General features: G+C 36.8%; 85 protein-coding genes and 1 pseudogene (2 of these 86 only partly in view). 46 read left to right on the forward strand and 40 right to left on the reverse strand.

Going from position 1 to position 115,343, the window contains the following annotated elements; translation table 11 throughout:
- A protein-coding gene (rodA, locus tag IPI65_11425) for a rod shape-determining protein RodA (protein MBK7442122.1) crosses the window boundary here: on the forward strand, positions 1–1,217 show its 3' portion. Its footprint begins 193 nt before the window's first position; 1,217 of the gene's 1,410 nt are visible here — the last part of the coding sequence; its start codon lies beyond the left edge, outside the window; the stop codon is at positions 1,215–1,217.
- 2 nt (positions 1,218–1,219) lie between these two features.
- On the opposite strand, the gene IPI65_11430 is transcribed toward rodA, so the two are convergent.
- Positions 1,220–2,512, reverse strand: coding sequence for an ABC transporter permease (locus IPI65_11430; protein ID MBK7442123.1), 1,293 nt, complete (start codon positions 2,510–2,512; stop codon positions 1,220–1,222).
- Positions 2,505–3,413 (reverse strand): ATP-binding cassette domain-containing protein, encoded by a 909-nt coding sequence (locus IPI65_11435; GenBank protein ID MBK7442124.1) that lies wholly within the window; start codon positions 3,411–3,413, stop codon positions 2,505–2,507. The genes IPI65_11430 and IPI65_11435 overlap by 8 nt, the downstream gene beginning before the upstream one ends.
- A gap of 42 nt (positions 3,414–3,455) precedes the next feature.
- On the opposite strand from IPI65_11435, the gene hutH reads away from it, so the two are divergent.
- Complete coding sequence (gene hutH / locus IPI65_11440; GenBank protein MBK7442125.1) at positions 3,456–4,934, forward strand: histidine ammonia-lyase; 1,479 nt, start codon at positions 3,456–3,458, stop codon at positions 4,932–4,934.
- 392 nt (positions 4,935–5,326) lie between these two features.
- Here the strand turns inward: hutH and IPI65_11445 are convergent, their stop codons facing one another.
- Positions 5,327–5,716: a GxxExxY protein gene (locus tag IPI65_11445; protein MBK7442126.1), complete on the reverse strand. Its 390-nt coding sequence runs from the start codon at positions 5,714–5,716 to the stop codon at positions 5,327–5,329.
- Between the two features lie 590 nt (positions 5,717–6,306).
- Entirely contained in the window at positions 6,307–8,076 is a 1,770-nt protein-coding gene (gene aspS / locus IPI65_11450) for an aspartate--tRNA ligase (protein MBK7442127.1), read from the reverse strand.
- A gap of 122 nt (positions 8,077–8,198) precedes the next feature.
- Between aspS and IPI65_11455 the strand changes: the two genes are divergently transcribed.
- On the forward strand, positions 8,199–9,101 hold the full coding sequence (locus tag IPI65_11455; protein ID MBK7442128.1) for a class I SAM-dependent methyltransferase: 903 nt from the start codon (positions 8,199–8,201) through the stop codon (positions 9,099–9,101).
- Positions 9,102–9,109: 8 nt separating this feature from the next.
- Here the strand turns inward: IPI65_11455 and IPI65_11460 are convergent, their stop codons facing one another.
- On the reverse strand, positions 9,110–10,021 hold the full coding sequence (locus tag IPI65_11460; protein MBK7442129.1) for a DNRLRE domain-containing protein: 912 nt from the start codon (positions 10,019–10,021) through the stop codon (positions 9,110–9,112).
- 30 nt (positions 10,022–10,051) lie between these two features.
- Positions 10,052–11,770 carry a gamma-glutamyltransferase gene (gene ggt / locus IPI65_11465; protein ID MBK7442130.1) on the reverse strand — a complete coding sequence of 573 codons (1,719 nt, stop codon included), beginning with the start codon at positions 11,768–11,770 and terminating at the stop codon, positions 10,052–10,054.
- An 81-nt stretch (positions 11,771–11,851) separates the two neighbouring features.
- On the opposite strand from ggt, the gene IPI65_11470 reads away from it, so the two are divergent.
- Together IPI65_11470 and IPI65_11475 are read left to right on the forward strand one after the other, a co-directional pair.
- Positions 11,852–13,090, forward strand: a complete 1,239-nt coding sequence (locus IPI65_11470) for a sterol desaturase family protein (GenBank protein MBK7442131.1) — start codon at positions 11,852–11,854, stop codon at positions 13,088–13,090.
- Positions 13,091–13,092: 2 nt separating this feature from the next.
- Positions 13,093–13,767, forward strand: a complete 675-nt coding sequence (locus IPI65_11475; protein MBK7442132.1) for a lysoplasmalogenase — start codon at positions 13,093–13,095, stop codon at positions 13,765–13,767.
- Here IPI65_11475 and IPI65_11480 read toward each other — a convergent pair whose 3' ends face one another.
- The 3 genes from IPI65_11480 to IPI65_11490 form a co-directional block, all read right to left on the reverse strand.
- On the reverse strand, positions 13,768–14,751 hold the full coding sequence (locus tag IPI65_11480) for a cation transporter (GenBank protein ID MBK7442133.1): 984 nt from the start codon (positions 14,749–14,751) through the stop codon (positions 13,768–13,770).
- Positions 14,752–14,783: 32 nt separating this feature from the next.
- On the reverse strand, positions 14,784–17,594 hold the full coding sequence (gene polA / locus IPI65_11485; GenBank protein MBK7442134.1) for a DNA polymerase I: 2,811 nt from the start codon (positions 17,592–17,594) through the stop codon (positions 14,784–14,786).
- 167 nt (positions 17,595–17,761) lie between these two features.
- Positions 17,762–18,103 (reverse strand): carboxymuconolactone decarboxylase family protein, encoded by a 342-nt coding sequence (locus IPI65_11490; GenBank protein ID MBK7442135.1) that lies wholly within the window; start codon positions 18,101–18,103, stop codon positions 17,762–17,764.
- 182 nt (positions 18,104–18,285) lie between these two features.
- Here IPI65_11490 and IPI65_11495 point away from each other — a divergent pair, with 182 nt between their 5' ends.
- Genes IPI65_11495 through IPI65_11505 form a run of 3 tightly spaced genes read left to right on the forward strand, consistent with a single transcriptional unit; the run spans position 18,286 to position 20,065 of the window.
- Positions 18,286–18,873 carry a LemA family protein gene (locus IPI65_11495; protein MBK7442136.1) on the forward strand — a complete coding sequence of 196 codons (588 nt, stop codon included), beginning with the start codon at positions 18,286–18,288 and terminating at the stop codon, positions 18,871–18,873.
- Positions 18,874–18,876: 3 nt separating this feature from the next.
- Entirely contained in the window at positions 18,877–19,320 is a 444-nt protein-coding gene (locus IPI65_11500; GenBank protein ID MBK7442137.1) for a TPM domain-containing protein, read from the forward strand.
- Positions 19,313–20,065 carry a TPM domain-containing protein gene (locus IPI65_11505; GenBank protein MBK7442138.1) on the forward strand — a complete coding sequence of 251 codons (753 nt, stop codon included), beginning with the start codon at positions 19,313–19,315 and terminating at the stop codon, positions 20,063–20,065. The genes IPI65_11500 and IPI65_11505 overlap by 8 nt, the downstream gene beginning before the upstream one ends.
- 54 nt (positions 20,066–20,119) lie before the next feature.
- On the opposite strand, the gene IPI65_11510 is transcribed toward IPI65_11505, so the two are convergent.
- Positions 20,120–20,500: an MGMT family protein gene (locus tag IPI65_11510; protein MBK7442139.1), complete on the reverse strand. Its 381-nt coding sequence runs from the start codon at positions 20,498–20,500 to the stop codon at positions 20,120–20,122.
- Positions 20,501–20,559: 59 nt separating this feature from the next.
- Here IPI65_11510 and IPI65_11515 point away from each other — a divergent pair, with 59 nt between their 5' ends.
- Positions 20,560–21,114, forward strand: coding sequence for a hypothetical protein (locus tag IPI65_11515; GenBank protein MBK7442140.1), 555 nt, complete (start codon positions 20,560–20,562; stop codon positions 21,112–21,114).
- Positions 21,115–21,748: 634 nt separating this feature from the next.
- Here IPI65_11515 and trmB read toward each other — a convergent pair.
- Positions 21,749–22,432 (reverse strand): tRNA (guanosine(46)-N7)-methyltransferase TrmB, encoded by a 684-nt coding sequence (trmB, locus tag IPI65_11520; GenBank protein ID MBK7442141.1) that lies wholly within the window; start codon positions 22,430–22,432, stop codon positions 21,749–21,751.
- 808 nt (positions 22,433–23,240) lie between these two features.
- Between trmB and IPI65_11525 the strand changes: the two genes are divergently transcribed.
- From IPI65_11525 to fumC, 9 genes are all read left to right on the forward strand, one after another.
- A complete protein-coding gene (locus IPI65_11525; protein ID MBK7442142.1) occupies positions 23,241–24,911 on the forward strand; it encodes an amino acid permease in 1,671 nt (556 codons plus the stop codon).
- Positions 24,912–25,002: 91 nt separating this feature from the next.
- Positions 25,003–26,634 carry a peptide MFS transporter gene (locus tag IPI65_11530; protein MBK7442143.1) on the forward strand — a complete coding sequence of 544 codons (1,632 nt, stop codon included), beginning with the start codon at positions 25,003–25,005 and terminating at the stop codon, positions 26,632–26,634.
- Between the two features lie 21 nt (positions 26,635–26,655).
- Positions 26,656–28,182: a peptide MFS transporter gene (locus tag IPI65_11535; GenBank protein MBK7442144.1), complete on the forward strand. Its 1,527-nt coding sequence runs from the start codon at positions 26,656–26,658 to the stop codon at positions 28,180–28,182.
- Between the two features lie 90 nt (positions 28,183–28,272).
- Positions 28,273–29,076: a sulfite exporter TauE/SafE family protein gene (locus IPI65_11540; GenBank protein MBK7442145.1), complete on the forward strand. Its 804-nt coding sequence runs from the start codon at positions 28,273–28,275 to the stop codon at positions 29,074–29,076.
- Positions 29,077–29,216: 140 nt separating this feature from the next.
- Positions 29,217–29,630, forward strand: coding sequence for a rhodanese-like domain-containing protein (locus IPI65_11545; protein ID MBK7442146.1), 414 nt, complete (start codon positions 29,217–29,219; stop codon positions 29,628–29,630).
- 86 nt (positions 29,631–29,716) lie between these two features.
- A complete protein-coding gene (locus IPI65_11550) occupies positions 29,717–30,598 on the forward strand; it encodes a sterol desaturase family protein (protein ID MBK7442147.1) in 882 nt (293 codons plus the stop codon).
- Positions 30,599–30,810: 212 nt separating this feature from the next.
- On the forward strand, positions 30,811–31,527 hold the full coding sequence (locus tag IPI65_11555) for a UMP kinase (GenBank protein MBK7442148.1): 717 nt from the start codon (positions 30,811–30,813) through the stop codon (positions 31,525–31,527).
- A gap of 33 nt (positions 31,528–31,560) precedes the next feature.
- A complete protein-coding gene (frr, locus tag IPI65_11560; GenBank protein MBK7442149.1) occupies positions 31,561–32,127 on the forward strand; it encodes a ribosome recycling factor in 567 nt (188 codons plus the stop codon).
- Between the two features lie 36 nt (positions 32,128–32,163).
- Positions 32,164–33,561, forward strand: a complete 1,398-nt coding sequence (fumC, locus tag IPI65_11565) for a class II fumarate hydratase (protein MBK7442150.1) — start codon at positions 32,164–32,166, stop codon at positions 33,559–33,561.
- Positions 33,562–33,611: 50 nt separating this feature from the next.
- Here fumC and IPI65_11570 read toward each other — a convergent pair whose 3' ends face one another.
- Together IPI65_11570 and IPI65_11575 are read right to left on the reverse strand one after the other, a co-directional pair.
- Complete coding sequence (locus IPI65_11570) at positions 33,612–34,202, reverse strand: hypothetical protein (GenBank protein ID MBK7442151.1); 591 nt, start codon at positions 34,200–34,202, stop codon at positions 33,612–33,614.
- Between the two features lie 10 nt (positions 34,203–34,212).
- Positions 34,213–35,301, reverse strand: coding sequence for a fatty acid desaturase (locus IPI65_11575; GenBank protein MBK7442152.1), 1,089 nt, complete (start codon positions 35,299–35,301; stop codon positions 34,213–34,215).
- Between the two features lie 249 nt (positions 35,302–35,550).
- Between IPI65_11575 and IPI65_11580 the strand changes: the two genes are divergently transcribed.
- Positions 35,551–36,147 carry a hypothetical protein gene (locus IPI65_11580; protein MBK7442153.1) on the forward strand — a complete coding sequence of 199 codons (597 nt, stop codon included), beginning with the start codon at positions 35,551–35,553 and terminating at the stop codon, positions 36,145–36,147.
- Between the two features lie 79 nt (positions 36,148–36,226).
- Here IPI65_11580 and IPI65_11585 read toward each other — a convergent pair whose 3' ends face one another.
- Both IPI65_11585 and carB read right to left on the reverse strand, forming a co-directional pair.
- Positions 36,227–36,418: a hypothetical protein gene (locus IPI65_11585; GenBank protein ID MBK7442154.1), complete on the reverse strand. Its 192-nt coding sequence runs from the start codon at positions 36,416–36,418 to the stop codon at positions 36,227–36,229.
- A gap of 716 nt (positions 36,419–37,134) precedes the next feature.
- Positions 37,135–39,966, reverse strand: coding sequence for a carbamoyl-phosphate synthase large subunit (carB, locus tag IPI65_11590; protein MBK7442155.1), 2,832 nt, complete (start codon positions 39,964–39,966; stop codon positions 37,135–37,137).
- An 881-nt stretch (positions 39,967–40,847) separates the two neighbouring features.
- Here carB and IPI65_11595 point away from each other — a divergent pair.
- From IPI65_11595 to IPI65_11610, 4 genes are read left to right on the forward strand one after another with little or no spacing between them, the layout of a single operon-like run.
- Complete coding sequence (locus IPI65_11595; GenBank protein MBK7442156.1) at positions 40,848–41,684, forward strand: alpha/beta hydrolase; 837 nt, start codon at positions 40,848–40,850, stop codon at positions 41,682–41,684.
- Between the two features lie 49 nt (positions 41,685–41,733).
- Positions 41,734–42,870, forward strand: a complete 1,137-nt coding sequence (locus IPI65_11600; protein MBK7442157.1) for a glycosyltransferase — start codon at positions 41,734–41,736, stop codon at positions 42,868–42,870.
- Positions 42,871–42,895: 25 nt separating this feature from the next.
- A complete protein-coding gene (locus tag IPI65_11605) occupies positions 42,896–44,278 on the forward strand; it encodes an ABC transporter permease (GenBank protein ID MBK7442158.1) in 1,383 nt (460 codons plus the stop codon).
- A 42-nt stretch (positions 44,279–44,320) separates the two neighbouring features.
- Positions 44,321–45,571 carry a PP2C family protein-serine/threonine phosphatase gene (locus tag IPI65_11610; protein MBK7442159.1) on the forward strand — a complete coding sequence of 417 codons (1,251 nt, stop codon included), beginning with the start codon at positions 44,321–44,323 and terminating at the stop codon, positions 45,569–45,571.
- A 601-nt stretch (positions 45,572–46,172) separates the two neighbouring features.
- On the opposite strand, the gene IPI65_11615 is transcribed toward IPI65_11610, so the two are convergent.
- The 3 genes from IPI65_11615 to IPI65_11625 are packed head-to-tail and all read right to left on the reverse strand — an operon-like array spanning position 46,173 to position 50,023.
- Positions 46,173–47,624: an O-antigen ligase family protein gene (locus IPI65_11615; protein MBK7442160.1), complete on the reverse strand. Its 1,452-nt coding sequence runs from the start codon at positions 47,622–47,624 to the stop codon at positions 46,173–46,175.
- Positions 47,617–48,516, reverse strand: coding sequence for a hypothetical protein (locus IPI65_11620; GenBank protein ID MBK7442161.1), 900 nt, complete (start codon positions 48,514–48,516; stop codon positions 47,617–47,619). Before IPI65_11620 ends, IPI65_11615 begins: the two co-directional genes overlap by 8 nt.
- A 43-nt stretch (positions 48,517–48,559) precedes the next feature.
- Entirely contained in the window at positions 48,560–50,023 is a 1,464-nt protein-coding gene (locus IPI65_11625; GenBank protein MBK7442162.1) for an oligosaccharide flippase family protein, read from the reverse strand.
- 133 nt (positions 50,024–50,156) lie between these two features.
- Here IPI65_11625 and IPI65_11630 point away from each other — a divergent pair, with 133 nt between their 5' ends.
- The 3 genes from IPI65_11630 to rlmD all read left to right on the forward strand — a co-directional run bounded on the left by IPI65_11630 (position 50,157) and on the right by rlmD (position 54,729).
- Positions 50,157–51,317, forward strand: coding sequence for a glycosyltransferase family 4 protein (locus tag IPI65_11630; GenBank protein MBK7442163.1), 1,161 nt, complete (start codon positions 50,157–50,159; stop codon positions 51,315–51,317).
- A gap of 37 nt (positions 51,318–51,354) precedes the next feature.
- Entirely contained in the window at positions 51,355–53,229 is a 1,875-nt protein-coding gene (locus IPI65_11635; GenBank protein ID MBK7442164.1) for a T9SS type A sorting domain-containing protein, read from the forward strand.
- Positions 53,230–53,319: 90 nt separating this feature from the next.
- On the forward strand, positions 53,320–54,729 hold the full coding sequence (rlmD, locus tag IPI65_11640) for a 23S rRNA (uracil(1939)-C(5))-methyltransferase RlmD (protein MBK7442165.1): 1,410 nt from the start codon (positions 53,320–53,322) through the stop codon (positions 54,727–54,729).
- A gap of 42 nt (positions 54,730–54,771) precedes the next feature.
- On the opposite strand, the gene IPI65_11645 is transcribed toward rlmD, so the two are convergent.
- Complete coding sequence (locus IPI65_11645) at positions 54,772–55,815, reverse strand: cyanophycinase (GenBank protein ID MBK7442166.1); 1,044 nt, start codon at positions 55,813–55,815, stop codon at positions 54,772–54,774.
- A 245-nt stretch (positions 55,816–56,060) separates the two neighbouring features.
- Positions 56,061–58,262 (reverse strand): patatin-like phospholipase family protein, encoded by a 2,202-nt coding sequence (locus IPI65_11650; GenBank protein ID MBK7442167.1) that lies wholly within the window; start codon positions 58,260–58,262, stop codon positions 56,061–56,063.
- A 390-nt stretch (positions 58,263–58,652) separates the two neighbouring features.
- Here IPI65_11650 and IPI65_11655 point away from each other — a divergent pair, with 390 nt between their 5' ends.
- On the forward strand, positions 58,653–59,132 hold the full coding sequence (locus IPI65_11655; GenBank protein MBK7442168.1) for an Lrp/AsnC ligand binding domain-containing protein: 480 nt from the start codon (positions 58,653–58,655) through the stop codon (positions 59,130–59,132).
- Positions 59,133–59,959: 827 nt separating this feature from the next.
- On the opposite strand, the gene IPI65_11660 is transcribed toward IPI65_11655, so the two are convergent.
- From IPI65_11660 to IPI65_11690, 7 genes are all read right to left on the reverse strand, one after another.
- The gene (locus tag IPI65_11660; GenBank protein MBK7442169.1) at positions 59,960–61,174 is read right to left on the reverse strand and encodes a DUF3137 domain-containing protein; all 1,215 of its coding nucleotides are present in this window, start codon (positions 61,172–61,174) and stop codon (positions 59,960–59,962) included.
- A 73-nt stretch (positions 61,175–61,247) separates the two neighbouring features.
- Positions 61,248–62,072: a hypothetical protein gene (locus IPI65_11665; protein MBK7442170.1), complete on the reverse strand. Its 825-nt coding sequence runs from the start codon at positions 62,070–62,072 to the stop codon at positions 61,248–61,250.
- A gap of 5 nt (positions 62,073–62,077) precedes the next feature.
- On the reverse strand, positions 62,078–64,303 hold the full coding sequence (locus tag IPI65_11670; GenBank protein ID MBK7442171.1) for a glycoside hydrolase family 3 C-terminal domain-containing protein: 2,226 nt from the start codon (positions 64,301–64,303) through the stop codon (positions 62,078–62,080).
- Positions 64,284–65,522, reverse strand: coding sequence for a hypothetical protein (locus IPI65_11675; GenBank protein MBK7442172.1), 1,239 nt, complete (start codon positions 65,520–65,522; stop codon positions 64,284–64,286). The genes IPI65_11670 and IPI65_11675 overlap by 20 nt, the downstream gene beginning before the upstream one ends.
- Positions 65,522–66,526: a hypothetical protein gene (locus tag IPI65_11680; GenBank protein ID MBK7442173.1), complete on the reverse strand. Its 1,005-nt coding sequence runs from the start codon at positions 66,524–66,526 to the stop codon at positions 65,522–65,524. The genes IPI65_11675 and IPI65_11680 overlap by 1 nt, the downstream gene beginning before the upstream one ends.
- 5 nt (positions 66,527–66,531) lie before the next feature.
- On the reverse strand, positions 66,532–68,262 hold the full coding sequence (locus tag IPI65_11685) for a hypothetical protein (GenBank protein ID MBK7442174.1): 1,731 nt from the start codon (positions 68,260–68,262) through the stop codon (positions 66,532–66,534).
- Positions 68,262–70,220 (reverse strand): hypothetical protein, encoded by a 1,959-nt coding sequence (locus IPI65_11690; GenBank protein MBK7442175.1) that lies wholly within the window; start codon positions 70,218–70,220, stop codon positions 68,262–68,264. Before IPI65_11690 ends, IPI65_11685 begins: the two co-directional genes overlap by 1 nt.
- Positions 70,221–70,982: 762 nt before the next feature.
- Between IPI65_11690 and IPI65_11695 the strand changes: the two genes are divergently transcribed.
- From IPI65_11695 to IPI65_11740, 10 genes and pseudogenes are all read left to right on the forward strand, one after another.
- Positions 70,983–71,864 (forward strand): helix-turn-helix domain-containing protein, encoded by an 882-nt coding sequence (locus IPI65_11695; GenBank protein MBK7442176.1) that lies wholly within the window; start codon positions 70,983–70,985, stop codon positions 71,862–71,864.
- A gap of 66 nt (positions 71,865–71,930) precedes the next feature.
- Positions 71,931–72,669, forward strand: a pseudogene (locus IPI65_11700) (SDR family oxidoreductase).
- Positions 72,670–73,160: 491 nt separating this feature from the next.
- Positions 73,161–73,862, forward strand: coding sequence for a hypothetical protein (locus IPI65_11705; GenBank protein MBK7442177.1), 702 nt, complete (start codon positions 73,161–73,163; stop codon positions 73,860–73,862).
- A 105-nt stretch (positions 73,863–73,967) separates the two neighbouring features.
- On the forward strand, positions 73,968–74,219 hold the full coding sequence (locus tag IPI65_11710; GenBank protein MBK7442178.1) for a hypothetical protein: 252 nt from the start codon (positions 73,968–73,970) through the stop codon (positions 74,217–74,219).
- A gap of 252 nt (positions 74,220–74,471) precedes the next feature.
- Positions 74,472–75,188, forward strand: a complete 717-nt coding sequence (locus IPI65_11715; protein MBK7442179.1) for a hypothetical protein — start codon at positions 74,472–74,474, stop codon at positions 75,186–75,188.
- Between the two features lie 193 nt (positions 75,189–75,381).
- On the forward strand, positions 75,382–75,792 hold the full coding sequence (locus tag IPI65_11720; GenBank protein MBK7442180.1) for a hypothetical protein: 411 nt from the start codon (positions 75,382–75,384) through the stop codon (positions 75,790–75,792).
- A 113-nt stretch (positions 75,793–75,905) separates the two neighbouring features.
- Positions 75,906–76,844 carry a hypothetical protein gene (locus IPI65_11725; protein ID MBK7442181.1) on the forward strand — a complete coding sequence of 313 codons (939 nt, stop codon included), beginning with the start codon at positions 75,906–75,908 and terminating at the stop codon, positions 76,842–76,844.
- Between the two features lie 251 nt (positions 76,845–77,095).
- Positions 77,096–77,878: a hypothetical protein gene (locus IPI65_11730; protein ID MBK7442182.1), complete on the forward strand. Its 783-nt coding sequence runs from the start codon at positions 77,096–77,098 to the stop codon at positions 77,876–77,878.
- Positions 77,879–78,496: 618 nt separating this feature from the next.
- Positions 78,497–79,045: a dihydrofolate reductase family protein gene (locus tag IPI65_11735; GenBank protein MBK7442183.1), complete on the forward strand. Its 549-nt coding sequence runs from the start codon at positions 78,497–78,499 to the stop codon at positions 79,043–79,045.
- 305 nt (positions 79,046–79,350) lie between these two features.
- Positions 79,351–79,563, forward strand: coding sequence for a hypothetical protein (locus IPI65_11740; GenBank protein ID MBK7442184.1), 213 nt, complete (start codon positions 79,351–79,353; stop codon positions 79,561–79,563).
- A gap of 649 nt (positions 79,564–80,212) precedes the next feature.
- On the opposite strand, the gene IPI65_11745 is transcribed toward IPI65_11740, so the two are convergent.
- The 3 genes from IPI65_11745 to IPI65_11755 are packed head-to-tail and all read right to left on the reverse strand — an operon-like array spanning position 80,213 to position 82,174.
- Positions 80,213–81,040 carry a hypothetical protein gene (locus IPI65_11745; GenBank protein MBK7442185.1) on the reverse strand — a complete coding sequence of 276 codons (828 nt, stop codon included), beginning with the start codon at positions 81,038–81,040 and terminating at the stop codon, positions 80,213–80,215.
- Positions 81,037–81,564 (reverse strand): DUF4434 domain-containing protein, encoded by a 528-nt coding sequence (locus IPI65_11750; protein MBK7442186.1) that lies wholly within the window; start codon positions 81,562–81,564, stop codon positions 81,037–81,039. Before IPI65_11750 ends, IPI65_11745 begins: the two co-directional genes overlap by 4 nt.
- A complete protein-coding gene (locus IPI65_11755; protein ID MBK7442187.1) occupies positions 81,548–82,174 on the reverse strand; it encodes an NUDIX hydrolase in 627 nt (208 codons plus the stop codon). The genes IPI65_11750 and IPI65_11755 overlap by 17 nt, the downstream gene beginning before the upstream one ends.
- A gap of 214 nt (positions 82,175–82,388) precedes the next feature.
- Here IPI65_11755 and IPI65_11760 point away from each other — a divergent pair, with 214 nt between their 5' ends.
- Positions 82,389–83,849: a T9SS type A sorting domain-containing protein gene (locus tag IPI65_11760; GenBank protein ID MBK7442188.1), complete on the forward strand. Its 1,461-nt coding sequence runs from the start codon at positions 82,389–82,391 to the stop codon at positions 83,847–83,849.
- Between the two features lie 1,570 nt (positions 83,850–85,419).
- Positions 85,420–88,479 carry a T9SS type A sorting domain-containing protein gene (locus IPI65_11765; protein ID MBK7442189.1) on the forward strand — a complete coding sequence of 1,020 codons (3,060 nt, stop codon included), beginning with the start codon at positions 85,420–85,422 and terminating at the stop codon, positions 88,477–88,479.
- A gap of 202 nt (positions 88,480–88,681) precedes the next feature.
- Here IPI65_11765 and IPI65_11770 read toward each other — a convergent pair whose 3' ends face one another.
- The 5 genes from IPI65_11770 to porU form a co-directional block, all read right to left on the reverse strand.
- Positions 88,682–92,050 carry a cobalamin-dependent protein gene (locus IPI65_11770; GenBank protein MBK7442190.1) on the reverse strand — a complete coding sequence of 1,123 codons (3,369 nt, stop codon included), beginning with the start codon at positions 92,048–92,050 and terminating at the stop codon, positions 88,682–88,684.
- Positions 92,051–92,306: 256 nt separating this feature from the next.
- Complete coding sequence (locus IPI65_11775) at positions 92,307–93,899, reverse strand: PKD domain-containing protein (protein MBK7442191.1); 1,593 nt, start codon at positions 93,897–93,899, stop codon at positions 92,307–92,309.
- An 89-nt stretch (positions 93,900–93,988) separates the two neighbouring features.
- Positions 93,989–95,149 carry a type IX secretion system outer membrane channel protein PorV gene (gene porV, locus IPI65_11780; protein ID MBK7442192.1) on the reverse strand — a complete coding sequence of 387 codons (1,161 nt, stop codon included), beginning with the start codon at positions 95,147–95,149 and terminating at the stop codon, positions 93,989–93,991.
- A 101-nt stretch (positions 95,150–95,250) separates the two neighbouring features.
- Entirely contained in the window at positions 95,251–96,465 is a 1,215-nt protein-coding gene (porV, locus tag IPI65_11785; GenBank protein ID MBK7442193.1) for a type IX secretion system outer membrane channel protein PorV, read from the reverse strand.
- A gap of 63 nt (positions 96,466–96,528) precedes the next feature.
- A complete protein-coding gene (gene porU, locus IPI65_11790; protein ID MBK7442194.1) occupies positions 96,529–100,341 on the reverse strand; it encodes a type IX secretion system sortase PorU in 3,813 nt (1,270 codons plus the stop codon).
- A 233-nt stretch (positions 100,342–100,574) separates the two neighbouring features.
- On the opposite strand from porU, the gene IPI65_11795 reads away from it, so the two are divergent.
- The 3 genes from IPI65_11795 to IPI65_11805 all read left to right on the forward strand — a co-directional run bounded on the left by IPI65_11795 (position 100,575) and on the right by IPI65_11805 (position 104,460).
- Positions 100,575–101,537 (forward strand): PorP/SprF family type IX secretion system membrane protein, encoded by a 963-nt coding sequence (locus IPI65_11795; protein ID MBK7442195.1) that lies wholly within the window; start codon positions 100,575–100,577, stop codon positions 101,535–101,537.
- A 53-nt stretch (positions 101,538–101,590) separates the two neighbouring features.
- Complete coding sequence (locus IPI65_11800; protein ID MBK7442196.1) at positions 101,591–103,114, forward strand: SUMF1/EgtB/PvdO family nonheme iron enzyme; 1,524 nt, start codon at positions 101,591–101,593, stop codon at positions 103,112–103,114.
- A 65-nt stretch (positions 103,115–103,179) separates the two neighbouring features.
- Positions 103,180–104,460 carry a UDP-N-acetylmuramoyl-tripeptide--D-alanyl-D-alanine ligase gene (locus IPI65_11805; GenBank protein MBK7442197.1) on the forward strand — a complete coding sequence of 427 codons (1,281 nt, stop codon included), beginning with the start codon at positions 103,180–103,182 and terminating at the stop codon, positions 104,458–104,460.
- Positions 104,461–104,512: 52 nt separating this feature from the next.
- On the opposite strand, the gene IPI65_11810 is transcribed toward IPI65_11805, so the two are convergent.
- Positions 104,513–105,673 carry a formimidoylglutamase gene (locus IPI65_11810; protein MBK7442198.1) on the reverse strand — a complete coding sequence of 387 codons (1,161 nt, stop codon included), beginning with the start codon at positions 105,671–105,673 and terminating at the stop codon, positions 104,513–104,515.
- Positions 105,674–105,958: 285 nt separating this feature from the next.
- Between IPI65_11810 and IPI65_11815 the strand changes: the two genes are divergently transcribed.
- Positions 105,959–106,930: a mechanosensitive ion channel gene (locus IPI65_11815; protein MBK7442199.1), complete on the forward strand. Its 972-nt coding sequence runs from the start codon at positions 105,959–105,961 to the stop codon at positions 106,928–106,930.
- Between the two features lie 48 nt (positions 106,931–106,978).
- Here the strand turns inward: IPI65_11815 and IPI65_11820 are convergent, their stop codons facing one another.
- Positions 106,979–108,214: a YHYH protein gene (locus tag IPI65_11820; GenBank protein ID MBK7442200.1), complete on the reverse strand. Its 1,236-nt coding sequence runs from the start codon at positions 108,212–108,214 to the stop codon at positions 106,979–106,981.
- A 599-nt stretch (positions 108,215–108,813) separates the two neighbouring features.
- On the opposite strand from IPI65_11820, the gene carA reads away from it, so the two are divergent.
- From carA to IPI65_11835, 3 genes are all read left to right on the forward strand, one after another.
- Complete coding sequence (gene carA / locus IPI65_11825; protein MBK7442201.1) at positions 108,814–109,911, forward strand: glutamine-hydrolyzing carbamoyl-phosphate synthase small subunit; 1,098 nt, start codon at positions 108,814–108,816, stop codon at positions 109,909–109,911.
- Between the two features lie 59 nt (positions 109,912–109,970).
- The gene (gene eno / locus IPI65_11830) at positions 109,971–111,254 is read left to right on the forward strand and encodes a phosphopyruvate hydratase (protein MBK7442202.1); all 1,284 of its coding nucleotides are present in this window, start codon (positions 109,971–109,973) and stop codon (positions 111,252–111,254) included.
- Positions 111,255–111,369: 115 nt separating this feature from the next.
- Positions 111,370–111,693, forward strand: a complete 324-nt coding sequence (locus IPI65_11835) for a septum formation initiator family protein (GenBank protein ID MBK7442203.1) — start codon at positions 111,370–111,372, stop codon at positions 111,691–111,693.
- 45 nt (positions 111,694–111,738) lie between these two features.
- Here IPI65_11835 and IPI65_11840 read toward each other — a convergent pair whose 3' ends face one another.
- From IPI65_11840 to sucD, 3 genes are all read right to left on the reverse strand, one after another.
- Positions 111,739–113,844, reverse strand: coding sequence for a VWA domain-containing protein (locus tag IPI65_11840; GenBank protein ID MBK7442204.1), 2,106 nt, complete (start codon positions 113,842–113,844; stop codon positions 111,739–111,741).
- Positions 113,845–113,964: 120 nt separating this feature from the next.
- Complete coding sequence (fabG, locus tag IPI65_11845; GenBank protein ID MBK7442205.1) at positions 113,965–114,711, reverse strand: 3-oxoacyl-[acyl-carrier-protein] reductase; 747 nt, start codon at positions 114,709–114,711, stop codon at positions 113,965–113,967.
- 79 nt (positions 114,712–114,790) lie between these two features.
- Positions 114,791–115,343 carry the 3' portion of a succinate--CoA ligase subunit alpha gene (gene sucD / locus IPI65_11850; GenBank protein ID MBK7442206.1) on the reverse strand. 329 nt of this gene lie beyond the right edge of the window, so only the last 553 of its 882 coding nucleotides appear in the window; the start codon falls outside the window, past its right edge; it ends in the stop codon at positions 114,791–114,793.

The following is a 115,343-nucleotide window of genomic DNA, read 5'->3' on the forward strand; positions in this document are numbered from 1 at the left end:
CTTTTTTTACAAAATTTGCCATAATACTTTATGCTATTACCTTAGGTATTTTGGTAATTACTTTTGTAGTAGCTGTAGATATTAATGGTGCAAGAAGTTGGCTTCAGGTTGGTTCATTCCAGTTTCAACCTGCTGAATTCGGAAAAACTACCACCGCACTCATGCTTGCAAAGTATTTAAGTATGATTACCGGTCAGGCTCGCTCATTTAAAAATAAATTAATTGCCTATTTAATTTTAGGAATACCGATGGGCATTATTGTTCTGCAACATGATGTAGGATCGGCAATGGTGTACGGAAGTTTGGTATTTGTAATTTATCGGGAAGGTTTTCCGGTGTATGAAGTATTGTTTGTGTTATTTATCGGATTGTGTTTTGTGTTTTCTTTAATTTTTGGGGGTGACCCGGTTGCAATTGTATTATCTATTGCAATGATGGCTTATGTTATTTTCACCTCCTTAAAAATGGTAAGAAAAGAAAAAGTAAAGGGCGTTTCCTTCCTGATTGTTTTTTGTTCAGCCATTTTGTTATTTCTTTTGGGAGCAGAAGTAATGTCACTTAACCTTATTGCTATTTATTTAGGTACACTTGCTTTATTAGTAACAGCAGTTATTATGGTGAGGAAGGTGAAGTATTTTAAAATTGCTACACCAGTTTTTTTATATGTAGCATTACTCGCATTTGTAATTTTCGGTGTAAAATATATTACTACCGATTTGCTGGAAGATTATCAGGTGCAAAGAATTGAAACATTATTAGGAATTTCAGATGATGCCGATGCCGAATATAATGTAACACAAAGTAAAATGACCATCGGTTCGGGAGGTGTTGCGGGTAAAGGTTATTTACAGGGTACACTTACACAGTCAGAGCAGGTTCCCGAACAAAGCACCGATTTTATTTTTTGCACTATTGGAGAGGAATTTGGATTTTTAGGGACATTTATTTTTCTGCTAATTTATTTGCTTTTTATTTTACGCATAATATTTATTGCAGAACGTCAGCGCTCTCCATTTTCAAGAGTATATGCCTATTGCGTAGCCAGCTTTTTCTTTCTGCAGATTATGATTAATGTTGGTATGACCATCGGCTTAATTCCAGTAATTGGTATTCCACTCCCATTTATTTCCTATGGCGGTTCATCCGTTCTGGCATTTTCTATTTTGGTGTTTATTATGTTACGCCTTGACGCCGACAGATTGTTGATTCTGCGATAATATTATTTATACAACATCCACTTTATTACTTCCTTTATTTTTATTTTTTTACCATACATTAAAATTGCTGTGCGGTAAATTCTTCCTGCCAAAAATGTAGTGAAAATAAATCCGCCAAACAGTAAGGTAAGTGAAAGTGCAATTTGCCACGCAGGCACACCAAATGGTATTAAAGCAGGCATCACTATGGGTGATGAAAAAGGAATGATGGAAGCCCAAAATGCAAGTGGTGTATGTGGTTGCTGCACTACAGCGGTCATAATGAAGATGGATATTAAAATTAACATGGTAACCGGAAATGCAAACATCTGCACATCACCATCTTCATCGCCGGCAAGTGAACCAATAGCTGCAAATAGTGAAGCATAAATAAAATAACCGCCTAAAAAATAAAATATAAACATGGTTAAATAATAACCGAGTGGCAAATTATTTAAATTAGCCATCGTATCGGCAACAGCCTGCATGTTTCCATCTCCTGTATTGCCGGCTTGTTGTAATTCACTTAATTGTCCGCCAAATGCAATCCCTACAAAAATATTTAACAGGGTAATTAAAAAGGCCCAGGTAAAAAACTGTGTCAATCCCACCAGTCCAATACCCATAATTTTGCCCATCATTAATTGAAAAGGCTTCACACTGGAAATTATTACTTCGATTATCCGCGACGATTTTTCTTCCATTACGCCACGCATTACCATCGTTCCGTAAATCAGTAAAACAATATAAATAATAAAGCCCATGCCAAATCCAAATGCACTTGCAATAGCTGCGTCACCCTCCACCTGATTTTCACCTGATGTTACTTTATCGTCAATACTAACTTTGGGACGCAATTTGAGTAACATGTTTTTATCTAGCGCCTCATTTTTTAAATTTATTGCTTCCAATTGGTCTTCAATAATCGATTCCAGATAAATTTTTGTGGTGAGACTCATTTGCTCATTACTGTAAATTTCGATGCCATAAGGTGCATCCGGTTCCATTTTGGGAATGTATAACAATGCATCATAACCATCGTCTAATGTTGAATACATCGGTAATAACTTATCAAGCGGCATATCATTGTATTTAAAATTGAAATACAATCCGGCAGTATCAGGTAATGCTGATATCAATCCGCTGTCGTCTTTAACTGTTATATGTTGTTCGCTTTTATTAGCTGAACTTATAAGAATAGGTAAAACACTAATCAGTAAAAAAAACAAAGGTCCCAGCAGCGTAAAAATGATAAATGATTTTTTTCTTACTCTCGTAATATATTCACGCTGAATAATAAGTAATGTTTTACGCATGATTCGCTTTGTTTACAAGGGTGATAAAAATATCATTCAATGAGGGTAACAATTCATAATATGCAGTTATTTGAGCACCGGTGCCTATAAAATATTGCAAGATGGCATTTGGTGCTGTTGTTGCGTTTAATTTTACAGTGATGGTATTATCCTCCACTCGATCAACAACAAATAAATCGCTGGTTTCAAGCATAGGCAATTTATCAAAACTGATTACATATTTATTTTCTTTAAACTGCTGTTTAATTTCACTAACTGCACCATTTAAAATTAATTGACCTTTATTAATCAGTGCAATCGTTTTGCATATTTCCTCAACCTGCTCCATACGGTGGGTTGAAAAAATAATGGTGGTGCCTTGCTGATGTAACTGATAAATTTCATTTTTAATGAGTTCGGCATTAACGGGGTCGAGTCCCGAAAATGGTTCATCCAGAATAATTAATTTGGGGTCATGTAAAACAGTAGCGATAAATTGTGCTTTCTGCTGCATACCTTTCGATAAATCTTCAAGTTTTTTATTCCACCAGTCTCCTGCACCCAATTTATCCAACCAATAGATTGTTTTGGCTTTTGCATCTGCTTTTGAAAGTCCTTTCAGTCGTCCTAAATAGACCAGATGCTCGCCTACTTGCATTTTTTTGTAAAGTCCCTTTTCCTCAGGCATATAACCAATATTGGCATATTGCTGTGTTTTAATATCAGCACCATCAAAAAATATCTCACCCTGGTCGGCTGCAAATATTTTAGTGATAATGCGAATTAAGGTTGTTTTTCCTGCGCCATTTGGCCCCAGCAGGCCAAAAATGGTGTTTTCCGGAATGCTGAAACTCACTTGCTGCAAAGCTTGCACATCAGAAAACCGTTTACTTACCTGCGAAAAGGTCATGATATCACTCATGTTGCAAATTTAAATTTAATTTTGCCGCAGAAATAATCGGTTATGGATACTTATCATATCGGCGCTCAGCCACTCACAATTGCCCTGATTGACAAAATCATTAAAAACAAGGTGAAATTAGCCCTGGATGATGCTGCTAGAGAAAAAATCCAAAAATGCAGAACATATCTCGACAAAAAAATTGGGGATAGTGGCAAAGCAGTGTATGGTGTAAATACCGGCTTTGGCAGTTTGTGTAAAGTAAAAATTTCTGATAATGATTTGGAACAATTGCAATATAACCTGATTAGAAGTCACGCTTGTGGAACAGGTCCAATTATTCCGGATACAATTTGCAGAATTTTATTATTGCTTAAAATACAAAGTTTAAGTTATGGTAATTCCGGTGTGAGTGTTGAAACCGTTTGGCGATTAATAGATTTTTTTAATCTCGATATTTTACCTGTTATTTATGAACAAGGTTCGTTAGGTGCCAGTGGCGATTTATGTCCGCTCTCACACATGAGCCTTGCATTAATTGGTGAAGGTAAAGTTAAATACAACGGAGAAATCCGCCCTACTGTTGAAGTGCTGAAAGATTTTAAATTAACACCACTTAAGTTGCAATCAAAAGAAGGCCTTGCATTATTAAATGGCACACAGTTTATGAGTTCATATGCAGTATATAATTTAATTAAAGCAGATAATATTATTAAACAATCGAATAAAATTGCGGCGCTTTCTTTAGAGGCATATGATTGTAAAGCCGAACCATTCAGTGCGCAAATTCATCGTGTAAGAAACCAGGATGGACAAATTGAAACTGCAAAAGAAATTTTAGAATTATTAAATGGCAGTGAAACATTTTTTAGTGAAAAGGAACAAGTGCAGGATCCATATTCTTTCAGATGTATTCCACAAGTACACGGCGCTTGTCGCGATGCAATAAATTACTGCAGGTCAATTGTTGAAAAGGAAATAAATGGTGTAACTGATAATCCGAATATTTTTGTTGAAGATGATTTAATCGTTAGTGGAGGAAATTTTCACGGTGAACCACTTGCGCTTACATTAGATTTTCTGACAATTGCATTAAGTGAAATTGGAAATATTTCCGAAAGAAGAGTATATCGATTATTAAGCGGCGCCAGAAAATTGCCTGAATTTTTAACACCAAATCCGGGATTAAATTCGGGATTAATGATTCCGCAGTATACTGCTGCAAGTATCGTTTCTCAAAATAAACAATTGTGTACACCTGCAAGCGTAGATAGTATTTCAAGCTGCAATGAGCAGGAAGATCATGTAAGTATGGGCGCAAATGCAGCAACCAAATGTTTAAGAGTTGCAGAAAATCTCGAAAAAATTCTGGGTATCGAATTGCTCACTGCTGCTCAGGCATTTGAATTCCGTAGACCTGCAAAAACATCTGTTGCAATAGAGCGGTTTTTCGCGGATTATCGTGACATAGTATCTTTCAACACCAGCGACAGGTTTCTTGCAGAGGATATTGAAAAGTCGATAAGGTTTCTGGTAGATTAAATTTTGTTTGCTCGCTAGTTGTTTGGTAAATGTTTTTGGTTTCGCGCAAAGCACGCGAAGGGCAAAGGGCGCAAATTTTTTTTTTGGATGAGGTGTAATTTTGGTGACGTGGGTTGCGCGCGGAATTGTTTTTTTGAAGGCGTGTTTTTTCGCGCAAAGAACGCGAAGGGCAAAGGGCGCAAAGTTGTTTTACTTAGGGTGTGTTTTTTGTATGGTGTGGTTTGATGGATTGGATGGTGGAATTGGATGGTGTGTTTCTCGCTAAGCGCGCAACGGGCAAAGGGCGCTAAGTTGATTGTTTTTGGATGCTGTGTTTCTCGCTAATGAGGCTAAGGAAAATTTATTGAATGTGTTTTTAGCTATATACACTTGGTATTTGTTAATTAATTTTGTTAAAGGCGGTTAACTATTCTTCTTACGCCGGTTTTAATTAAGGGTGTATTAAAATTAATTAATAGAGCGAGTTTTATACCTGTTAATTTTAAATAGGTTGTAGTTTGTTTAAAATGAAGGTCGGCTAATGCATCTACCGATTTAATTTCGATAAGTAATTTATTGTTTATAATTAAATCTGCACGAAATGCCGGGCTGCCTAATGTTTTATTATCCCACTGAATATAAATTGCTTTTTGTCGCTCGACATGCAATCCTCTTTTAGTAAGTTCCGTAAACAATATTTCTTCATAAACCGATTCAAATAAACCCGGCCCTAGTTTAACATGAATTTCATAGGCAATTTGTACAACAATTTTTGCAAGATCGTTTTCACTTAATTTTTCCATTCCATTAAATTGTGTGGCAAAATAAGTGACTAAAAAAATAAATTACACAATTTTAACCGCGTATACTCGCTTAGCTCGCGCTAATTTTTTAGGCAACCAAAAAAGGAAGAGAATTTCCCCTTCAAAAAATATTCAATTAAATAAAATCAAATATAAAAGTTGCGCAAGCAACATCAAATAAACCTTCGCGCCCTTTGCCCTTTGCGCGCTTAGCGATAAACACAATCTACAACACATCCTACAAACAACCTTAAAGAAACACCTTCGAACTCTTCGCTTTAAACACATCCAACCAAACATCATCCATACAACAATTCTATCCCTAAAAACCTTCGCGCCCTTTGCCCTTTGCGTGCTTAGCGATAAACACAACCTACAACACATCCTACAAACAACCTTAAAGAAACACCTTCGCGCGCTTAGCGAGAAACAAAACATCCAACCACAAAGCCTACAAACAACCTTCCCGAAAAACCTTCGCGTCCTTTGCCCTTTGCGTGCTTAGCGATAACCACCACCCACCAACACCGCCTTTGCCCTTAGCGTCCTTAGCGAGAAACACGCATCCACAAAAAAATAACCGCGCGCAATCACAACAACCGCACACCAACTATTTTCAGTTGTTCATTATCTACTTCGCCCGGCGCATCCATCATCATATCTCTTCCATTATTATTTTTAGGAAACGGTATCACATCACGAATGGTATCTCCACCTGCCATCAGCATCACCCATCTGTCGAAACCAAATGCACATCCGCCATGTGGTGGTGCACCATATTTAAACGCATTCACCATAAACCCGAAACGTTTTTCTTTTTCTTCCTCACTAAATCCTAAAATCTTAAATACTTTTTCCTGCAATTCTTTATTATGAATACGAATACTTCCACTTAAAATTTCATTTCCATTCATAACCAAATCATAACTCTGTGCACGAACGCGCAAAGGTTCACTATCCATGTATTGAAAATCATCTGGATGTGGGGAGCAAAATGGGTGATGTGCAAAAATTGGTTCACCGGTATTTTCATCAGGTTCAAATAAAGGCATATCTACAACCCAAAAAACACTCCAAGCATTTTTATCAATCCAATTTTCACGTTTAGCCATTTCCAAACGTAACTCACCTAATACTTTTCGCGTTTTATTTATTTTATCGGCAACAATTAAAATTAAATCTCCGCTTGTTGCTTTAAAGTGTTCACCAATTGTTTTTAATTGTTCAACAGTATAAAATTTATCTACCGACGATTTTATACTTCCATCCGTATTAAATTTAATATAAATCAATCCGCCCACTCCGCGTTGCGGCGCTTTTACAAATTCTGTTAATTCATCAATTTGTTTGCGACTATATTCGCTGCAACCTTTTGCATTGATACCTGCTATCAATCCGTTACTTGAAATAATATTATTAAATACCGAAAATTCTGTCCCGCCAACTAAATGGTTAAGATCATGAATTTTACAATCGAAACGTAAATCCGGTTTATCACTACCATAATATTGAATCGCTTCTTTATAAGGCAATCTAATAAAATCGGGGAGGTCAATATTTTTTGTTTGTTTGAATACATATTTGGTCATACCTTCAAACATATTCCAAACATCTTCCTGACGTACAAAACTCATTTCGCAGTCAATTTGTGTAAATTCCGGTTGACGGTCTCCACGCAAATCTTCATCGCGAAAACATTTTGCGATTTGATAATATCTGTCCATCCCACTCACCATTAATAATTGTTTTAATATTTGTGGTGATTGCGGTAAAGCATAAAACAAACCTGGTTGTAAACGTGAAGGCACTAAAAAATCGCGTGCACCTTCAGGTGTCGATTTAATTAAATTTGGCGTTTCAACTTCAACAAATCCTTCATTGTCTAAATAAGTTCTTACAGCTTTAAGCATCTGTGCACGCAACATCAAACGTTTTTGCATTTGCGGGCGACGTAAATCGAGATAGCGGTATTTCATGCGTAGTTCTTCTCCGCCATCAGTGTCATCATCCATGGTAAACGGTGGCAATTCTGCTGCATTTAAAATCGTAAGTTCTATAACTATAATTTCAATATCGCCTGTTGGAATATTTACATTTTTATTTGAACGTTCAGCAACTGTTCCTGTTGCTAAAATCACATATTCTCTGCCGAGTTTTCTCGCTTCTTCACACAAGTTTGCACTGGTTTCCATATTAAAAACCAACTGAGTGATACCATATCGGTCCCTTAAATCAATAAAGATCATTCCACCCTGATCACGGTTTTTATTCACCCAACCGGTTAAACTTACCTGTTTGCCAATATCGGCCATCCTTAATTCACCACAATGGTGCGACCTGTAAAATGTTGAACTTTGCATTAAAATAATTTTGAACCGCAAAGTTATTGATTAGCCGCCATCTAAACGAAAACTAGCCTTATCTTTGGCCAAAATGTTGGTGTTTCACCCATAAATCACCATCTGAACAAATAGAAATGCCTATGCAATGCGAAAACTGCGGGAATAATCACTTTTCAACAACACCATTCTATTACAACTGGAATAACAAAACATTTTTGCTGAAAAAGTGTAAAAAATGTGCCCTCATTGCGCTCGATCCCCAACCTACAGGCCAGGAATTGTCGCTATTATACGCCGACGACTATTTTGAAACCGGGCAACACGGGTTAAACCGAACCGAACAAACCTACGAGGAAAGTAAAGATGCCCTGAGTATGGAGGCCAGAATTACGGCTATTCAAAATAATATCCTGCAATTTAAACCTGAAACGAAAAATATTTTTGAGATTGGGTTTGCAATGGGCCATATACTTGCTGCAGCAAAAACCCTACATCTTGAAGTTTCAGGTATTGAATTTTCTGAAACCGCGGTTAACAAAGCAAAAAACAAATTTGATATCGATGCCATTTGTGGCAACTTTGAAGAATTAGACACAACACCTTATCTCAATAAATGGGATTGTATTTATGGCGGAGATGTATTTGAACATTTTGGCAGTCCCACCAAAGTTGTGAAAAACATGCACGCCATGCTTGCACCCGGTGGCATAGCAGTTGTTGCTGTACCATCTACATTTAATTTATTTTCAACCTGGTTTGCCATTTTATTTTATAAACTTACCGGGAAAAAGAAGAAATTTTACGACAACCCATATCATTTATTTGAATACACACCAAAAACAATAAAAAGTTTATTTAAAAAATATTTTGATGATGTTCAGGTAGTCAACAGAATTAAAAAACCTTCGGAATTAAATATGAAAGGCGGAGGCGTTGAATATAAAATAAAAAAATTCCTGCACTATATCAATTATCCTTATACCCAAATATTTAATCGTAATGGTGATCGTTTATTAGTGGTGGCAAGAAAGCAATTAAAATAATAATTAAATTATTTTAATACAACTAATTCTTTTATGGTATTAAAATTTGAGCCATAAACCTGAACATGATAAATACCATTGCTTAATGTAGTAAACCAATTTTCAGGAATTACAAAAGATTGATGGGGTGATGTTATCAATACAGTTTCTGTAAATAATCTTTTTCCAAAATTGTCATAGATTACAACATTCACATTCTTTTCCGCAACATTTTGAAACATAATACCAGATTGGCTTACAGCAGGATTTGGATATATTTTAATTTCCGGAGATTTGTCGTCTGAAGTCGATAAAATAACCGGTACCGTAAAACATATTTCCAGTTTTGGATGATGTGTAGAATCCGGTTCGTCGCTGGTTGCAAAAACACGGCGTCGATAATATTCTTCCTCCGCTAACCTGATTTCAAATCCAAAACCATGCAATGGATCTGCCACCATATCAACTATTAAATCTGTAACATCAATATTCAATACATCTTCAAATTCTTCTTCCGATTCAGGCAGCGTAACCTCATTTACATTAGTAACAGAAGGTGGGTCAAGCCAGGTAATTAAATCCTCTTCCCATGGTGTTATAACTCTTCTCAATACACAAATGTTTGGGCCACTTAAGGAACTATTTGTTTGTGATGAGGCGCTGTCATTTGCATATAAACTTAAGTATGCATAACATATTTCGGCATTTTGCGGCACTTTTGATAAATCGAATGCAAGATAGGTTCTTTCAATTCCGGGTTCACCAAACCACGTCCATGCCATTGCACGAATTTCTGTAAAGTCACCAAAATTTACGTTAGGCTCTATGCTCCAGATTTTGGCATCTTTACCTTCATCCGCGCCGGGTTGAAGCGTTAATATAGTTTGTGCATTTGTAAGCGCTGAACTGATACAAATTAACAGAAAGCAAAATATTTTCATAGGAGGTAATTGGATTCAAATTTATAAAATTTACCATCCTCCCGCAACATCATCTCCTCTTTTATCTGCAGCACCTTCAAGTGTCCCATTTGGATAGATTAATATAGCATCTACGCGTCCAATTGAAGCTTTATCGGAAATTGTATAACCTTTAGCTTTTAATATAACGGCAATGCTGTCGTTAAATGCTGTTTCAATTTTTATTTCATCAGGTAACCATTGGTTATGAAAACGCGGTGCATCTACTGCTTCCTGCATGGTCATATCGTATTCAATTACATTAATAATATTTTGAAATACTGACGTAATAATTGTTGAACCACCCGGCGTACCAACTACCATAAATAATTTTCCATCTTTTTCAATAATTGTCGGCGTCATGCTGCTTAACATGCGTTTGCCCGGCTCAATAGCATTTGCTTCGCCACCTATTAATCCATATAAATTTGGTTCTCCCGGTTTTGCACTGAAATCATCCATTTCATTATTTAAAATAAATCCACATCCACCCACAAAAATTCTGGAGCCATAACTATCATTTAATGTAGTAGTAATTGCAACCGCATTTCCGAATTTATCTACAATACTAAAATGTGTAGTTTCTTCACTTTCATATCCTGCAAATGTTCCTGCTTTAATTTTTGATGCCGGTGTATTGGTAGATGAATCTACGTCCTGCATGCTGCTTACTGCGTATGTTTTTGAAATCAATTCTTCAACCGGAACCTTTGTAAAATCAGGGTCTCCGAGCCATGTCGCTCTGTCCGCATATACACGTTTTTCTGCTTCTGTAATTACAGTAATGGCATTTACGGAATGAAATCCCCATTGTTTGATAGGATAATTTTCTACCATATTTAATAATTGCAAAAGTGCAACACCTCCACTTGATGGTGGTGGCATACTGATAATCGAATAATTTTTATAATTCCCTTTTACAGGAGCACGCCAAACCGCATGATAATTTTTTAAATCATCTAATGAAATAATACCATTGTTATTTTTCATTTCTGTTGCAATTTTTTCTGCTACAACACCGGTATAAAATCCATCCCGACCTTTATCACTAATTTCAATTAAAGTATTTGCTAAATCCGATTGAATTAATGTGTCACCACCCAGCCATTTATTTTTTATAAAATAATTTTTCCCTTTATTTAATGATTTTAATTCCTGTTGCATACCATTAAAATCTGCTGCCTGTTTTTCAGTTAACGGAAATCCTTTTTGTGCAAGTTCAATGGCCGGAGCTAACAATAATTTCCAATCCATGCTGCCATATTTTTGATGCGCTTCCCACATACCATCTACACTACCCGGAACTCCTGAAGCCAAATGCGAATTTTCAATTTGTTTCCTGTTTACTTCGCCTCTGGCATCTAAAAACATATCTCTGTTTGCAGTGGCAGGTGCTTTTTCACGAAAATCTAATGAATTGGTTGTTCCATCATTCATCCGAACCACCATAAATCCGCCACCACCAATATTTCCGGCATTAGGATAAACCACAGCAAGGGCAAACTGCACCGCTATTGCAGCATCTATGGCATTTCCACCCTGCTTCAAAATAACTACACCAACGGCAGTTGCCTCAGGGTGTGCACAAACCACCATGGCACTGTCGCCCAAAACACCGTGGTTCCTGTTAGCGAACTGGTCTACGGCAACTTGATTCGAATCGGCTGTGGTTTGGTTATTTGAAGGCTTGCAGCTAAGTAACCAGAATATAGAAATGATGAGGTAACGCATGTTGTAAAGATACTACTTCGTAAAAAATACCCCTTTTACATTTGAACACTGTTTGCGTTAAATAGTATAAATTTGACACCTATGCCTGAAGCAGTTAATTATATTGTTTATTCTATTCCCGTTTTCTTTTTATTAATTGGAATAGAAATACTTATCGATAAGTCGAAAAAAACGGGTTACTATCGCCTCAACGATGCCTTGTCAAATATCAATGCAGGAATCACCGAGCAGGTTACAGGAGCTTTCTTAAAGGCATTTGTAGTTGGCATTTATGCATGGATATTTGCGCATTATAAATTGACTACAATTCAACCAACTATCGTAAACTGGATCATTTTATTTATTGGGGTAGATTTTTTTTATTACTGGTTTCACAGACTGGCGCATGAAATAAATGTTTTGTGGGGAGGGCATGTGGTGCATCATCAAAGTGAAGAATATAATTTAAGTGTGGCATTGCGTCAGGGTGCTTTTCAAAAATTCGGTTCGTTTTTATTTTACTTACCACTGGCCTTTATCGGTTTCGACCCGATTATGTTTATCGTAGTAAGTCAGATTCAAACATTATATCAGTTTTGGATTCATACAAAAACAATTCATCTGTTGCCGAAACCGATAGAATTTATTTTTAATACACCTTCTCATCATCGTGTGCATCATGGTCGTAATCCAAAATATATTGACAGAAATCATGGTGGCACACTTATTATCTGGGACAGATTATTTGGCACTTTTCAAAAGGAAGAAGAGGCGGTTGTTTACGGAATTACTAAACCCCTCAAAACCTGGAATCCTCTGCGCGCACAGCTCGATTTCTGGAAAGATTTGGCTGCAGATTTGGCTAAAACAAAACGTTTTTCCGATAAATTAAAACTATTGTTTTTCCCTCCCGGATGGTTCCCACAAGAATTAGGTGGTCCGCAGCAGGCGCCTGAAATTACCGTTGCAACTGCTCAAAAATATAATACCGGTATTTCGGCTAAAATGAATTATTATGTATTTGTTCAATTTGTAATTATTTTAGGATTAACATCTATGTTTTTATTTACTTACGAACAGTATGACCGCTTAACCGGAATTTTATTTATGGCCCTTATTTTATATTCAATTACCAGTATCGGAATGATATTAGATGCAAAACCCAAAGCATATCTGGTTGAAATTGGACGTTTTGTTTTTACCGTTTTATTTTATTGGCTTATTATACAACAATCATTAATTCAAGAATATAAATATATCGGCTTATTAATATTATTGGTTTTCAGTGCGCTGTCGTTATTAGTTTTTATACCAATGCGCAAAACTTTTGCTAAATCGTAATTATGAAAAATCGGTTCCTTATTGCTTATGTTGTTGTTGCATTAATACATCTCGTTGCTATTTTGTCAGAGAATCGTTTAGTGGCAGATTGTTCTAAAGTATTATTGATTCCCATGTTAATTGGATATGCATTTCAGTCATTTAAAAATCATAATCCGGTTTTACGTTTACTGTTAATAGCATTGTTTTTTTGTTGGGCCGGTGATACTTTATTGATTTTCACTGAGCAGAATGAATTATTTTTTTTATTGGGACTGGCTGCTTTTTTATTGGGCCACATCGGTTATATTTTTACTTTCCGAAAAAGTGTGGATACCTCTAAACCAGTAAAATCGTTACCTGCAATTTATTATGGCTTACCTATTGTTTATGCCGTTGGCCTGCTCATTTTTTTATTGCCAAAATTAGGCGACATGGCAATACCCGTAATTGCATATGCTATTGTAATTTCAATGATGTGCGTTGCTGCAATGTGGCGGTGGAGTAAAACAACCAAATTTAGTTTTATGATGGTTACAACAGGTGCAATCGTATTCGTAATCTCCGATTCACTAATTGCCATAAATAAATTCCATACTGCTTTTAGTACAGCATCCATTTTAATAATGATTACTTATATAAAAGCACAATATTTAATAGTAGTGGGCTTAAAAAAGCATTATTTCGAAACGGCGTAATTAATCCAAGCCGTGTTTCCTGTTGCGAATTACGTTGTCGAGGTTCCAGATAACTTCATGATCAAATGCAGCTTGCCGTACGTTACAATCCGATTTTTTACAAATACGACACATTTGAGGTGGAACACAGGCATCAATATGTACAAACCATTCATCGCTGGTTTCATGATGTTTGTGGATGATATCTTCAATTTTTTCCAGTTCATCGTGACCTTCCTTCACGGTAAAATAATATGGAACTGTAAAGTGACAATCAAAATGCAAATTTGCACCGTATTTAATCACGCGCATATTATGAATATCAATCCAGTTCGGCTCTCTGTTTTTTTGTAAGGTATCAATTACACCTTTTAATAATTCGGTGTCAGCTTCATCCATAATTCCGGCAATACTTTGACGAACAATTTTGTATCCCTCAAAACAGATGTAACCCCCAAATAAAATTGCTACAGCACTATCTATCCATGGATATTGTAAAAAATACAATAAGGTTAATCCAACCAATAAACCTGCGGTACTCCAACCGTCGCTTTGCAAGTGTTTTCCACCTGCAACCATGGTTAGTGAATTGGATTTTTTGCCGCGTCGCTCCATCACCCAACCCATAAAAAAGTTTACAATTCCGGCAATGCTCACCAGAATAATCCCGGATTCAATATTTTGGATGGTTTGTGGGAAAAATAAGTTGAAAGTAGATTTGCCAATAATAATTAATCCTGCAATCAGAATCATACTACCTTCTATACTGGCTGAAATAAATTCTATTTTTCCATGGCCATAAGGGTGGCTTTCATCCTTCGGTTTGCTGGCAAGTATTAAACTGTAAAGTCCGAATGAACCTGCAACAACATTTACAATTGATTCCAATGCATCGGTTAAAACAGCATTGGAATGTGTTATGATATATGCTGCAAATTTTACCATTAAAAGTAAAACTGCAATCGTAACAACTATTTTTTGTAAACGAATATTTTCCTGTTGCAATGTAAATTTTGTTTACTAAAACATTAAAATTATTAATGGGCCTCTAACCAATTATCACCAACGCCAACTTCTGCTTCAATTGGCACGTTCATTTTTATAGCTGTTACCATTTTGGAAACAACAATTTCACGCAGTTCTTCCATCTCAGGAATAAAAGCATCGAACACAAGCTCATCGTGCACCTGTAAAATCATCCTCGATTGCATTTTCCTTTTATTTAATTCGTGGTGAATTTGAATCATGGCAACTTTAATCATATCGGCTGCAGAACCCTGTATTGGTGAATTTACCGCAATCCGCTCTGCCTGATTGCGAACAGTTTGGTTGGCAGAGGTGATATCTTTTATATATCTTTTTCTTCCCAATACCGTTTTCGTATAACCATGTTTGCGTGCAAATTCGATATTGGTATCCATTAATCTTTTTACGCCCGGAAATTGTGCATTATAATTTTCAATTATTTCTTTCGCTTCACCTCTTGATATTCCTAAATTTTGTGATAAACCAAAGGCAGTTTGTCCGTAAGCAATTCCGAAATTCACCGCTTTTGCGCGACTACGCATTTCACGCGTTACCTCGTTAATTGGCACATTAAATACTTTTGCTGCCGTTGCACTGTGAATATCCATACCTTGTTTAAAGGCCTCAATCATTCCTGCATCTTCACTTAATGCTGCAATTACACGTAACTCTATTTGTGAATAATCGGCGCTTAATATTTTGAATTCACTACTTCTTGGAATAAACGCTTTACGCACCTGCTGACCACGTTCAGTTCTGATAGGAATATTTTGCAAGTTTGGATTATTGGAGGATAACCTTCCACTGGATGCCACTGCTTGTGCAAACGTTGTGTGCAAACGATTTGTTTTCGGATTTATTAAAGCCGGCAACGAATCAACATAAGTGGATTTCAATTTTCCTAATTCGCGGTAATCTAAAATTAAATTCGCTATTGGATGATTATGTGCCAGTTTAGCTAAAATATCTTCCCCTGTAGATAATTGCCCGGTTTTTGTTTTTTGTCCCTCATAAGGGATTTTCAATTTTATAAATAAAACTTCGCCTAATTGTTTAGGTGAATCGATATTAAATCGAACACCTGCAATTTCATGTATTTTTTTCTCTAACTCGGTAATATCTTTTTCTAAAACTTTACTGTAATCATTTAAAAATGGCACATCTAAATTAATACCTTCATATTCCATATCTGCCAACACTTCAATTAATGGAATTTCAACTTCACTATATAATTTTTCAAGCTCCTCAGATTTCAGTAAAGGTTGAAAATGATTATGCAACTGAAGTGTAATATCAGCATCCTCCGATGAATACTCACATACCTTATTTACATCTGCGTCGCGCATACTTAATTGGTTTTTTCCTTTTTTACCAATCAGTGTTTCAATAGAAACCGGTGAATATCCTAAATACGTTTCTGCAAGAAAATCCATGCCGTGACGTAATTCTGGTTCCAATAAATAATGCGCAATCATACTATCTTCAAACGGCCCTTGCACATTAATGCCGTACCATTTTAAAGCGAGATAATCGTATTTTAAATTTTGTGCAACTTTAATTTTAGAAGTATCTTCAAGTATAGATTTAAATTCATTTACAATATTTTGCACTTCTTTTTGATCAGCAGGTAGCGGAACATAAAATCCTTCATTCTGTTTCCATGAAAAGGCCAATCCTACTAATTCAGCAATATTTGCGTCGATACCGGTAGTTTCAGTATCGAAACAAAATATTTTCTGCTTAATTAAATCTGCAATTAACTTTTTCCGCAATTCAGGTGTGTCCACCAAAATGTAAGTATGATCAACATTCGAAATATTTCTTCCTGCAACAACCTCATCAATAGTTTCCTGCACTGCAGTTTTACCACTACCTTCTACCGGATTGCCGAATAAATCTAATTGTTCATTTTTTTTGGCAGCATTAACACTATATTCTTCTCCCAAAATATCTTTTCCCAATTTACGGAATTCCAACTCCTGAAAAATTGCTGAGAGTGTTTCTTTATCCGGATCTTCAATTATTAATTTATCTTCTTCAAATTCAACAGGCACATCGAGCATAATGGTTGCAAGATGTTTACTCATCAATGCCTGTTCCTTATTGTTTACAACATTTTCCTGCAACTTACCTTTTAACTTATCGGTATTTTCATACAATCCTTCTACAGAACCAAATTCCTGAATTAATTTTTTTGCAGTTTTTTCACCAACACCGGGAACGCCGGGAATATTATCAACGGCATCTCCCATTAAACCCAAAATATCAATTACTTGAAGCGGGTTTTCAATTTCCCACTTTTTTAAAATATCTTCTAAACCAACCGTATCAAATCCATTTCCGGTAAAACTTGGTTTATACATATAAATGCCATCTTCTACCAATTGACCATAATCTTTATCCATGGTAACCATATATACATCATAACCGGCACTTTTTGCTTTTTTAGCAAGTGTCCCGATAATGTCATCTGCTTCATAACCCGGCTTTTCAATTAATGGAATATTAAATGCCTTTACAATTGCTTTAATGTACGGAACAGCAAATTTGATATCTTCAGGTGTTTCAGCGCGGTTTGCTTTATAATCTGCAAATACTTCTTCACGCTGTGTTGCTTCAACCGAATCGAAACAAACTGCAATATGTGTCGAATTTGTTTTTTTCAATAATAAATTAAGTGTATTAACAAAACCTAAAATTGCGGATGTATTTTGACCTTTAGAATTAATAATTGGATTTTTTGCAAATGCAAAATATGACCTGAAAATCAACGCAAATGCATCCAGTAGGTATAGTTTTTTATCGTCGTTATTGTTGCCCATTTTTTGTAAAGTTGTTGTGCAAATATAATGTTATCTTTAATGAATTGCCTTTTGTGTGTTAGGTTCTAATAATTAAAGGTCTCGGAAGTAAATTGTAAATACAAATTTACCTTTCTGAAATATCAAGACATCGAAAATATTTTTTAGCTTCCTTTAAAATTTATTTTTTACCGGATTAATTCTTCCCAATATTCAGCACCTCTTCGGGTATGTGGAATAACAATGGTTCCGCCAACAATATTGGCCACGGCAAAAATCTCATAAATTTCATCTGTTGTTACACCTTCTTCATGACATTTCCCCAGGTGATATTTAATACAGTCGTCGCAACGCAAAACCATACTTGCCACCAAACCCAACATTTCCTTGGTTTTAACGGATAAAGCCCCTTCGGCATAGGTATTGGTATCCAGGTTAAAAAGTCGGCCAATCACCTTATTTTGTTTTGCAAGAATTACTTCGTTCATTTTTGAACGGTAGCTATTGAATTCATTTACTAATTCGCTCATAAAATTGTATTTTGTCCAAAGTTCAGCTTTGAACCAGGAAAGTGCAAATTTTCGCTGTCGGAATACAATATTTGTGGCTTCAGGCACGTCATACCGGTATATTTTAACAAATTAGTATCTTTACGAACACAATTTAGAAAACAATGGCAACTACAACACCAGCAGCTCCGGCTAGAAAAAACATGGGGCGTTACATCGGTTTAGGGATTTTGGCAGTAATTATTTTATTCTGCGTGAGTGCATATAATGGCATGGTAAAGGCAGAAGAAACAGTAGGCCAAAAATGGAACGACGTAGAATCTTCATACCAACGTCGACTTGATTTGATTGACAATTTGGTTAACACAGTTAAAGGTGCTGCGGATTTTGAAAAATCGACGCTGACTGAAATAGTTGAAGCACGCGCTAAAGCTACAGGCATCACAATTGATCCTTCTACAGCCACACCTGAGCAGTTAAAAGCATTTACTGAAGCTCAAAATGGCATGAATTCAGCTTTAAGTAAATTACTTGTTGTGGTAGAAAATTATCCAAACTTGACCGCAACTCAGGCTTATCGCGATTTAATGAGCTCATTGGAAGGTACTGAAAACAGAATTAATGTTGCACGTATTGATTATAACGCAGCAATAAAAGATTATAATACCAGAATCAGAAGATTCCCGGCTAATATTATTGCCTCAATAACAGGTTTTGAAAGACGTAATGGATTTACTGCTGCTGAAGGTGCAGATAAAGCGCCAAAAGTAGATTTTAGCGATAACAAATAAACCATGCCGCAAGCAAAAACATTTTTTACTGCTGAACAACAGCAGGAGCTGATTTATGCTATTCGAAAGGCTGAATTGGAAACATCAGGTGAAATACGTTTGCATCTTGAAGAGTCTTGTGGAGATGATGTTTTAGACCGTGCCGCAGATGTTTTTCGTAAGCTGGAAATGCATAAAACAGAATTGCGAAATGGTGTACTGATTTATTTAGCAGTAAAAGACAGACAATTTGCAATAATTGGCGATGTTGGCATAAATGAAAAAGTTCCTGAAAATTTTTGGGATGAGATAAAAGATGATATGGTGTTGCATTTTAAGCAGGGAAATTATATTCGCGGTTTATTAAATGCAATAGAAACATCAGGTATTCAGCTTAAACAATATTTTCCACGAAGTACAGGTGATATAAATGAAATGAGCGATGAAATTTCTTTTAGAAATGATTAAATTACGCAACGTATTTTTATTTGCTTCGCTGTTTTTACTGGCACCGGTTGTAATATTTGCGCAAGATGATAAAGACTTGCTAAAAAGACCGATGCCACCACACCTGGTAAATGATGAAGCAAATGTAATTGATGATGCAAGTGAAGCACAACTGGAAAATAAACTTGTTAATTATAATGATACAACTTCAACTCAAATTGCAGTAATTACCATTCCCTCAGTTCAGCCTTATGATGTTAGCGATTATGCATATAAAATAGGAAGATATTGGGGTGTTGGAAGTAAAGATTTTAATAATGGTATCGTAATATTAATAGCAGTTGATGACCATCGCATGTTTATTGCAACCGGTTATGGAACAGAAGCCTATTTAACAGATATCAGAAGTAAAAGAATTATTGACGGCATTTTAGCGCCTGCATTCAAAGAAAATGATTACTACGGTGGTATAGATTCTGCAACTACAGAAATAATGAAATATATGACCGGTGCATATGAAGGGCAACCTTATGGCAGCGGACAAGGTGGACCAAGCGGAATTATAATTGTGATTGTAATTATTCTAATAATTATTTTTTTAAGCCGCAGATCTAAAGGTGGCGGAACTACATTTGGTGGAAGAGGACCAATTTATTGGGGCGGCGGTGGATTTGGCGGCTTCGGTGGCGGAAGCGGTGGAGGCGGTGGCTTCGGTGGATTTGGCGGTGGCGGCTTCGGTGGTGGTGGAGCCGGTGGAAGTTGGTAAAAACTTCTGCAATATTTTACATTTTTTTATAGCATTAAATTTATTTAATACAGGTCACTTCCTTTTTTTATCCGGCGCCGGAATTTCAGGGTCGCCTAATTCAAGCATTGGATCCCAGTATAATTTTTTATATTCTACTACTTGATCATTTTTAATTTTAATGCCTTCTTTTTCTAAAAGTGAAATCATTTTTTCGGGGGGATTAAAATGCGCCTTGCCGGTTAATAGTCCGTTTCTATTTACAACTCTGTGCGCCGGAACTTTAGGTTTTGCGTGGTGACTGGCATTCATGGCCCAACCAACCATGCGTGAACTTAATCCTGTGCCCAGATATTTTGCTATGCTGCCATAGTTGGTAACCCGCCCTTTGGGTATCAGACGTACTACCTGCCATACCTGATCAAAAAAAGTTTCGGAGTCGTATTTAGCTGCCATAACACAAATTAATTCCATTTTATTCTAAAAATGTGCAAAATCATACCGAAAATTGCAAAATGTTATCCAAAATTGTCAAAGCCGGTTCCATTACCAATTTAACAGATGCACGTTTTTTTTCAGCTTTCGAAGTTGATTTCATCGGATTTTGTTTCGACCCGCAATCAACTTTGTATATTTCACCTCAAAATGCATTAGCCATTAAAGGTTGGATTACCGGACCAAAAATAGTTGCAGAATTTGCAAATCAAGACCCTGACAATATTAAAAATATCATCCAGTTTTTTGAACCGGATATTATTGAAATAGATGAACAAAATTTAGAAACAATTTTGCCACTCTGTATTTCCTTAAACAAAAAATTAATTGTCCGCACCGAAAGTGTAAAAGAAACAAACGAACATATTTTATTTTATTTATCGCCAATATCGCTAGCAGAAAAAATTAAAAATAAATCAAACTACATATTCGACCTCACCGAATCAACAGCAACTACACCGGATATCACAAATTTACCTGCCATCCAATTAAAAGGCAGTCCTGAACAGGAAGTAGGCATAAAATCATTTGACAACATAGCACACATTTTAGAAAGTATTGAAATTGCTAATTAATGTACCAATGTGAAAATGTACCGATGTACCAATGGAACAGCCGATTTTGAGTGAGATTTTCATACTTAGAATTAATTAACCCACGTTGCAGAAACAACACAAACAACAAAGCAAACCAATAAAATAAAACACATCAAACTTCGCGCCCTTTGCCCTTCGCGTTCTTAGCGAGAAAACACTAAAAATATTAAAAGATTTTACGCGAAACCTCTCCCAAACACCACTGGCGCCCTTTGCCCTTCGCGTTCTTAGGAGAACCTACTACAAAAATATTATAAAATTTTTCACGCAACCTCTACCTTCTTAGCGAGAAAACATACTACAAAAATATTATAAAGAAAATTTTTACGCGCAAAAAAACCTCTACCGAAAAACACATCCATCTTAGCGCCCTTTGCCCTTCGCGTTCTTAGCGAGAAAACATACTACAAAAATATTATAAAGAAAATTTTTACACGAAAAAAACATCTACCGAAATACACATCTCCCTTAGCGTGCTTTGCGCGAAAAAAGCCTTCAAAAAAAATACACACACAAAACACATCACCCTTCGCGCCCTTTGCCCTTCGCGTGCTTTACGCGAAACCCACATCCACAAAACACCAATTCGCAATACTCCGCGTGAACCCCACACTTAAATCTGAAAACGAACATATTTAATTGTCTTCCGCTCAGCGAGATGCATTTTTTCGTAGTATGTTTTTATTTCCAGAAATGGGTGCGGCAGTGGCTTCGAATAAATATCATCATCTGCATATAACAATTTATATCCGCCTTCCTTAACTGTCTCCACTGTAAATTCGTACAATGTCGGATCATCAGTTTTTAAATTAATAATTCCGCCGGGCTTTAATATTTTTTTGTAGAAAGAAATAAATCGTTCACTGGTAAGTCGTTTTTGATCTTTACCTTTTTTTAAATGGGGATCCGGAAAAGTAATCCATATTTCACTTACTTCATCAGGAGCAAAAAATGTTGCGATAATATTAATATCAGTTCTTAAAAAAAATGCATTTTCGATTTTTTCTTCCAACGCCCTTTTGGCACCGCGATGCATTCGGTTTCCTTTTACATCAACCCCGATGTAGTTATTATTTTTATCAGCAGCCGCCATCTCGCAAGTATATTCACCTTTCCCACATGCCAATTCCAAAATGATCGGATTATCATTTTTAAAAATTTCGGAATTCCATTTTCCCTTAGGATCAACCTCTACCTTTTCGTGATTAACCACTACGGGCTTCAAAAAATTAAAATTTTGTAATACATTACTAAATGTATCCAGCTCCGCAAACCGTTGTAACTTACTTTTTCTCACCGCTATTACCTTTTTGAGCCCACAAAGGTATTAAATCAATAATCACAAAATTCCTCTCTCCCAAAACCAACTCCTGACCATCTCCAACCAAATACAACTATCCTACCATACACAACCTAAACCCAACACACACAAACAACCAAACACTACCACCACATCACTCCTTCGCGCCCTTTGCCCTTCGCGTCCTTAGCGCGAAACCCACATCCATCTTCGCGTGAAACCCACATCCAGATGGTGTGAAACCCACATCCACCTATCCAAAAAAAACATCCCCCCTTCGCGCCCTTTGCCCTTCGCGTCCTTAGCGAGAAACCCACATCCACCTTCGCGTGAAACCCACATCCAGATGGTGTGAAACCCACATCCACCTATCCAAAAAAAACATCCACCCTTCGCGCCCTTTGCCCTTAGCGTCCTTAGCGAGAAACCCTCATCCACCTTCGCGTGAAACCCACATCCAGATGGTGTGAAACCCACATCCACCTATCCAAAAAAAACATCCACCCTTCGCGCCCTTTGCCCTTCGCGTCCTTAGCGCGAAACCCACATCCACCTTCGCGTGAAACCCACATCCAGATGGTGTGAAACCCACATCCACCTAACCAAAAAAAACATCCACCCTTCGCGCCCTTTGCCCTTCGCGTTCTTCGCGAGAAACCCACATCCACCTTCGCGAGAAACCCACATCCACCTTGCGAGAAACACATCCATCCAGCGCGAACCAAAACATCTCTCCTTCGCGTGCTTCACCTTTATATTTGCGTAACTCTAACAAACTTCCTACATTTCGGCTTCAACCATTACTATGAATAGCTTATTCAGAAAAAAATCCATTTCCAGCGTCATGAAAAACGCGGATGTCGCTGATGACATCAATCACAGCTCCGGTTTGCACCGAACCCTCACTGTCCGCGACCTCACATTTTTCGGCATTGCCGCCATAATCGGCGCCGGCAGTTTTAGTTCAATGGGAAGCGCCTGTGCAAGCGGCGGACCTGCCGTTATTTTCCTGTTTATTTTATGTGGTATCGCCTGCGGATTTACTGCAATGTGTTACGCAGAATTTGCATCCCGTATCCCTGTAGCCGGAAGTGCTTATACCTATGCCTACACATCATTCGGTGAAATTATTGCCTGGATTATTGGTTGGGCACTGTTAATGGAATATTCTATCGGTAATATATATGTAGCCTTCGCTTGGAGCGATTATTTCGAAAATCTGCTCAACAGTATGCATATTCATCTCCCGGCATGGACCACCCAAAATTATCGGTCAGCACATGCTGAATTAGGTGATGCCTGGAACTCATCACCAATTATCGGTGGTTTACATATCATTTTCGATTTACCTGCGCTGCTTATTAATTTCCTTATTACATGGTTAGTATATGTTGGTGTGAAAGAAAGTCGCAATATCAGCAACGTCATGGTAATGATAAAATTATCTATTATCGTTTTAGTAATTATAGTTGGTATTTTTTATCTCGATATAGATAATTGGACACCAATAAATGATGAAGGCAAACACAGTTTTATGCCGAACGGATTCAGCGGAGTAATGTCAGGGGTTGCTGCTGTATTTTTTGCCTACATTGGTTTTGATGCAGTAAGTACAATGGCTGAAGAAAGTAAAAATCCGCAACGCGATTTACCTAAAGGTATGATTTACTCGCTGGTAATTTGTACGGTAATTTATATTATTCTTTCCCTCATTTTAACCGGTATGGCTTATTATAAAGACCTCGCAGTTGGTGATCCACTTGCAGAAGTTTTTAGGTTAAATAATGTTGGTTGGATGGAAACACTTATTTCTATTTGTGCTGTTGCAGCCATGACGAGCGTAATTTTAGTTTTTCAAATGGGGCAGCCGCGTATCTGGATGAGCATGAGCCGCGACGGGTTAATTCCAAAAAAATTCCAAAAAATACATCCGAAATATAAAACACCATCTTTCGCAACAATCGTGACCGGTTTGGTAGTTGGGATACCAATATTATTTACAGATGAAACTTTTGTACTCGACTTCACCAGTATAGCAACGCTATTTGCTTTTGTATTAGTTTGTGGGGGGATATTATTAATTCCTAAAAGGGAAAAAGAAGCTGGTAAATTTCATTTGCCTTATGTAAATGCAAAATTTATTTACCCGGCAACTATTTTCGGGGCAATAGTAATTCTGATGTTAGCTGCAAAAAATTACTTCCCTGACCTGATGAATGTAAATTTTTCGTCAGAAGATGCTACCTACAAAATTTCAACCCTCATTTTTTGGGGTGTTTGTCTGGTATTATCCTATTTTGCTTATAAACGCGACTGGTCATTAATACCATTACTGGGGGTAACCACTTGCAGTTATCTGTTAACCGGTATGACCGCCAAAAACTGGCTTTGGTTTTTTATCTGGTTCGGTTTGGGACTAATCGTTTATTTCGCATACAGCCGCAAACACAGCCGTTTGAACACCGAAAAGGCATGATTTTGGGTTGATGCTAACAAAGTATAACACAAGGCACATTAGGTGCTTTGCAAAACCTTTATATCTTTAAGCACCAAAAAACAGGATAAGCATGAGTCAACCTTCTTCAACACAACATCCAAAAGGGCTTTATGTGCTCTTTTTTACCGAAATGTGGGAGCGTTTCGGTTACTATTTAATGTTAGGTATTTTTTCCTTGTACATGATTGACGCATGGGAAAACGGTGGAATGGGTTTTACCGGACAAAGGAAATCTGATATCTATGGTACCTATATCGGTTTGGTTTACCTCACTCCGTTTATTGGCGGTTTACTAGCAGACAGGATTTTAGGATATCGGAGATCAATTTTTATTGGCGGTTCATTAATGGCAGCGGGTTATCTCGGGCTATCTATTCATAATGAAACAGCATTTTTTGTCTCACTGTTATTAATCATTTTAGGTAATGGTTTTTTCAAACCAAATATCTCCACTATGGTTGGTAACCTTTATAATGATGACCGTTATAAAGCAAACAAAGATGCCGGATACAACATTTTTTATATGGGTATAAACGTAGGTGCATTTATTTGCAACTTCGTCGCCGCATTTATGCGCATAAACTATGGATGGGGGTTTGCTTTTATAGCTGCAGGTATAGGTATGATATTAGGTTTAATCATTTTTGCTGCTGGCACAAAACATGTTAAAGAAGCAGATGTATTAAAGCCTGTTAAACCGGGTGACCTATCTACAGGAAAAATTTTAGGTGCAGTATTATTACCAATGTTTGGATTCGGATTGTTAGGTTATTTTATTAATGGTATAACCGGTCCTGATAATTTAAATGGAAATATTTTAGGCACTGACACCAATGATGCATTTATTTTTGGTTGTATACCGGTAGTTTTATTTTTCCTGTATTTAATGTTTAAATCCGATAAGGAAGATCGTCGCCCGATTGCGGCATTATTAAGTGTATATGCCTGTATTGTGATTTTTTGGGCTGTATTCCATCAAAATGGTGATGCTTTAACTGTTTGGGCGGAAGAATATTCACATCGTAAAATGAGCGATGGTGTGGCCAATGTTGCAGAAAATGTTGGTATGGCACAAACAGTAAATTATCACCCTTCAGTTGAATATAATGATGAAGAGTTTAGTAATTATCTTGCAGGTTTAGGACATACACGTGATTCATTAACAAATGCCGGTAACGAATCTGCTGCAAAAGCTGTCAGCGATGAAATTGCTGTACGCTCAGCATCACATCGGTATTTCGAAAATTTACCGGAAGAAAATCGACCGGCTCCCGGTGGTGATTTAAAATTAGTATCTACAGAATTATATCAATCTATAAACCCTTTCTGGGTTGTATTATTAACTCCGCTTGTAGTAGGTGTATTCGGATTTTTACGAAAAAAAGGTAAGGAGCCAACAACACCAACAAAAATTGCAATTGGTTTAGTAATTACTGCTTTAAGCGCATTAGTAATTATGGGATTATCTTTAGTAAGTAAATTATCACCACCACGCTTAACAGCTTTAATGATGGGTGGATTTTTCCTTTCAACTTCTGTAGGTAATAAACTTGCAGGTATATTATCCAGTAACTTCGAAGCAACCGATAATAAAGGTGGATTTTTCTTCACCAACTTCGTTTTAGTTATGATTGCTGCTGCAATGTTATTTGCTTTATTAAAATGGTTAAATGGAGTTATGAAAGAAAAGGGAGTAAATTAATTAAATATTAAAATAATAATTATGAGTGAGCCAATAGATGAAATATTAATTGATAAACACGCTGCTGCTGTAAACCCTGAATTAGAAAAAATTCAATCGTTTACCAGTAAATACCCTAAACAATTATGGTATTTATTTACAGTGGAAATGTGGGAGCGTTTTTGTTTTTACGGAATGCGCGGAATGCTAACGGTTTTTATGGCAAGTCAACTTGGCTTAACCGATAAAGCTGCCAACTTGCAATACGGCGCAATTCAGGCATTTGTTTATGCATTTACTTTTATTGGCGGTTTGTTTGCCGACAAAATTCTTGGATTTAGGAAATCATTATTTTGGGGTGCTTTAATGATGATTGCCGGCGGATTTATTATTGCCGCTGCACCGGAAGATTTATTTTATATCGGTATTTGTTTTTCCATTATCGGTACCGGTTTCTTTAAGCCAAATATTTCTACCATGGTGGGTCAGTTGTATAAAGATGGAGACCCGCGTCGTGATGCCGGATTTAGTTTATTTTATTCGGGAATTAACTTAGGGGCTTTCCTGGGTGGTATCATTATGGTTTGGGTTGGTTTACATCAATCATGGAGTATGGCTTTCGCTTTAGTTGGTGTGGCTATGTCTATAAGTATTATTATTTTCTGGTTTACTCAAAAATCGTTAGGGCCAATCGGACTTTCTCCGCTTAGTATTAAAATGCCTGCATCAAAACGCAGAATAATGGAGGTGGCAACCTATATCGGCTCATTGATTGCTATTCCAATCATTTTAATTTTAGTAAAAAATAGTAACTATACCGATATGGTAATGTATATCGTTGGACCGGTTGCATTATTGTATGTATTAATTGAAATGAGAAAATATGATGCTGTTGCAAGAAAAAAATTAACAGCAGCCTTGATATTTATTGTTTTTTCAATTTTCTTCTGGGCATTTTTCGAACAAAGTGGCGGTTCATTAGCATTGTTTGCTTATAATAATTTGCATAATACTTTGTTTGGCGTAACCATAGATCCTAACGTAGTAAATAATTCAGCGAATTCACTTTTCGTAATCATTTTTGCACCACTACTTGGTTTGGTTTGGATTGCAATGGCGAAACGTAAAAAAGAACCTAATTCAGGTGTTAAATTCGGATTGGGCTTTTTATTATTGGCGGCAGCATTTTACATTTTTTATTACACCATTAATTTTGCAAACGAAGCCGGATTAACTTCACTCGAAATATTTACATTAGGTTATTTTGTAATCACATTTGGTGAGTTGTGTTTATCGCCAATCGGATTATCGTTAATGACAAAATTATCACCGCAACCAATGCAGGGATTAATGATGGGGATGTGGTTTTTAGCCAGTGCTTATGGCCAGTACGCTGCAGGGTTGTTAGGCGCAGGTATGAGTGTTGCAAGTGAAGAAGCAACAGCTTATGAAAAACTGGTTTCATATACCAACGGATATGAACAACTTGCAATTTATGCGCTCGTTGCAGGTGTTGCATTATTGCTGCTTTCACCTGTAATTAAACGCTTAATGGGCTCAACAAGATAAATTCAGAAATTGCCGTAACAATTGTTACGCAACCTAAACATTATAAATCCTATTTTTACACCGTCTCAGCTCACCTGGGGCGGTTTTTTTATGGAAATATTCGGATACTTTGCTGCTTTATTGGTTGGCCTCACGCTCGGTTTAATGGGTGCGGGGGGAAGTATTTTAACAGTTCCTATTTTAGTTTATCTCTTTAAAATTGACGCAGAACTCAGTACTGCATATTCGTTATTTATAGTTGGAATTACAGCTCTGATTGGTGCCCTGCCGAATATGAAAAGAAACACCATTAATTATAAGGCAGCCATTATATTTTTTATCCCCAGTCTGAGCGCAGTGTATTTTACCAGAACCGTAATTCTGAAAGCAATTCCCGAAATAATTTTTACAATTGGTGATCTGGTGGTTACAAAAGATGTGGCTTTGTTATTACTATTTGCTATCGTAATGATAATTGCTGCCACAACAATGATTAGAAGGCGTAAAACCGATGATGCTAAACTAAACACCGATTATAAAATTAATATCCCAATGATGGTCATCCTCGGATTGGCCGTTGGTTTGCTTACCGGTTTGATTGGTGCTGGCGGCGGATTTCTTATTATACCGGCATTGGTAGTATTTGCACGATTGCCTATGAAAACGGCAATTGGCACTTCCCTGCTCATAATTGCCATAAATTCAATGGTTGGTTTTATTGGAGATGTTGAAGCCAGACCGTTTATAGATGTTCAGTTTATGCTGATATTTTCAGCAATTACCATAGTGGGCATACTTTTTGGCTCATGGTTGAGTAATTTTGTTCAGGGAGCCAAATTAAAAGGTGCCTTTGGATGGTTCGTTTTGGGAATGGGAATTCTTATTATTATGGAGGAATTATTTCTCGAATTATAATGTTATAACAAGTGATTTATCGGATAAAAATGAGTAAAAAAATGATTGTTATTGCTGTGCTGCTTTTAATTGTTTCAATATTTGTTACAGTTAAACACGTGCAGGCTCAAGCGCATGTTGAAAGCAAAAGTTTCGACCTGATGTTGTCTACGTTATTAGCACATGATGTAACCGAAACCGGAATTGCTGATATTCCTGCCGATTCAAATATTATTTATATCGATGCACGCGAAAAAGCTGAATATGATGTAAGTCATATTAAGAACGCAATATGGGTTGGTTACGACGATTACAATAGCACAAGAATAGATAGTTTAGATAAAGAAGCAACCTATATTGTTTATTGTTCAGTTGGTTATCGTTCTGAAAAAATTACCGATTTGATGGAAGTAAACGGCTTTTTATTTGTCTCCAATTTATACGGCGGCATTTTTGAATGGATGAATCAGGATTTACCTGTGTATGATAACGCCGGCAACCAAACCATGAAAGTGCATGCGTACTCACCAAAATGGGGCATTTGGCTCAATAAAGGGGAAAAGGTTTACGAATAAAAATTACAGTTCATGTTATGTGATATTCATCACCAATACACCTTGAAACAGGTTGTATTTTTACACTTGAGCAATTAAACCAAACTATGGAAAAGTATCTTAATCTTTTTCTGCAATCCTTTACGAATTACTGGAATTATTTTACCCACGAAATTATTAACCCGCACTGGGGTAATTATTTTTATTGGCTGATAGGCATTAGTCTGATTGTTTGGTCGCTCGAAATTCTTTTTCCATGGCGCAAAACCCAGAAAATTATCCGCGAAGATTTTTGGATGGATGCTTTTTATATGTTTTTTAATTTTTTCCTGTTTTCCTTAATCGGCTTTTATGCCGTGTCAAATGTTTTTGTTGAATTATTTAACGATTTTTTGGCATTATTCGGTATAACCAACGGCATTGCTATTGAAATTAATACCCTGCCTTTTTGGGCGAAAATTACCTTCGCATTTATATTAAAAGATTTTATCCAATGGAATGTACATCGTTTATTACATGCCAATAAATATTTATGGCAATTTCATAAAGTGCACCACAGCGTAAAACAAATGGGTTTCGCCGCACATTTGCGCTTCCATTGGATGGAAAATGTAATTTATCGCTCTATTCAATACATTCCCTTAGCCATGTTAGGCTTTGGTATCAATGATTATATCTTGGCCAATCTTATCGCATTAGTAATCGGACATTTTAATCACGCCAATATTAACATTCAACTCGGACCGCTGAAATACATTTTTAATAATCCGCAAATGCATATCTGGCATCACGCAAAATATATTCCTGCCGATAAATCAAAAGGTATCAACTTCGGCATCAGTCTGAGTATTTGGGACTATCTCTTCAAAACAAATTACATCCCTCATTCAGGCCGCGACATCGAACTTGGCTGGCCCGGCGATGATCATTTCCCTAAAGACTTCATCCACCAGGAAATCTACCCCGCCGCAGCCGAAAAAGAGCCTTGAGTAAATTGAACTGTTTGAAGTTACGGCTGCAAGAATTAGAATCCCTAACGGCAGACACATCAACACATTAGTACACCAGCACCGAATGCACTTCCAAGTCTAATCCTGCTGTTAATTTGCACATTGGTTCAATCCCACATTGTTACATTAATCAGCACATTAGCACATCATCACATCAGCACATTAGCGCTTTAAGTATTAAATTTGCAGCGATGAGTCTGAAATACAAAAGAATACTCCTAAAACTCAGCGGAGAAGCGCTGATGGGCAACCAGAACTTCGGAATTGACCCAATTCGTTTACAGCAATATGCACAAGATATCAAAACAGCTTCTGAAGCCGGGGTTCAAATCGCAATTGTGATAGGCGGAGGCAATATTTTCAGAGGCATGAGTGGCGTTGGCTCCGGAATCGATCGTGCTCAGGGCGATTATATGGGTATGCTGGCTACTGTAATTAACGGTATGGCATTACAAAGTGCCCTCGAAAATGTTGGCCTTTACACTCGTTTGCTCTCAGCAATTAAAATGGAACAAATTTGCGAACCCTATATCCGCCGCCGCGCAATTCGTCACCTTGAAAAAGGCCGGATCGTAATTTTTGGCGCCGGAACCGGTAACCCATATTTTACCACCGATACCGCAGCCAGTTTGCGCGCTATTGAAGTAGAAGCTGATGTAATTTTAAAAGGAACACGCGTTGATGGTGTATATACCGCCGATCCTGAAAAAGACCCGAATGCAACAAAATTCGATACCATTTCTTTCAGAGAAGTAATTACACGTAACCTGAATGTTATGGATATGACGGCATTTACTTTATGCGAAGAAAATAATTTACCGATTATTGTATTTGATATGAATAAACAAGGCAACCTCGAAAAATTACTGGCTGGAGATAATGTTGGTACCCTTGTAGCAGGAAAATAAAAACAAATTAATCTATCTATAAATAACAGCTATATGAATGAAGATGAATTAAGTCTTACGATAGACATGGCTCAGGAAACAATGCAAAAAGCCATTAAACATCTTGAAGTAGAATTAACACATGTTAGAGCCGGTCGCGCAACACTAGGCATTCTTGATAATGTTCGCGTAGAATATTACGGCGCACCAACACCTTTACATCAGGTAAGTAATCTCTCAACACCGGATGCTCGAACAATTACCATTCAGGCATGGGATAAAAAAATGTTAGGCGAAATTGAAAAAGCAATTTTAGCAGCCAACATCGGATTAACTCCCGTAAACAATGGTGATATTATCCGTTTAATTATGCCACCACTTACTGAAGAACGTCGTAAAGATTTAGTAAAGCAGATAAAACACATGGGCGAAAATACCAAAGTTGCCATCCGCAATATTCGTAAAGATGCCAATGAGGATATTAAAAAATTACAAAAAGACGGTTTGCCGGAAGATATGGCTAAAGATGGTGAAGACCAGGTTCAAAATCTCACCGATAAATTTATTGCTGAAGTAGATAAACATCTCGCAGTAAAAGAACAAGAAATAATGACTGTATAACATTTGCTAATTTGCTAATCAGCTAATTGCTTAATTATGAACTATCGTAAAGAAAAAGACACCATGGGCGTGGTTGAAGTACCTGCCGATGTGTATTGGGGCGCACAAACTCAACGCTCTATCATGAATTTTCCTATTGCTCAGGATATTAATAAAATGCCTAAAGAAATTATTGCTGCATTTGCATATTTAAAAAAAGCTGCTGCATTAACTAATAATCAATTAGGTGTTTTGGATGCAGAAAAATGTGCTATTATAGGAAAAGTGTGTGATGAAATATTGGAAAATAAATTAACATCACAGTTCCCACTTGTTGTTTGGCAAACGGGTTCAGGAACACAAAGTAATATGAATGTGAACGAAGTAATTGCTTACCGTGCACACGTATTAATGGGTGGCAGTTTGATGGACGAAAAAAAATCAATTCACCCAAACGATGATGTAAATAAATCGCAATCGTCAAATGATACGTTTCCGACAGCCATGCATATTGCGGCATATAAAATATTAATAGAAAATACTATTCCCGGAATTGAAAAATTGCGTGATACCCTGCAGGCTAAATCAAATGCATTTATGCACGTGGTAAAAATTGGCAGAACACATTTTATGGATGCCACACCATTAACCCTCGGACAGGAAATGAGTGGTTATGTATCGCAATTAAATCACGGACTAAAAGCAATTAAAAATACCTTAGCACATTTAAGCGAATTAGCTTTAGGTGGAACTGCAGTTGGAACCGGAATAAATACACCTGATGGATATTCCGAATTAGTAGCAAAAAACATTGCTGAATTAACAGATTTACCTTTCATAACCGCAGAAAATAAATTTGAAGCATTAGCTGCACACGATGCAATTGTGGAAGCACACGGCGCATTAAAAACCGTAGCGGTTTCCTTAATGAAAATAGCGAACGATATTCGTATGTTATCAAGTGGGCCGCGCAGTGGAATCGGTGAAATTCATATTCCTGATAATGAACCTGGCTCATCTATTATGCCGGGTAAAGTAAATCCTACACAATGTGAAGCTTTAACTATGGTTGCCGCCCAGGTAATGGGAAATGACGTTGCCATAAATATTGGTGGTGCAACAGGCCATTTTGAATTAAATGTATTTAAGCCACTCATGATTTACAATTTCTTACATAGTGCAAGATTAATTGGAGATGCATGTGTTTCATTTAATGATAATTGTGCCGTAGGTATCGAACCTATTGAAGCAAATATTAAAAAGCACGTAGATAATTCGTTAATGCTGGTAACCGCACTGAACACAAAAATTGGTTACTATAAAGCAGCAGAAATTGCACAAACTGCACATAAACAAAACAAAACCCTCAAACAAGTTGCCGTTGAATTAGGTTATTTAACACCTGAACAATTCGACGAGTGGGTGATACCGATGCAAATGGTTGGTAAAATTTAAATTAGCGACACGCATTTAAATTACAACATATATTGCAACAAAAACATTTTTTAAAATGGTTGATAATCTCTGCGCATAAACCAAACTTGAACACCACTGGTTTGGTTTTTCCATGTTTTATAGACCTTAAACCCGAACCGTTCGTAAACTTTTTTATTTTTTTCTAATGTAGTCTCAGCATAAATTGGAACCTGCATTTGCGATGCCTGCTGAAATAATGCAATCGTTAAATCGCGGGCTGAAGTTTTGGGTTGCTCTTCTGCAAGCACGCCAAAAAACCAGAAGTATAAATAATTCCCATCTGAAGGACGCTGTGATTTCACAAAATTATCGTGCATAAAAATGGGTAATAATTTACTGATATGAATGGCTTTTAATATCATCTTCGCCATCAAAAACAAATCAGAAATTTTTAGATTTTTAGTGTAATGATAACATATTGCTACCCCTTTATTGTTATCTGAAATATATACACCGTTTCTTTTTATGGCAAAATCAAAAGCATATTCCGCTATCGCCTGAATGCGTTTATTCACCTTGCGGTCGTTTTTAACCATAAACTGAATAGTGGGGTTTGACTTAAACATGGTAACAATTATGGATACCACGGTAGTTCTGTCTGTAATGGTTGCTAATCGCATAATGGTTTATTTAAAATTCATCTTTTAAACCGCGAATTTTTAATAAGGTAAAATGTTCGCGGATCGCAGATAATAATGTGGGTGATTCAAAATAAGTAATACCATATTCCCGGGTGGTTTGTTGTATAATTGGTGTAATGGCGTTATAATGCACATGTGAAATACCGGGAAAAATATGATGTGCTACATGATGATTAAAACCGCCGAAAAACCAGGTGATAAATTTATTTTTAGTAGCAAAATCGGCAGTCGTTTTTAGTTGATGTATTTCCCAGGAGTAGGGGAGCTGGTTGTTTATTGGTTGCACAAACGCTTGTTGTGAACCTACATGGGTGCTAACCAATGCCAGCGTAACAGTTAATCCTGCACTGATATTAAACATGAGGAATGCAAATAAGGCATGAGCTAATGCTACATCCAACCATAAAACAGGAACTATAATCATTAAAAAAAGAAAACTGAATTTTGAAACCAACAATAAAAAAATCTGTCCTCCAGGGTGTCGCTGAATAATTTTATTGCCGAAACGATGTGAAAAAATGTCTTTTAAGTCGCGGTAAAAAAACCAGTTGAGTGTATAAATACTAAATAGAAAAGGCATGTAAACATATTGCAATTGATGAAACCAAAGATGCTTTTGCTTTGAATGTAAACGAATTATTTTAGACTGAGCAATATCCTGATCCCAATCAGGTACATTGGTATAGGCATGATGTGCATGAATGTGTCGGAGTTTCCAGAAGTAGGTGCTGGTTCCAAATAAATAAAAAACACAGGAGCCAAGTTTATTGATAAATTTATTGCCTGAAAAATTATTGTGTACTGCATCGTGCCCAATATTTAAAATAATAGGCAATGCAATAATGCCGGTTAAAATATTACATAAATAAAATAACCAAAGGGTTTGCGAATTAAAAATTAAAACTAATCTGATGAGCACAAACAACAGTAATAAAAAAACTGCACGCGGCATTAATTTATTTCCCGCATGTGTCGTTTGCTTTGTGTCTTTGAAATATTGCGCTACATTTTTTCGCAGGGTATAAATAAATTGTTTTTCGTAATTGTCGGGTTGAGCATAAAGTGGTTTGGCTGACATATTGTTTTTCAGTCAAAGGTGTAGGGAAACGAGAGTGCTCTGAAACGGGATATTGCAATCGGGAAATAATTCATTTGCATTTTTTGCAACAGATTTTCATTTTTTAACAATTATGCGCAAAAAATGCAATTTAGATTTAATCTGAAATGTCACATATTGTATTAAAACCACGAAAAAAGTATCGTTTTTGTTGATAACCTTACTTTCTGCGTTACCTTTTGTCATATATTTGCAACAAACATCACAATTATGAAAAACAAACTTTTACTTGTTGCTTTTGTCCTCACTTTAGGCCTTGCAACTAAAACTACTCAAGCTCAGGTTTTTTATGAAGGCGTAAACCATCTTAATGTTGGTGTTGGCCTCGGCGGTTACGGTTCATATGCATACATTTCCGGTTCAGATTACAGCCGTACACCAACCATTTTCCTTTCTTTTGATCACGGTTTTATGGACGATTTAGGTCCGGGTAACCTGGGTTTAGGCGCGTTTCTTGGATTTTCTTCCGCACACGCAAATTATAACTATGCCGGTTTAGGTTACGAGTGGGATTACAAATGGTCAAACTTTGTAATTGGTGCCAGAGGAACATACCATTTATTACTGGATGTAGATAATGTGGATTTATATGGTGCCTTAAGCCTTGGTTTATGGGCGCAAACCTATAAATATACAAACACTGACCCTTATTGGAACGGTACCCTTGATGCAAGCGATACTTATATGAACCTTTATTATGCTTTCAGCGTAGGTGGTAAATATATGTTCAGCGAAAATTTTGGTGCTTTTGCTGAATTAGGTTATGATGTTGCTTACTTAAAATTAGGCGTTACATTAGGATTATAATTCCTCAAAACAATATTAAAAATCCGGATAGGTATTAAACTTATCCGGATTTTTTATTTATAAATTAAGTCAGTTTCTACTATTTAATCTCCTCGTAATCAACGTACTCGCCGCCTTCCTTTTTTTGTTGAGGTTCTGCAGTTCTTTTTGGAGTATTATTTGGTTTGGGTCTGTTATTATTTGTATTTGGTTGTAAAATTCCCTGCATCATTGGTTTAATTACAATCCAATAAACAATAATTATAAATGCTACCCAGGCTAAATCTGACATGTTTGAATGTTAATCAGGATGCAAAGTTAATAATTCTAAATTAATGAGGGATGAGTGATGAGGAATGAGTGATGAATAATGAGGAATGAGCGGTTCGGAATAAACAAGGAAATTAAGATTTTTTATTTCTCATTATTCGCAAACTGAACATTTTCATAACAGCCGGAACCGCTAAGAAACAAAGGCCGCGAAGTTGCACAAAGATCATATTACAATTTACTTAGCGTTACTTAGTGGCCTTAGCGGCTTTGAGGTTTAATGGTTATGAGTAATGAAGGATGAGAAATGAGTGGTTTTGAGTAAAGATGAAATTACGATTATTTATTTTTCATTATTCTAAAATTTTCATTTTAATAACAGCCCAAACCACAGAGGAACCCAAAGGAAATACACGGAGGGCACAGAGAATTTTGGCTTAAATTGTTATTTATGGTGATTAATTTTCAATAAATGGTATAATTAAATTTTTCGAAAAATTCTTGGTGAACTTTGTGGGCTGTTTCTCTGTGAACTTTGTGGTTTCGGCTGTTTAATTCACGATGTGTGCGAAGATTAATGGCAATTGAAAAAAATATAGGTAACAATTGACCGCAAAATTTAATTTGAATATAACTGTAATTTTTATTCGGATTTAACAGCAAAAACTGTAAAAGTCGAATTTCAGTCTACACCGCTCATCACTCATGTTCGCCCCGGCGAACAACTCATTACTCATCTTACCTGCTCAAATACATGCTCTTCTTCGAATACATTTCTCTGAACGCAGGATCAGTTAAATCAGCAATAAATCGGATGGCTTCACCGGTCGATTTCATTTCAGGACCTAATTCCTTATTTACATTCGGGAATTTATCGAAACTGAAAACAGGTTCTTTAATTGCATAACCAACCAGCTTTTTATCATAAGTAAACTCAGATAATTTTTTCACACCTAACATTACTTTAGTCGCAATATTTAAATATGGAATCTGATAGGCTTTTGCAATAAACGGAGTAGTTCGTGATGCACGCGGATTGGCTTCAATCACATACACCTTTTCATTTTTAATCGCGAATTGGATATTAATTAATCCGCGGATATTTAAAGCGTGTGCAATTTTTTTCGTGTAATCCTGCATTTGCTCAATTACATGTGCACTTAAATGAAACGGAGGCAATACCGCACTCGAATCACCACTGTGAATACCGGCCGGTTCAATATGTTCCATAATGCCCATTACGTGCACATCAGTGCCATCACAAATCGCATCAATTTCAGCTTCCTCAGCACGGTCAAGGAAATGGTCAATTAATATTCTGTTATCGGGAAAATGTTTTAAAATTCCGATCACACTACGCTCTAATTCTTCATCATTAATTACAATGCGCATGCGTTGTCCGCCTAATACATAACTCGGACGAACCAACACAGGATAACCAATGCGATGTGCAACTTCAGTAGCTTCTTCAACAGTAGTTGCTGCACCATATTCAGGATATGGAATACCTAAATCTTTTAATAAATCAGAAAATCTTCCGCGATCTTCCGCAATATCCATATTATCGTAACTGGTGCCAATTATTTTAATACCTTTTTCATGTAATTGTTTCGCCAATTTTAAGGCAGTTTGTCCGCCCAATTGTACAATTACACCTTCCGGTTTTTCATGTTCAATTAATTCCCATAAATGTTCCCAAAACACAGGTTCAAAATATAATTTATCGGCAATATCAAAATCGGTAGAAACAGTTTCCGGATTACAATTTACCATAATGGCTTCATAACCACTTTCTTTTATTGCTAGTACACCATGCACACAACAATAATCAAACTCAATACCCTGACCAATTCTGTTTGGACCCGAACCTAATACAATTACTTTTTTCTTGTCGCTGCGTACACTTTCATTTTCATCTTCAAAAGTAGAGTAGTAATAAGGTGTTTTTGCTTCAAATTCTGCTGCACAAGTATCAACTAATTTGTAAGTGCGTTTAATACCTAAACTGCGACGGTGATTATATACTTCTTCTTCTGTGCAATTACCTAAATTATTCGCAATTTGTAAATCACTATACCCTTTTTGTTTTAAGGTAAGTAATAATTTATGTGGAATATTATTTAACTGATAACGACGAACTTCTTTTTCAATTTTTACTAATTCCTGAATCTGCATTAAAAACCAGGGGTCAATTAAACTTTGGTTGTGAATAGTTCTCACCGGCACACCAAGGTCCATCGCTTTTTTAATATTAAATATGCGATCCCAATGTGGTTTCGCTAAGCTGTCGATAATTTCCTGACTCGATTTATAAAAACCTTTTTCGCCGCCGAGACCAATTTTATTATTTTCTAAACTCTGACAAGCTTTTTGTAATGCTTCCTGAAAACTGCGGCCGATGCTCATTACCTCGCCAACACTTTTCATTTGTAATCCTAAAGTATCATCTGCTCCCGGAAATTTATCAAAATTCCAACGCGGCATTTTTACCACAACATAATCTAAAGCCGGTTCAAAATATGCCGATGTAGATTTTGTAATTTGATTACTCAATTCATCTAAGCGATAACCAATAGCAAGTTTAGCAGCAATTTTCGCAATCGGATAACCGGTAGCTTTCGATGCCAAGGCCGATGAACGTGAAACCCGCGGATTAATTTCAATCGCAATTAATTGTTCCGTATACGGATCTTGTGCAAACTGCACATTACAACCACCCGCAAAATTGCCCATGGCGCGCATCATTTTTATTGAAAGGTTGCGCATTTCCTGGTAACAGGTATCACTCAGCGTCATAGCCGGAGCAACGGTAATCGAGTCGCCGGTATGAACACCCATAGGGTCAAGATTTTCAACCACGCAAATAATTACCACATTGTCTGCAGCATCGCGCAAAAGTTCCAATTCAAACTCCTTCCAGCCCAAAACAGCTTTTTCAACCAAAACCTCATGTGTAGGTGAAGCGGTTAAACCCCGCATCAGCGCTGCATCCAGCTCATCTTTATTTTGCACGAATCCACCACCTGTTCCACCAAGGGTAAACGAAGGGCGAATTACTAGCGGAAATCCTATTTGTTGCGCAAATTCTTTTCCTTCCAAAAACGAGTTCGCAACATGACTTTTTGCCACCGAAATGCCCAATTCTACCATCAATTGTCTGAACAACTCACGGTTTTCAGCACGGTCGATGGCTTCTATGTCAACACCAATGAGGCGACAATTATATTTAGCCCAAATGCCCATTTCAAAGGCCTCTTTGGCAAGATTCAAGGCCGTTTGTCCGCCCATAGTAGGCAAAACAGCGTCAATCGGAGTGCCTTTTTCGATGTTTTCCACCAAAATTTTCTCCAGCGAGCCCACATTCAGTGGCCACAGGTAAATCTGGTCGGCCGTAACCGGGTCGGTCATAATAGTAGCCGGGTTGCTATTGATAAGGCTCACTTTGATCCCTTCCTCGCGCAAACTCCTGCTGGCCTGCGATCCTGAGTAGTCAAACTCACAAGCCTGACCAATAATAATTGGCCCACTTCCTATAATCAATACGTGCTGAATCGAATTATCTTTCGGCATAAAATGGTTTCTGGTAAAAAATTTGGAAAATAGTGTGACCTGCTAAAAACTGTAGAAATCTATCGCGGGCCTGAAAATGCATTTCAGGATGCAAATATAAATCAAAAATTGGAGCAGGGCAATTTTTCTTTCTATCGCAATCGTACCTGCTCTCCGCTGCAACTCCCGCTGCATGAGCATTTTAATGGCTTATAACTTGTTAATAATTAACATAATCCGATAAAAATGACACCCATCAGCAGCGGGGGTTTTCGCTGCGATCAGGGCTAGAGGATACTTATGTGCACGCCAAGGAAAAAATCTCAATTCATCTCAAAACCGGCTGTTTAATCAGCACATTAGCACATTAGCACATTAGCACATTAATTCATCAGGGCTAGGAAATACTGTGTGCACGCCAGGGCTTGAATTTTGAATTAGCAAATTAGCTGATTAGCAGATTAGCTGATGGGGTTCGGTGTTTGGATGACATTTTATATTCAAATTCGGATTTTTAATTAACCTATTACTCTTTTTTTTTAAACGCAAAGACCAAAGAGAAAATACACACAGAGAAACCACAGAGTAATGCTTCGAAAATTCAACTTTCAAGCAATAAATCTTCAATAAAAACTATCAATTACATCCCAACTAAAAATTCTCCGTGTCCTCTGTGTGTTGTTTCTCCGTGCACTCCGTGGTTACCCTTCGCAAATTATAAATCAACGCAGCAAATTAAATTCTAACTCAAAATCGGCTGTTCCATTGGGTACATCGGTACATTGGTACATTAGCCACCCTCCAAAAATAGCTCCGAATAAAATTCACACTCAAAATCAATTGGTTAATCAAACACAAGTGTTTTAACCACAATTATTACCTTTAAAGCTGAAGTAGTTATTTTGGGAACCACAATTAATATACGCTATAAACATTCTGCGATTCATTTTACCCGTTATGGAAAAGGTGCAGCAACACTTTTTGCATTTCACGGATTTAGTGAAACGGGAACAAGTTTTTTACCACTAGTTCCCATTTTGGGAAAACGTTATACCATTTATGCTTTTGATTTACCTTTCCATGGCGGTACAAAATGGTTAGAAAAACAACCTTTTACAAAGTCTGATTTAGAAGCAATTATTTTACAATTTTGTAAGGAACATCACATAGTCCATTTTTCACTTTTAGGATTTAGTATGGGCGGAAAATGTGCATTGCACTTAACGCAAGTTATGCCCGAAAAAATTGATGCTTTATGGCTTTTAGCGAGTGATGGAATTAAAACAAATAAAATTTACAACGTTGCCGTATATCCAAAATGGGGCAGAGAATTATTTCGCACAACAATTAATCACCCGGGTTGGTTTTTTGCTGTGGTGAATACGGCAACTTCATTAAAATTATTAACCCCATGGTTGAAAAAATTTACCTACAACCACATGGATACCCGCGAAAAACGTATGCGTTTATATAATACCTGGATCAGCATGGCGGCATTTAATCCGGATATCCAATTAGTAAAACAAAAAATAAATACTTATCAAATTCCGGTGCGTTTGTTTTTTGGTAAACGCGATGAGGTAATTCCTGTTTCAGTAGGTGCATATTTTGCCGAAGGGCTCGACAACTGTGAGCTGATTCAGTTGGAGCGGGGACATTATTTTATCGATGAAAAAATTAATCCTTTTTTGGATGCGGTGTTGTCAGAATTACCCGAAAACAAACAAACAACGATTTAACATGCTCGAAATGAGCAGTTTCGCGGGTTAATAACTACTTTTGCAGCGCATGCTCCTTATTACTATTCTGGTGCTTTTATTAATTGGCGGCTATGTGCTGCTCATCCTGTATTTTTTACTGGGATGGCTGCGCTTAAAAGAATATGTGCCCGGTAATGCAATTCCGGTAACCAGGGTTACTGTTGTTGTGCCAGTTCGCAATGAGGAAAAAAATATTTTAAACCTGCTCGGTAACCTGCGCGATCAACAATACAATAAAGATTTATTTGAGGTAATTGTAGTAGATGACCACTCAACCGACAATACCTTAAAACTGATAAACGGGTTTTCAATGTCGAACTTGCGGGTAATTGCTCTAAAAGATGATCCGGCTTTGGCAGATGCGAGCAGAACAAATAAAAAAATAGGAATTGAAAAGGCGGTGCATGCTGCAAACGGTACATTAATTATGACAACCGATGCCGATTGCCACCCGGGAAGTAACTGGATAAAAACAACAGTAGCCTATTATGAAGCACACAATCCGGTAATGATTGCCGGAATGGTAAGTTATTTTCATGATACCTCATTTCTTGGAAAATTTCAAACACTGGATTTTTTAAGTCTGGTGGGCATTGCTGCGGCAAGTATCCAAAATGGATTTTATAATTTGTGTAATGGTGCAAATCTGGCATATACTAAATCGGCATTTATTGAAGTGGATGGCTTTAGGCAAATCGACCATATTCCAAGTGGTGACGACATGATGCTGATGCATAAAATGGCAAAAAAATTCGGCGATAAAATTGCGTATCTGAAAAATAAAGACAGTATCGTATATACTTCTACAGAAAAAGATTTTGTCACTTTTTGGAATCAGCGTGTACGCTGGACCAGCAAATCGACACATTATGAAGATAAACGTATTACCGGCATTTTGGCCTTTGTTTATCTGGTCAATTTACTCATTGTATTAAATCTGGCCATCGGAATATTTTATCCGCCTATGCTGAAACTCGCTATGTGGATGTTTTTGGCCAAATTGTGTATCGATACTTTGTTCACCTATGCTGTTACTAAATTTTTCAGAAGAGAAAATTTACTTTGGTTATTTTTACCCATGCAGGCTGTACACGTTTTGTACATAATTTTGATAGCCCCGGCGGGTGTATTTGGAAAATACAACTGGAAAGGCAGAAGAATTTAATATTGCGGTTTGCAAGTAAAGCATCATGCGAAAACAAATTACCGGATTCAGTATTTTTATTTTGGTATTGGCAATTATTTTTGCCTGGTTTCGGTACGCTTCTGCTGATGCCAATTTTATTACTGCATTTTTTATCAGCTTAAAAGTAATTTTAATTACCCTTGCGGTTTTATTTATTATTTATTATCCTGCAATTAAATTAATTCGTTTCTGGTGGAAGAAAAAACTGACAAGTGTCGATATCAGAAATAATCAGAAAGCGAAATCATTAAATCGTTTTATTCAGAATGGTAATGCACTGATTGGTTCTATTACCATATTTTATGCTTTAATTCTCGCGTTATTAGCGCACATTATTGCTCCCGATATTACACCTTATGCGAATGACCAAATAAATGAATTGCCATTTAAAGAACCCGGTTACAGTATCATGATTTTAGAGCAGCCGCTGGAATTAAAACCCGGCAAAACAGGTTTTGTAAAATGGCTGATCAACGGAAAAAAAGTCGACTATCGTCAAATTCCGATTACTGCTTACCGGTTTGCAGGTGATACCATAATTGTTGAACGATATATTGGTGATGGCATTGCCGGACAGGAGTTACATTTTTTGATGGAGGATATTACCGGAGAAAAATTAGCTTCCGGAGAAAACAGTAAACAAATAACCAAACATTACATACATAAAAAAACATTTTTATTAGGCACCGACGATTTGGGCCGCGATTATTTAAGCCGGATTTTATTGGGTATTCGGGTATCATTATCTGTTGGTGTGGTTGCAGTTATTATTGCATTATTTATTGGTATACCACTTGGTGCTTTAGCCGGTTTTTATAAACAATATCCGCCATTTATGCGGCTGGGCAAAAAACGTAAATTTTTTTTCCCGGTAGATGGTGCCGTAATGTGGTTTATTAATATTGTGTGGTCAATTCCCACCTTGTTGTTGGTGTTTCCGATTGTATTTGCATTCGGGCAAAATTTTTATACCATTTTTATTGCTGTTGGAATTACCATGTGGGTGGATATTGCACGTATTGTGCGCGGACAGGTATTGCAGGTGCGGGAACAGGAATTTATTCAGGCGGCGAAAACATTCGGCTATTCTGATGGAAGAACCATATTCAGGCATATATTGCCAAATATTACCGGACCGGTTATTGTTATTACAGCGGCAAATTTTGCTTATGCCATTTTAACCGAAGCAGGACTCAGTTTTCTTGGCATTGGAGTGCAGCCACCTGCCCCAAGCTGGGGTTTAATGATTTCAAAATATAAGGATAATTTAATAACTGAACCCTATCTTGCTTTGATTCCGGGCTTTGCAATCACTATCTTAGTGCTCGCATTTTTTATGATTGGCAACGGGCTTAGAGATGCGCTTGATATTAAAAGCCGATTGTGAAACAATAATAAATTGATTTATTTTTAGATGGAATTTTGAATTATGGCAATTGCGGGATTAAATGTGATGGAAATGTTGCGCGACCAGTTGAAATTAAAACAACTGGAGATAGATTCCCTATTGGAAATAACCAAAGCCATAAATTCCAATAAATCGGCCTCCGCATTGTTCGAATTGTTTCATCGTACTTTGAAAGACCAAATTGGGGTTGAAAATATGTTGCTGTATAGTAATAATGGCGACGATTGGGAACCGGTGATCGGAAATAAATTTATTTCGGAACTGAATCCCGATTTAATGAATACATTATTAAAATATAATAAACTCACCGACTTAAGTGCATTAAACGGCGAATTGCCGGATTATTTAAAACAATATGATATTTTAATTCCGGTATTTCACAAAGAAAAGCCACTTGCTTATTTATTAATGAGCAATCCAAGGGTTGAGAGTTATGAACCGCTGGAGGACAAAGTAAAATTTGCTCAAACCGTTACCAATATTATTAGTGTTGCCATCGAAAATAAAAGACTGTTCAAAAAGGAAGTTGAGCAGCAATCGTTTAAAAAAGAATTAGAACTGGCAGCGCAGGTTCAAAGTATGTTGATTCCGGATACACTCCCCAACGATGATAAAATACAAATGGCAGCCATTTATCTGCCGCATCAAAATATAGGTGGCGATTATTATGATGTATTAAAATTGAGCGATGATGAAATGTTTTTTTGTATTGCCGATATTTCCGGTAAAGGAATTGCTGCGGCAATATTAATGGCAAATTTTCAGGCGCAAATTCGTGAGCTCACAAAACGCAATCCGGTTACTATTGAAGAATACATGCATGAATTAAATAAAGGTGTATTAATGAGCACAAAGGGTGAAAAATTCATTACACTTTTTCTTGCAAAATACAACCGCAAAACACGCATATTGAAATACGTTAACTCAGGACATAACCCACCAATATTAATTAATTCGCACGGATATAAATTTTTAGATAAGGGCACTACTATTTTGGGTATGTTCGATGAGCTACCTTCCATAAAAATGGGCCAGGTGCCTATAGTTGAAGATACTGCAATAATTTGCTTTACCGACGGATTAACAGATGTAGTAAACGAAGACAATCAGGTGTTTCCGCTTGATGAATTAATTGGCCTGCTACAAAAAAACTACACCGGCGATATCGCAACCCTCAACAAAAAAATCATCAATGAAATTATGCGCTTTAAAGGTGAAGATGGCGCGGTGAGTGATGATATAACAGTTTTGTCTGTGAAAATACTTCGTTGATTAATGTGCTGATTGAACAGCCGATTTTGAGTGAGAATTTAATTCGGAGCTCACGTTGGGGCTAATCAATATTAGCCCGGCTCATTATGCGATAATTATTCAGCCGAATTTGAGTGAAAATTTAATTCTGAGCGTTGATTTATAATTTGCAAAGGGTAACCACGGAGTTCACGGAGAAACAGCGCACAGAGGTCGCGGAGAATTACGAGTTAAATTTTAATTATGTTTTCCTAATTAAATTTTATTCGTAAAACTTAAATTAACGAATAATTTCTCTGTGCCCTTTGTGTGTATTTTCTCAGTGTTCTTTGTGGTTAAAAAAACAATGCTCCAATAAAATATTTAAGTATAAATAATAACTCAAAAGTATAAGGATTATCAAATTTAGTTGTGATAGAAACGATACAGTGATTTCTAGCCCCGATCGAAATGAAAACAAGCTGATGTACCAATGGAACAGCGGTTATGAGGTTTATTTAAAATTAGCTGCTTGTTGCAATGAAGAGCGGGCAACGATTGTGTGGGTGTGGGGGATGTTGATGCTCCAAATATTAATAAGGTGTTGTTTGCTTAAAATTTAATTGCAACCGAGTAATTAAATTTAAACTGTTGTGTTGAGCTTTTGGTTGCGCTTGTGGTATAAATCGAGGTTGATGAGGATGGCCATGAACATGAAAAATGAGGTGCCTATTTTGTCTGCTTCAATTAAATCGCTTAGTGAAATGTTTACGATAATTGTGATGATGGAAAGGGTTACTGCAAGTGTGATATTTTTATAAAGTTTGTCGGTAAACCTGTTGTATAATGTTTGTCCGTAATACAAAATGGTGACTAACAATGCGACCCAAATTGCAATGCCGATAAAGCCTTGTTCCACTGTTATTTGCAGATAATAATTATGTACAGTTGAATGTTCTTCGTTGCGACTGATATACGTTTCGAATTTATTTACGGTGTATTCTTTGTAATTAAAATAAAACTGACCGGGACCAAAACCTAAAACCGGTTTGTCTTCAATCATGTGCATGGCAGCTACCCATCGATAAATACGTTCGGCACTGGATACATCTTCTAAACTCATGGTTGATTCCATGTGCTCGGAAAAATTGCTGTGATAAATTGTTTTGGTGTATTCCGGTGCATAGTCGAGATACTTATTATTATGCACCATGTAAAAAGCAAAAACAATAACACCAAAAATGGCAATACCTACAGCAGGCAATAATTTATTATATCGAATTAAAAAATATGCAGCAAAGGCACCGGTAACCGATAACCATGATGAGCGAGTGTAGGAAAAATATATACCTGCCAAAATAATAGCCACACCTAATTTCAGCAGCATTTTTTGCCACGTATATTTTTTAAACCAGGAAGTTGCTACAATGGTAAGCGGTAACATTAATGCTAAAAACACGGCATAATTTACGTGATTTCTGAAAAACGGCACCATGGTTTTATTTACTTCGCTAAACCGGAACTGATAATGATAATGATTAATCAGCGTATAAATGGTAAGCACTAGTGTAGGGACAAATAAACACCAAAATGCAGTTTTGTAATCTTTAAAATTTTTAATTACCAATCCGCTCACACAAAAGAAAGAAACAATAAACCAGGTTTTTGCCAATAAATATTTTAATGAGATTACAATTTCGTCGGCAAAAAGTCCTGTAAATAACATCCAAGTAAAATGAATATACAGCACAATTGCAATGGGGTGACTAAAAAAATCGCGGTCCAAAATTTCTCTTTTCATTAATACGAAAAAAAGAAAAGTGAACATGAGCACTATCATAATTGGCTCGGTAGGCAATGTGGTACTAAAACCCGAGCTGGAATAAAATTCTGTTGCGCCCGGTGTTACGAGCAACAACAAGAAAAATATTTTTTTGTAATTAATTACCAGTTGGTAGGCAAATAAAAAGCCAACCGGAGCCAGATAAAACAATGGTTCATTCAGCATAAATCCTGCAAACATCGAAGTGATGGCAAGGACTGTAGCTGTCCAGAAAATATTTAATTCAACAGGTTTTGCCTGCAGATTAAGCATTCTTGATTTGATTTTTAATTTTCCGGTAATTTTCGGTTAGTACCGCAAGAATAATCATAAAGAAAAATGCACCCATTGTTACACCAATTACAATTAGTGAACGCACCGGTTTATCTTTTCTGATTGCAGGATAAGCTGCTTCGGTAATATGAACGGTTGAAAAATCGGTATTTACTGAAGTTTGATTTTGCTCTAATATTTTTTTATTATTATTTAAATCTTCAACTGCGGCAACCAATTTACCATCTAATACCATTAATACTTCCGGACTAACGCCTGTTTTTTTAATGGCAGAAATACTATCGGTTAATTTTGTTACCAGTGCATCTTTTTCTGCTACCTGACTTTTAAATGTTTCTACTACGAGTTTTTTATCGCGCAGCAACATGTCTTTATTATGGTTGTCGATAGTTTCAACTAAATGATTTGCCATTTCGCTGGCCAGGTCTTTATCCTGATCCCAAATAGAAATTTCAATTGCACCGTATTCAGTTTCTATTGTGCTGTAATTACTTAAAAATTCCTTTTTGGTATTATAACGTGACATTTCTTTTGTGGAATCATAACCATAATGCTCCATTAAATGATATTTATTAATAATGTAGTCGATAATACCACTGGTATTGGCAATGGTTAAAATACGGTCAACATCGCTTGCACTACCAAAATATTCGATTTCAATTTCACCTGACGACTGGCTAAATAAAACCTGCCTGTCGGTCATAATTGGATTGGAAGGATAAAAATTAACGGTAGACTTATAATAATTCGGCATAAAGAACCAGGTAAAAATACATGCAGCTATTGCTACAATTACGGTTACTACAATAAGGGGTTTACGCCATTTAGAAATAATTTGAATCAACCTGATTAGGTCGTTGGATTGTTCCATGCTTGAAATTTAGAGTGCAAAGGTAGAAAAACTACATAATTGTTCACTTTTTAAGCAAAGCTTGTCTGAACCCTGCAATAAAAGGCCTTATTTCTCCAAAACGGATTACACCTGAAGGAAATACAGCAGTGATGCTGATTAATCCGCTTAAAACATATCGTATGATCCAGTTTACGGGTAAAAGCGACAGTAACAAATTAACGCCTGTTACTACAATAATAAATAGCACTGCCTGAAAACCCTGTTTTAGTGTGCCCGGTAACGAAAATTGTTTTCCGGCCAGATAAACATGAGCAATTAATACCAGCAACTGTGAAAAAACCGTAGCAACTGCGGAGCCAAGCGCTTTATATTCGGGTATTAGTATCAGGTTGAGGATAAGATTGAGCAGGAAACCGGCCAATGAAATTTTATTGAGCAAACGAATCCGCCCGCCGGCAGTGAGCAGGCTACCATAAATATAAGTGAGACTAATTCCGATGAAACTGACCATCAGCCAGCCTAGAATATCGGCTGAATAGGCGCCACCGGTGGCATAGAGCAGCTGCATAATCTCGTTGCGATAAAAAATTGTGGTAACACCTACACAAACGCTAATCACCAACATGAGCTTGTAACCCAGTTCCAGCAAGGGTTGTATAGGTTCTTTGTTTGCAAATAAACGCGAAAACATGGGCATGAGCAGCCCGGCAAACAAAAATCCGATTATACTCAGAGCATCGAGCAATCTGAATGCTGATGCGTATATACCCGCTTCAAACGCGCCTTCATCTCCTAGCAGTCGTTCTAATAACACGCCATCGGTGCGATAATAGGCAGTCATTAAAAAACCTAATAACGCATAAGGATAACTCTGACGAAACACCGTGTACATAAGCGTTTTGTCAATTTTAAACCGGATTTGCATTTTTTGAGCACCTAAAATGGCAATGGCCACAAAAAGTGAGAGCGCGTAACCAATTATTTGTGCATACACAAACACTTCTGCAGAAATACTAAACGGCAGCAGGGTGGTCCATAAAATTATTCCGCAAATGAGTGAAGTGAGCAGTTTATCGAGCACAGACAAAACGGCATCGGTTTTAAATAGGTGCAGGGCATTGACATTGGAGCGCAAAAAGGCATAAAACGACATTAAAATCTGCATCAAAATCAATAACCACAATAGTTCCAGCTGTTCACCCGAAAAATGAATGCCAAAAGCCGTAATAAAAACCAAAATGGTGTAAACCACACTGAGCACTAATTTTAAGGCAAGGGTAGATACCAGCACACCACCTAATTTTTCGGGCTGACCGGCAATAATGCGATTATTGTAATTATTGATACCAAAATCGAGGATTACCTGAAATAAATAGGCAAAATTGAACAGGGCGAAGTAGGTACCATAGGCATCAGGGCCAATTACATTCTGAACGGAGCGGTCGATGCCAAGAATCCAGAATGGCTTCACCAGCAGGTTCAGCAGCAGTAAAAATCCGATATTGGTGATAAAATTTTTCCGCATTTTTTTGTTGGCGCGCTAAAAATAGTTATTATTGCTTCAAATTAGACGCTAGCGACAAACTTCTACCTAAAGATTTAGTGATACGGCAAACTTCTACGCTTTTTCAGTTCATTATTAAAACAACCTGTATAACATGCTAATAGCTGTTAATACCCGTTTCCTTATTAAGGATAAACTGGAAGGCATTGGATGGTTCACCTATGAAACCATGAAGCGCCTTACGCTCAATCATCCGGAGCATACTTTTCTGTTTTTGTTCGACAGAGAACCTGATCCCGATTTTATTTTTGGAAAAAATGTTAAACCACTCCGCGTTTGGCCACCTGCCCGACACCCGTATTTGTGGAAGTATTGGTTTGATAAAGCCTTGCCGCGTGTATTTAAAAAATACAAACCTGATTTATTTATTTCTACCGACGGATTTTTATCGCTTAAAACCGATGTGCCAACGTTATTGGTAATTCACGATTTGGGATTTGAACATTATCCTACCCATACACCTGAAGTAGTAAGTAATTATTACAGGAAGTACACACCATTGTATGCGCAAAAAGCCGATCGCATTGTAACGGTATCGGAATTTTCAAAAAAAGATATTGTAAAAAATTATCATATCAGTCCCGACAAAGTTGATGTTGCCTATAATGGTGCTAACGATAAATATGTGCCACTTTCGGAAACAGAACAACAAGCAGTGCGCAACAGAACCACCGGTGGTAAACCCTATTTTTTATATGTCGGCTCTGTACATCCACGAAAAAATGTAAAAAATTTATTGCTGGCGTACGATTTACTACGGAAAGAATATTTAACAGAAAATAAATTAGTGATTGCCGGTCGCATGGCATGGAAAACCGATGAAACAAAATTGGTTTACGACAGCATGCAGTTTAAAGACGATGTAATTTTTACCGGTCATTTACAATTAAGTGAACTCACACGACTTATGGCATCAGCGGATGCATTTGTATATCCATCATTATTTGAAGGCTTTGGCATTCCTGTTGTTGAGGCAAGATATTGTGGCGTGCCTGTAATTACATCCGACCGTTCCAGTTTACCTGAAGTAGGTGGCAGCGGCGCCTTGTATTTTAATCCGGAAGATATTACGAATATTAAAGATGTTATGAAACATTTTTTAATGGACAGAGAAAATATTCTGAATGCAGCACGCAAAGCAAAAAATGTAAAAGAGATTTTTAATTGGGATAAAACGGTAAATCGTATTGAAGATGCGATTAATTCTATCAATCATAATTTCAGTAAGCCCAGGCAATCGGCGGAGGTAGCTTGATTTATTCTGAAAGCTGTAAATTCGTGGTAAAATTGTTTTGTATGATACGTTTTCTACGTTTTTGGCAATAGTATTTTCAGGCACCGCTATTTTCGCACAGCAACCAATCAGCCGCTCACCACTGCAACAGTTTCCAGTTGCCGCACAAGTGGTAATGCGCGAAATACACGACGATTTTAATCCGCAATTACAACATCTTGAAATGCCCGCTCCCGGAAGCGAGAGTTATCGCAGGCATTTAATTGATTTAAAATCTGCATTGTACGATGGCAATAAATTTCAACCTACAGGATATAAAAATAATGCGACCGCTTCTTTATCTGCTCCGGAAGTGTTAGCCGGATTTGAAGGAAATATTATGGGTTCCAGTGTGCCAAATGATAACGATATGGCGATTTCAAATAATGGTGATATCATTTCTGTTATAAACTCGTCCATTTATTTTTACGATAATACCAATACCTTATTATTTTATACTTCATTAGCAGCATTTTCTGATACGTTAGATATTCCGGATGCTAAGTTTGACCCAAAAGTTTTATACGACCCAAGAGCAGATAAATTTGTAATGTTGTTTTTGGCGGGATTTGACCCGGAGCATACCAATGTTATTATTGCATTTTCTCAAACTAGCGACCCGCTTGGCGCCTGGAATTTATATTCCATTCCGGGAAATCCGAAAAATAATAATTTATGGACCGATTTTCCCATGTTTGCGTTAACGGAAAATGAATTGTTTTTAACAATCAACCTCATTATTCCCGATGAACCCTGGCAAACAGGATTTAGTGAAACATTAATCTGGCAAATGAGTTTAGATAAAGGATATAATGCTGAACCATTGGATGCTGTTTTTTATGATAGTATTTTTTTCGACAGCAAACCCATTCGCAATTTAAATCCGGTGCGTGGTGGTTCAAATACTTATGGTCCGGATATGTATTTTTTATCGAACAGAAATTTTTCTGAATCAAACGACACCATTTTTATTGTGCATGTAACCGGATTATTAGACGACCCGGGAACAACTGTTGACATAGATTATTCGCTATCAAATATGAATTATGGTGTTCCACCTCAGGCAAGACAATACACCACAAATATTTTTGATACCAACGATGGGCGTATTTTAGGAAGTTATTATGAAAACGGACAAATACAATTTGTATCAAATACATTGGACCCTGCAACAGGATTTTGTGGAATTTATCATGGTATAATTTCTGATTTGGATGGGGCTAAAACAATTGAAGCAAATATTATTGGTGATGATACATTGGATTTAGGTTATCCGAATATTTCCTATACCGGAAAATTTGTTGGTGATGACCAGTCAATAATTACATTCGACCATACTGCACCAACAGTATATGCCGGCATGAGTGCTGTATTTTATAATTGGGGAGATTACAGTGAGTTGGTAAATTTAAAAACCGGTGATACGTATGTAAATATTTTATCAGGTGGCTATGAACGTTGGGGCGATTATACCGGCTCACAAAGAAAATATAATGAGCCGGGTGTTGTTTGGGTAAGTGGAAATTTTGGAAAATTAATTGATGTATTTCCATTTGTGCAACACAATAATGCAACATGGATTGCTTCGTTAAAAAGTACAGTAGAGCCAAATGTAAGTGTTAATGCACCTGAAACAGTTGCAACGCCGGTTGTTTTTCCAAATCCGAGTGCCAATATATTTAATACTAAATTTAATTTAACTGAATCAGGAACAGTGATATTTTATTTGTACGATATTAATGGCAATCTGGTAAAAGAACTATTGCGCAATAAAGCTGAAACCGGAGAAAATATATTTACTTTTTCAACCAACCCGTTAGCAGCAGGTACTTATGTGCTTAAAATTGTGCTGAATAATAAAGTGTTTAACACACAGCCTGTTGTAGTGCAATAATTTATTTACTGCCACATCCATGCTTCAGCACTGTGTGTTGAATTTTAGTTGACGCCAAAAACACTTACCTTCGCGTTTTATTTTTGCATAATGGGAAGAGGTAAATTACGTATTCGTGAGCAGGTTACTATCGACACAATTGCCGACGGCGGCGTTGGTATGGGCAGGGTAGAAGGTAAAGTGATTTTTGTGGAGCAGGTAATTCCCGGCGATGTTGTAGATGTGCAGCAAACAAAAAAATACAAAGATTATGAAATGGGTTATGTTACCCGTTTTCATCAATATTCTCCTTTACGAATAACACCTTTTTGCGACCACTTTCAGGTTTGTGGTGGATGTACATGGCAAAATGTATCGTATGAAACACAATTGTCGTTTAAACAACAATTGGTTGAAGATGCATTTAGAAGAATAGGAAAATTTACACAATTGCCTGCAATAGAAAAAATTACAGGCTCGCCGTTTGATAAATATTATCGTAATAAATTAGAATTTACGTTTACAAATAGTGGTTATATTAATGACCCTGATTTTAAAAAAGAAAATCACGCAGATAAAAAACCGGCATTAGGATTTCATGTGCGCAAACAATTTGCAAATGTGTTTGATATTAAACACTGCTATTTGCAACCAGCTTTGTCGAATGAAATACGGTTGGCATTGAAGTCGTACGGGTTAATGCATGATTTACCTTTTTTTGATTTGCGTGCCAAAACAGGATTTTTGCGTAATGTAATTATACGTAATACTTCCACCGGAAATATCATGGTCATAATTGTGGTGGCAGAAAATAAACCGGAATGGATATTGCCGCTTATGAATCATTTACATGAAACATTCCCTGAAATTTCATCATTATATTATTGCATTAACGAAAAAAATAATGACACCATTTTTGATCAGGATGTGATTTTATTTTCGGGCGAAAAATATATGATTGAACAAATTGATGAGGTTAAATATCATCTCGGACCAAAATCTTTTTTCCAGACGAATTTTGAACAGGCAAAACACCTATATCATAAAACCCTTGAACTGGCTGATTTACAGCCCGATGATGTAGTTTATGATTTTTATACCGGTTTAGGAAGTATTGCACTACTCGCAGCAAAATATTGTAAAAAAGTTGTTGGGGTGGAATTAATTGAGCCGGCTATTGAAGATGCAAAAATGAATGCGACTTTTAACGGAATAACAAATTGTACGTTTATTGCAGGTGATATGGCAAAAATATTTACACCTGAATTTATTACAACACATGGTAAAGCAGATGTAGTAATTACTGATCCGCCACGAGCAGGCATGCATAAAGATGTATGTTTAAATTTACTGGAACTGGCTCCACGTAAAATTGTATATGTAAGTTGTAATCCGGTTACACAAGCGCGTGATATTCAGATATTATCTGAAAAATATGATGTCACTTTATTACAACCTGTTGATATGTTTCCGCAAACTTATCACGTAGAAAATATAGCACTACTCATAAAAAAATCCTGACCATTATAGCCAGGATTTCCGTTCAAAGTTAAGACTAAAAGATTATTCAACAGCTTCGTGGAATACGCCTGCTTCTACCCAAAAATGCCAGTATGTTCCACCGCTTCCACTTGCCCATGTTGTTAAATTAAATGTATTGGTTCCGGCTGCAGTTGCAGGTACTTTATAAACGCGTAATGCTGCATCACTTCGGTCCCATGTTAAAGGACTGCCTGCAACTATTGTTTCCGGATTACCACCCAATTTTTTCAAAAAATAAGCATTGTTTAATCCGTAAACATGACCGATACCGGCTTCATCAATACAAACTGCAGTTTCTTCTTCAACACCAATTCCTCTTGCATCAATGCCATTATCCTGAATTAAACGTGCCATAAATGTAACATGGCGACCTTTGCGGTCAGGATTATTATAATGCGAATCAGTAATAGTATTTATTAAAATCGGAATATCGAGAAAATTATTAAACTGCACACTCACTTTGCTGCCATAAGGATTAGAAAGTGCTTCAGATGATGTTACCGTTCCTTTTTTTGCATCAAAATAACCATCACCTAAAATGGCTAAGCCGGCGCTGGTTCCACCAACAGGAACATGTTTTACGTTTACTAAATAGTTTACTGCATCTTCTACTTTTGAATCTTTCCAGTAGTTAGCATAATCCCATTGATCGCCACCGGCAATAAATAAAGCTTCTGCATTAATTATGGTATTGTATGCATTAATATCGTCAGCATCTTTTTTACCTTTTATTACCAGTGTTTCAATTGAATTTACACCACCAAGGTCTGTATAAACATATGGATTATAACCATCTGCGCCTGTTGCTCTGATAACAACAAAATCGCCACCACCACTTCTCGCAATCATCCATTGAAACGCAGCATCTACATCGGTGCTGCCACCCATTAGTACAAATCCTGCCTGGGTTGTAGTTGTTACATCTGCAGCATCACCGGTTAAATAACGGGTTACTTTCATATTTGCATCAGAAATGCCGGTTTGTTCGTCGATCACCTGCAGCTCAGTCTTGGAGCATGCTGAAAGCAATGTAACAGCAATTAAAATTGATAGTGTTGTTCTCATAATAAAAGTTTTAGTGTGCAATTAGGTAATTGAATTAAAGTCGCTATTCAAAATTACCAATTTACCTTTCTTGGAGGCTTCAATTCAGAAAAAAATACATTACTGTTTAAGGCAAATTGTGACATGAATGAAAACCATGTATATACAGGTTTTTAGGTGCCGGAAGCAGCAAAACCATGATTTTCTTGTAAAATTTACACTGATTTGTGTTCAACTACCACGTTGATTATGAGGTAATTGTGCGATTAGGGCTTTTTTAGTAAACCTTGTAATTTGTCGTAAGCCTGACGGTTCAGACTATTGTTCACAGCTTGTTTGATGTCGCGTTTTTCTAATGAGGTTAAATGAAAACTCAGTGAAGCCCGTTTGTTATTTTCTGATGGTTGATATTCGAAAGTAATTACTTCCATTTTGCCATCTAAAATAATATCCAGATAATTCAATAATTGATCATTTTGATAATCCTGAATTTCCACCCAGTTACTATATAAACTTTCTACAGGGCTGGCGAATTTTTGTAAAACACCATTGCTTAAATCAGTTTTAATACCCAATTCCTGTTCTATAGCGCGCACATTAACTACAATTACACCGGATGTATTTTGTTTAATCCAATCGCTAAAAGTAGCGACAAATTGTGCTGAAGTTTGAATGCCATAATTATCACGTACACCTGCATCCATTACCTGCACTTCAGGTGTTGTTGGCAGATGAACTAAGGGTAAAATATAAGGGAATGTGCAATTCATACGCAATACACTGGAGAATTGCATATTACCGGCTTGCTCTCCGAATAAATAATGTGCATCAATACCATCAACTTCCGGTTCGGTAAAATGTTTATCGCGGAAAACCGGCCGGGCGAGATAACTTACCGGTTGTGTTGAAATATATAATTTCCGATCATCATTAATTATGGTTGGCGTAAAAATCATCATCGGTATGCGCATGTTAAATTCATCGTCAGCATAATCTTTTAATTGTTTATCAAATGCATTGTCTGTATTTTCATTTAACATGGTTTCAAACATATAACCTCTGTCTTTATGATGTTTTGTTTCGGCACTATTAAATGTTTGTAAGGGATAAAATAAATCGTTAACCACCAGTGTGAAACCTAAACCGTTTAATAAATCGGTGCTGATTTTTTCAGTATAGGCATCATCATATAAATTAATTGCGCTGCCATTTATTTGTTGGAGATATAATTCGCGGTAATAAGCTGCCGCCAGCATTCCGCCTGAAGCGCCTGTTATGAGCGGTGTATGCTCCATGAGTTGATGGTTGGTAATACTATCAGCCTGCTGAAACACCTGCATCGCAAACGACATAGCTCGGAGTCCACCACCACTGCAATTAATTACAATCAATTTAGGTTTTGGTCCGTATTTGGGAAATTTGGCGCGCCAGTTTTCCAACATCACCAAGGTGTTCAACATATCGTTTGAAGTATGTGTTGAATCGCTGCCAATTTTCAGTGTGTCGATGGTGTAATTATTTGTTTGATGATAATCAATGCCAATTATTTTATTTTCATAACTCAGCATATCCGATTTCATTAACAAATCAGCAATTAATAGCAGGATAACAAAGAAAAATAATTTCCATGCGCCCATCCAATAATAATATGCGCCTAATAAAACAATCAGAATAGATAACAATAAAGAAATACTTGCACCGGCAGGAATTCTGAACACCGGATTTTCCATTAATAAACTCAATAATAAAATAATACTCACTGATGCAACTTCCACAAACAATGCATTTGCATGATGTTGCTTATATACAGACCGGATTATCGATTCCGGGTAGTGGTCGGCAGAACGTGCGTGTTTCCATCTCAATTTATTATTGATATAATAAGATGTTGTAACAGGGTGATGTGCGGTAACCTCTTCGTGGGTGGGTTCTTCAGGCCCGGGCAGGGCGTCAGGTTGCTGCTTTTTTTTGATTATACCAATTATTTGAAAAATATCTTTATTGGTTCTGAAGAAATACAACATGGAAATCAGAATTACGATAAAGGTACCACAAAACAATCCCAAAATTTGTAATCCGATTGCCCCTAATTGTAACAGTCCGTAACTCGATTGAAACCCAATAATTTCGAATATATAAATCAGAAAAAATAAGCCGGGTAAAAAGGCATTATTTAAACAATAAATTCCGAACGGACGATTTAATGTTGCCAAAAAAGAATACCGATGTGCATTTAAAATATAACTGGTGATATTCCAAACGATAAATAACCCACCGAGTGAAATACCAATTAAAAAGAAGCTTAAAAAATTTACTTTACCAAAATATTCAGGGTCGAGGAACAACAATGGAACACCATAACGTGAGCCTAAAAATCCACCGGTAATACTGATTAAAAAAAGCCAGGTAATAATTAAGAAATGATTCCGCTTTAAATGTGCTATCAGCAATTGAACAGGGAATGCCATGATGAAATTTCGAAAAGCGGATCGAATCATGAATAATTATACGGCAAAAATTTTAGAAGGTTCACTTTTTTGAAAGTCTATATGCTTATATACGTAAGCAGGATGGCCGTTACACTAAACTGACAATTCAATAACAAAATACCGGGAACTTCAATTAAAATAGGGAAAAATAAAAAGTGGAAAGTATATAAAATGGAAATGCTGCATGCTCCTCATCATGCAGCATCCGTTTAGGGGTATGTTGCCTAACCAATAACCTGTAAAGGTTGATAGCAAAGAAAAAGATAAACCCCGAGATTTGCAAATAAATTAAACATTATTTGTAATCTTTGAGAAAATTTAAATATTTTTGACTTAATATTGTTGATAATATAATAAAACCCAACCCTTATGTCAGAAAATTACGAAATTGATAAAGTGGATATACAAATTTTGCACCTTTTGATGCAGAATGCCATGATGCCATTTACGGAAATTGCCCAAAAGATAGGGGTTTCGCCCGGTACCATTCATGTTCGAATGAAAAAAATGGATTCCATAGGGCTTATAAAAAGTTCGCACCTGATGGTAAACCCCATCAAATTAGGATACGGAATTACGGCGTTTTTAGGGGTTTATTTAGATAAAAGTTCTATGTATGATAATGTGGTAAAGGAACTGGAAAAGATCCCGGAAATAGTGGATTGTCACTATATGACAGGAACCTACAGCATGTTCATCAAAATCATCTGTAAAGACACCATGCACCTCAAACAAATACTCCACGATAAAATTCAGCAAATCGGTGGCATAGATCGCACCGAAACCTTCATTTCACTCGAAGAAAGTTTCAGCCGTCCAATGAAGCTGGAGCTTCCAAAAAGGGGATAAGCGATGATAGGTTCAGTCTCAAATTGAACTTTTACGAATTATGAGTGATGAGTTGTCCACCGAGGCGGACATGAGGAATGAGTGGTGCAGGCTTAAATTCGACTTTTGGAGTTTTTGCTGTTACAATCGGCTAAAAATTTCATTTATTTCGTACTGTACTGATTAAGAATACATTTCAATTTTCAATTAAATAAAAAATCTTCGTGCAACTTCGCGGCCTTTGTTCCTTCGCGGTTACGGCTGTTTTAGCAATGAAATTTTTTCTAATAATGAAAAATAAATAAACTTAATTCCAATTTTACTCAAAACCAGTCATTTCTCATCCCTCATTACTCATCCGCATCAAACAGCCGAAACCACAAAGGTCGCAAAGAAACAGCCCACAAAGAGCACAAAGAATTTTTCGAAATAATTTAATTAAACAATTCATTGAAAATTATTCACAATAAATAACAATTTTAGCCGAAATTCTCCGTGAACTTTGTGTGTATTTCCTCTGTGTTACTCCGTGGTTTCGGCTGTTAACAAAAATGCAATGTAATCGAACAATAAAAAATAAATAAACTCAATTCCATTTTTACTCCGAACCACTCATTTCTCATCCCTCATTACTCATCCGCCTCAAACAGCCGAAACCACAAAGTCGCCAAGGCCACTAAGTAACGCTAAGTAAATTGTATTAAAACCTTCGTGCAACTTCGCGGCCTTTATTCCTTCGCGGTTGCGGCTGTGTTAAAAATGAAACGTTATCTAATAATAAAAAATAAATAAACTTAATTCCATTTTTACTCCGAACCACTCATCCCTCATTACTCATTACTCATCCCTCAACCCCACACCCTTGTAGCAAGATCAAACTGTTCAGGAAAAGTGATAAGGAGGTGTAACCTTTCGTAGAATTTTTCTATTGTCGCTTCATCATGCAGGTTAGCGAAAACACCCGGTGCAAATAAATCGTCGGTGCTGGAAATCGCGAGGTAAATTTTATTGCCAACAAACGACATCTGAACATCCTGATAAAAATGATTTTTAAATGCAGTAATGCGCTCAATTAATTTCGGCGATAAAATATATCTTGCCTCAACCGGGTCAGTAGTATACACCGCAAAATATTTTTCAAATTCAATATCCTCCATTAAAGCCAGTTGCAATGCAGGGCGATGGATCAATTCATTAATCCGTTCAGCCGTATGCTCCCCGAAAATCATCCGTGCATTATCAGGGAAAATATACGTTTCACCGGTTGTTTGTTTATTAAAATCAGTAACAAATAAATATCCCTTAAACAGTTGTGAATATTTTGTTTCCGATTTGCCATTACTCTGCGTGTGTTCAACCTGCATTACATCCAAAAAACTACCTTCAAACGATTTGTCAGCATTTGCAAAATAATCTCTGCTTTTAAACGTGTCGATTTTTTGATAAGTAAATAATTTGCTTTGCACAAATTGATCCTGAACCAAACCATTTTCTGAAGTATATTGAACTTTTTTATCAATAGCTGGCAACGATACGCTAAAAAGCGTTTCTTTAAAATGATTTAAAAAACGATCTTCAAGCTTTTTAATCAAATAATAGGGCCCCAGCATTACAAATACCGATGCAATTGCTAAAATCCATTTCACCATAAAATGCATACCGAATTCAGCACCTAAAAACAGTGTGCCGATAATATATCCGCCAGCAATAGCAATGGCACTAAATATCAAAGTTAAAACACTAACCCGCGTTTTATTTAAAGCCAACTTCGGATCAATTTCACCCAACCGTCTTTTAACGTGCGTTGAAATTAAACTAACCACAACAATTGTTAAAACGAAATACATAAAAAAGCGCATTGCCCCAATAAAACCATCATTAAGATCGGCCTCTCTCTTAAACATATCTAAAAACCCTAAAAACAAACTCACCACCAGCGTAATAAAATACAATTCGTAAACGCGACAAATAAATCCGGCTACTGTTGCCGTTTTACGTTGTTTATCCAATTTGGCAATTGCCGGTTCGAGGGTGGAGATGTAGAGGGTGTGGAAGGTGGACAAGGTGCTGCTATTTGTTACAAAAATGAATGTGCAACAAATATAATAGGATTATCATGAAGTAAATACCGGATAATCACATCGCCACATACTCAAACCTTCTCACCACAATTTCCTGCTCTAAACCATCAGTAGGTTTAGTGTCAATCCATGGTAGTAACCAGAAGTTAATACGCGCATTGGTGTTGGGACCAGGAGCGGGAATTACGATAGGTACTGAAGAATTGCCACCTTCGTTTTTTACACGGGCCGGATTATCAAGGTCGAAACTCCAATATGCTGTTTCGTTAAGCGGGTCGGTGGAATCGCCTTTATAGCTGCGCCATTCAATTAACGTGTCGGTCCAGATAAATACATGGGTGGTTACACCAATTAAATCTCCGGGTTCCGTAATCGCATTGTGGGTGCGTTCAGGATACGTTGGTCCGAAGGCAACGGGTTGAACTGAATAATGTAACGTTGTTGCTAAATCAGGATTGCCCCATTTCGAAAATTCGATATCTACTTCGCTGTTAGCAGCGGTATAAAATGATTCGTTGTCCCAGGTAAATAATCCAACAGTTATATTTTCAGGAATATTTTCCAAATCAGCCTGCATCACCCAGGTGTATTTGCCGTATCCTAATGTGTCGCGACCAACAATTTCGCTACTGTACCATTTGCCATTGTGTTCGGCAATACGCATGTGTAAATATCCGTTATCATCAACAAAAACATCTTCATAAAAACCAGTAAAATAATTCGGGCCGGGACCAACCTGATATTCATTGTATTTTACATCCCAAACATATCCGGAAAAGGTAACCACATCGCCAACACGACCTAATACATCCTCAGGGTCCGATTGCATGCAGCCACTCAAGAAAATTCCCGCAATAATAATTCCGAATACTTTTTTCATGTTATTTATTTTGATAAATAAAACGCATTTTTTTCATCTCCAATAAAAATATCAAACCATCCTGCTTCAGCTATCCATTTTGAATCACGTCCGACAAATGCAATATCTTCGGCACTTATTGTAAAAGTTACAATATGTGTTTCGCCCGACTGCAAATTAATTTTTTCGAACCCGCGTAAACGTTTAACAGAAGGTGTTATACTGGCATATCGATCGGCGATATATAATTGTACAACTTCTTTACCTGCAACTTTTCCGGTATTGGTTACGGTTACGCTGATTTGTAATTTTCCGTTTGCCAAAGTATCGTTTGATATAACCAGATTGCTATATTCAAAGTTGGTATAACTCATTCCAAAACCAAATTCCCATTGTGGATTAAATGCATTTCTGCCAAAACTTTGATCCAAGGTTTCTGTGTGTTTATGATCATACCACAATAACGAATTTTCATATCGCGGATAAGTAAATGGTAATTTTCCTGAAGGATTTATTTTTCCGTAAATAATATCTGCTAAAGCTAACCCACCATAATCACCAGGTTCATAAGCCATGATAATAGCATCACATAAAGGTTCAATATCGTTTACCAGTAATGGACGGTTTTCAACTAATACCAAAACAATCGGTTTGCCTGCAGATTTTAATAATCCGATTAATTGTTGCTGATTTTCAGGCATACTTAATTCGTCGATATCACCAACTTTTTCGGTTGATGGTTTTTCGCCGAGACAAACAATTATAACATCACTCGTTTTTGCAGCATTTAATAATCGGTCGGCTTCATCATATGCAATAAATACAGTGTTCGATTGATTTAATGCTTCACGAATTGTATATTTTGACTGGTCGTTCCAGGTAGTATCTGTTCCCTGCCATGTTCTTGTCCATGCGCCATTTAAATACGTCATGCTGTTTGCTGCTGGTCCGGTCACCAATATTTTTGTTTCCTGTTTTAATGGTAATAACGCATTATTATTTTTTAACAGGGTAATTGATTCCTGAGCCATATTTCTTGCAGCCTGCGCAAATTCATCGGAACCGAATTTTTTATAATCGGTAGTTGCCGGTGTAAATGGTTGTTCAAATAAACCTAATTGTTTTTTTAATTCGAGAATACGTTTAACAGAAATGTCTAAACGCGATTCGGGAATTTTACCTTCTTTTACGAGTTCGGTTAATAAAATGGTGAAATTATAATCGTTCGGCACCATACACATATCAATACCAGCATCAATTGCCATATAAACAGCATCTTTTAATGTAGGTGCAACCATGTGAATATTATTCAGCTTCATAATATCTTCCCAATCAGTAACCGCTACGCCTTTAAATCCTAATTCGTTGCGTAATAAATCGGTGAGAATTTTTTTATCTGCATGAACAGGAATACCATTTAATTCGCCACTGTTAATCATAACAGTTGAAGCACCTGCATTTATTGCCGCCTGAAAAGTTGGTAAAAAATATTCGCGTAACTGAATGTCATCAATATAAACCGGTGTTCTGTCTTTTCCTGTACGCGGCATGCTATAACCTAAAAAATGTTTCATACAGGCTGCTACATGATAAGCATCACCAATATTATTTCCCTGATAACCATTAATTGTTGCCAATCCCATTGTTTTTGCCAATAACACATCTTCACCATACGTTTCAAATAACCGTGACCAGCGTGGGTCTCTGCCCAAATCTAATACCGGAGAAAAATTCCACGGAATTCCACTTGCTCTTACTTCGTACGCTGTAATTTCTGCACCACGTTTTACTAATTTCGGATCCCAACTGGCAGCTTGAGCTAATGGTTGTGGAAACAGGGTAGCACCTAAGGTATAATTCGCACCATGAATGGCATCTATACCATAAACAATCGGAATTTTTAATCGTGTTTGAGTAGTAGCAACTGTTTGAATGCCATTAATGATAGTATGCCACTGCGTTAAATCATAAGCATGTCCACCGCAATTTAAAATGGAACCAACATGATATTCTATTAAGGCACGATTTAATTTTGCTGCATCTAAATGATGCGGTTCAACCAATTTGTAAATATCACCTTCACATACCACATCTAAATTTAATTGCGTCATCTGACCAACTTTTTCTTCAATGGTCATTTTTGCAATTAATGCATCAATATCTACATTCGATTGCGCATGTAAAATAGTAGAAATAAAAAAGATTCCAATAATACTGTTTACCCGCAGTATATTAATTCGCAACTGTTTCATTTATAATTCGCATTTTTCCCCATAACTGAGGCGATGTGTGAAAACCCTCATTATATGGATTATTCCAACGATATTGTTTTTCTCTTCCTTTTGTAGTGCCTGCATCAATAGCAACTTCTATCTGATAATTATTTCCTGCAATAAATGGTGCAGCAATAAATTGATCTACCGGAATTATTGCTTCAACTATATAACCGGTTGTTGTTTTTTTGGTCATTACATTTCCTGTAGCCGCTGTATTATTTCTCCAGTTCCATAAAACAGGTGCTGTTGTAGCCTTAATGCCGATATGTTGGTCAGATAATAAAAATGCTTTTCTGTTTGCAGATGCAGCAGCGTTGGTAGTAAATGCAATTTCAAGTGCATCACCATTCCAGATATCTTTTCCACTTTGAATATTTTGTAATGGCGAAGCATCATTTACTTCTGCATATACCATCATATTTTTATCATTTACGGCAAGCCAAACCTGACCATTTTCTAAACTAAATCCGTTGCCTGAATAAATATTATCTTTTATACCGTCAACAGTTGCTAACGTATTTACAAAAGGCACAATTGCCAGTTTAGATTCCACCGTTTGTGTCGGAACAATTTTTAAATCATCAAAAAATATTTCACCTTCCGATTCAAACTGAATAATCAATTGTTTTATTCCGGATTTATCTGCATCAAACTGATTAAAATCAAACGCCGTTAAAGGAATTTGCACTTTAGTCCATTGCTCGGTAATTTTTCCGCCTTCAATAAAATTGGAAAAAACACCTGCCCATGCTTGCCCACCGCCAAAATCTTCAAATGCCATTGCCCATGGTAGTCCGGGCTGTGTGCCTTTTGGTGAGCGCACCATAAATTGTATGGCAGCTTCGTTATAAATTTCCTGTAAATTTTTTCCGTTCCAGCCATCCCAACCAATGCCTATTCCAACCCAATTGCAGCCGCCTGAAGTTTTATTCCATTTAATATATAAGCCACCTTCACCAATCATGGTTGAATCAAAAATATTTTTTACGATGATGCACGAAGTATCTTCAGTTTTCCAAAGTTCACTCGTAACATAATCGGTAAAAATATTAATGGCATACACATTTTTAATATGCTGAATACTATCGCCACCTGAACCTGTTTCATAAACACTAACTGGTTTTATGGAACATGAAAATATGGTTGCACTTAATACAACTAATATTATTGCCGGCGATATGAAATTGCGAATCATTAAGGTTTAAATGGTTGGTTTTCTGTAAATAACATTAAATCCATGTAAGCCTGCGCATAACCTGAAACAGGATTTGCCAGCATAAGCACAGAAACTTGAATCAATTTTTCCGGCTCATAAATACCATTGCCAATCGGGTCAGCAGCAGCACCATTCACTAATGTTGGCATATCAGCATATTTACTGCTTACCAATTGCCATCCATCATTATTATTTAAAGCTACTTCAATAGAAAATAAATCTTCTTCACCATCGGTATATACGCCATCACCATTGTCATCTTCACGGAATTGAAATAAAACCAATCCGTTATTTAAACCCGGAATTTTTGATAACATCACATTAAAATAAACATTGTTCGGATTGCTGTTTAAACTAAATGTAGTTGCACCATAAGCGCTACCGGGAATATCAACTAATCCTAATAACCAATCCCAATCCACAGTTCCGCCCATGTCATAATATTTCGCACCCTGAGCTGCAGGATCTGAATCTGTAATTACAAAACTCATATCTGCGCCTGACTGCACAAAAGTGCTCCAGCCCGGATTAAATTCACCTTCAAAATCAGATAAAATTAATCCTGTAATAACCTTAGTGCCTAAAACCGAAACATTTTGAATTAAGGTATCATCTTCACCATCTATCGTTAACATCGCTACACAATCCTCAGCTCTGAACATCGGTAATGTAGTTGCAGAACCATCCCAAATGGAATTATCCGCATCTATTAATCTTGAAAAACCTTCAATGGTATAAATTGCGCCGGAAGTATTTCCAACAACTTCAATTTTCCAGTTAACATTTTTCGAAAATTCAGCAGAAAAGGTCAAGGTTTGTCCAACACTAAAATCTACAGCAGCAGCACTTGCGCTTAAACTGTCTAAAATGCTGAAATCGCCATAAATATCGTTGAGCGAAGGGCCATCATATCCGGAATCATCTTTTGTACATGAAGCCAGTAATAAGACGGCTGAAAACAGAGGAAGAAATATTTTTTTCATATCGCTTAAAATTTCATACTATAAATGAAAGCAAAATTGTTAATGCTGTAAGATGGTAAAACATCGCCAACCAGATTATTGTTTTGCATAAACCGGTTATATTGACCCATCAGGTAAGTTTTTTCTGAAAAATTCCATCTCAACCCACCACCGGTTATTTGCTGACTGCCATCTACTACGTATTCGTTAAAGTTAATAATCTGGTCATATTTATCGGTTTGGTTTACAAACTCAAATCCTAAATAACTATGTTGCTGAAAACCAAACACAATATCTAAATCAGCTACCACATTAGCCGTAAAGCCTAAACTAATTACATCTGTTTGTAAATCAACCGAAGGCACACCCGCTTCTCCATCGCGATTGGTGTTGTCGCTGCGCATGCCGGCAGTTAATTCAATTTTTTTATTCCATTTTAATAATTTATTCACCGCAATTGTTGCATCGGCATCCATGCGTGTAAAATTTCTCAAATTAAGGGTGCCTTGTCCGCGAATTTCCGATTGTGCTAAATAAGATGCATTTAATTTTACCGCATCATGCCATCCCGCCCAATTTAAACCAATTTCAAAGCCCTGTCGATTTGGTGTTGCTGCACCAAATGGTGTGATGTTATCATATTTCGCATCAAACGCCATTAAACCGGTTTGTAATTGTAAATTATATAAATCGGCTTCACGCAATAAATCAAACATGGTTAATTCACGTAATACCTGATCGTTGGTTATACGTTCGTAAGCAGCCGGTGTGCCGTCAAAATTTATTCTTTTTGTTTGCGCACCTGCACTTCTGAAATTTGCATCTACACTTTTCATTCCAATATAAATACCTAATTGCCATGGTGAATATTTTGCTTCAATTTTGGTATCAAAAAAATTGCCATCTAAAATCGGAGCAAGTGAATCATTAATAATTTCATTATGCGATTTTCCGATTTCACCGTTTGCAGATAATTCAATTTTACCAATAGTATAAGCTAATTGCGCATTACCCGTTACTACCGGATTTACATATTGTTCAGTAGTACTTGCTGTGCCCGGAAAATCATATAAATTCGCATAATTTAATCCAAGCGAAAACATTTTGCTTTGTATTAAAGTCATATTTGCTGCAGAAAATAATCTTTCCGGTTGTGAACTTCCGTTTGTCGCTGCAACACGACCGGTAAAGCCTGTCCAGTTAATTTCTTTAATATATTTATTAAATACCAAACCAAAGTCAACAGCAGCACCTTGTTGGCGCCAGGTATTATCTGCATCATAAAAATTATCGTATGCAATTTGATCCGATAAATGCGAAAATGCAGCAGGCGTTAATGTTTGTAATTCGCTGTTGGTATTATAAAAAGTATATGGTGTTAATTTATAATGCACATCACCAACTTCATAACGAACAATATCTTTAATTACCCCTTTTACATATAATTCACGAACATCGAAAGTAACGCCTGAACCCCAAAATCCGCCAAAGTCGTTACGAATACGAACCGTACTTTGTATCGCAATATTTTCACCAGGGCGAATTAACATACCAAGGTCCACCAATGTATGCGACGATAAACTTTTTGGTGCCGTAACAGTGTCGGCAACCGCAACGTCCTGCGATAAATTGTCTAAAAACGATAGCGTGCGTGCCGTACCGTTTAAACTGAATTTTTTTACCTCAGTTTGAGCTTGTGTTGTTAATGCCGAACACAAAATCAAACCTGTAAAAATGGCTGCGTTAATTTTTTTCACTAGAAAAATATTTTTAATTCAACTATAGTTTCCTGATTTCTAAAAGTATCATCTGCAAAACTCGCATCACTAAAATTAGCCCAGCGGTTGCGGATGTATAAAATAGCATTGCGACCTAAATCAATATCTAAACCTGCACCGTATCCATTGCCTGTCTGATTGCGCGGACGACGCGTCACTTCATCAATATCGGTTAAATAATTGCCAAGCGTACGCTCGTAACCATAATATCCGCTTAATACCAAACCATCGGTAATGCTATAATAAATTTCAATTTCACTCGCATATTGTCTGATGTATGCATCTTCATTTAATACCGGAATAATACTCCAGTCGCGCTGCACTGTGCTGTAATATCCCAAAAAGAAAATATACATCGGGCGATTAAATGCATGTGTTTTAAATTTTATTTGCGGTTCAAATACTGAAAAATATTTTTTATTTACGGCAACACCTGAACTGTCATCACTTAAATTAACAGTTTCATAAACATCGCGGTAAATCACTGAATATCTGTCGTACGGACCAACATTCGATGGAAATGCAAATCGCCAGAAACGTGCACGTGTTAAACTATTTACAGGATGCGAATACGTAATTACATTTGATGCCGGTGTAATTTCTCCATTCATACCGATGCCGATATTAAATGAAATATTTTCCCAGGTTTGTTCAATATTAATATCTAATCCCTGTCTGTTATTCGACATCATACCCATGCGCAACATCGCGCTGCCTGTAGGGCGAAGCACTGCGCTGCTGCCAATAGAGCCTGCCGGAATATCGTTGGTAGTATATTCGGTAACGCTGCTGTTTAAAAATACCGAGTTGTTATTAAAAACTTCGGGAGCAATACTAAATCCGTGTAAACTAATTACCGGAATATTTTTTTTGATGGGAGATATAATTGTTCCGCTAATCATTTCGCCCCAGCCTTCGTTGTTGAGCGGACTAAAATATTGTGCCATACCGGCTTCAAGATGCAGGCCGAATGATTTTATTTTTTCATTTACTTCAAATGTAATGGTGTTAAATCCTACTTTTTCCAACGCTAAGCTATCGGCGTAAGTAATGCTGCTGATGGTGTTGATTCCATAAAATCTGCCTTCATTTAATTGTTTTATGATTTGGCCGCCGTATGATACATTCGGTGTGCTGCCAAACCCGCCATTTAATTCTGTTTTACCAACTAATATTTTTGCTTTTAAATCGCCCGGAAGTTCGGCTACATCCAAGGCGAAACCTTTAAATGCGCGATTTCCCCAACGTACATCCTGGTCAACTGCCCCTTCCGTATAATATTTGTCGTATCGCCCAAAAACCGCATTGGTAATGGGGTCCCAGGGGTTGCGTTCAAATAAAGTGAACCGATTATATCCACGAAACGAACCCATGGTAAGGTCGCTCAAAACATGCCATTGAATACCACCTGTGCGCAGCGTAAACGAACCAAACGAAGTTGAATGCGTCGCAGTAAAGTTGATGCCCAAATTCAAAATCATACTTCCACCCAACCGCGTTCCTTCAATCGGATTTTGAATACTCGGGCGCAAACTGTCCACCACCTGTTTTCCGTAAGCGCTACCCAACACACCGTTTAAATATTGGTAAGTATAAATGTCAAATGCCCACGATGTTTTTAATGTCGGTCTGCCCGAAACATTTAATTGTAAAGTTGGCAATTGTGTATCATCGCCAATAAACATCTGATTGGTTGGTGTGGTTTGTCCGCCTGCCGTGCTCAGCAAATAAGGTGTAAAATTCCGGGTTTGAGTGCCATAAAAACGGTAAAACCCAGATACCGCAACACGATACAGTTCATCCGGAGCATGTTTCGGAAACAACCCAACCTGAGGCGTAACCACGGTATTGCTTGTATCCCGCTGTCCAAACCCCAAAACAGGCAACAGCGCAGCCACGGCAAACAATCCAACTATTTTGTTTAATCTTTTCCCCAACACAATAGGTTTTGCGTATTAAAATTACACGTTTACAAATCAAATGTAATACTTTTTGTAAAAATTACAATTAGTGCCCAACTTTTTCTCCCATCCAAGCTCAAAATGTTTTGGGCGTTTCCCCTATAGTGATTAATAATTTGCCCCTGCAAATTATTAATCACTATAGGGGCCGGGCTATCCACTCCAACCCCTTTGCCGAGGCGGACAAAGGGGGTTTCCGTTACTATCCCTAACGCGATTTTGAGTAAAAATGTAATTAGTCGAGTTGAAATTAAAACCACTCCATGCATATCTCTTAAACGAAAAATTAGCAAATGTCACCATGTAGGGGCGAATTGCATCCGCCCATACATGGTGACGTTTGCGGAATGTTTGGATAAATTAAAATTGTTCTGAATAACTATTGATAATAAGTCGAATCAAAACTAAAACCACTCATTCCTCATTACTCATCGCTCATTCAATGAGTTGTTCGCTGCGCTCACATGAGTGATGAATAATGAGTGGTGACGGCAATACCGGAAATAATTCCATCACTTAAACGAAAAATTAGCAAACGTCATCATGTAGGGGCGAATTGCATCCGCCCTAACATGATGACGTTTGCGGAATGTATAGATAAATTGAAATTGTGGAAAATAATTTACTAATTCAAATTTTGCTTACCTTTAAAATAAATTACTAATGTTCCGCCATTATTCAAAGGTGATAACGTTAATGTTCAAATAAAACTGCATCTAATAGAATTGAACAATTAAAATGCAAGAAACAAAAGGATTACTTGACAAAATAAAACAGCACGACAAACTTGCGATTAGAGTAAACTCTAATTCAAATAATAATTTGTCTGCTGATGTAATGAAAATGCTTACAGAACCACACAGAAAAGCTAATTACTTTTTTGTGTTTGTTGAAAGTGGTTCGCTAACGCATAAGGTTGACCTAAACGATTTGACAATTACAAATGGGCAATTGTTTTTTGTTTTGCCTAATCAAATCCATTCAGTCCCTCCACAGAAGCAAGGTAACATTGAATGTTTCAAAATGAGTTTTGACCAAAACTGCTTGTCTTTACTTCCTAAACAATTTTCTTTTTTACTCAATCCATTAAATTCACAAATCATTTCATTTGACAGTGATTCGAGCCAACGCGTAAAAATACTTTTTGATATACTCGACAAAATATTGCATTCAGAAAACGACCAAAAAGATGCTGAAATTATTTTGGCGCATCTTAATTCACTTTTAACGGAGTTGAACAAAGCATATTTTAAAAGTGTTGCAAAAGAAAATTCTGAATCAAACAAACTTTCAAAATACATTGAGTTTAAAATTGCAGTTGAAACTCATCTAACAGAACAACATTCTATAAATACTATTGCCGATAATCTTTCAATAACAACAAATAATCTCTACAATATTGTAAAAGCGTTTTCGGGAGTTTCGCCAAAAGAATTTATCACAAACCGTTTGATGTTAGAGGCACAGCGGAAACTTTTCTATTCTGAGACATCGGTAAAAGAATTGGCTTACGAGTTAGGTTTCAGCGATCCTGATTATTTTTCAAAGCTTTTCAAAAAGAATACCGGCAAAAGTGTAACGCAGTTTGTAGAAAGCATTCAGGATTTGTCAAGCAAATAAAGTGAATAGTCCATCTCAATTAATTTTGACCTGCTGACTTTTGTGATTCCATTAAAAAATGTAAAAATGAAATCAGCATTAGTAACAGGAGCTAACAAAAGTATTGGCTATGAAGTTGCGCGACAACTTGCTCAAAAAGGCATTTATGTTTATCTAGGCAGTCGCAATTTGGATAATGGTATAGCAGCAGTTAATAAATTAAATGCAGAAGGATTAAAAAATGTTGAAGCCATTCAGCTTGACGTTACAAACGATGAATCTGTAGAAAATGCTCGAGTAGAAATTAGCAGGAAAACACAAGTGTTGAACATACTAATTAACAATGCCGGCATCTTTGGGGGCTATCCACAAGGAGCCCTCAATACCACTATCGAACAATTTAAAACTACTTACGATTCAAATGTATTTGGTGTTGTAAGAGTTACACAGGCATTTATTGATTTATTAAAAATATCATCTGAACCGCGCATTGTAAATGTAAGTTCAAGTCAAGGCTCTATTACCTTTGCATAGCGACCCTGCCTACAAATATTACGATTACAAAGCTGCTGCTTACCTTTCTTCAAAATCAGCAATGAATATGTACACAGTAGTATTGGCTTACGAACTGAAAAACACCAACTTTAAAGTAAATGCTGTTTGCCCCGGATACACGAATACTGATTTTAATGGACATCGTGGTACTGGAACCGTTGAAGATGCCGGCAAACGAATTATAAAATATGCTTTAATTGATAAAGATGGCCCGACAGGGAAATTTTTTAGCGAAGAAAATAATCCTGCAACAGGAGAAATTGCTTGGTAATAAAAAAACATGTAACACTTACAGCGCTTCTGCATAATGGCTTTTCGTTTCATAAATTGTTAATATAGAAAGCCGAGTCGAAATTATATCCATTAATTCCACATTATTCATCCCACATCCAATGAGTTGTTCGCTGCGCTCACATGAGTGATGAGTAATGAGTGGTGACTGCAATACCGGAAATAATTCCATCACTTAAATGAAAAATTAGCAAACGTCAACATGTAGGGGCGAATTGCATCCGCCCATACATGATGGCGTTTGCGGGATGTTTGGATAAATTAAATTGTCCGAAGTATAAATTATTAATAATCGAGTCGAATATCAAACTACACCTTACCCATTACACTTGTCACTGCAAGGTTTCCTTATAAAAATTCAAAATTTATGTAAATTTGGCTTAGGTAAATGCGGAAGCTGCTTAAAAATAGTTTCGGTAAATCTTTAACGTCCAAATGCTTCAAATATTTGGTGATTTACACTAAGTAACTTTGGAAAGTAATTCAACATTTATGGGAGTAAATAATTTTTATTACATTGAAAATGCACTTATTAATATGAAAAGATATTCGCTTATATTATTATGTTATTTATTGATTTTAGGAAGTTGCAAACAAACAACAAAATCGGACGAAAAGGCTAATCAAGCTAAACAAAACGTTGAGAAAAACCCGATAGATACTATTGGAACTGCCGATAGGTATTTCAATTTTCAGAATACTAGCATTCAAACAGATTTTTATGATACGGTATTCCAAAAATTTTCTAGTGAAAATGCAGAGGATTGTTTTACCTTTTATATGCCAAGTGGAAATATCAACGATACAAAGTGCACTATTAAAATTAGGTCACGAGCCGGTGAACTAATTTATGAAAAAACCTTTACAACAAGTGATCTAGTAAATGGTTATTCAACATATAAAATTTCTAGTGATTTAGAAATGGAGGAATATGTTCTGTGGGAGGCCAAAAAAGTTTTAACTAAAACTTCATTTCTTGATATTAACAATGATGACGAAAATAATATTATTAATTCCACGACAAAGGAAGATATACAAGACTACGAAACCTTTGTTGAATGTCGTGAAGAAAACAGACCTTTGTTTTGTATAGCATTACATGAGGAAGACATTACCATAATTGGATTCTCAAAGAAAAAGAACAAAGTAGTTGACTTAATTTATTGTTGCTAGGTTATGCGATTAATAAAACCTTAAACTAATTAACGAACTTTGCCTAAATATACCAACGGGGAAAGCAGAAAACCGAGTAGAGTAGGCAAAGCAAAAAAATAAACGATGAAAAAATTTATGATTGATATTCTTTTACAAGGAATAGATGATGAAACAAGAATGAAATTATTGCCAAAAGAACAAGAAATAATAAAAGAATGGGAGGACAATGGAACACTATTGGATTCCTACATAAAAGCTGACACCGCCGGAATTTACCTGATACTAACCGCTGAAGATAAAATAGACGCAGATAAAAAACTTTCCACGCTTCCTTACTATCCGTATATGAAAATCGAAATAATGACGTTGAGGTGAGAAGATAGGGGCTAAGGCGGTAGAGGTTATATGTGAAGCGTATCCGAATCATGTAACAATTGGCGACTTGTTTAAACAATATCTATGCAAACTCGTTTTTTCTTAAGTATACTAATAAGTTTAGCAATTATGGGTTGCCATTCAACTAAGGCTATAAACTTAATCAAGAAACAGTTTGGTTACCTGTTGTTGCGAACCCCAATAATAGATCTAAAAGTGAAAACTTCCTTTTTATAATTTAAAACGACAACCATGGAACAATTTAAAATAAGGCATGATGGTTTTAAAGAAATAAGAAAAGCTTTACTAATTAAAGCAATTCCAAATTCACTATTAGCCGCACTCTTCGGACTTGCAATTGCTTATTTTAGTAATAACGAACAACAAAGCGATGTGAAAACTTTGCCGTTTGCAATACCATTGGTATTGGGACTATTAGCATTTGGACTTTATCGTGGTATTAAAAGACAAGAAGCGCTCTTCCATAGTTATAGCCTGATTCTTGATAATAATAGTATTATTAGAGAACAAATCAATACACCAACAATAACTGTTTCAACCTCAGATATCACGGAAATTATTAAATATTCAAATGGTAGTTTTACTATAAAAGGAAATTCAAACTTTAATGTAATAGGTGTGCCTTCGCAAATAGAAGATTATGAAAAGCTTGAAAAGTTACTTTCGGAAATAAGGCCTATTTCGGTGAAAACGGATACACCTTTTCTTCAAAAATTTCGAGGATTGATTTCCATATTTACATTAGGCTTAATGGCTGCAGTTGCTATTTCCAATGACAAACTCATAGTTGGTGTATCTGGCACTGTTTTACTTGCAGTTTTGGGTTACTCAGTTTTTGAAATACAAAGAAGCAAAAATATTGACTATAAAACGAAAAGAATATTTTGGTGGGTAATTTTAGTGGCAGCTTCAGTTTGTAGCGTTATGTATTATAAACTAACTATTTAAACGTAATTGAAGACTGATGTGAAAAAAAGAATTAGTGTTGTTTACAGGTATTTTGTGTCGGATTTAAAGAGATTAGAATTTTCAACTTTGCTTTCCTGTTCAACTTTCGTAAATTAGCTGAGCGCTTTGGTTTAAATGCAGCTCAGAACGCAAATTGCTATTGTATTTAACAAAATAAATATATAACAAATCAATGAATTCACTTAAATTGGTAATTACTATTTTTCTCCTAACAATTGGACGGACCATTTCAGCTTGTGATTGTAATATGCAAGGTAAATTTTTACAGGTAGCTCCAAACACAAAACTGGTAGCTTTAGTGAAAGTGACAAAATATTTGTCGTTTAAAGAAATTTACGATGTGCAAACCCCAATGTCGATGGAAGTTGAAATCATCGATATTTACAAAGGTGAAGAAAGTCGAAAAACAGTAATCGTTTGGGGTGACGTTGGATATTTATGCCGTCCTTACCTATCCAGATTTGAAGAAGGCGAATATTATGTAATTGCGTTTGAAGAAGGTTTAGGCGGATCAAAAGGGGAAGGACATAAAAACGAAAAACAACAGATTACGCTATTTCTATTTGCGGCCAATATTGGTTAGATGTGGATTATATCAATAAAATCGCAACAGGTTCAGTTTCTGACTCCCAAAATCAAATAACTTTGGATGCATTGAAAGCCGGTCTGGATATAAAATAATATTAATGCAATAGCATGTTTTCACTATTCAAACACAAACCAGAAAATCCCGGAGTCCCCGAATGGGCTGCTTTTTTCAGCAGTAGTGAATACAGTGAGTTTATAAACGCGATTAGCAATTATTTCAAAAAAAAGCATGTCACCTACGAACTTGGAGATGGCATGTTGTCGACAGGGGAAAACATCTTTGGATTTGCTTCTATAGGACTAATCAATGTTGCGCAAGTTTGTAAACAAAACAAGCAAAGAAATTATCGCAAAATTGTCTCCGAGCATTTCGATTCAATGGTTAGCGCCTATCAGTTTGAAATGGAATTTAATAAAATTGTTCATGACTTTGACAAAGTAAAAAAATACATTGGCGTTCGCCTTTACCCAAATGACTATGTTGGACATATAGGAAAAGAGTTAACTGTTGGAAAAGATTTTGCCGGCGACATTTATTCCATGTTAATTTTTGACCTGCCGGAAAGCATAACGAACGTTCAACCTCATCAAATAGAGCAATGGGGAAGGTCATTTGAGGAATTGTTTGAAGTAGGGAAACAAAACATAAAGCATAATTACCCTTTAAATATTTCGCAACATAAATTTAATGAGTTGGCAATTTGGTTTGTTGAAGGCAACCATTTCTTTGCACCAAACATTGTATTTGATTTAAATAATTATCCTAAATTAATTGGCTCAAAAGGGTCTATCGTCGGAATTCCGCACAGGCATTCTGTAATTATTTATCCAATTGAAAATTTGGAAATTGTTACTGCTATCAATCAACTTATTCCTGCCATTTATGGAATGAACGAGGAAGGGCCCGGATCTATAAGCAACAATCTTTTTTGGTATATTGATGGACATTTTGAAAACTTACCCTACAAAATTGAAGACAATAAACTGCAATTTTTCCCGCCTCAAAATTTCGCGAAAATGGTAAAGACATTGTCAGCAAAGCCTTAAGTTTAGAAGTGTTACATTTTCAGCCATTTAAATTTCTCCCAAAAAGGGCTTAAATCTGCGTTTCCGGGCATTTTTTGGACAAAAACAGCCAAAAATGATATGCTATCGAAAACAGCGAGTTGATGTATTGTCGCTATATGGTTGGTAAAAATTTGTAGTTTTATATAAGGAATTGAACAGACAAAACGTAGATATAAAAAACTATAAGTTCAACTACCCTTAAACCCTTCCGTTCAACAGACACATCGATTATGAAACACATTACCTTTAACACATACTTAATTACGATATATATACTCACAACTTTATTGAGTTGTAATCAAACAAATTCACTTGAACCTGAAATTGAAAAAGTAATTACTGAATTAACAAACAAGTTTTCTCAATTGCCAAAAGGAACATCTAATCCTTTAGACTATTACAAACTTGTTCGCAGCGTAACAAATGGCGAGATGAATTTTGAGATACAATTACGATCAGCCCCTGACACAATTGAAGACCCGCAGCAAATTATTATTTTTAAAAACGCATTAGGACAGTATTATGCAATTCCATTTTTTTCTAATACTTATCGGGACTATTGGGATTTTCAATTTGACAGCCCAATACCATCCGTAAAACCGACAAATACCACCTTTGAAAAAGAGTTTATCTCTGCACTGAATACATTAAATTTTAATGACACTATTGGAACTGTTTGGACTGTAATCGATGAAATGTTATCTTCACTCCTTCGCTGTTCTTATGTTACTAAAAGTGATAGTACAGAATTGCTCACACTATATATGAACAACAATTATAATATACCAGTGGAGAATTCTGATAGCGGTTTTCAAAGGCTCCAAAAAAATTACGCGGCAATTTCCGATAAATGGCTTAAGCAAGAATTTCTTTACCGCGCCGACATTTATTTCGATGCTGAAAATTATAGAATATATCAGATCTGCAATAGTGAAAGGTTATGGAGAAATAAACCTAATTTATTAATTACAGTATACCGTCAAGATGTTGTCTTTCATCAAACCACTTATTAATTATTGATTGAAGCCTGTTTTATAAAAAGCAAATAATTGATATTATTGCCCTTAATTTAGCTTAGTTAATAGTTTTAAAATAACTGAAGCCACTTATTTTGCATTTTATTAATTAGTTTAGCTTTCAATACAATGTTATAACATTCATGAAAATATATTTAACACAAGCCACGGCAGGTCGGGGAGGAATTGGGTTAATAGGCAATCTGCAATATTTGCTACGGAGCATCCAAATTGAGCTTAACGATTCAGGCTTTAAGTACTCATTTAATGAACTTTGGTTATATTGAAGATCTTATGAAGTAATAATAAAACCTTTGTCTGCGGCTAACGACTTTAAATCTTTAATTAAAGTATTATGTCGTTATAATAGGTTATTTTTTTATATGTCTATTATTGAGACAAGACTTTTTCGGCCATTCATAAATTCCAAAAATTAGTTCTAAATTGTTGTTTCCGGGCATTTTCCAGACAAAAACAGCCAATAGCGCTTAATTGCATGAGCCAAGTGTTGAGAAATACTTACCTTTTAGGAAAGCAAAAGTTTTGTAGTTTTATTGATAGATTAAAACTAGTGCCAAAACTGACACTAAATAATGGAACTGTAGCCAACAAAATATGAGAAAAGTAATTGCAGCATTCAATATGACACTTGACGGGGTTGCCGATCATACAGCAGGAATAGCTGATGATGAACTTCACCTACATTATTCTGAGCTGATAGATAATGCCGGCGTTATTTTATACGGAAGAACAACTTTTCAATTAATGCAATTTTGGCAAACATTGTTACAAAACCCATCCGGAGAAAAATCAATGGATGAGTTTGCAGTTTCAATCGACAAAATTGAAAAAAATGTTTTTTCCAACACACTCAAAACCACAGACTGGGAAAGTGCAATAATTGCAACCAGGCCTCTTTCGGATGAAGTTATTCATCTAAAAAAACAACCCGGAAACGACATACTTATTGGAAGTAAAAGTTTGATTATTCAATTGTTGAACAGTAATCTTATAGACGAATTTCAAATATGTATTCATCCGGTAATAGTAGGAAAAGGCATGTTATTATTTGACCATATTGCCGATAGAATTTTATTAAAACTCATTAAAACAAAATTGCTTAGCTCAGGTGCTATTGTGCTTTATTATGAACCGAATGCATAGCAAACACACTTTTAAAAATATATAAATGATTTTCACGATTACAATTATCCCTGACGAACCTTACTACAAAGAAGCCTATGACGAATTGGTCTCCACATTAAAGCTTAAAAAGTATGAACCTTATTTTGCCATTATTATGATACTTTTTGGTATTGGGCTTTACTTTTTGATACGGATAAAGTTTTAGGAATATTTCCAATCATTTTTAGTCTTATTGGTGTTTACGAGTTGTATAAGGTTTATAATGAAAAAATAAATGGCTGAAGGCCAGATTAGCCAGTATTGTCACAGGCCAAAAAATCGAAATGGAATTTAGTGATTCAAATATTAGCCATAAAGGCCCGTTTTCAAATGGTGAGATAAAGTGGGAGGGTATTATAAGTATACATAAAACCAAAAAAGGAATAATACTTAAACCGGATAACGGAATTAGTATGTATTTGCCCGACATGCTTTTTTCAGATAAAAATGAGATTGAATTTATTTTATCAAAAAACAAACGCAAAATACTTGATTGAGCTTAACAAAAGTAAATATAACGTTAACTGAACTATGCGTATAATTAAATTAAATAAATTTCAATTCTCTTATAACTGGTAATTAAGTTAATAAATTAAATTTTATCAATAAATCTATCGAAATTAATTATCTTCTCAAACCATTCTGCCGCCCCAACAGGGCTGGTAATTTTTTTTGGTGGGAATTTTTTCTACCATTCTTTCGCTCCGCTGGAGCTGAATAAAATAAATGATTAATAAAAAATAGTATTAACAGATTAACTAAAAATTCTCCGCGAAACTCCGCGGGCTGTTTCTCCGTGAACTTCGCGGTTTCGGCTGTTTAAAATTTCAAATAATAAATCCAAATGAAATGTAATATAAATTTCGGCTGTTTAATCAGCATATTATCGGCACAGGTTAATATTTATTAACCCCAACGAAAACTCCGAATGAAAATCGCACTCGAAATCGGCTGTTCAATTGGTACATTGGTACATCGGTACATTCTCACATCAATTAGCCTCCGAATGAAAATCGCACTCAAAATTGGCTGTTCAATTGGTACATTGGTACATCGGTACATTCGCACATCAATAAGCCTCCTAATGAAATTCATGCTCAAAACCGGCTGTTAATCAGCACATCAACAAATTAGCACATCAGCACATTAAATCCCCTGTTTCTTAAACGTCACTCCCGCTCCTTTATCAGAAGCACCATCTCCCGGCAAAACATAAAACGGAATATTCTGGTAAGCGTAATGGCCATTGCCATCGTAGATAAATAAATATAATCGGTAAGGGCCCTCTTTTTCGGGAGCGGTAAATGTTACGGTATTGCCTTTCGTTTTAATTCCGAGGCCTTTTAATGCAGCAGGTTTTGCTTCTACATCACCACCTGCTTTTATATCAGTACTTTCATAAACAACTTCCCAAACATATTTTAATTTATCACCATTGGCATCTATTGCTGTTGCAATAGCGGAGCAAGTGCTAAAAGGTTGAATTAATACTGAATCACCTTTATGTTTATTGTTTAAAGTTACATCACTTAATACCGGTGCCGTATTTACAGGTTCTTTACCGGTCCATATTCTTTCCAATTCATCAACAGCCTGACTCGATAAACCTTTTTCATCAAATAAACCATACCAGGTGGCTGTAGTTTCCTGTTTTTGTCCCCATAAAAAAACATAAGAGCCCATGCACAATTTTCTATCGCCTGCAATATAATTTGTGTAACGTTCTTTATATGAACTTGCTTTTTCACTGCTGCTTTGTTCAACAGGAACCTGCCACATTGTTTTTTGCACTTCCCAATGTCCGTTTGGACCCCATTCGGTAATCATGTATGGTTTAGTCCATTTAGTAGTGCGTAATTGTTTTGCAACATTTCCTAAATCGCCATAAGTATTAATACCATAAATATCAATTTCGGGGCAACGCTCTAAAAGTAATCTGGTTTCTATTGTATCTAAACCTGCAGTAACTGTCATGGTAGGATGATTCGGATCTTTTCATGAATCATTTTAGCAATATCATTAACTGCATACCACACATTGGTATTCGTATAAAATAAATCTACTTCGTTGCCTACACCCCAGGCCAGTAATGCAGGGTGATTTTTATATTTTTCAACAATTGCGGTAAAAAATTCCAATTGTTGTTTTACTTTTTCAGCATTATCATAATCAAAACCATGGCGTTCGTGTTGCAGCCATAATCCTAATAATACGGTTAAACCTTTTTCTTGCGCAGCATCTAATATTTCTCCTGCATTATCAATCCCCCAGGTTCTGATGGAATTTGCACCTATACTAACAGCTTTGTCGAGCTCAACGCTGCCACCAACTCCTTTTACATAATAAGGTTCATTATTGCGATATAAAGTCCAATTGCCTTCTGCATCTTTTTGTATCGTGACCGGAACTGCCTGAGCATAAATGTTTGATAAATTAACTGCAAGCAGCAGAAGTGTCGCTACAAAAAGTTTACATTGGTGGCTAACTGGTTTCTTCATTTTTCTGATAGAGTTTTTTATCGAATTTGAATAATCGAGATGGACGGTAAGGAACATCTTTTTCAAATTCTTCGGTTTCTTTTACATATTGAAAAAGGTCAATTTTTTTCCTGAAATTACCTTTATCAAATTTTTTGTCGAGCACCGTTTCAAAAAACGATTGTAGTTGTGTGAGCGTAAATTTTTCTTCTATCACACCATTCCACAATGGTTTTGTCAAAGTGCTTTCTTTCAACTTTTTATAGGAATAATCAATAATATCCCTATGGTCAAAAGCTAGTTTCGGCAAACTTTTTATGCTATGCCATTTCGCTTTATCGGCCCAAGAGGCAGCTTTTGGGTTAAATCCCTTCAAATTTACAATGGCATAATACGCCACGGTAACCACCCTGCCCAGCGGATGCCTGTCTACCGCACCAAACGTATGCACCTGTTCAAAGTTCAAATCAGGCAGACTGGTAAGTGCTTTTAATACTCTTCCGGCTGAGGTATCGAGGTCTTCATCAGGGTAAACCAAGTCGCCCGGTAACGCCCACAAACCCTTGTAGGGCTCAGCTCCGCGCTGAATCAGTAATACTTGTAAGTCCTTCTTACCATAGCCAAATACCACACAGTCAATGCTGAATGCTAATTCAAAAAATGAATCAATCGGCACATCATAAATCTGGTATTCATTTCGCCTTCTAAGGGTTTTGTTTGTTTTTGCCATAGTTTGCTCTATTTGGCAAATGTAAACAAGATTATAAAAATAATACTTATTGTAAAAATTACAAAAAGTATTTTACATTTATCCCATTATTTCACTTAAACCTTTACACTTAACTATGAAAAATCTTACGCTTTTCTTTGCGCTGTTGGGTTTCAGCCTTGTTTCGATGGCTCAAACCTACAATGTTACCTTTAAAGTAAACATGAATGAAGTTGCTGATCCTTTTACAACACCTGAGGTAAACGGCAATTTTAACGGCTGGTGCGGTGGCTGTGCACCCATGAGTGACCCCGATTTAGATGGCATTTGGGAAGTTACCATTGCCCTGGCTCCGGGTACTTATGAGTACAAATTTGCTTACGATAGCTGGGCCGGACAAGAAAACCTGATTCCGGGAACATCTTGCACCGTAACAAATTTTGGTTTTACAAACCGTTCACTGGTTGTAGATGCATCAGATATCAACTTAGACCCTGTTTGTTGGGGTAGTTGCGATAATTGTGGTGCAGGTGCATTGTATGATATTACATTTCAGGTAAATATGAATGGTGTTGCAGGTCCTTTTACTACACCGGAAGTTAATGGAAACTTTAACGGATGGTGCGGAGGTTGTGCCCCTATGACTGATGCAAACAGCGATGGTATTTGGGAAATCACTATTACATTAGCTCCGGGTACTTATGAATATAAATTTGCTTATGATGCATGGGCAGGTCAGGAAGCTTTAACAGAAGGTTCTTCTTGCACCGTTACAAATTTCGGATTTACAAACAGGTCGTTAACCGTTACAGATAATGCTATCCTTGATCCGTTTATTTGGGGAACTTGCGATTTTATCAATACAAACATTACACCTACAGGTACTGTAACTGTATGTTCAGGAACTACGCAAACATTTACAGCAGCTTCCGGCTACACCGGTTATCAGTGGAAGAAAAATGGAACAAATATTCCTGGTGCTAATGCTTCAAGTTATACTACAAATCAGGCTGGTAATTACAGTGTGGTAATCAGCCAGGGAACTGCATTCGCACAGTCACCTCCTACTACTTTAGCAATTTCAAAAGCAGCACCAAAAATTACACCAATAGGAAGTCTTGATATTTGCGCTACAGGCTCAGTAATTCTTAAAGGTAAAATTGGCGTTGGCAGTACTTATCAGTGGTATAAAAATGGTGTTGTAATTGCAGGTGCACCATTAAATCTAACTGTAACAACTATTGGTAGCTATAAACTAAAAGAAACTACTGCTGCAGGTTGTGTGAAATCAAAAACAGCTTCGGTTACATCATCATGTAAATTTGATGAATCAAACAGCGATGATTTTGTTATTTATCCAAACCCTAACAGCGGCGATTTTTCAATTCAACTCAGTAATAATTCAGGCACAGCAAAAGAAATAAATATCACTATTTATTCTGCCACAGGAGCTGTTGTTTATGAAGCAAATTACACTTCAGAAAATAGTGTAATTAATCAGGATATTAATTTAGGTAATGGTATTGCCACAGGTATGTATCTGGTTAAAATAAGTAATGGAAACACTACTTTGAATAAAACATTAGTTATAGAATAATTTGTGGATTTTAAGTTTAAATACTGGGCTGCTCTTAACGAGCGGCCCTTTTTTTTGAATTAACGTATCAAAAATTTTAATTAAAATCAAAACGAAAAATTAAGATCCTGCCCATGTTGTAGGGACGTATTGCATGCGTCCTTACGACTGGCGGTGAAGTCAATTGGGGTTGGGGCATTAAATGATATGCTTTTATAAGGATTTTAAAATTGCATTATTTGTAAATTTATTACCCACCATACAATGAAAAATGTAATTCAAAACGAAAATAAAACCCCCCCCCGGGGGGGGGGATGTTTTGGGGGCGCCCCCCCCGGGGGCGGTAGCCCTGGGGGGGGATAGAAGTTTTTTACCTCGTGTGAAAATTAAGGTGGCTATTCGCATTGTCCTCAGGACATTGCTTGTATTAAAGAGGTTAGTAATTGGAAATTCTTTTTTTAACCAAATTATCGTCCATTTCGGATTTTAAGATGTAATCTGAAATTTCCTTTATTCAATCTTAGATCGAATGATATGTTCTAATATCTGCTTTGCCACTTGAAATCAATGTTATTATCTTTGCGAATCGGGGACTGCAGCCTTAAAGCCTCTTATAACCAGGTAACGGATCCACTGATTGGGACTTATGTCTGGGGTTTCGTTTTGATTCAATTGATATAAACTTATATTTTTTCACCAATGAATATTCCAGAAGTGGTCAGGCATAACTTGAAAAACCCAATTCTAATTCATGTCTGGCCAATTACTGGAATTGAGCCTTGCTTACTAATTCTTGCCAATTAACTTGGAATAAATCTGTTTCTCGTCTTCCTCGCTAATTTCTCCTAAAATTGGAAATTGTTTGAAGTAGGTGGCGCGCATATTTTCTGTTTTCGTCCCGCTCTTTCTCTATCACTAACGCCATAAAATTCAGTTTTGAGATAATACAAACCTAAAACTAATTATTTTTTTATAAATTGAAAATACTATATTCTAAAATAATATTAATCTTTATAATTTAACATTTCCAGAAAAAATTAAAATCAAACAAAAGTGAGAATCCTGCCCATGTTGTAGGGACGTATTGCATGCGTCCTTATGGCATGGGCAGGATTCGTTTGCGTAGGATAGAATGCCATTTTATACTCAATTTATCTGTAGGTGAAAATTAAGTGGCATATCACATTCATTTTACCTATGTGTCAATATTCCTGTATGTAAGGACGATGCATTGTCCTACAGGAATATTGACAATTATGTGCTTCGTATTTTAATTGGTGGTTATGGGTCATTAAATACAATTGAATTTTCATATTAATTGTGATATTAAAAATTGCATTATTTGATAAATTCAGTAATTACACCAAACAAAGAAAAATGAAAATCAAAACAAAATTAGATCCTGCCTCTGTTGTAGGGGGTGTATGCGCCCTCAGCAGGATCATAAGCAGAACAAATTCGATTGTTTCCACACCTTTCTCCTTCTTTTGTTCAACCTGTGATTAAACAAGGATTTCAGATGAAAAATTTTGTTTTTACTTTTTGTAATAATTACAAAAAGGACTATTTTTACTGTAAAATATATTTTACTATGAAACAAATATTTACTTATTTGCTGTTTTGCACCCTTGTAACAAGTGCAATGGCAGATACCTACAATGTTACCTTCAAGGTTAACATGAATGAGGTTGCCGCAGCGTATACCACACCGGAGGTTAACGGCACATTTAATGGTTGGTGCGGAGGTTGTAATCCTTTGACTGACGTTGATGGTGATGGCATTTGGGAGGCTACCATCGTATTGGAATCCGGTACCTATGAATACAAATTTGCTTATGATGCTTGGGCCGGACAGGAATCACTGGTTGAAGGTTCTCCTTGCACAGTTACTGCCTTCGGATTTACAAATCGTTCGTTGGTAGTTGGCGCTGCTGATGTTGTTTTGGATCCCATCTGTTGGGGAAGTTGTGATGCCTGCGATGGTATTGTACTCGACCAAATGGATTTACCGGTTACTTTCGATGATGCCGGTGTTGAATACGGATTAATCGGATTTGGCGGTGCTGAAGCTTCTTCAATCGAAATAGATCCTACAGATGCTACTAATATGGTAGCTAAAGTGATTAAATCAGGCGCTGCTGAATTATGGGCAGGAACAACTATAACAAATGGCGCGGGTGCAGGTTTTGCAACGGCAATTCCATTTAATGATGCTGCAACTACCATGACCGTTCGCGTTTGGTCACCGGATGCAGGCATTCAGGTGCGTTTAAAAGTGGAAGACCATTTAGATCCTACAAAATCGGTTGAAACTGAAGCTACAACTACTGTTGCCGGTGATTGGGAAGTGCTTACATTCGATTTTGCAAACGAAGCACCAGGAACAGCTGTAATTAACTATGGCTATACTTATGACAAAGCTTCTATCTTCTTCAACTTCGGCGTAACCGGAGCTGTTGCAGGTGAAAAAACATATTATTTTGATGATGTTGAATTTGGTGGCGGCGGTGAGCCGATGACTTACAACGTTACATTCGCTGTAAATATGAATGAAGTTGCTGCAGGTTTTACTACACCTGAAGTAAATGGTTCATTTAACGGCTGGTGTGGTGGCTGTAACCCATTATCTGACCCTGATGGTGATGGTATTTGGTCAACAACACTTCCTATATTAGAAGGCAATTATGAATATAAATTTGCTTATGATGCATGGGCAGGTCAGGAAGAATTAACTGAAGGTGATGAATGCACAATTACATTAGGCGGTTTCACAAATAGAAAATTAGTTGTTGCCGGTGGCGATGTTACACAGCCAACAGTATGTTGGGGAAGTTGTAACGATTGTGGTGTTATTGTTTTAGAACAAATGGATTTACCTGTAACATTCGATTTATTAGGTGTTGAATATGGTTTAATTGGTTTTGGCGGCGCAGAAGCTTCAACTATTGAATCTGACCCTACAGGTGCACCAACACTGGTTGCAAAAGTTATTAAATCGGCAACTGCTGAATTATGGGCAGGAACAACAATTACAAACGGAGCCGGTGATGGTTTGGCAAATGCAATTCCGTTTACTGATGCATCTACAATTATGACCGTTCGTGTTTGGTCTCCTGACGCAGGAATTCCTGTTCGTTTAAAAGTGGAAGATCATGCTGATCCTACTAAATCAGTTGAAACAGAAGCAACTACAACTGTTGCAGGCGACTGGGAAACATTAACATTTGATTTTTCAAATGAAGCTCCGGGAACGGCTGTAATCAACTTAGCTTATGCATACGATAAAGCATCTATATTTTTCAATTTTGGAACAACAGGTGCAGTAGCAGGAGAAAAAACATATTATTTTGATGATGTTTATTTTGGCGAACCTGCAGAACCTGTAGTTTATAGTGTAACATTCAATGTTAACATGAATGAAGTTGCCGCAGCATTTACTACACCTGAAGTAAATGGTACATTTAATGGCTGGTGCGGTGGTTGTAATCCGTTATCTGATCCTGATGGTGATGGTATCTGGAGTACTACACTCGATATTACTGAAGGTACATATCAGTTTAAATATGCTTATGATGCATGGGCAGGTTCTGAAACATTAGTTGATGGTGCTGAATGTACTATTACTGATGGCGGATTTGTAAACCGTGCACTTGAAGTAAACAGCGATATGGTAATGGATCCTGTATGTTGGGGCAGTTGTTTAGATTGTGGTGCTGCTGTTACATACGATGTATTATTTACAGTTGATATGAACGAAGTTGCCGCTGCTTTTACTACACCTGAAGTAAACGGTACATTTAATGGCTGGTGCGGAGGTTGCGCGCCAATGAGTGATTTAGATGGTGATAATATTTGGGAATTAACTATTCCGCTTGAAGCTGGAACTTATGAATATAAATTTGCTTACGATACTTGGGCAGGTTCTGAAACATTATTAGAAGGTGATCCTTGTACAATTACTGCTTTCGGATTTACAAACCGTGCTTTAGTAGTTACTGAAGATGTTGCTTTAGATACTGTATGTTGGGGAAGTTGTTCTTCATGTGAAGCAACAGTGCCTGCACATATTGTAAAATTCCAGGTAGATATGAATACCGTAACAGAAACTTTCACAACGCCTGAAGTAAATGGTACATTTAACGGATGGTGCGGAGGTTGTGCTCCAATGAGTGATTTAGATGGAGACAATGTTTGGGAATTAGAAATTTTATTACCTGAAGGAACATATGAATACAAATTTGCTTACGATGCTTGGGCAGGTCAGGAAGAATTAACTGAAGGTGATATTTGTACCATAACAACAGATGGTTTTACAAACCGCGCATTAACCGTAACCGGTCCTGCAACTTTAGATGTTGTTTGTTGGGCAAAATGTTCAGCTTGTAATGTGGCAATAAATAATTCTGTTATTGGAGATGTTAATGTATGGCCACAACCTGCAAGTGGTGTTGCCTATTTATCATTCGACGATAATCAATTTATGGATGCCGATATCGTTATTACAGATATTACAGGAAGAATGATTCAACAATCAGTAATTAAAAATAATAACCACGAAATAAATCTGAACGGATTTGTATTTGGTTTATATCAAATAACTGTAATTAAAAACGGACAGGTTATTTATTCAAATAGTTTGTCAGTATTATAAATTCTTTTTTAGTATGGTTAGTTTCAACCCGGTTATGTTTTTCATAACCGGGTTTTTTTTGGGCAGAAATAAATAACCGTAAATAAAAACACCTGTAATTTTTATATTACAGGTGTCGTTTAAAAAAATTATCGGTCTACAGTAGATTTATTAAGCGGATACTTCCGTTCTTAAATTAAAGCCTCAGCAATCATCGGATACATTACATATTCCGTCTGTATTGTCCTCCCACCTCAAACAGCGACTTGGTGATTTGACCAAGGGAGCAGAATTTACAAGCCTCCATTAATGCTTCGAATAAGTTATTATTCTGGATTGCAGTTGTTTGCAAATGACGCAAATGATATGCTGTAAACGAGGTGTTTTTTTCATGCAAATTTTTAAGCGTGGTAATCTGCGCTTCTTTTTCTTCTTCCGTTGCGCGAATTACTTCCATCGGCAAAATAGTTGGTGAACCTTTTGAATTCAGGAAAGTATTTACACCGATTATTGGATAAGCACCAGTATGTTTTAATGTTTCATAAAATAAACTTTCTTCCTGAATTTTTCCGCGCTGATACATCGTTTCCATTGCACCTAATACACCGCCACGTTCTGTGATTCGGTCAAACTCACTTAATACAGCCTCTTCAACCAAATTAGTTAATTCTTCAATAATAAATGAACCCTGAATTGGATTTTCATTTTTAGCCAACCCTAATTCTTTATTAATTATTAACTGAATGGCCATTGCTCTACGTACACTTTCTTCTGTTGGAGTTGTAATAGCCTCATCATATGCGTTGGTATGTAATGAATTACAATTATCATAAATAGCATACAATGCCTGCAGTGTAGTTCTGATATCATTAAAATCAATTTCCTGCGCATGTAAACTTCTTCCGCTGGTTTGAATATGATATTTTAACTTTTGTGTACGATCGTCGGCGCCGTATTTCATTTTCATAGCCTTAGCCCAAATTCTTCTCGCAACACGACCAATAACGGCATATTCCGGATCAATACCATTACTAAAGAAAAACGAAAGGTTTGGCCCAAAGTCGTTAATATTCATTCCACGACTTAAATAATATTCTACATATGTAAATCCGTTTGCTAAAGTAAACGCTAATTGTGTAATCGGATTTGCTCCGGCTTCAGCAATATGATATCCGGAAATAGAAACAGAATAAAAATTACGAACCTTATTTTGAATAAAATATTCCTGCACATCGCCCATTAAACGCAAAGCAAATTCTGTAGAAAAAATACAGGTATTTTGTGCCTGATCTTCTTTTAAAATATCTGCCTGAACAGTACCGCGAACAGTACTTAATGTTTTTGCTTTAATGCCCGCATAAATTTCTGCAGGTAATACCTGATCACCGGTTACACCTAATAATAATAATCCTAATCCGTTATTTCCTGCAGGTAAATCTGCTGCATTGTATTTTGGACGCAGATGTTCTCTGCCTTTGTAAATTTCCTGAATTTTAGCTTCAACTTCCGCCTCTAGTTTATTTTCAAGAATATATTTTTCGCATTGTTGGTCAATAGCTGCATTCATAAAAAATCCAAGTAGCATCGGCGCCGGACCGTTAATGGTCATGGATACAGATGTTTTTGGATCAGCTAAATCAAATCCGCTGTATAATTTTTTTGCATCATCTAAACAACAAATACTAACGCCGCTGTTACCAATTTTTCCGTAAATATCCGGACGATAATCAGGGTCGTTTCCATATAATGTTACACTGTCAAACGCAGTTGATAAACGTTTTGCAGGCATACCTAAACTCACATAATGAAAACGTTTATTGGTACGCTCAGGTCCGCCTTCACCGGCAAACATACGTGTTGGATCTTCTTCTTCGCGTTTAAAAGGATAAATACCGGCAGTAAACGGAAATTCACCGGGAACGTTTTCCTGCAATTGCCATTGTAATATGTCGCCCCAGGCTTCATATTTCGGCAGACTGATTTTCGGAATTTGTAAATGCGATAAACTTTCCGAATGCGTTTTAATTTTTAATTCTTTATCGCGCACTTTGAATATATAATATTCATCAGTATACGATTTTAATTTATTATTCCAGGTTTGAATTAAATCGAGATTTTCATTATCAATTTTTTTCGCAACCTTTTGGTATTCGGCTTCCAGTTTGTTTTTTAATTCGGTATCATCTACAATTGACTTAGCGGTATGTAACGCGAATAAATTTTGTGCTACGGTTTTTTGTTCTACCACCTTTTTATCATAAGCACGATTTGATTCTGATATTTCTGCAAGATATCGGGTGCGTTGTGGCGGAATAATGAATATTTTTTTACTCATTTCATCCGTTATATGAAAATCGGAATGTAAATCAACTTTTGTTTTTTCTTTAATCGTATCCATCATGTGACGATACAACTGATTTGTTCCCGGATCATTAAACTGCGAAGCAATAGTGGCGAAAACCGGCATTTTTTCGGTATCCACATCAAACAATTTATGATTGCGCTGAAACTGTTTCCTAACATCACGCAAAGCATCCTGAGCACCACGTTTGTCGAATTTATTTATCGCAATTAAATCCGCAAAATCAAGCATGTCAATTTTTTCCAACTGACTTGCTGCACCGTATTCAGGCGTCATTACATATAAACAAACATTACTATGTTCAGTAATTTCTGTATCACTTTGTCCGATTCCGGATGTTTCAAGAATAATTAAATCAAATTGTGCTGCTTTTAATATTTTAACGGCTTCGTCAACGTGTTTGCTTAATGCAAGGTTTGCCTGACGTGTTGCCATGGAGCGCATATAAACGCGTGCATTATTAATTGCATTCATCCTGATACGATCGCCCAGTAATGCACCACCTGTTTTCCGTTTACTAGGGTCAACAGATAAAATGGCAATTGTTTTATCGGTAAAATCGATTAAAAACCTACGCACTAATTCATCCACCAGCGATGACTTACCTGCTCCGCCGGTACCTGTAATTCCTAAAACAGGTGTGTTATTATTTTTAATTAATACCTCCACCTGTGTCATAATATTTGCTGCATCAGGTGTGTTGTTTTCTACGGCAGAAATTAATTTTCCTATACTTTTCCAGTCTTTTTCGTTGGTGAGATGTTTTAATTCGCCATTTAAATTTACACCCGTTGCGAAATCACTTTGCTGAACCAAATCATTTATCATACCCTGCAAACCCATCGACCTTCCATCATCAGGAGAATAAATTCTGGTAATGCCATAATTCTGCAATTCTTCTATTTCACTTGGAAGAATTGTTCCTCCGCCACCACCAAAAATTTTAATATGTGCACATCCTTTTTCCTTCAGCAGGTCATACATGTATTTAAAATATTCTGTATGTCCACCCTGGTAACTCGTCATGGCAATTGCCTGCACATCTTCCTGAATCGCACAATTCACAACTTCCTCCACGCTGCGGTCATGGCCTAGATGTATAACTTCAACGCCAGTTGCCTGAATTATCCTGCGCATCACATTAATGGCCGCATCATGCCCGTCGAAAAGGCTGGCAGCTGTTACAATCCTGATTTTGTGCTTGGGTTGGTATGGTTGAACGTCTGTCATATCTTCTAATATAGCGCAAAGTTACTTAATAGGCAGGAAATAGGTATTCGGACGCCTTCCTGTGCTATTCAGGCTACCTGAATGCAAAGTGGTAACAGACAAAAACAACAAAACCCCTCGACCAAAAAGGGGTTTTGAAGGCAGGGGAGGAGAACCCTGCAAAATTGAAATCAGAAACAAAACAACTGCGAAAAAAAATCCGGAGGCGAAATCATTTGTTAATGCAACGCCACCGGATAAACCACTGTTAACTCACTTATTGTTTAATGAATTTAGTTACCTGCGTTGAACCATCTTCATTTATTACATTTATTAAATACATGCCGGCTTGTAATGATTCAATATTTATCCTGAATTCATTTTCACCACCATTCAAATTACCGGAAAAAATCTGTTGTAAATTACGTCCACTGATATCGCTAATAATAATTGTTGCATGATTGTTTACATCACTTTCAAGCATTAAAACAATATTTTTTGTAGCGGGATTTGGATATACTGCTAAGTCATTTTTATGCAAAATATCATCTATACCTGTAGGTGCAATTACAACGGTGTCACAATCAGTGTCTGTGCAAAATGCAGTAGTAATGGTTAAACAAATAACATAAGAGCCACCGGCGTCATAGTTATGTGCAGGTTCAAATTCCGTAGATGAACTGCCATCTCCAAAATCCCAGAAATAACTTGCTGCAACACCACCATCTGCTGATAAATTGGTAGTAAATACCCCCCATGGTGTAATTCCAAATTCATAATTAAATGCTGCATTACATTCAGTTGCAGTATCCCCTACGGTAACATTAATTATATTACAATACATACTTTCACATGAATCAGTAGTAGAAATACTTAAACAAACAGTGTAAGATCCTGATACGGCATAAACATGGTTTGGATTTTCGATTGTTGATGTAAATCCATCACCAAAACTCCAATGGTAAGTAAGAATATCTGCACCACCTGTTGTGCTTGTATTGGTAAATTCTACAAGCCCTCCTGTGATATCAGCAACATAATTTGCATTACAAAAACCTGAATCTATAATTACTTCACCAATGTTAATCGTATTACAATATGTGCTGGAACAACTATCGGCAGTATAAATTGTTAAACAAACTACATAAATGCCATCATCATAAGAATGCGTCGGATTAACAGCGAATGATGTTTCGCCATCACCAAATTCCCATACATAATCGGCAGGAAATCCGTCGGCATCTGATAGGTTAGTAAATTCAACCGTTCCATCAGATTCATCGAAAGTAAAAAATGCGCTACAACCGGTAGAATCGCCTCCACCAAAAATGGTGATGGTTTGACAATATTCACTTATGCATGAATCGGCTCCAAAAACGGTTAAACATACATTGTAAGAACCCGGATCAAAAGTGTGGGATGGGTCATCAAGATAAGATGAACTGCCATCGCCAAAATCCCAAAAAGAAGACACATCTGCCGGAGTTGACAGGTTGTTAAAAGACAAGATTTCTCCGAAAGCATCGAAGGTAAACAAGGCATTGCAGTCGCCACCGGCAGCTCCAGTAATTTCTATAGAGTCGCAATAGGTTGAAGTGCAACTATCTGCAGCATACACAGTAAAACAAACTAAAAAAGTTCCGTTTGTGGCATAAGTATGTTCAGGGTTTTCAGTGTAGGCATAAGCGCCATCGCCAAAACTCCAGAAATAACTTGGAGAAAGCCCGGTTGCGAAACCGTTGAAAGCCGCATCGGGCCCATCAGTCATATAGTTAAAATCTGCTGAACAGTCTTGTGCTGCCGCTTTATTGCCAAACGAAAATAACGTCAGCAGGGCAACAACAATTAAGGAGTAATACGTTTTTGTCATTTTTAGGTATTTGTATAGGATTAGTAAATTCTAAACCTATACACGAAACTAAAAATGAAAAGGTTGGGTAATGATGATAAATATTTCTTTTAACTTTTATCAATCAAAATTTGAAGTGTCATGCTAAAAGTTTTATTCAAAACGGAATTTTGATTGCCAATAGGTGACTGGTAGCCCAGATCCAGCGCAAAGGATGAATATTGGATTCCGGCGCCTAAAGTAAAATATTGCCGGCCACCCTTTGAAGGGGCTTCATAAAAATATCCGACACGAGCGGCAAAAATTTCGTACATCAAATACTCCAGGCCTGCACGGTAATTAATTTCATCAATTTCTTCTGAAAAACCCTGTGGCGCATCTGAAAATGACGTTAACATGCCTTGCATAGCACTATATTCTCTGAAATCGAAAATGCCATTTGCGGGATCAATGTCAGCGGTATCAGGTGTTGGCACTAACAATTTATTTACCTCACCGGAAATACTGATTTGATGATTTTGTGCAATGTTATAGGAGTATCCCAAACCAATTCCCAAATTTGTCGGCAAATAATCTTTTGTAATAATATTGGTATACCACATTTTACCACCAATATTTTTTATTACTAAGCCTGCATTTAATTCAGACTTTTCAGAGATTGAATTTGTATAAAATAAGGAAATATCACCGGCGATATCCTGAACAGGTTGGTTGTCGTTTGCGGTAAAACCGGGTAATGTTGTTAAATTGGAATAAATATATTTTAACGTTAAACCTGCAGAAAAATTAGGCGATAATTTGCGGGCATATGCAGCGTCTACAGTCAGCTCATTTGGTCGGAATTCTGATATTACATTTCCTGTGGCAGAGGTAAAGGTGAGTGTTCCCAAACTAAAATAACGAGTGCCTAAACTTAAAGCCTGTTCATCATCAAGTTTAATAAATGTACTGATATCAGCAATATAGAAACCCTCAACCAACTCGCTTAACCAGGGTAAATAAGATATAGATAACCCAAACGGATTTTTTTCCGGAATAAAGGCCAGTTTTGCGGCATTTAGAAATATAGACCCTGCGTCAGGTGAGGTGGCTAAACCGGAATTTCCCAAGGCTGCACTTCTTGCATCCGTTGGCACAAGTAAAAATGGTACAGCCGTTTGAATAGTGTTAATATAATCGTCGGGTGAGGTTGTCGGTATTATTTGTGCATTGGTATTGGCTGAGAAAATAATAACCAGAATGAATACTGGAAATAGTTTAGATGGGTACATAAAATGTGTTTAATACTTAACGGAAATTTATGATAAAAATTTTTTCCGGGCAAAAAAAAAGACGACCAATAGATCGTCTTTCTTTTATAATAATTTAAAATTTATCCGTCAGAGCCATCATCTGTTTTTGCACCACCTTCTGTGCCTAATGCATCAAGATTGAATTGTAGTGTGAAACGTAATGTATTGTCTAATGGATTTTGATTATTGCTAGTTGGAACAAGATAAGAGAAATCTAATCCAAACACATTATATCGTAAACCTAAACCAACAGTGAAAAACTGGCGACCACCTTTTGTTGCGTGTTCATAAAAATAACCTGAACGCACAGCAAATTTTTCGTCATACCAATATTCTACACCCGCAGAATAAATAATTTCATGTAATTCTTCGCTGATACCATTTGGCGCATCACCGAATGAACTTAACATACCACTTACAACACCCTGTTCTTTAAAGTCAAGGATACCATTTTGCGGATTTGAATCTGCGCTATCCGGTGTTGGAACTAATAATTTATTAAAATCTAAAGCGAAAGTCAATTTATTATAATCATCGAAATGGATGCCATAAGCTGCACCAATACCGAGGTTGGTTGGGATAAAATCTTTTTCAATACTTGAAGTATAGGTTACTTTATTACCAACGTTAGAAATATTTAAACCGATACCAATTTCTGAATCTTTATCGCCTGTATCAAATGTATTGGTATAAAACATAGATAAATCGGCAGCAACACCACGGGCCGGTTTAATTTCCACACCATTCACTACCTGACCTGTTGCCAGATTGGAATAAATATATTTTAAATCGAGACCTGCTGAAAGGTGATCGGCAAGTTTACGTGAGTAAGCAAAGTCGAAAGCAAATTCGTTAGGACGGAAATCCTGTAAAATATTACCTGATGCATCCGTAAAAGTGATTGTTCCTAATGAAAAATAACGTAATGAAGCACTTACAGCCTGTAATTCGTTTACTTTCCAGTATCCATTTAAATAGGCAAGGTAGATGTCATTTACAAGGTTTTTAAGCCATGGGGTGTAAGTAAGGGAAATACCCGTTGGATGGGCATCATCCATAAAAACAATTTTCGAGGCATTCCAAAATATGGAGTTTGCATCGGGAGATATTGCAATTCCAACATCTGCCATACCGCCTGAACGCGCGTCAGGTGCAATGCGCAGGAAAGGAACTGCTGTAGTAACGGTGTTGAGGTATTCATCACCTGTGTTTCCAATGGAAAGCTGTGCTTTTGATGAGGTTGAAACTGCTACTACCGCAACAACCATCCATGTAAGTTTCATAAAATTCCGCATAATTATTTCTTCTAAAAGTCTAGGGTTTGCAAAAATAGTAATTATCCATAACGTTTTGGCACATCACTTTAGTATAACCAGTTTTTGAAATTCATTTGCCTTTGAATTATCGCTGGTTGAACGGACAGTAATCTTGTAAATATATACCCCTTTTCCGATATTATCACCATAATCATCCAAGCCGTCCCATTCAATATTATCAACACGGTATCCTTCGGTAGAAACCTGCTGTTGTATGGTTTTGATGCGTTTCCCGCTTACGGTAAAAATCTCTACTTTAACATCTAAAACATCGCCCGGCCGGTTATGTTCAAACCAGAAACTGGTGCTGGTAGTGAATGGGTTCGGATAATTTAACACATGACTTAACGCCAAATCCGCCGTTGCAGCTACCACAAACTCGGTATAGCCATCCCCTGAGTTGTTATAAACATCCCATGCTTTCACTGTAACCGTATGTCTGCCCTCAGCCACATCTGCCAAAGGATAGGCTACCGAACCGCTTTGATATTTATCAAGATCAGACTCATAATATTCATTCAGTTTTAAGGTTGTTTGCTGGTCATCATCTAAAGTCGCCGTAATATCATGGCCAACCGCATTTCCCAAAGCATTTATTCCTGATGAATCAATCAGTTTTATCAGTAAAACAGGATTTTCATCTGTAAGTCCACCAAAAACAAAAGTTTCATCGTTCATATAAACATCAACCAAAGGACCTGCAACATCGGTTGGCGCATTGTCTGCAGTTCCACCAATAATTACATTCGAATTATATCCATTCGCATCATCCAACCCATTATCGGCATAATAACTCAGTTTTCCTGCACCGTAACTATAGGAAATATCTTTTGGCACAATAAACGTAAACTGAAATTCACCATTCGTTACACTGGCTTTACCTTTATATAAGGCGTTTTTTTGTAATTCAAAACTAAATGGCTGACTAGGCCCGTATCCGCCAACACCACTAAATGTTGGGTCGTTTACAAGATTATTTATCGTGATTGGTTTATCATAAACAGCAGGATAAACGGTTCCATTAAATGATGATAATTTAATTCCGCCTTCATCGGTTACTTCACCGGTAATTACAACTTTATCTAATGCCTTTAATGTATCGGTATAAATTGCTACATCAAATCCATTTACTGTTTTAGTGGTTACATTAAATTTCGGATAATTTAATACCAAAGCAGGATCACCTAATAAAATAAATTTTCGATTATTTGTTGCACCGGTTGTTACTGCATTTTTCCCTTTTTTTACTGCATCGCCCAATGCCGGATACTGCCCGTCAATTTTAATAAATAACTGTGTCAGTAAATTGCGATTTAAATCATAATTTCCTGAAGCATAAACCAGCCTAACGGTTGTTACCAAAGCAATTCCGCCTCCTGTAGGGTTCATAAGCACCAGTTCGCCTGCTGATCTTAAATCAGGATTATCGTAACGTGAAAATGAACATGTTGCAGTTATAAATAAAGGCAGTTTATCATAATTATCCCAGGTATTAATATCATCAACCGAAAGTACTCTTTCCTGTGCCCAGTTTTGTTCATTTCCATGACCTAAATAATTCATGATAAATGCACCGGAATATATTTTATTATTAATATTTGTTTCTACCTCAGGGTATCTTTCACCACCTGCACCCGGAATTTGCTGATAAGAGTCAAAATAAATTTTATCAATATTGTAAACCGGGTAATCTTCATCAATCATTTTAGCCAATAAATCGGCATCTTTTACGTGTTGATTATAATCTTCATCATCCGCTAAAAAACATAATCCATTTCTCCAACTGCCTAAACTTTCTGTTGATTTATAATGTAAAATTTTATCTACCATTTGTGTTGCTTCTTCAGCAGTTACAACAGGCAATCTGCCAATACCAATATCCAGTTTTTCGGCTGTGTCTTCAATATTATCTCCTTCGGTTGGGTCCAGAAAACCAAAAAAATCATCTGTGCCATATGAAACCCCGCGTGACAGCGATTCACCACTTTCGTAATTCGGAACTTTTAATGTATTCTTTTCATCGTCAAAAGCGAGGTAGCGAAAATCAAAAGATGCATCGCCAAACAATAATAAATAGCGTGGCATTAATTCAGTATCTCCACCTGCACGTTCATAAAACATGCGCATCATATCGCGTATTGCAGATATATCCTGTGCACCAGATGAAAATTCATTGTAAATAGTATAAATATTTACTACCATGGTATCTAAACCCTGCGTATCGTGATGGAATCCCGCTAATCTTCTCGCCTCACTTAAAAATGTAGGATGTGCAACAATTACATAATCCGGTTGGTAAGCGATATTATGTAAATTCTGATTGGCAACTGTTTCTTCGAAAGTAATATCATTACCCGAAAAAACATCTCCCGATTTAAATGCAATAAACTGACGTAACGAATCTGATTTTGCAGTAAAAATTACATTACTTCCTTCACTGGAAAAAATTTGATTTTTTACATTTATCTGATCAGTCACATCCCAAATAGTAACATCAGTTCCTGATGTTATAGAATATTTAGTAATATTTCCCGGCGCAATAGTAGATTGATCTCTAAAATATAATTGTGCATTATCATACATTAATTTACCTCTGCCTAATAATTCAATATAATTCATCCAGGCAGTATTAACTGATGAACCTGAAAATTCTACATGTATGGCTATGTTTTCTGATGATGATGAAAATGCTGTTTCAATTGCACTTTCATAAGCATACGTTTCATTAAATCCGGCAACTAATTCTGATATAACAATATTACTTGGCAACGGAACGCCATTGGCATCAAATTTTAAAATGGTAGAACCCGAAAGGCTTGCCCCGGCTGCGCTTGAGCGAATTGTTACGGGTGTAGTGGTAATTAAATTCGGCAACGTAAAATTATAAGTGCGGTCGGGATTATAAATATCTATTATTTCACTATACCATTTTCTGCCTGAGTTTAGCAAATTAATTTTATCGTTATCGGTAAAAGCCAAAACATCATATTCGGTGGTGAGAATATTTTCTGTTCCATCAGATGTTTTATTTTGAATAAATTTTCCAGAGCCCTGATCTGTTGTTATAAAATAATACGTTTGATCTGAATATATATTATTGGCGTGTGCATAACGGTTTGTTGTTTCATTATAATACCAGCGATGCGGCGCCTGTCCGAAAAAATAAATATAGTCGCCATCATCAAAAAAACCATTTGCATTGGCATCAAATTTATAGATGGCATTTTCCTGTAAATCGTCGTAACGAAAACCTGCATTTGATTCAGGTAACATGCCACCACCATTTCCGAAAACACCAAATGTGCTGAACGAAATTGTTCCGGTAATGCCATTACTGTTTAACCAGTCGCGGTCAATTTTAAAAACACCTTCTTTTTTTACACTGATTTTATACCAGCTTCCTGCTGCTAAAACCGAACCTTCTGCAAATTCATTTTCATCGGTTGTTTTATAATTATTGGCGCCGGATGTAGTGATTACTAATTTAAACTGCACTAATTTTTCAATATTTCCGGTGGTATTATTTAAACGCAGCGGAACAAAATGTACATCAAGTAAAGGTTGTTTTTGTGCATATCCGATTTGATATTTTATTTCAACCTGATTGCTTAACTGCAAACGCATACCGGCAAGTTTTTTACTGTCGGCAATTTCAATGAGTTCGTAAACAGCATTTTCCAGTTTTACGGTTATGGCAGCAGTTCCGGTAACGGGAAAAGACTCACCGTATTCCGGCAAAATAATATTGTTGATGAACTGATAGCCGGCGCCCTCAAACTGCAACGATTCGCCGTATTGCTGGTCAAGATTGGAAAACGGACGTAATTCGGCTGACCAATTGAGTGTTCGATCCACTGAAATTTGTTCACCAGCCAATACTGCATTAGCAAATAAACACGTTAACATTGCAGTCGAAACAAAAAATTTAGTTGATCTGCGAAACATTTTTATCGCTGTCATAGGTTTTTTAACTAAGGTTATAGGTGCCACTTAAACGCAAATATCATAAGAATATTGCCATTATTCCGTCATTTTCGGTTAATACCAACAATGTACGGTTAACCCTGTTTTTTTTCATTTTGTTCACTTTGAATTTTTCGGGTTTACATGCGCAGGATCTCCGATATGGGCATTGGCATGCAAGTGAAACCATGTTTAATCCGGCCTTTACCGGCTCGTCGGGGCAACCACGGGTAATATTGAATTTTCGTGACCAATGGCCGGATATGCCACAGTCTTATGTTTCTTACCGTGCGGCTTTTGATGCTTATGTCGAGCCAATTCGAAGTGGTATCGGACTGTTTATAAATCAGGATAATCAGGGCGATGGGGTGCTTCAATCCACCGAAATCGGCGCACAGTATATGTATCAGGCACGAATCGCCTACAGTTGGGCACTAAATTTCGGGATGCAGTTTTCTTATAATCAGATTCGCCTAAACTGGCAGGATTTGCAGTTTTTCGACCAAATCAACCTTTTATACGGTTTTAATGATGTTTTCGGCAATCCTAATCCGACAGCAGAGCTTACTCCCGGCAGTCTCACCCAGGGTTACACCGATTTAGGTGCCGGGGCAGTTTTATACAGCGATAAAATGTATGTAGGGCTGGGCGTTTCGCACCTCACAACACCAAAAGTAAGTTTTTATAACAACGCGGCGAGTGTCATTCCGATGGGCTTTTCGGGTCAGGCAGGTGTGTTTTTTGGGGGTGGAAAGAAGGATGCGCTGGTAGTGAACCCTTACGCGCTGTTTTCTACACAAAAGGGTTTTAGTCAGCTGCAGACTGGCATTTACGTTAAAAAAAGTATCATTTTGGGCGGATTTGCGGTTAAACACAATACTTCGAACCTCAGCGACGTTATGTTCCTCGCAGGTTTGAGTAAAGGAATGCTCAAATTTGCCTACAGCTATGATGTGAGTGTGGGACCACTTGCCGGACTATCCGGAGGGGCGCACGAAGTATCATTAATGTTGACTTTTAAGGACAATCCGGACAGGTCGAAAAAGAATAGTCAAAAAAGTATGCTTGATTGTCCTTCTGTGTTATGAATGTAAAAATAAGTTTTATACATTTGCGTTAACTCTGTAAAATAGATTAAAGTATGAAAAGAAATCTGCAGCCTGTAATGCTTTTAGTGCTTACAGTATTAGTTGTTTCACTTTCAACTTCCTGTAAAAAACGGTCGTCGGTTACCAATTTCAAGTATAACGACACCAAATGGGGAGGTTTTGAAGCCCACAAATTCGATGGTCAGGCCACCGGGCCTAACTTAGTTTTGGTTCAGGGCGGTACCGTTACGCAGGGTGTTACCGAGCAGGACGTTACCTTTGAATACAACAACATTCCTCGTCGTGTTACTGTTTCTTCCTTCTATATGGATGAAACTGAAATCTCAAACTTACACTACCGCGAGTATGTGTATTGGGTAACTAAACAGTTTCCTGATTTCCCTGAGGTAATCAAAAACTCTTTACCGGATACACTGGTATGGCGCGAAGAACTTGCGTTCAACGAACCATATGTGCAGTATTATTTCCGCCACCCATCTTACCAAAACTACCCTGTTGTAGGTGTTTCCTGGTTACAGGCTACTGAGTTTTGTAAATGGAGAGGTGACCGTGTGAACGAGATGATTCTTGCCGAAAACAAGTACATCACGCCAAACACAATGGGAACCGGTGAAGATAATTTCACTTCTGAAACTTACTTATCACAACAGTATACTACCAATATCAAAAAAGGTAAAAAAGATTACAGCCCTTACGCTGCTGACCCTAAAATGGGACGTTATGTGCGTATGGAAGATGGTGTACTTTTACCTGACTACCGTTTACCAACTGAAGCTGAATGGGAATTTGCTGCTCTTGGTTTAGTTGGTAACCGCGTTACCGGAAACGAGATGATTACCGATCGCCGTATTTATCCATGGGATGGTACTTCATTGCGTGAACCTTCTGCAAAAGAAAAATGGGCTCAAGGTAAAATGCTTGCAAACTACAAACGCGGTCGAGGTGACTATGCGGGTGTTGCCGGTAAATTAAACGATAACTCTATTATTACAGCTCCTGTTTATTCATTCATGCCTAACGATTACGGTATATATAATATGGCCGGAAACGTTAACGAATGGGTTGCCGATGTTTATCGCCCGAATACTTATTTTGATGAAGAGGACCTAAACCCGTTCCGTGGTAATGAATATATGACCCGCGAATTGGATGAAGATAACTATCCATTATTAGATTCATTAGGTCGTATTCGTTATCGCCCTGTGAAAGACGAAGAAGCTGTTAACCGTCGTAACTATAAAAAAGGTTATGTAGTTGATTACCTCGATGGTGACTCAACATCATATGTAACTTACGATTATGGTAAAACAACTTTAATCAGCGATAATGCACGTGTATACAAAGGTGGCTCATGGGCTGATGAAGCATTCTGGTGTTCACCCGGCTCACGTCGTTATCTTGAAGAAGATAAATCGACTGCTACAATCGGTTTCCGTTGTTGTATGATTCGCCTAGGTGGTGATGTTGATAATGAAACCAAAGGTGGTAACAACTTCAAGAAAACCAAAAAACAACAAAAAGTAAATAAGACCAACAGAAATATGAATAAATTCTGATGTGTTGGTAAAAGAAATACGAGCCTTCCGTAACTTACGGAAGGCTTTTTTATTTTTACTGCCTTATGCAAAATCAAATCGAACAACTTTATCAGCTTTTTCTTCAGTCAACCGGTGTAACTATCGATAACAGAAAAATTTCCGGTGGTGAAATGTTTTTTGGCTTGCAGGGAGATAAAGTAAACGGTAGTATATATGCAAAAGCTGCTTTAGATAATGGTGCCTTATGTTGTGTGATAAATGATGACCAATATAAAATAAATGAAAAGTGTATTGTAGTTGAAGATGTTTTAATTGCCTTACAATTACTGGCAGCAAAATATCGGAGCACATTTAATTTTCCGGTATTGGCTTTAACCGGCTCAAACGGTAAAACAACAACTAAAGAATTAATAGCAGCAGTATTATCAAAAAAATATCGCGTATCAGCAACCAAAGGGAATTTGAATAATCATATCGGAGTTCCCTTAACTATTTTATCTGTTCCAAAAGATTGCAATTTTGCTGTAATTGAAATGGGTGCTAATCATCAAAAAGAAATTGGAGGTTATTGCAAGTATGCTAATCCCGATTTTGCATTAATTACCAATATTGGAAAAGCACATCTAGAAGGTTTTGGGGGGATAGAAGGTGTGTTAAAAGGTAAATCAGAATTATTTGAATTCGTGCTGCAAAAAAATGGAATTTTATTTATTAATAGCGGCGAGAAAAAATTAAAGGCATTATTTTCAGATTACCCAAAAATGATAACTTACGGGTTTGAAGCTAATGATTATGCCAGTGGCAAGATGATAATAGGAGATGAATTTGCACAATTAATTTTAGATGATAACATTACTATTCAGTCGCATTTAGTTGGCGATTATAACAATAATAATATTATGGCAGCTGCTTGTATTGGGAAATACTTTGGCGTAGAAGTGGAGGACATTAAAGCAGCCATTGAAGCTTATCAACCCGATAACAACCGCAGCGAGTTAAAAGAAGTAGGTGGCAATTATTTTATTATGGATGCTTATAATGCGAATCCATCGAGCATGCAGGCTGCCATTGAAAATTTTTCAAAATTAAACGCGACGCATAAAATTGCCATATTAGGTGATATGCTGGAACTGGGCGATTATGCTGTTGCAGAACACCAGGCTATTATGGATTTGGTATTAAAAAGTAATGTCACTAAGGTAGTTACGGTAGGTCCTGTATTTGCAGCTTTATCAAATAAAAATGTTTTGGCATTTCCGGATGCAGCAGCAGCAAAAAAATGGTATGCTGCACAAGCATTTAAAGGAGCAACTATTTTATTAAAAGGCTCGCGCGGTATGCATCTCGAAGAAATAATCAGTTGAATGATTTCCGAAACAATATTTCCGCTTAAAAATTATTTCTTGCAATAAATAATTATCCCAATTTATGAAAAATGCGTAACCATTTTTCAGGCACATCATTTTTAACAGCAGCCTCATAATCTTCATAAGCACATGGTACTAATTGATGGCGTTCAAATCGCTGTTGCACTATAAAAGGAACCTCTACCCACCAACGACCGGTTTTCATACTTTTCCAAAATGTGAGGTCGTATTCATTATCGGCAATATTGACAATATATTTTGTAAAATCTTTTTCTGAAACAATTGGGTAATCACTTTTGCGATTATAATAACCATCTACAAAATACCAAATCATTTGTGCGATAAGCTGAGCCGTTAATTCCTGATTATCAAACATCGGGTTGTACTCATAAATACCAAGGGAAGTAATTTTATCGCTCATCCCTGCGTAACGCATAATCTGACACATTTCTTCACCCGATAATCCGTTTGGTGTAGCGTGAGCATGCCCGGGTGCATCTGCTCCGCGAATTGCAGATATGTCGATACTCAAAATATCTGCATCGCGTACCTCTGGTTCTGCGAATTGAATATTTTCTTTTATTCTGCCCAATCGGATAGCATCAAAATATAATGCATCAACTGCTTTAATAATTTCGGGAGAATTAAAATGCGACTGATAAGCTATGCCTGAATAATTAAATAAATATTTGGGTTCGTAATTAAAAATGTTTTGAATCCAGGTTCTTGCTGCCGGTAAATATTCAGGATCATCTAAATCGATACGTTCATCTATCACCATTAAATTAATGGCCTGCCCTAAAAATTCATAACCTGCATATTGGCCTATGGTAACATCCTGGCTGCCTCCAATAATTATAGGTAAAATTTGCTGACCCAGAAACCATTCCATTACCATTTTTAGATTTTGGTAAGTTTCTTCGGGTGTTTCACCAACCAAAACATCACCGGCATCCATCACTTGAAGCGGATAATCGTTTATGGCTAATTTATAAAGGTGCTGACGAATTATATCTGCTCCGGTGGCACATCCGCTGTTTTGCAGACTACCACGACCTTCATTTACTCCTATAATGGCAATTAAACATCCATTGGTATCCGGTAATTCGCCGGTATTAATATTAATTTTTTTCCCCCAATGATAGTTTTGAAGCGTCCAGTCGTTCAAAAATTCCTTTATACGAACGGGAGTAAGGAGTTTATTTATCATGGTATAAAATTGAGGTATAAATTGAAATGCTTGCACATCGCTTTTCACCTCAACTTTTTCAGGTTGTCTATTTATTCAGTCATTTCAGCATTTTGATAAGTTGATGCGGCGCTCAACCGGCCGTTTACGGAAGCGACTCAATCAATTTTATTTACTTTTGTAACAAATACAGGCAATATGCAAGGGTTTTTTGATTCGGAATTTCTTCACAATACAATACGGCAATGGACCTGGCTGGCGGGTGTCATTCTGTTTGTGATATTATTCAAAAAGTATATTTCCAAAATGATTAGTCTGCTATTATTCAAAATAGTAGAAAAAACAGAAGCCGGCGACCTTGTTGAAGAATTTTTGCGCCTTATATTAAAACCGCTTCAATATTTTATTGTATTACAAACAATTTACTTCGGTGTAAAAACACTGCATTATCCTTTTGTTGAAAATGATGAAGTTGTAAAAAGTTATGTAATCAGCTTTTTATATGGCGCATACCGCTTATTGCTAATATTTAATGCTGCTTGGATTGTTTCTCGCATTGGCGATTTTTTTGTTTTGGTGTTAAAACATCGCGCAGCAAAAACAGAAGACCCATGGGATGATCAGTTAGTTGTTTTTTTGAAAGACCTCATACGAATGCTGGTGTGGACTATTGCATTTTTAAGTGTGTTAGGTGTTGTTTTCGGTGTAAATATATATTCAATAGTTGCCGGTGCGGGAATTGCCGGAATTGCCATCGCCTTTGCGGCGCAGGAAACATTACAAAATGTATTCGGCAGTATTTCAATTTTTACGGAAAAACCATTTGTAATCGGCGATTTAATCGAAACCGAAGGTATAACAGGGAAGGTAGTTAAGGTTGGATTTCGCAGCACGCGTGTAAGAACTATTGATACCGCTTACATGACAATACCAAATAAAAATATTGTAAACAATAAACTGAGCAATTTAACAAGAAGAACTTCGCGGCGTATAATATTAAATTTAGGATTGAGTTACAACACTACATCACAACAATTACTACAAATAGTAAACGAAATAAAGACATACGGTGAAAACCATCCACAAAAAAATGAAGAAATAAATGTTGCCGTAAATAATTTCGGCACCTATGCAATTGAAGTGTTGGTAGAAATGCACTTTAATTACATGGAGTGGGAAAAATATGTTGTTTTACGCAATGAAGTGTTGCTTAAAATAAATGATATTGTTAAAAACAACGAAGCTGAATTTGCTGTGCAGTCGGGCGTTGTGAAATAAAAAAGGCTGCCCCCGAAGAGACAGCCCTGGCTTCATTGTGTAAATATTTTAATTATGCGTAATCATAAGTTTTTCAATTCCGCATGCTTCATTATTTTCTAATTTGATAAAATACATACCCTGCATTAAATTACTCAGATTTAAAGGGTAAGTAATTCCCGGTTGTAAATTATCTTGTGCGAAAACAATATTACCGGCCATATCTGTTATTGTAGCGTGAATATTATTTTGGTAAGAAGGCGCAATGTATAAATAAACAAAATCGTGCGCAGGATTTGGATACGTTAACATTTCTATTTCATCCTTGCTTGTTCCGATAGAACTATATGTAATTACAGTTTCATCTATTTCGTTGTGACCTGAAAAAGTACCGGTATTGCCGGATTGTACTTTTCCATAATAAGTATCAGCAATGGTATAAGGATATACCGGAATTCCGGTTTCATTTACAGTAACAAAATAGGCATATGTTCCTTGCGGATATTCAGGTGTAATGCAAAAACGTCCGTTATGTGCATCCAAAGTTCCGCTGCCGGCAACGTATACATAATCTTCTACATAGTGTCCGAGCGGATAATTGTTCGATACTTTTGGCCCCCATAACGATTCTTCCAGCAAAGTGCCATCTGGCAATGTATTGCGTTCAGAAATTTGTCGTAACTGATATGATGAGGTCATACGAACAATTGCACCGCTTCCATCAGGATTTTCATTTGCATATGCACCATAAATTGGATAGCCATCGAAAGCAAAACCCAAAATTGGTGAATGCGCACCTGCATCATTTGCGTCATATAAACAGGAAGGGGCTATATAATTATAAAACTCACCGTTTTCGGAAGCATACCCGTCGCAATCAGTTGCTTCCGGTGACATAGTTCGTGCATTGTCAACGTGCCAGATATTATTCCCATGATAACTTGCCTCACCAATTCGATTAAAAACACTCACTCCATTCGACCAAACTCCAATTCGACCAATACTGATTGGTGTTAAATTGTTTAATTCAGGTTCAGGGTTGCGGGTAATTTTAAAAACAAAATTTTGGTTCGGCGCTAAAGTCGGGTCATCCCAGGGTCCGATATCGTAACCGGGAATTGCTTCACAACTGATATACACATCATCATCCGTGTATTGCACTTGTTCCACATTGGTTTCCAGAATGTCGTGCCAGGAAGCCGAGTTCGCATTAACCAGCCAGGAGGTCACCTCCGGCGAGAGCTGTGCATAGGCGTTCGCCATAGTACATAGCATTAGTACTTGTAGTGTAGTTCTTTTCATCATACTTGAATATTTAAAAAAGGATAACTTTTATAAAAATACCACTGTAGATAATGCTGAGCAATCCACTGATTATCAATCGATAATACGAATTGTAGTTAAAATGATACAAAACCTTACCCTTCAAGCACAAAAACTAACTTTTGAATGACTGTAGAGCTCCGAATGGGCAATTAGCTAATTAGCTGATTAGCTAATGGGGTTCGGTGTTTGAATGCCATTCTTGCTCAAATTCGGCTGTTCATTGGTACTTCGTCACGGGTCAATATTGATTGACCCCAACCGGAGCTCCGAATTAAATTTTAGCTCAAAATTCGGCTGTTCCATTGGTACATCGGTACATTCACCCATCGGTACATTTTCCGGCTGTTCCATTGGTACATCGTCACGGGTCAATATTGATTGACCCCAACCGGAGCTCCGAATGGGCAATTAGCAAATTAGCTGATTAGCAAATTAGCTGATGGGGTTCGGTGTTTTAATGCCATTCTTACTCAAATTCGGCTGTTCATTGGTACATCGGTACATTCGCACATTGGTACATCAAAATTCACATTCAAATATTCCTCTTTCCGCTTTCAACTCCGTAACTTTGCTTTTTAATGGAAAATTTCGAAAAAGTTCCGGCAGTCATTCTTCTTGCAGACGGGACCGCCTTTCATGGCTACAGCGCCGGTAAAATCGGCACAACAACAGGTGAAATTTGCTTTAATACCGGCATGACGGGCTATCAGGAGATATTTACCGATCCCAGTTATTTTGGTCAGATATTGGTGATGACCAACGCCCATATTGGTAACTATGGTACTATTGCAAGTGAGGTGGAATCTGCTTCAATTAAAATTTCAGGCCTGGCAGTTAAAAATTTTACTAACCAGTTTTCCCGTCGCAAAACTGAAAATTCTATTCAGGATTACCTGATCGAAGAAAATCTGGTTGCCATTTCTGATGTTGATACTAGAGCTATTGTTCGCCACATCAGAAGCAAAGGTGCCATGAACTGTATCATCAGCAGCGAAACAACGGATATCAATATCTTAAAAACCAAATTGAACGAAGTTCCCGATATGAATGGTCTGGAACTGGCAAGTATGGTTTCTACAACTACACCGTATTTTATTGGTGATTCAGGCGCTGAAAAAAAGGTTATTGTATATGATTTTGGTGTGAAAAAAAGTATTTTAGATAACATCGCAATTCGTGGATGTTATTTGAAAGTAGTTCCTGCCAAAACCAAATTTGAAGATACACTCGATTTTAAAGCAGATGGCTATTTTATTTCAAATGGCCCCGGCGATCCGGCAAGTATGGGTTATGCTGTTGAAACAGTTAAACAAATTTTACAAAACGATAAACCATTATTTGGAATTTGTTTAGGACAACAATTGTTAGGTTTGGCAAATGGTGTTACTACTTATAAAATGCATCATGGTCACCGCGGTTGTAATCATCCTGTTAAAAATTTAATTACCGGATTAAGTGAAATAACAACTCAAAATCATGGTTTTAGTATTAAGGAAGAAGATATGCGTGCATCTAAAAATATGGAAATAACACATATCAATTTAAATGATAATACTATCGAAGGATTTCGTTTAACAGATAAAAAAGCATTTAGTGTACAATACCATCCCGAAGCAACACCGGGACCACACGATGCACGTTATTTATTTGATGATTTCATAAAACTCATGAATTAAAAAACCACTGTAAAAACACATCATACATTACTCATTACTCATCACTCATAACTCATTCTATGTCACATATCATTAACATTTTCGCAAGACAAATTTTAGATTCACGTGGAAACCCCACCGTTGAAGCAGAAGTAACTACTGAATTTGGTGCCATCGGCCGCGCTGCAGTTCCGTCAGGAGCAAGCACAGGTATACATGAAGCTGCAGAATTACGCGATGAAGATCCGGATGTTTATCTCGGAAAAGGTGTATTAAAAGCAGTAGAAAATGTAAATGAAATTATTGCTACCGAACTGGAAGGTATGAACGTATATGATCAAAGTCATATCGACCGTTTAATGATTGAATTAGATGGCACACCAAATAAATCTAAATTAGGTGCAAATGCTATTCTTGCCGTTTCTCTAGCCTGTGCAAAAGCTGCTGCAATTGAATTAAATGTTCCGTTGTTCAGATATGTTGGTGGTGTTAATGCAAATACATTGCCTGTTCCACTGATGAATATTTTAAATGGTGGTGCACATGCAGATAATAAAATTGATTTTCAGGAATTTATGATTGCACCTGTTGGTGGTGACAATTTTTCTGATGCATTACGTATGGGTGTTGAAGTATTTCATCACCTGAAAAAAATATTAAAAAATAAAGGTTACTCAACAAATGTTGGTGATGAAGGTGGATATGCACCGAATATTCAAACCAATGAAGAAGCAATTGAAATTGTTTTAAAAGCAATTGAAAGTGCAGGCTACATTCCGGGTGAAGATATTGTTATTGCAATGGATGCAGCTGTGAGCGAATTATATGATACGGCTTCAGGAATGTACATATTCAAAAAATCAGATGGCAGAAAATTGAGTTCAGAAGAAATGGTTGATTACTGGGCAACTTGGGTTAAAAAATATCCTATTGCTTCTATTGAAGATGGTTGTGCGGAAGACGACTGGACAGGTTGGAAATTAATGACCGATAAACTCGGCAGCAAAATTCAATTAGTTGGTGACGATTTATTTGTTACCAATGTTAAACGATTGAATAAAGGAATTAAAGAAGGTATTGCCAATTCAATATTAGTTAAGGTAAATCAAATTGGTTCGCTTACCGAAACTTTACAAGCTGTTGATATGGCACATCGTGCACGTTACACATCAGTAATGAGTCACAGAAGTGGTGAAACTGAAGATACTACCATTGCTGATTTAGCAGTGGCTTTAAACTGCGGACAAATTAAAACAGGTTCAGCTTCAAGAAGCGACAGGATTGCAAAATATAACCAGTTGATTCGTATTGAAGAAGAACTAGGTGATTCTGCTATCTGGCCGGGCAATATTTTTTTGAAATAAGCCGGAAACGTTAAAATTTTAGGCCGTGTGGACTGTTTTGTAAACTATCCACACGGTTTTTTCTTTTTTAAGCGTTTGTAGTAAGCTGCATGCATGTAACTTTATACTGTTAATTATGGCGAAGAAAACTACATTTCGTGAAAGGTTAAAACAATGGACAGTTCCAACACTGCTGCTCAATAAGTATGTATTTACACTTTTTGTTTTTGGGGTTTGGATGACATTTTTCGATAGAAATAACTTTATTCGCCAGTATAATAGAATGCATGAGTTGAATACGGCAAAAGGGAAAATGTCGTATTATATCAAAGAAACCGAATTGGCAAATGAACAACTCTCCAAATTAAAATCAGATATGAATGCCATCGAAAAATTTGCCCGGGAAGAATATTATATGAAAAAACCGGAAGAAGATGTGTTCGTTATTCTCGATAAATAATGTGTTTAAAACGCTAAGTTTCTAAAGTTAATTTGGATATATATTTTAATATCCACCCATAAATTTCCGTACAAACCATTCGATACTTAATAAAGTCAGTATCAAAAAAAATATCCATTTTAAATTTATTACCGATTGCGTTTTAATTATTTCCCGCATGACAGGCTTAGCTGCTGCACTTTGATTAATTATATCTGTTAATGAAGCTATTTGATCAGGATAAACCATTTTGCCACCTGTTTGCACAGCAAGTTGATTTAATAAACGATGATCGGCAGTTGTGTTAATTGATTCTAATCGCAATGGACTAATACTAAAGGCGCCGTTATCTTTAAATTCTTTGCCATTGTAAACCACTTTGCCTTCATAGGTATAATTACCGGCAGGGAAAAACCCGGCATTCAAAGTGTAACTTTTATTGTTTTTAGAAAACTGAAAAGGAAAATCTTTGCCATCCTGATTTTTAATGGTTAATGTAACATCCGGTTCATTAATTAACTGATAACTATCATTATACAATTCAGCATCGAGTAATACCGGTTCGTTTTCGTTTATTACACTGCGCGCTTGATTTACGCGAAATTGTTTTTTATCGTTTTTAGTGCTTAAATATTGTAATGTTTTACTCACCAATTCATTGGTTGCATCCTGATTGGTATTTATCACATAATCATACAAGCGCCACTTCCAGATATTTTCTCCAAATAATATCGCTGTTTTACTGCTGCCTGCGAGCGAATAAATTAATAACGGATTTTTAGTATTTACATTTCCGATTTTTTGATTCAAGATAGATTGTGACGCAGGCGAAACGGTGTATTGACCATAAGGTGCATTTAATGCCGGTAATTTTGGAAACAGCGAAATTGTTTTTTCTTCCAGATTAAACAGATTAAATACATTTTGATAATTTCCGGTTACCTCATTAGCAGATTGTCCATTTGAATTTATACTTACCAGTGATTGCGCTTTGTTAAAAACATTTGTTGCCGTTTGATTACCCGTGATAAACCAGGTAGGAATTTGTTTATTTTGGATTTCACTAATTAATGTTGGTATGGTATTTTTTGCAGATGGCAACTGATGTAAAATAATTACATCATAATCACTGCCCTGGCCTCTCCAGTCTGGCGCAAGCTGCACGGTAACATCGTAATTTTTATTCGATTCAATTGATTGGCGCAATGCATTTAAATCGGGATGCGGTGCATTGGCAAGAATTAATATTTTTTGACGGGCATCTAAAACTTCAACAAAAATATCACGGGTATTATTAACAGTTGTGTGTTCTCCATCAATAGCTGAAACACGAACCTGATAATGTTTTATACCGGGAGCGTCAGCATTAATTTCCCAATTGAGCGTGGTTGAAAAATTTTCTTCGTTTATGTTTATCGGTAGTTCACCAAGTGATTTAGTATTGGTTGGTGTTATTTCTACAATACTTGCTTTTGTTCGGGCATCTTTACAAAAAATGGCTTCCAGCTCAGCAGTTACGACAAATTTATCGTTCAGGTAAACAATATTATTATGTAGCACTCTGGTTATACGAATATCTTTTTTAGCAGTGGTATCGCCAAGGGCAATGGTATACATCGGAGCTCCTAAATCATTTTTAATATATACGGGATTACTACCTGTATTATAAATGCCATCGCTCGCCAGAATAATGGCACCTACATTTAAATTTTCATATAAATTATTAATCGACGTAAGTGCTGTTGAAATGTCGGTTGATTTTTCACTGTAGTTCAACGAATCAAAACCTTCCTGCAATGTATTGCCAAAAGTGTAAGTGCGAACCTCAAATTTATCATCCAGCGATTTATAAAGGTTGTCCAGTTTTTCACGGTAAGCTGCAGCATCGCCAACAACAGATTTAATACTACTTGAATTATCCTGAACAATAACCACAACCGGTTTTTCGGTTTCATTTAATCTCGATTTCAAATAAGGATTCAGCAGTAAAAAGGCAATAATAAACACAGCTAAAAAACGAATTGCCGAAAGTGCACGTAGCCACCATTTATTTTGGAGGGCATCCTTCATTTTTTTTTCGCGGAAATACATTCCGCCGGCATATAACAATGCACCTGCTAAACAAAGCAGCCAAAACCATGATGGATAATCAGTAAACAGTTGAAAATTCATGCCGTTGCGAATATACAATGACAAAACGAGTAAGCGGTAGTAAAACTGATACAGGGCCTCAGTTAAATTTCGTTACCATTTAGGTAATAATAGAATATTAATGCAGGGGAGTGGTGAAAATCAGGTATGTAAAGCACCACAAACACTTAAAACCTGACCTGTAACATAACTGCTCATGTCACTTGCTAAAAATAAAGCAACATCAGCAACTTCACTGCCTTTTCCAAAACGACCCAGCGGTATAGATTTAAAGTAGTTTTGTTTTAATTCTTCAGGTAATTCTCCGGTCATATCGGTTTCAATAAACCCCGGTGCAATTGCATTACAACGAATATTTCTTGAACCAACTTCTTTGGCAATCGATTTAGTAAATCCTATTATTCCTGCTTTTGATGCAGCATAATTAGCTTGACCGGCCTGACCAATTAATCCAACAATTGACGAAACATTGATAATACTGCCTTTGCGCGCCTTCATCATTGGTTTAATGGCGAATTTTGTCAAATTGAAAACAGATTTCAGGTTTATATCAATTACAGCATCCCAATCTTGTTCGCTCATGCGTAACATGAGGTTATCTTTAGTGATACCGGCATTATTAACTACTACATCTAATGCATTAAAATCGGCCATCACATCATTAATTAACTGTTCAGCTTCAGCATAATTACCTGCATTACTTTTATACCCTTTTGCTTTTATACCAAATCCATTGAGCTTTTCTTCAAGTGCTAATGCTTTGGCTTCACTGCTTAAGTAAGTAAATGCAATATTTGCTCCTGCTTCTGCAAATCTGATGGCAATTGCTTCACCAATTCCACGTGAGGCGCCGGTAATAAGTGCAGTTTTATTTTCAAGTAATTTCATGACAAGGTTTTTCAAATGTTTACGCTAAAACAACGTACTGTTATTTTTTGCCGGAATGAATATCTCCCCCAAAAAAAAATTAAACCAGCTGACCTTTAATTGCTTTGGCCATCATTTCACCTAAAATTGCAGGGCTGTCGCAAACGTGAATGCCACAGTTGCGCATAATTTCCATTTTTGCCGCTGCAGTATCATCTTTTCCGCCAACAATAGCGCCTGCGTGGCCCATTGTGCGGCCTTTTGGAGCTGTTTGGCCTGCAATAAAACCAACTACAGGTTTTGTGCCATGTGCTTTAATCCAGTTAGCAGCATGAGCTTCCATAGTTCCACCAATTTCACCAATCAGGATAATACCTTCGGTTTCATCATCAGCCATTAATAATTGAATCGCATCTAAAGTTGTAGTTCCCGGAACCGGGTCGCCTCCAATACCGATACAAGTGCTTTGACCCATACCGGCTTTAGTAACCTGATCAACAGCCTCATAAGTTAATGTTCCTGAACGGGAAACAATACCAATATGGCCTTTTTTATGAATAAAGCCCGGCATAATGCCCACTTTAGCTTCTTCCGGTGTTATGATGCCCGGACAGTTAGGGCCTATTAAGCGGCAATCTTTGTTGCTGATATAT

The sequence above is a fragment of the Bacteroidota bacterium genome (assembly GCA_016706255.1).
GTDB lineage: Bacteria > Bacteroidota > Bacteroidia > Chitinophagales > BACL12 > UBA7236.

What these genes read in the sequence shown, in the direction of transcription:
- IPI65_11495 (MBK7442136.1), top strand. Translation starts at nt 18,286, where the DNA reads ATGGGGCGTTACATCGGTTTAGGGATTTTGGCAGTAATTATTTTATTC.
- IPI65_11610 (MBK7442159.1), top strand. Translation starts at nt 44,321, where the DNA reads ATGGCAATTGCGGGATTAAATGTGATGGAAATGTTGCGCGACCAGTTG.
- porV (MBK7442192.1), bottom strand. Translation starts at nt 95,149, where the DNA reads ATGTACCCATCTAAACTATTTCCAGTATTCATTCTGGTTATTATTTTC.
- IPI65_11840 (MBK7442204.1), bottom strand. Translation starts at nt 113,844, where the DNA reads ATGAATTTTCAACTGTTTACTGATTATCCATCATGGTTTTGGCTGCTT.
- IPI65_11730 (MBK7442182.1), top strand. Translation starts at nt 77,096, where the DNA reads ATGAAACACATTACCTTTAACACATACTTAATTACGATATATATACTC.
- IPI65_11430 (MBK7442123.1), bottom strand. Translation starts at nt 2,512, where the DNA reads ATGCGTAAAACATTACTTATTATTCAGCGTGAATATATTACGAGAGTA.
- IPI65_11490 (MBK7442135.1), bottom strand. Translation starts at nt 18,103, where the DNA reads ATGAGCGAATTAGTAAATGAATTCAATAGCTACCGTTCAAAAATGAAC.
- IPI65_11545 (MBK7442146.1), top strand. Translation starts at nt 29,217, where the DNA reads ATGTTGTCTACGTTATTAGCACATGATGTAACCGAAACCGGAATTGCT.
- IPI65_11715 (MBK7442179.1), top strand. Translation starts at nt 74,472, where the DNA reads ATGGAACAATTTAAAATAAGGCATGATGGTTTTAAAGAAATAAGAAAA.
- IPI65_11445 (MBK7442126.1), bottom strand. Translation starts at nt 5,716, where the DNA reads ATGGAAAAATTAAGTGAAAACGATCTTGCAAAAATTGTTGTACAAATT.
- IPI65_11460 (MBK7442129.1), bottom strand. Translation starts at nt 10,021, where the DNA reads ATGAAAATATTTTGCTTTCTGTTAATTTGTATCAGTTCAGCGCTTACA.
- IPI65_11835 (MBK7442203.1), top strand. Translation starts at nt 111,370, where the DNA reads ATGGCGAAGAAAACTACATTTCGTGAAAGGTTAAAACAATGGACAGTT.
- carB (MBK7442155.1), bottom strand. Translation starts at nt 39,966, where the DNA reads ATGCCGAAAGATAATTCGATTCAGCACGTATTGATTATAGGAAGTGGG.
- hutH (MBK7442125.1), top strand. Translation starts at nt 3,456, where the DNA reads ATGGATACTTATCATATCGGCGCTCAGCCACTCACAATTGCCCTGATT.
- IPI65_11550 (MBK7442147.1), top strand. Translation starts at nt 29,717, where the DNA reads ATGGAAAAGTATCTTAATCTTTTTCTGCAATCCTTTACGAATTACTGG.
- fumC (MBK7442150.1), top strand. Translation starts at nt 32,164, where the DNA reads ATGAACTATCGTAAAGAAAAAGACACCATGGGCGTGGTTGAAGTACCT.
- IPI65_11555 (MBK7442148.1), top strand. Translation starts at nt 30,811, where the DNA reads ATGAGTCTGAAATACAAAAGAATACTCCTAAAACTCAGCGGAGAAGCG.
- IPI65_11760 (MBK7442188.1), top strand. Translation starts at nt 82,389, where the DNA reads ATGAAAAATCTTACGCTTTTCTTTGCGCTGTTGGGTTTCAGCCTTGTT.
- IPI65_11810 (MBK7442198.1), bottom strand. Translation starts at nt 105,673, where the DNA reads ATGATAAATAAACTCCTTACTCCCGTTCGTATAAAGGAATTTTTGAAC.
- fabG (MBK7442205.1), bottom strand. Translation starts at nt 114,711, where the DNA reads ATGAAATTACTTGAAAATAAAACTGCACTTATTACCGGCGCCTCACGT.
- IPI65_11680 (MBK7442173.1), bottom strand. Translation starts at nt 66,526, where the DNA reads ATGAAAAAAATATTTCTTCCTCTGTTTTCAGCCGTCTTATTACTGGCT.
- IPI65_11775 (MBK7442191.1), bottom strand. Translation starts at nt 93,899, where the DNA reads ATGACAAAAACGTATTACTCCTTAATTGTTGTTGCCCTGCTGACGTTA.
- IPI65_11665 (MBK7442170.1), bottom strand. Translation starts at nt 62,072, where the DNA reads ATGAAAAAAGTATTCGGAATTATTATTGCGGGAATTTTCTTGAGTGGC.
- carA (MBK7442201.1), top strand. Translation starts at nt 108,814, where the DNA reads ATGGAAAATTTCGAAAAAGTTCCGGCAGTCATTCTTCTTGCAGACGGG.
- IPI65_11710 (MBK7442178.1), top strand. Translation starts at nt 73,968, where the DNA reads ATGAAAAAATTTATGATTGATATTCTTTTACAAGGAATAGATGATGAA.
- IPI65_11470 (MBK7442131.1), top strand. Translation starts at nt 11,852, where the DNA reads ATGCCTGAAGCAGTTAATTATATTGTTTATTCTATTCCCGTTTTCTTT.
- IPI65_11615 (MBK7442160.1), bottom strand. Translation starts at nt 47,624, where the DNA reads ATGCTTAATCTGCAGGCAAAACCTGTTGAATTAAATATTTTCTGGACA.
- IPI65_11525 (MBK7442142.1), top strand. Translation starts at nt 23,241, where the DNA reads ATGAATAGCTTATTCAGAAAAAAATCCATTTCCAGCGTCATGAAAAAC.
- IPI65_11655 (MBK7442168.1), top strand. Translation starts at nt 58,653, where the DNA reads ATGTCAGAAAATTACGAAATTGATAAAGTGGATATACAAATTTTGCAC.
- IPI65_11725 (MBK7442181.1), top strand. Translation starts at nt 75,906, where the DNA reads ATGTTTTCACTATTCAAACACAAACCAGAAAATCCCGGAGTCCCCGAA.
- IPI65_11670 (MBK7442171.1), bottom strand. Translation starts at nt 64,303, where the DNA reads ATGAAACAGTTGCGAATTAATATACTGCGGGTAAACAGTATTATTGGA.
- IPI65_11675 (MBK7442172.1), bottom strand. Translation starts at nt 65,522, where the DNA reads ATGATTCGCAATTTCATATCGCCGGCAATAATATTAGTTGTATTAAGT.
- aspS (MBK7442127.1), bottom strand. Translation starts at nt 8,076, where the DNA reads ATGCAAAGTTCAACATTTTACAGGTCGCACCATTGTGGTGAATTAAGG.
- polA (MBK7442134.1), bottom strand. Translation starts at nt 17,594, where the DNA reads ATGGGCAACAATAACGACGATAAAAAACTATACCTACTGGATGCATTT.
- IPI65_11805 (MBK7442197.1), top strand. Translation starts at nt 103,180, where the DNA reads ATGCAAAATCAAATCGAACAACTTTATCAGCTTTTTCTTCAGTCAACC.
- IPI65_11740 (MBK7442184.1), top strand. Translation starts at nt 79,351, where the DNA reads ATGGAATTTAGTGATTCAAATATTAGCCATAAAGGCCCGTTTTCAAAT.
- IPI65_11630 (MBK7442163.1), top strand. Translation starts at nt 50,157, where the DNA reads ATGCTAATAGCTGTTAATACCCGTTTCCTTATTAAGGATAAACTGGAA.
- ggt (MBK7442130.1), bottom strand. Translation starts at nt 11,770, where the DNA reads ATGCGTTACCTCATCATTTCTATATTCTGGTTACTTAGCTGCAAGCCT.
- IPI65_11475 (MBK7442132.1), top strand. Translation starts at nt 13,093, where the DNA reads ATGAAAAATCGGTTCCTTATTGCTTATGTTGTTGTTGCATTAATACAT.
- IPI65_11580 (MBK7442153.1), top strand. Translation starts at nt 35,551, where the DNA reads ATGAAAAACAAACTTTTACTTGTTGCTTTTGTCCTCACTTTAGGCCTT.
- IPI65_11625 (MBK7442162.1), bottom strand. Translation starts at nt 50,023, where the DNA reads ATGCGGAAAAATTTTATCACCAATATCGGATTTTTACTGCTGCTGAAC.
- IPI65_11585 (MBK7442154.1), bottom strand. Translation starts at nt 36,418, where the DNA reads ATGTCAGATTTAGCCTGGGTAGCATTTATAATTATTGTTTATTGGATT.
- IPI65_11820 (MBK7442200.1), bottom strand. Translation starts at nt 108,214, where the DNA reads ATGATGAAAAGAACTACACTACAAGTACTAATGCTATGTACTATGGCG.
- IPI65_11605 (MBK7442158.1), top strand. Translation starts at nt 42,896, where the DNA reads ATGCGAAAACAAATTACCGGATTCAGTATTTTTATTTTGGTATTGGCA.
- IPI65_11645 (MBK7442166.1), bottom strand. Translation starts at nt 55,815, where the DNA reads ATGAGAACAACACTATCAATTTTAATTGCTGTTACATTGCTTTCAGCA.
- IPI65_11575 (MBK7442152.1), bottom strand. Translation starts at nt 35,301, where the DNA reads ATGTCAGCCAAACCACTTTATGCTCAACCCGACAATTACGAAAAACAA.
- IPI65_11600 (MBK7442157.1), top strand. Translation starts at nt 41,734, where the DNA reads ATGCTCCTTATTACTATTCTGGTGCTTTTATTAATTGGCGGCTATGTG.
- IPI65_11765 (MBK7442189.1), top strand. Translation starts at nt 85,420, where the DNA reads ATGAAACAAATATTTACTTATTTGCTGTTTTGCACCCTTGTAACAAGT.
- IPI65_11800 (MBK7442196.1), top strand. Translation starts at nt 101,591, where the DNA reads ATGAAAAGAAATCTGCAGCCTGTAATGCTTTTAGTGCTTACAGTATTA.
- frr (MBK7442149.1), top strand. Translation starts at nt 31,561, where the DNA reads ATGAATGAAGATGAATTAAGTCTTACGATAGACATGGCTCAGGAAACA.
- IPI65_11770 (MBK7442190.1), bottom strand. Translation starts at nt 92,050, where the DNA reads ATGACAGACGTTCAACCATACCAACCCAAGCACAAAATCAGGATTGTA.
- IPI65_11815 (MBK7442199.1), top strand. Translation starts at nt 105,959, where the DNA reads ATGATTAGTCTGCTATTATTCAAAATAGTAGAAAAAACAGAAGCCGGC.
- IPI65_11570 (MBK7442151.1), bottom strand. Translation starts at nt 34,202, where the DNA reads ATGCGATTAGCAACCATTACAGACAGAACTACCGTGGTATCCATAATT.
- IPI65_11530 (MBK7442143.1), top strand. Translation starts at nt 25,003, where the DNA reads ATGAGTCAACCTTCTTCAACACAACATCCAAAAGGGCTTTATGTGCTC.
- IPI65_11505 (MBK7442138.1), top strand. Translation starts at nt 19,313, where the DNA reads ATGATTAAATTACGCAACGTATTTTTATTTGCTTCGCTGTTTTTACTG.
- IPI65_11500 (MBK7442137.1), top strand. Translation starts at nt 18,877, where the DNA reads ATGCCGCAAGCAAAAACATTTTTTACTGCTGAACAACAGCAGGAGCTG.
- IPI65_11620 (MBK7442161.1), bottom strand. Translation starts at nt 48,516, where the DNA reads ATGGAACAATCCAACGACCTAATCAGGTTGATTCAAATTATTTCTAAA.
- porV (MBK7442193.1), bottom strand. Translation starts at nt 96,465, where the DNA reads ATGCGGAATTTTATGAAACTTACATGGATGGTTGTTGCGGTAGTAGCA.
- IPI65_11455 (MBK7442128.1), top strand. Translation starts at nt 8,199, where the DNA reads ATGCAATGCGAAAACTGCGGGAATAATCACTTTTCAACAACACCATTC.
- IPI65_11650 (MBK7442167.1), bottom strand. Translation starts at nt 58,262, where the DNA reads ATGGCATTCCCTGTTCAATTGCTGATAGCACATTTAAAGCGGAATCAT.
- IPI65_11510 (MBK7442139.1), bottom strand. Translation starts at nt 20,500, where the DNA reads ATGGCAGCTAAATACGACTCCGAAACTTTTTTTGATCAGGTATGGCAG.
- IPI65_11745 (MBK7442185.1), bottom strand. Translation starts at nt 81,040, where the DNA reads ATGACAGTTACTGCAGGTTTAGATACAATAGAAACCAGATTACTTTTA.
- IPI65_11535 (MBK7442144.1), top strand. Translation starts at nt 26,656, where the DNA reads ATGAGTGAGCCAATAGATGAAATATTAATTGATAAACACGCTGCTGCT.
- IPI65_11735 (MBK7442183.1), top strand. Translation starts at nt 78,497, where the DNA reads ATGAGAAAAGTAATTGCAGCATTCAATATGACACTTGACGGGGTTGCC.
- IPI65_11435 (MBK7442124.1), bottom strand. Translation starts at nt 3,413, where the DNA reads ATGAGTGATATCATGACCTTTTCGCAGGTAAGTAAACGGTTTTCTGAT.
- IPI65_11750 (MBK7442186.1), bottom strand. Translation starts at nt 81,564, where the DNA reads ATGAAGAAACCAGTTAGCCACCAATGTAAACTTTTTGTAGCGACACTT.
- IPI65_11540 (MBK7442145.1), top strand. Translation starts at nt 28,273, where the DNA reads ATGGAAATATTCGGATACTTTGCTGCTTTATTGGTTGGCCTCACGCTC.
- IPI65_11695 (MBK7442176.1), top strand. Translation starts at nt 70,983, where the DNA reads ATGCAAGAAACAAAAGGATTACTTGACAAAATAAAACAGCACGACAAA.
- IPI65_11515 (MBK7442140.1), top strand. Translation starts at nt 20,560, where the DNA reads ATGTTATCCAAAATTGTCAAAGCCGGTTCCATTACCAATTTAACAGAT.
- eno (MBK7442202.1), top strand. Translation starts at nt 109,971, where the DNA reads ATGTCACATATCATTAACATTTTCGCAAGACAAATTTTAGATTCACGT.
- IPI65_11720 (MBK7442180.1), top strand. Translation starts at nt 75,382, where the DNA reads ATGAATTCACTTAAATTGGTAATTACTATTTTTCTCCTAACAATTGGA.
- rlmD (MBK7442165.1), top strand. Translation starts at nt 53,320, where the DNA reads ATGGGAAGAGGTAAATTACGTATTCGTGAGCAGGTTACTATCGACACA.